Below are 115,343 nucleotides of genomic sequence, written 5' to 3'. Positions count from 1 at the left end.
GGGGCAGCCGTGGCCGCCAATGCCGGAGGCGTTTCAGGCGCTGTGCCATGATGCCGCCGTCGCGGCCGGCTATCCTGATTTTCGACCCGACGCCTGCCTCATCAACCGCTATGCCGTCGGGGCAAAACTCTCCCTGCATCAGGATAAGGACGAGCCGGATCTGCGCGCGCCGATTGTCTCGGTATCCCTTGGGCTGCCCGCTATCTTTCAGTTTGGCGGGCTGCGGCGCAACGACCCGCTAAAACGGCTGATGCTGGAGCATGGCGATGTGGTGGTCTGGGGCGGTGAGTCACGGCTTTTTTACCATGGTATTCAGCCGCTTAAAAATGGCGAACACCCGGTGGCGGGGGCGTTTCGCTACAACCTTACGTTCCGGCAGGCAGCGTACAGAGAATAAAAATAAGAATTATTCTTGATGTGTGTGAAAGGCAGTTTACACTGCTGGCTGATTTTTCTTGTCCGGATTGCTCTGCATGCAACTACTTCTTCTTGTCTGGCGGCAGTACCGCTGGCCTTTCATCGCGGTAATGGCGCTAAGCCTTGCCAGCGCGGCGCTGGGGATTGGCCTGATTGCCTTCATTAACGTGCGTTTGATCGAAATGGTCGACACGTCACTCTCCGTCCTGCCGGAATTTCTGGGATTACTGCTGCTGCTGATGGCGGTCACGCTCGGATCGCAGCTGGCGCTGACCGCACTCGGCCACCATTTCGTTTTCCGTCTGCGCAGTGAGTTCATCAAACGTATCCTCGACACCCAGGTTGAGCGCATCGAACAGCTGGGAAGCGCCTCTCTGCTGGCGGGGCTGACCAGCGACGTGCGCGCCATTACCATCGCGTTTGTACGTCTGCCGGAGCTGGTGCAGGGGATCATCCTGACCTTTGGCTCGGCGGCCTATCTCGCCTGGCTCTCCAGCAAAATGCTGGCCGTGACGGCGTTGTGGATTGCGATCACCATCTGGGGCGGGTTCCTGCTGGTCTCCCGTGTCTATAAGCACATGGCGGTGCTGCGCGAAACGGAAGACAAGCTCTATAACGACTACCAGACGGTGCTGGAAGGGCGTAAAGAGCTGACGCTGAACCGCGAGCGCGCCGAGCACATCTTCAATAACCTCTATATTCCTGACGCGCACGAATATCGTCATCATATTATTCGCGCCGATACGTTCCACCTGAGCGCCGTGAACTGGTCCAACATTATGATGCTGGGCGCCATTGGCCTGGTGTTCTGGATGGCGAATAGCCTGGGGTGGGCGGATACCAACGTGGCGGCCACGTACTCCCTGACGCTGCTGTTTTTACGCACGCCGCTGCTGTCGGCCGTTGGCGCACTGCCGACGCTGCTGAGCGCTCAGGTCGCCTTTAACAAGCTGAAGAAGTTCGACCTTGCGCCGTTTAAGGCCGAGTTCCCGCGTCCGCAGGCCTTCCCGAACTGGCAAACGCTTGAGCTGCGTAACGTTACCTTCCGCTATCAGGAGAGCGCGTTCTCCGTGGGGCCGATAAACCTGACCCTTCACCGTGGCGAGCTGCTGTTCCTCATCGGCGGCAATGGCAGCGGCAAATCCACCCTGGCGATGCTGTTGACGGGGCTCTATCAGCCGCAGTCGGGTGAAATTTTGCTGGATGGCAACGCGCTGAGCGCGGAGAAACCGGAGGACTACCGCAAGCTCTTCTCGGCGGTATTTACCGATGTCTGGCTGTTCGATCAGCTGCTCGGTCCGGAAGGGCAGCAGGCGGATCCGGCGCTGGTAGAGAAGTGGCTTGCGCACCTGCAAATGTCACACAAGCTGGAGCTCCAGGATGGCAAAATCCTCAATCTCAGGCTGTCGAAAGGGCAGAAGAAACGCGTGGCGCTGCTGCTGGCGCTGGCCGAGGAGCGCGACATCATCCTGCTGGACGAGTGGGCCGCCGATCAGGACCCGCACTTCCGCCGCGAGTTTTATCAGGTGCTGCTGCCGCTGATGCAGGCGATGGGGAAAACCATTTTTGCCATCAGCCATGACGATCACTACTTCATTCACGCCGACCGTCTGCTGGAGATGCGCGACGGCAAGCTGAGCGAGCTGACCGGCGACGAGCGCGATGCTGCGTCACGGGATGCGGTGGCGCGTACGGCCTGAGTGCGATTGTGCCGGGTGCGCCCGGCACGTTAATTTTTCATATATGCCGATTTTTTCTCCATCCCGACACGCCGTTTATTCTTATTTACATATCCCCGCGCTATGCTTAAAGCCAACCTATTTCATGGATTTATGATTAATGTCGTTATTAAAGAAAAACAGCGCAAGGCAGCGTGACCAGGAGCGTGCGCGCCTCATCTGGCTCCTGACGACCGATAAAGCGGTGACGTCAACGTTATTGGGTAAGCTGACCCTGGCTGAGCAATATGATGTCGGCACGCTGGCCGACGATATTGCTGAGGTAGGTGCGCTGGTAGCACATTTACCGCCCCCGGATCTGGCGGATACGCTGGAGGCGCTGCCTTCCGAGGAGCGCCACGCCCTGTGGCGGCTGGTGCAGGATCACGAGCGCGGTCAGGTGCTGCTTGAAGCGTCGGAAAACGTCTGGGATGACCTTATCGATGAGATGAGCGACCGGGACATTCTCGACGCCCTGCAAACGCTGGATATCGACGAGCAGATCTACCTTGTACAGCACCTTCCGCGAAACCTGACCGGTCGCCTGCTGGCTTCCCTGCCTGCTGAGGAGCGGGCGCGCGTGCGTCAGGTGATGCACTACGAGAAAAACAGCGTCGGCGCAATCATGGAGTTTGGCGTTATCACCGTGCGTCCGGACGTCACTCTGGGCACGGTGCAGCGCTACCTTCGTCGGCTCGGCAGCATGCCGGACAACACCGACAAACTGTTTGTCACCTCGCGGGACAAAACCCTGCTCGGCGAGCTGGAGCTTAAAACGATCCTGCTGAACAGCACCCAGCAGCGGGTGAGTGAGGTGATGGAAACCGAGCCGATGGTGTTTTCGCCGGAAGACGATGCCGAAAAAGCGGCGCGTACCTTCGAACGTGATGACCTGGTGAGCGCCGCGGTGGTGGATTCCGTGGGCAAACTGATGGGGCGTCTGACCATCGATGAGATCGTTGATGTGGTCTATGAAGAGACCGATAACGACCTGCGAGCCCTTGGCGGGATCAGCGCCGAAGATGACGTTCACGCCTCCGTCGGCAAGGCCGTCAAAACGCGCTGGGCGTGGCTCGCCATCAATTTATGCACCGCGTTTGTGGCCTCCCGCGTCATCGACGGCTTCGAACATACCATTTCCCAATTGGTAGCCCTGGCTTCTCTGATGCCTATTGTGGCGGGGATCGGGGGGAATACCGGTAACCAGACTATCACCATGATCGTTCGCGCCCTGGCGCTGGAAAATATTCAGCCGGGTAATTTTTCGTGGCTGATCTTCAGGGAGATGGGCGTTGCGCTGATTAACGGCCTGGTCTGGGGCGGCATCATGGGCGGCATCACCTGGTGGCTGTACGATGATATGGCGCTCGGCGGGGTCATGATGCTGGCGATGGTGCTGAACCTGCTGGTGGCGGCGATGATGGGCGTGATTATCCCGCTGACGATGACCCGTCTGGGGCGCGACCCCGCAGTGGGGTCGAGCGTGATGATCACCGCTATTACCGATACCGGCGGTTTCTTTATTTTTCTTGGACTGGCGACGATTTTTCTTCTGTAGCCAGCGCCTTTTGCTTCAGTCGGGCAGGGAGGATGAACATCATCACGATCCCGCCCAGCACGCCAATCGCCAGGTTACCGGTGGAAACCGTTGCCACAACCGTCACCAGCATCACGACGGTTTCCGCCACCGGCGCGTTTTTCAGCGTTCCGGGCTGAACGCTATGCCAGCTAAAGGTCTTGACGGCCACAATTGCCATAATACCCGCCAGTACCGCCATCGGGATTTTAGCCATTACCTCGCTGAGCGCCGTGACCAGTACCAGCAGCACAACGCCTGCCGCAAGGGTGGAGATACGGCTTCTGCCTTTGCCCATCTCCACGTTAACGATGGTTTGCCCAATCATCGCACAGCCCGCAATGCCGCCGTAGAACCCGGCCATGATATTTCCTACGCCCAGCCCGATACTCTCGCGGCGCTTGCTTGAAGGGGTCACGGTCAGTTCATCCACCAGCTTAGCCGTCAGTAGCGATTCCAGCAGGCCAACGAAGGCGATACTCAGCGCGCACGGCCAGATGATGCTCAGCGTCTCCAGGTTAAGCGGCACCAGCAATTGCGTAAAGCCAGGCAAACCGCCGCTCATGGAGCCTTCATCACCCACCGTTGGCAGAATTTGTCCGCTGATGACGGTAAACAGCGTCAGCACCACAATGGCAATCAGCGGGGAGGGAACGCTTTTGATATAGCGTGGCACCCACAGCACAATCAGCAGCGTCAGCACGAACAGGCCCACAATCAGCGGGCTTCGGCTCCAGAAATGGGGAACCTGGGCAAAGAAAATCAAAATGCCAAGGGCGTTAACAAACCCGGTCATCACCGACTGGGGAATAAAGCGCATCAGCCGCGCCATACCCAGCGCGCCGAACAGGATCTGAATCACGCCCGCCATCACTACCGCAGGCAAAATGTACTGTACGCCGTGTTGATGGACCATCGGGCCAATAACCAGCGCGACGGAGCCCGCCGCCGCCGTCACCATGGCCGGACGCCCGCCGAGCAGGGAAAGAGCAAAGCAGAGTACCACGGAGGCGATAAGGCTCACTTTCGGGTCCACGCCCGCGACCACGGAAAACGAAATCACTTCCGGGATCAGCGCCAGCGCGGTAATCACGCCGGCCAGGGTTTCGCGCATCAGACGTTGAGGCGAACGTAAAACGGTGGCGACGTGGCCTTCGTGGGGTACAGACGAGTGGGGTAATGACATAAGAATTCGCTAGTAGGGGCAGGCTTCCGTGCGCGCGATCACAAAGTGCAGCATAATAGCTAGGAAAATCGCCTGGTGCCAGCCTGCCTGTCAAAACCCCACAAACAATCCATCATTAAATTTCACAATTACAATAATTTCGTAACCTTTAAACAATATTTAAAAGTTGTTACCGTGCCCCCGCAGCGTGTTTCACCTGTAATTTCTACGCATCAAGCACTATTCAACTAAGGCATAAATGATGAAAAAAATGACTGCCGTGCTCTTTTCACTGGCCGTGGGGCTGAACGCCGTCTCGCTGGCGGCGAAAGCTGACGCACCAAAAGAGCAGGAAACGGATGTCCTTTTAATTGGTGGCGGCATCATGAGCGCTACGCTGGGCACGTATCTTCAGGAATTAGAGCCGAACTGGTCCATGACCATGGTCGAGCGCCTTGATGGCGTGGCGCAGGAAAGCTCTAACGGCTGGAATAACGCCGGGACGGGGCACTCGGCACTTATGGAACTGAACTATACGCCGCAGAAAAAGGACGGTTCCATTAGTATCGAGAAGGCGGTAGAGATCAACGAAGCGTTCCAGATCTCACGCCAGTTCTGGTCTCACCAGGTGAACAGCGGCGTGTTGCACAATCCGCACTCCTTCATCAACACCGTACCGCACATGAGCTTTGTGTGGGGCGATCAAAACGTCAATTTCCTGCGCGCGCGTTACGCTGCCCTGCAACAGAGCACGCTGTTCCGCGGGATGAAATACTCTGAAGATCACGCTCAAATCAAAGAGTGGGCACCGCTGGTCATGGAAGGACGCGATCCGAACCAGAAAGTGGCGGCGACCCGCACTGAAATTGGTACTGACGTTAACTACGGTGAAATCACCCGTCAGCTGGTGGCCTCTCTGAAGAAAAAAGAGAACTTCAACCTGCAACTCAGCTCCGAAGTGCGTGGTTTCAAGCGCAACGCGGATAACAGCTGGAGCGTGACCGTTGCCGATCTGAAAAACAACGAAGCCGAGCATGTCATTAAGGCGAAGTTCGTCTTTATCGGTGCGGGCGGTGCGGCGCTGAAACTGTTGCAGGAGTCCGGTATTCCGGAAGCGGACGACTACGCGGGCTTCCCGGTCGGCGGCCAGTTCCTGGTGTCGGAAAACCCGGAAGTGGTTAACCGTCATCTGGCTAAAGTGTACGGTCAGGCCTCCGTTGGCGCGCCACCGATGTCCGTTCCGCATATCGACACCCGTATGCTGGACGGTAAGCGCGTGGTGCTGTTCGGGCCGTTCGCAACTTTCTCTACCAGGTTCCTGAAAAACGGTTCCCTGTGGGATCTGCTGAGCGCGACCACGACGTCGAACGTCAAACCTATGATGGACGTTGGGCTGGATAACTTTGATCTGGTGAAATACCTGATTAGCCAGGTGATGCTTTCTGATGACGAACGCTTCGAGGCGCTGAGAGAGTACTATCCGCAGGCGAAGAAAGAAGACTGGCGTCTGTGGCAGGCGGGTCAGCGTGTACAGATCATCAAGCGCGATCCGAAAGAGGGCGGCGTGCTGCGTCTGGGTACCGAAGTGGTGAGCGATAAGGATGGCACCATTGCCGCGCTGCTGGGGGCATCCCCGGGTGCGTCTACCGCTGCGCCAATCATGCTGCACCTGATGGAAAAAGTGTTTAAGGATAAAGTGTCCAGCCCGGAATGGCAGGCGAAGCTGAAAACCATTATTCCATCTTACGGTACGAAGCTGAACGGTAACGTTGACGCCACGGAGCAAGAGCTGGAATACACCAGCCGCGTACTGCAACTGCAATACGTCAAACCGCAGGCTGCGGATGCGGCTCCTAAGGCAGAGCTGAAGCCTCAGGCGGAAAACAAGCCGGTTGCGGATATCGCGCTGTAGCGTAAAAAAGCCGGGTAAGCGTGAGCGCCACCCGGCTTTTTTTTAACGAACTACCGCCTGCCCGACAGTCTCATCTGCTTTCCACACGCGATATTTCACATCTACGTTTTCCGGCGTATAGACGACAATTGGCAGCTTGCTGTTATAGCGCAGCAGACTGTTATCACCCAGATACGCGGTAATAAATTTCTTCTCTTTCTTGCCGTCCGGACACGCCATCATGGTAGAAACCGGTGACGTTACTTTGTCGAAGACATAGTAGTCATAACCCCAGCCTTCCAGCGTTTTGCTTTCCAGCTTGCCGCCCAGACGATGCTGGTTGCAGTCCACTTCCAGCGTCTGGCCGATTAACAGCTCAACTTTGAAATTTGCTTCATCCTGCTGGGCCGGGAGCTGAATAACCTGGCGCTTCATCCCTTTGTCCGCTTGCGGATACGGGGCAACTTTTTCCAGCGGCTGCTCTTTCTGGGTTTCGCTGGCAAAAGCGCTGGTGCTGGCGCACGCAGCGGCGAGAAGGGCGATGGCAAATTTAGGTGCGTTTTTCACTGTCATTCCTTTTTTGTCAAAACGATCCGGGAAAGACTAACATAATGTACGTGAATGGTTGGCGCAATTTACTCATGTTTTCAATTTAAATGGAGTAATACACTGCTTTGGTGTTCTCTTTGTGGTGTTTAATGCTGTGTTGGAGTCGGGGCGGCGATCGTGTTATTTTACGCGTTAATTATTGTTATTTATCTGTAAAGGGAGGAGAGATGGTAGGGGAAAAACTGAAGACACCTGAAGGCCGCAAGTTCCTGCTGGCGTTACTGGTTGTATTTATGATTGCTGCCGCATGCGTGGGGCGCGCAACCATTGTCGGTGTGATCGAGCAGTACAACATTCCGCTCTCTGCGTGGACAACCAGCATGTTTGTCCTGCAATCGGCGATGATCTTTGTTTACAGTCTGGTGTTCACCGTCCTGCTTGCGATTCCGCTGGGGATTTTCTTTCTCGGTGGGCGTGAGAAGCACTGACCCTACTGCATGTGGGTACAGGCAATAAAAAACCAGCCATAAGCGGCTGGTTTTTTTTGTGTGTTTTTGGTCGGCACGAGAGGATTTGAACCTCCGACCCCCGACACCCCATGACGGTGCGCTACCAGGCTGCGCTACGTGCCGACGCATAAAAGGAATACTACTCGATTCCTTTTTGATTGCAAGGGGAAAGCAGCGCTAACTGATTCATAAATAATCAGTTAGCGATAAAGCGCTTCTCGTCTGTCAGCACCTGCAACAGCAAGCTGAGCTGCGGTTTCTGATCTTTGAGCTTCTCACCTTCGAGATTATACGTCTGGTAATTCCCGTTGCTGTTCAGCACCAGGGACAGCGTCGGCGTGGTCACCACCAGCGTATTTCCGCCGGCAGCCGTGACCCAGTTATGACGGCGCGTGGCGCTAAAGAGGTCCTGTCCCTGCGAGTACTCATTCGCCGGCGTGCTGACGTGCAGCAGTCGTTGCATTAGCGTGGTCATGACGTCTTTATGGTCGGTCAGCATGTTGATGCGCTGCGCGGGCGTGCCCGGCCAGTGGATCACCAGGGGAACATGCAGGTTGGGACGCGACCATTCCATGCCCTTCGCCTCGTCGCCGAGCGGCACGCCGTGTCCCGCCGTAATAATGACGACCGTATTGTCCAGCTTGCCCGCGTCGCGCAGGGCGGTCAGCACGCGGCCAATCTGCGCATCGACGTCACCCGCCGCACGGCTATAGCGGCGCGCGAAGCCTTTCTGATTGCTGTCATCAAGCGTTGTGCCGTTAAACGCAACCCAGGAGAACCAGCGGTTATCTTCCTGCGCATAGCGCTTCAGCCAGTCTATCCACTGGTCAGCGGTCCGATCGTCAGACTGGCTCTGCGCGGCAGGCAGTGAGAAATCAGACAGCAGCGCCTGGCGGTACAGCGAGCTGTTGAAGCCATCGGAGGCGAACAGCCCCAGCTGGTAGCCCTGCTGATTAAGCCCGGTAATCAGCGCGGCCGGAATACGGGCAGACAGCACGCCGTCCATATAGCTCGGTGAAATGCCGTAGAACAGGCCGAAAATACCCGCGTCGGTCGAATTACCGGAGCTCATATGCTGGGTGAATGCGATGTTGTTCTGCGCGAATTCAGCCAGGGCAGGCATCTGTTTCTCATAGCGAGAATAGTTCAGGCCATCAACGGTAATCAGCAGCACGTTCTGACCGCGGCCCATGTCGCGATATTTCAGATCGCTCAAAGGATACTGCACGCTAACCGCTTCCGGATTACCCTGTTCCACCAGACGACGCTGGTACTCCTGCGCATCCAGCAGGCCGTGTTTTTCCAGGAAACGACGCGCCGTCATCGGATAGGAGAGCGGCAGATTTGCGCGCTGCATGGTAATCGGGCGGTAGAAGTTCGCATCTGCCCAGATATACATCAGGTGCGAACCGATAAATGAGGCGAAAAAGAGAGCCGCGACGGGCTTCGCGTAATGGCGGCGTCGGGTCAGACTGCGGAGCTTTTGCCAGCTCCACGTGGCGAACAGCATTTCAATCAGCAGGATAATCGGCACGCTGATAAACATCAGCTGCCAGTCGCGCGCGGTCTCGTTCTGATCCGGGTTAATCACCAGCTCCCAGACGATAGGGTTCAGGTGCAGGTGGAACCGGGTGAAGACTTCGCTGTCGATAAGCAACAGGGTCATGCCCGCCGTCGCAAGGATAGCGGACAGGAAGCGCATCAGCCGCTGCGACATGACGATAAACGTCAGAGGGAACAGGATCAGCAGATAGGTGGCGAAAACCAGAAAGCTAAAGTGACCAACAAGGCTCATCCACGAGTAGACTCGCCCGGTTAACGTGGTTGGCCAGTCCGCCACAAACAGATAACGGCAGCCGAGCACCATCGCCAACAGAATGTTGAACAGGGCAAACCAGTGCCCCCAGCTGACCATCTGGGAGACTTTTTCACGGTAGCGCTGACGATTCGTCACCATAAACTGTTGTTCGTTTCCCTTAGTGTGCCTGGTCGTCGCTAACGGAGGACTGCAATGCCTGGGCGAAAGATTTGGCGATCGCCTGACGCTGAGCCGGAGCAACGCTGGTATTAATCAGATTGGTAACCATATTTCCCAAAACCATCAGGGAGAGATCGGTTGGCGTTTTATGTTTTTCCAGTACGTTGACCAGCTCACCGAGCAGTTGTTCAACGTGTTCGTCACTGTAGCGGGAATGTTGTGGCATAAATCAAAATCAGTTTGTTGAGAGAAGGGCGACATATTACCGTAGCAACAGCTTTTTTTCCCCTTTTTTATCTTCTGTTGCACACATGCGTTGGTGGTGGTTGAATACCGCCCGGTCTAAAAGGAGAGTTTATCATGAGTCTGGAAATCAACCAGATTGCCTTGCACCAGCTTATCAAGCGTGATGAGCAAACCCTTGAAGTGGTGCTGCGCGATTCGTTACTGGAACCAACGCCTACCGTTGTCGAGATGATGGCGGAGCTGCATCGCGTCTACAGCGCGAAAAATAAAGCCTATGGCTTGTTCAGCGAAGAGAGCGAGCTGGCGGATAGCCTGCGCCTGCAACGTCAGGGCGAAGAGGATTTCCTGGCGTTCAGCCGCGCTGCCACGGGCCGTCTGCGTGACGAACTGGCGAAATATCCCTTCGCCGATGGCGGTATCGTCCTGTTCTGCCACTACCGTTATCTGGCGGTAGAGTATCTGCTGGTAACCGTGCTGAATAACTTAAGCAGCATGCGCGTGAACGAGCAGCTGGACATCAGCTCAACGCACTATCTGGATATCAACCATGCGGATATTGTGGCGCGTATCGATTTAACCGAATGGGAAACCAACCCGGAATCGACGCGCTACCTGACCTTCCTCAAAGGCCGCGTGGGCCGCAAAGTGGCAGATTTCTTTATGGACTTCCTCGGCGCCAGCGAAGGGCTGAACGCCAAAGCGCAGAACAAAGGTCTGCTCCAGGCGGTGGATGACTTTACGGCTGAGGCGCAGCTTGATAAATCTGAGCGTCAAAATGTGCGTCAGCAGGTTTACAGTTACTGCAACGAGCAGTTACAGGCCGGGGAAGAGATTGAGCTGGAGTCGCTGTCCAAAGAGCTGGCGGGCGTCAGCGAAGTCAGCTTCCAGGAATTTACTGCGGACAAAGGCTATGAGCTGGAAGAGAGCTTCCCGGCGGATCGCAGCACCCTGCGTCAGCTGACGAAATTTGCCGGCAGCGGCGGTGGGTTAACCATTAACTTTGATGCCATGCTGCTCGGGGAACGTATCTTCTGGGATCCGGCCACCGACACGCTGACCATTAAAGGCACGCCGCCGAACCTGCGCGATCAGCTCCAGCGTCGCACCTCAGGCGGTAAATAACGGCCATAAAAAAACCCCGCAGAAGCGGGGTTTTTCTCGACAGGTTTGCGATTACGCGCGAACGAAGTCGATGTGAGACAGTTTTGGCTTGAACGGGTGACGCTGAACAGCCTGAACTTTCACTTTTTCTTCTTTACCGCCAACAACGATGGTCAGAACTTCGCTGTAGAATTCAGCTTTAGTCTGCATGTTCCATACTTTGTCGTGATCCAGTTCGATAGCAACTGGAGCAGCTTCGCCACCGTAAACGATAGCCGGGAACTTGTTAGCGGTACGCAGGCGGCGGCTCGCACCCTTACCCTGCACGTTACGTACTTCTGCTTCGATAGTGAACATTGATTTCTCTCTGTATTTAAAACCCTGCTACAGGCGACCCAGCAGCAGGTGAGTGTTCTGCCTCACGGATGTGAAGCGGGCGGCATTTTATACTCAAATGGCGCGCGCATCAACGAAAAGTCCCGCTAACCGCGTAATTCGTTTGCCCGCCGGAAGCGTCCTTCATAGTCAAAGACCTTCTCACGCACCTGCCAGAACTGGCCTTTTTTGCGGGCGACAACGAAATCGGGATGGCGCAGCAGCACCTGCTGGTGCACGATATCCGCCACGGTTATCCAGCGCAGCGGCACGCCGGGCGTGCGGGTATGCGGGCGGATAAAAAGCTGCTCGAACGCGGTTCGCTGGGCGGGCGTCTGAACCCTGAACCGCTCGCTGACGTCTGCGCCGTCCTCGTCGTAATAGGTAATCTTTAGCCACTCGCCTTTTTCATCCGCGCCGGGCTGTAGCGCCATGCCGGAACAGCGCAGCACCAGCGCATCCTTCAGCTTCAACGCCGCTTTCAGCATGTCGTCCGGGTCGACCAGCACCGTGTCGCACTCCCGACAGCGGCGGGCAGCGATGTCGTTCTCGGCGTTGCACTGCGGGCAGTTTTTGAAGCGGAAGCGGAAGTCGCACTGTTCGCGATGACCGTCGTCGTCTTCAAACCAGCCCTGACAGCGGCGGCCAAAGTGCTCAATCAGCGTGCCGTCGGCGGTGGTTTTGCCCCAGAAGGTGTTGGCAAACCCGCAGGCCGGGCAAAATACCTGTACCGGCACGTTGTCGCTTTTGCCTTTTGGTGTGCCCACTTCCGGGGAGTAGAGATCGTGCGGGTTACCGGCGTAATCAAGGATCAGGCAGTCGGTTTTGCCCGGCGCCAGGCGCAGCCCGCGCCCGACAATCTGCTGATACAGGCTGACGGATTCGGTCGGGCGCAGGATCGCAATCAGGTCGACGTGCGGGGCGTCAAAGCCGGTGGTTAATACGGAGACATTCACCAGGTAGCGGAACTGCTGGGCTTTGAAGGCCTCAATCAGGCTGTCGCGCTCCGGCCCGGGGGTTTCACCGGTAATTAACGCCGCGTCGTCGGCGGGCAGCAGTCCCGTGATTTCGCGCGCGTGTTCGACGGTGGCAGCAAAAATCATCACCCCTTTACGCGTTTGCGCGAACTCTTCAATCTGGCTGATGATATGCGGCGTGATCCGCTTCTGTTTTTTCAGTTCATGGTTAAGATCCGCCTCGCTGAACAGCCCGTTGCTCTGCGCCTGTAAGCGGCTGAAATCATACTGCACGACCGGCATATCCAGCCGTTCCGGCGGCGTCAGGTAGCCGTGCTTGATCATGTAGCGCAGCGGAAGCTCATAGATACAGTCGCGGAACAGGGCTTTTTCGTCGCCACGCACCATACCGTGATAATGGAACTGATAAATCCAGCCCTTGCCCAGACGAAACGGCGTGGCGGTCAGGCCAAGCAGACGTATCTGAGGATTCACCGCTTTCAGGTGAGTGAGGATTTGCTGATACTGGCTGTCGTCGTCATCGCTGATGCGGTGACATTCGTCGACAATCAGCAGGGAAAACTCGCTGCGAAACAGGTCCAGGTTGCGGGCGACCGACTGTACGCTGCCAAACACCACTTTCCCGTGGCTCTCTTTGCGCTTCAGCCCGGCAGCAAAAATGTCGGCCTCCAGGCCGAGCGCACAGTATTTGGCGTGGTTTTGCGCCACCAGCTCTTTGACGTGCGCCAGCACCAGCACGCGCCCGCGGGCCAGGCGCGCCAGTTCGGCAATCACCAGGCTTTTACCGGCTCCGGTCGGGAGCACGATGGCGGCGGGTTCCCGGTGCTTGCGAAACCAGGCGAGGGTGGCATCAACGGCTTCCTGCTGATAGGGGCGTAGTGTGAAAGTCATGGCTTCTCTATTCAGTTAACTCGCATATAGTATGCCACGAAACTTTTTCCCTTGAGTGGCGCAACCAGACCATTATACTGAACTGTTTCTGACTGCTTCTTTTTCGGACGCGTAGTCCGACTTCCAGCACCATTAAGGCTAAAAAGATTTCATGCGACTTGATAAGTTTATCGCTCAGCAACTCGGCGTAAGCCGCGCTATTGCCGGGCGTGAAATTCGCGCCAGCCGCGTAACCGTGGACGGCGACATTGTGAAAGACAGCGCTTTTAAACTCCAGCCCGACCACGAGGTGGAGTATGACGGCAACCCGCTGACCCAGCAGAATGGCCCGCGCTACTTCATGCTCAACAAACCGGAAGGGTACGTCTGTTCAACGGACGATCCGGATCACCCGACGGTGCTCTACTTCCTGGATGAGCCTGTGGCACACAAGCTGCATGCGGCAGGGCGTCTGGATATTGATACCACCGGCCTGGTGCTGATGACCGATGACGGGCAGTGGTCGCACCGCATCACCTCCCCGCGCCATCACTGTGAGAAAACCTATCGGGTGACGCTGGAGTCGCCGGTCTCGGATGACACGGCAGAGCAATTCGCGAAAGGCGTTCAGCTGCATAATGAAAAAGATCTGACCAAACCGGCGGTGCTGGAAGTCATCACCCCAACGGACGTCCGTCTGACCATCAGTGAAGGCCGCTACCACCAGGTGAAACGTATGTTTGCCGCCGTGGGCAACCACGTGGTGGGGCTGCATCGTGAACGTATCGGCGCGATTGAGCTCGATCCCGACCTTGAGCCAGGGGAATATCGCCCGCTGACGGAAGAAGAGATCGCCAGCGTCGGGCTGCCTTCACGCTAAATTCAGGAGAACCCTGTGACCACCAGGCCACACTCGTCGTTTAAAATTGTGTTTATCCTTGGCCTGCTGGCCATGCTGATGCCGCTGTCTATCGATATGTATCTGCCCGCGCTGCCGGTGATTTCCGCGCAGTTTGGCGTACCGGCGGGCAGCGCGCAGATGACGCTCAGCACCTACATCCTTGGGTTCGCGCTCGGCCAGCTCTTTTATGGCCCAATGGCTGACAGCCTGGGGCGTAAACCGGTTATTCTGGGCGGAACGTTGATATTTGCCGCGGCGGCGGTGGCCTGTGCGCTGGCGCAGAGTATCGATCAGCTGATCGTGATGCGTTTCTTCCATGGCCTGGCGGCGGCTGCGGCAAGCGTGGTCATCAACGCGCTGATGCGTGACGTTTACCCGAAGGAAGAGTTCTCGCGCATGATGTCGTTTGTCATGCTGGTCACGACCATTGCGCCGCTGGTCGCTCCCATGGTGGGCGGGGCGGTGCTGGTATGGTTCAGCTGGCATGCGATTTTCTGGATCCTGGCGATTGCCGCGCTGCTGGCCTCGGTCATGATCTTCGTCTTTATCGATGAAACGCTGCCGGTCGAGCGACGCCAGAAGTTTCACGTTCGCACCACGCTTGGCAACTTTGCCTCGCTGTTTCGCCACAAGCGCGTGCTGAGCTATATGCTGGCCAGCGGCTTTAGCTTTGCCGGGATGTTCTCGTTTCTGAGCGCGGGGCCGTTTGTGTACATCGAACTGAACCACGTGTCACCCCAGCACTTTGGCTACTACTTCGCGCTGAATATCGTGTTCCTGTTTGTCATGACCATTATCAACAGCCGCTTTGTCCGGCGGGTCGGGGCGCTGAATATGTTCCGCGCCGGGCTGTGGATCCAGTTCGTGATGGCTATCTGGCTGGTGGTGAGCGCGCTGTTAGGCGTCGGCTTCTGGGCGCTGGTGGTGGGCGTGGCGGCGTTTGTCGGATGCGTGTCGATGGTCTCGTCCAACGCAATGGCGGTGATCCTCGACGAATTCCCGCATATGGCGGGCACCGCCTCGTCGCTGGCAGGGACGTTCCGCTTCGGGATTGGCGCGATAGTCGGAGCGCTGCTCTCAATGGCGACGTTTAATACCGCCTGGCCGATGCTGTGGGCGATCGCCCTCTGCGCGACCAGCTCCATCCTCTTCTATCTGTATGCCAGCCGGCCGCGTAAGACGGCGCATAAATGAACGCTTAAGGCCCGATACGGGCCTTTTTGTTGACCCATATCAACCAACCCTTCGTTCGTTTACCCTGTGTTTGTTTCTTTTATGTAAAATCTATTTATGTAAAAAGTCACATCATTGTATTTAAAAAGGTTGAGTTAGATCGCAGAAACGGGTACATATAGCGCCGACGCGAGCCTGTGACGCCTATAAAATCCGCTAAACAGTGCAGGTTGGCGATGATGTGTTACTATAAATGTAAATAAATTGTGAAGTAAATTTGCTTCCGGGGAACTGAACGTGAATACATTACAACTCTCCATTGTCCATCGCTTGCCCCAGAGCTATCGCTGGTCGACGGGTTTTGCAGGTTCGAAAGTTGAACCGATTCCGCAAAGCGTTGCAGGGGAGGATAATTGCCTGGTGGCGCTCAAGCTGCTCAGCCCGAGCGATGAAAACGCGTGGCCGGTTATGGAACGTCTCAGCCAGGCGCTGACGGACATCGAAGTAGACAGCTCCGTGCTGGAATGCGAAGGTGAGCCGTGCCTGTTTGTTAACAGCCAGGATGAATTTGCCGCGACCTGCCGCCTGAAAAACTTCGGCGTGGCGATTGCCGAACCGTTCTCCGGTCAATATCCCTTCTGAGTGCTAGTCAGCGGACAATAGCTGGCGCGTGTAATCCTGCGTCGGCGCGGTAAATACGCGCTGGCACTCTCCTTGCTCAACAACCTCTCCCTGCCGCAATACCACCACCTGATGACAAAGCGCACGCACCACCTGTAAATCGTGGCTGATAAAGATATAGGCCAGCCGATGCTTTTCCTGTAGCCCCTTCAGCAGCGTCAGGATCTGCGCCTGCACGGTGCGGTCCAGCGAGGACGTCGGCTCGTCCAGCACGATCAGCTCCGGTTTCAGGATCAGCGCGCGGGCAATCGCGATACGCTGGCGCTGGCCGCCTGAAAACTCTGCCGGGTAGCGGTGGCGGGTTTCGGGATCTAACCCGACTTCCGCCAGCACCCGCTTCACCTCACTTTCGCGCTGCTGTGCCGTCAGCGCGGGCTGGTGGACGCGCAGGCCCTCCTCGACAATCTGCAACACGCTTAGCCGCGGGTTCAGCGAAGAGTTCGGATCCTGAAATACCACCTGCATGCGCGGGCGGACGGGCAGCATTTGGCGGCGGCTCAGGTTTTGCAGCGGCATGTCGTCAAAGAGAATGTCTCCCTGCGAGGCAATCAGGCGCAGCAGCGCCAGGCCGGTGGTGCTTTTGCCCGAGCCGGATTCGCCCACAAGCCCAAGCGACTCACCCGCACGCAGAAAGAAGCTCATGTTTTTCAGGACATGATTATGATCAACCACGCGGCGCAAAATGCCCTTGCGGATCGGGAATGACACCGACAGCCCCTCAACCTTCAGCAACGGCGCGCTGTCGGCGTTAAGCGGAACCGGGTCGCCAGAAGGTTCGCTGTCCAGCAGGCGCCGGGTATACGGGTGCTGAGGCGCGCTCAGCAGGGCGGATGCCCTGTTCTGTTCCACGCAGCGGCCGTTTTGCATCACGGCCACCGCGTCAGCGAGCTTTTTCACGATGCTCAGGTTGTGGGTAATAAACAGCAGGCTCATGTTCAGCTCGTCGCGAAGCTCGCGCAGCAGTTGCAGAATTTGCGCCTGCACCGTGACGTCCAGCGCGGTGGTGGGTTCATCCGCAATCAACAGCTCGGGGCGCGTCAGCAGGGCCATCGCGATCATCACGCGCTGGCGCTCGCCGCCGGAAAGCTGGTGCGGGAAATCGTTCAGTCGTTTCGCCGCATGACGAATGCCGGTGCGCTCCAGGCAGTCCAGAATTTCACCCCGCGCCGCCTCTTTACGCATCCCCCGATGAAGTGACAGCACTTCATAGAGCTGTTTTTCCAGCGTATGCAGAGGGTTAAGCGACACCATCGGCTCCTGGAAAATCATGGCAATTTTATTGCCGCGAATGCCGCGCAGGGTTTGTTCATCCGCATTCAGCAGCGATTGCCCATGGAACAGAATGTCTCCCTGCGGATAGCTGACCGGCGGGGAAGGGAGCAGGCGCAGCACCGAAAGTGCCGAGACGCTTTTACCGGAACCGGATTCCCCGACCAGCGCCAGCGTCTCTCCGCGCTGGATCTGCAACGATAAATCCGTCACTACCGTGCGTGATTCGCCCTGCTTTGAAAACGCAATCGACAGGTTTTCTATGCTCAGAAGAGGCCGGGTCATGTCATACCGCCTTGTTGGGATCGAAGGCATCGCGCACGGCTTCGCCAATAAAAATCAGCAGGGAAAGCAGCACCGCCACGGAAAGGAATGCGGCGATGCCCAGCCAGGGGGCCTGAAGGTTATTTTTGCCCTGTAACAGCAGTTCGCCAAGGGACGGTGAGCCCAGCGGCAAACCGAAGCCCAGAAAATCGAGTGACGTCAGGGTGGTGATGGAGCTACACAAAATAAACGGCAGGAAGGTGAGGGTCGCCACCACCGCATTGGGAAGCATATGGCGGAAGATGATTGCGCGATCGCTCACGCCTAACGCCTGTGCGGCGCGAATATAGTCGTAATTTCGCGTGCGCAGAAACTCCGCGCGCACCACGCCGACCAGCGCCATCCAGCCGAACAGGACGGTGATCCCGAGCAGCCACCAGAAGCCAGGCTGTACAACGCTGGAAAGCAGGATTATCAGAAACAGCGTCGGCATACCGGACCAGACTTCAATCACGCGCTGCCCCCACAAATCGATTTTTCCACCGTAATAGCCCTGCACGGCGCCCGCCACGACGCCCATGATGCTGGAAAAGAGCGTCAGCATCAGCCCAAACAGGAGCGAGATGCGGGTGCCGTAAAGAATGCGCGCCAGCACATCGCCGCCGTTCGCGTCCGTTCCCAGCCAGTTCTGCGAGGAAGGCGGGGAAGGGAAGGGGGTGGAGGTGGCATAGTTTATGCTGTTCGCGCCAAAGCGAATCGGTGCCCAGATCGCCCAGCCGTGCTGCGCGATCTGTTCACGCAGCCAGGGATCCTGATACTCGGCTGGCGTCGCAAACGGACCGCCAAAATCGCTTTCGCTATAGGTAGTAAGCACCGGCACGTACCAGCGGTCTTTGAAATGCACCAGCAGGGGTTTATCGTTGGCAATCAGTTCCGAACACAGACTTAAGGCGAACAGGACGGCGAAGATCCACAGCGACCAGTAGCCGCGACGGTTGTGGCGAAAGCGAGCCCAGCGGGCCTGATTGACGGGGCTTAAACGCGACATCAGCGGCCCTCAAAATCGATACGGGGATCGACCAGCGTATAGCTGATATCGCTGATGATATTCAGCAGCAGGCCGATCAGGGTGAAAATGTACAGTGTGCCAAACATCACCGGATAATCACGGGAGACGGTGGCCTCATAGCCCAGCAGCCCTAATCCGTTGAGAGAGAACATCACTTCTATCAGCAGCGAGCCGGTAAAAAACATACTGATGAACGTGGCGGGAAAACCGGCAATCACCAGCAGCATGGCGTTGCGAAAAACGTGCTTCCACATAATCTGCTTTTCACCGACGCCTTTGGCGCGGGCGGTGACCACGTACTGCTTGCGGATCTCATCGAGAAAGGCATTTTTGGTGAGCATCGTAAGCGCCGCAAAGCCGCCAATAACCGTCGCCAGCACCGGAAGGGTGATGTGCCAGAAGTAATCGGTGATTTTCTGATACCACGGCAGCGTGCTGAAATCCGCGGAAACCAGTCCGCGCAGCGGGAAGAGGTCGAAATAACTGCCGCCGGCAAAAAAGACAATCAGCAGCACGGCAAACAGAAACGCCGGGATCGCATAGCCAATAATAATGAACGTGCTGCTCCAGATATCGAAACGGCTACCGTTGTGGACCGCTTTGCGGATCCCCAGCGGAATGGAGACCAGATAGATGATCAGCGTTCCCCACAGCCCGAGCGTGATGGACACCGGCAGGCTTTGTTTGATCAGGGTTAACACCGAGGCGCTGCGAAACAGGCTGTCGCCAAAATCGAAACGGACGTAATCCCAGAGCATGTTGAAATAACGCTCGTGCAGCGGCTTATCGAAACCATAGCGGTGGGTGATCTCGGCGATCACCTCCGGATCCAGTCCACGGCCGCCCCGGTAGTGGCTTTCGCTGATATTGCCCACGCCCGTCCGGGCATGGCTGGCGCCCATCCCTTCGCCGCCGCCGCCCGGCATGCCGCCAGCGTGACCAAATTCTATTGCCGCAATCGCCTGGTCCACCGGGCCGCCGGGGGCAATCTGCACGATAAAAAAGTTAATGGTGATGATGGCCCACAGGGTCGGGATCACCAGCAGCAGTCGGCGGATAAGATAAGCGCCCATCGTCACTCCTTAACGCCGCGCTGCGGGCAGTTTTGCGGCTTTATTCACGTCATACCACCACGTATCAAAACCAAGCGTATAAACCGGGCGAATGGCGGGCAGGGAGAATTTGTCCCAGCGGGCCACGCGATCTTCACCCATGTACCACATCGGCAGCATGTAATAGTTCCAGGTTAACACCCGGTCAAGCGCGCGCCCGAGCGGCAGAAGTTTCTCTTTATCGCCCTGAGCGGCCACGATTTTCGCAATCAGCGCATCAATCACCGGGCTCTTGACGCCCGGTGCGTTGTAGGAGGAGTTGATATAGCCCGATGCCCAGGAGATTTGCAGATCTGAACTCGGCCACGGCTGCGCGGCCCACAGGCTCTGCATCATGTCGTAATCGCGGCTGCGCTTGCGGTTGGTAAGCTGCGCGATATCCACCTGGCGAATATTCATGATCACCCCAAGCCGGGCAAGGTTCTTCTTAAAGGGCAGCACCCACTGGTCGTTCGCGCCGGAGGCAATCAGCAGTTCGAAGCTCAGGGGTTTACCGGTTTTGGCATTCACCCGCTGCTGGTTTTTCAGCACCCACCCGGCGTCATCCAGCAGCTTGCTGGCTTTCAGCAGATTTTCACGGTCGAACCCGTTTCCGTCGGATTTGGGCGGTTCAAATACGCGGGTGAACACCTCCGGCGGTAGCTGCGCTTTCATCGGAGCCAGCAGAACTAGTTCATCCGCGTGGGGATAATCACGGGCGGCGTATTCGGTATTCTGGAAATAGCTGTTCGCCCGGCTGTAGGCTCCGTAGAACAGCGCTTTGTTCATCCATTCAAAATCAAACGCCAGGGTAATGGCTTCACGCACCCGGCGATCGGAAAACACCGGACGCTGGATGTTAAATGCCAGCCAGCGCGTATCTTGCGCAGATTCATTTTTGTGTTCGTCTTTAACGATATAGCCTTTCGCGAAGTTTTTTCCGATATACCGGGTAGCCCAGTTTTTGGCGCTGTTCTCGACACGTAAATCAAACGCGCCTGCCTTAAACGCCTCGAAGGCCACGTTGTCATCGAGGTAGTAGTCGTAGCGGAGGGTATCGAAATTCCAGCGGCCACGGTTTACCGGCAGCGCGGCAGCCCAGTAATCTTTTACACGGGAATAGATCACATACTGGCCCATGCGCCAGTCGGTAATGCGATACGGTCCTCCGGCCAGCGGCGGGGTAGAAAGGGGATCGCTCAGCTTATGGTTTTTCCAGAACGATTCAGGCATGACGGGCAGGGAGAACAGGCTCAGCATGTTCTCTTTGTTCGGCTCACTCAGTTCGATTCGCACGGTCAGCGGGGCGATGGCTTTCACCGTGGTGCCCTTGTACACCAGACGAAACTGCGGTACGCCCTCGGTCATAAATTTATGAAAGGTGAACGCCACGTCGCGGGCGCTAACCGGGGAGCCGTCATGAAAACGCGCCTGCGGATTGATCGCGATTTCTGCCCAGCTAAAATCATCAGCGTAACGCACGTTCTCGGCAACCAGGGGATAATAGCTGCCGGGCTCGTCGTCGGAGGTGACAAACAGCGTGTCATAGAGGGATTCGGTGCGGGCTGCCGCCACGCCGCGAAGGGCAAAGCGGTTAAAGTTATCAAACGTTCCCGTGGCGGAAAGCGTCACGTTCCCGCCTTTGGGTGCGGCGGGGTTCACGTAATCGTAGTGGGTAAAGTTGACCGCGTATTTCGGCTCGCCTATGACGGCAAAGGCCGTGCTTTCTTTGATGGACTGCGCCTGGCTCGACAGGCTCACCAGCGCCAACAGCATCACTACAACGCGCATAATCATCGTGCGGCAGATCCCTTTGTTCACAGGCAGGCTCGGTTGAGGAGAATAATAAGTGACTGCGCCGCGATTGTGAAATTATTCCCCGAGCGTGACGTCGGGCTGCCACGTCTTAAACTCCTCCAGCGGCATCGGGCGGCCGATCCAGTAGCCCTGAAGATAGTTCACGCCATGCTCGCGCAGCCACGCCGCCTGCTCAGGCGTTTCAACGCCCTCGGCGACGGTTAACATATTCAGGCGACCCGCCAGCGTCAGCACCGCATCAAGCACCGGCGAGGTGACGGTCTCCGTCCCGATGGCGTTCACGAAACCGCGATCTATTTTCAGGTAATCCATGGTGAAGCGTTCAAGATAGATCAGCGCGCTGTGGCCGGTGCCAAAATCATCGATGGCGATTTCAAAACCTTCATCGTGCAGCCATTCGAACAGCTGATTAGCCTCGCGGTGGTTAATCATGTCGCGCTCGGTTATTTCCAGCACTATCTGAAAGTGATCGGGTGGCAGGGCAGCGGCAAATGCGAGCATATCCTCTTTAAAGCTTTCCGCATGCAGATGACCGGGCGCGATGTTTATCCCGAACTTGGCGCCGGGCGGTAGCCGCGTTTGCAGAACCGGGGCATCGCGAACGATCAGGTCAAAAAGGTGCAGCGTCAGCGGAACGATGAGCTTCTGCGCTTCGGCGAAAGTGATAAAGGCGTCCGGTGGGATTTCACCCATCACCGGATGCTTCCAGCGCATCAGGACTTCCAGCCCGGTCATTTTGAGCGACTGCGCATCCACGACAGGTTGATAGACCACGTAAAACTGGTCGCGCTTGATGGCCGTGAGGATCTCTTTCCCGGGATTCAGACGGATAGTGAGGATATAAAAGTTCAGCAGACCCGCCGCGATGCCACAGACCAGGCCGAAAAAGACGGCGTACAGCACTTCATCTGTCGTCCAGGCCTGCGCATAGACGTTAACGGTCAGAGGAATATTTTTCAGCGTGGCGGTGCGCGCAGGGACGTCAGGCAAATCACTAGCCTGAACCAGCATTTCGGACCGGGTGGATAACGCAGAATCGCCTATGACGATGGCAATGCCGGCAAACTCATCCTGACGCGAGGTGTAGAGAAGGTATGGCGACAGGTTGAGGTTGACGGAGGTAAACACGCCGCCGTCTTTTACCAGCGGATTGCGATACCAGATGGCAATCGCAGGCTTATCCGGCAGCATGGGCGTGCCCGGCAGGAGCGCGATATCAACAGGTTTGCTGATATGTAATTGAGGAATAAGCGTTTCCATCGGGGTATTCATCGGACCTGTTGCCGAAGAGCAGAAGGCCTGTTTATCCCTGACCAGCAAAAAGGCGCGCACGTTAATGCTGAAGGCCGCGCGTGAGGTCAGCGCCGCGCTGACTTCGTCACAGCTGTTCAGCGTGAGCGGCTGGAGCGTATCAATAGACGTTTTGAGCTCGTCAAAATAGCCCTCCATATAGACGCGTAAATCCGTAATGAGGGTGTCGAACCTGACTTCTCGCTTGTGATAACTCCAGTAAAACTGTAACGCACCCAGAAGCAGGGCGGTGAATAACCCCGTAAGAAAACTGAGAAACAGTATCTTGCGGTTGCTGGAGAAGTAGCGGGTAAACATAGATGTCGTGATTCCTGAAATGCCGCTGGATGTCTATCAGTGTAACGGGCAAAAAAAAACACTGCCGGAGCAGTGCTTTTTTTTATCGTATCGCCAGCCAAGGGATAACCAACGATACGACAGCAAGATTAACTACGGCTCAGAACGCGGCGAGCTTCGTTGTAGCGTTTCTTCCAGTATGGTTCGTTCATGCTGGAAATCGTTACGCCGCTGCTGGTGGAAGCATGGACAAACTGATCGTTACCGATATAGATGCCAACGTGCCGACCGGTTGAACCCGCTCTGAACAGGACTAAATCTCCCGTGCGCAGTTTAGTACGCGAAATGGACTTGCCCATTTCCTGCTGTTCATAAGTAGAACGCGGAAGGTCTAACCCAAACTGCTCGCGGAACGTACGCTGTACGAACGCAGAACAATCGATGCCTTTCTTGGTGCTGCCGCCCAGACGGTAACGCACGCCTTTCCAGTCAGCATACTGATCCATAATGCGCGACTTAACGTCGAGATTACGTACCATATTTTCAAATTCATCCTGAGAGGCTTGCAGTGAAGAGGAATCTTCCATTCCCACAACACGCGTCTCAGGATGCATATTCTTCGCGGTATTCGTTGTGCTACATGCCGAAAGCAGAACCGCCACTGCAATCGCCGGGATCCCCCGCAAGATATATCTCAAGATTGGTTGAGATTTGACCATTTTGTTTGTTTTCCCTTGAAGTCCTTAACGAAAATATCGTTATAAAAATGCCAACCGTGACGAGACTAATTATCTGTTCACAATGAGACAATTCTTTATGGTGAAAACTGTGGCGCAACGCACAAAATTATTCACCACGATAATAATTGTCTCAGTGGGGCAAAACGAGTTCGAGGTTAACCGATTGCTCAGGGTATTGCGAGCAAAAAAGTCCCTTTTTTTATAAGAAATTGTGATACACAACGTTACAGCGTGGAAATGCTCAAAACGCCGCCATTTATGACGCTAATCCCTGCAATTGCTTCATTTTTATCACGAATAGTATGACGGGAAGATGACAGGGGTGAATGACGCCGGTAAGAAGGGAGTCAGGGATCGAAAACAATCCCTGATGAATGGTGTTAATTTGCGTTATTTATTTGTTTCCGACTTGTTTAAATTTGCCGGGAAGATAGCGATCAAAAATACCTATTAAGCGATCGCTCAACGGGGTCATCAGTACCCAGGGTAAGCCAATCAACACCGCCGTGAATGAGCCCACGGCGATATCGGTCAGCCAGTGCGCACCAATCATTACCCGCGGGAATGCGAATACCACAACAATAACCAGGGCGATGGCGAAGGCTTTTTTACCGAAATAGCGCAGCATAAAGCCAGCAAAAATCAGCAGCATCATACCGTGGTCGCCCGGGAAACTGTCCTTCGAGGCATCTTTGGTTGGAATATGCAGCAGCTCGCTGACGCGGTTAATGTTCGGGAAAGAGAGCGACGGACTGGCGCGTTTAACCGGCATCAGATGCTGCGCCAGCTGGTTGATAATCACGGCGGTCAGCAGCATCACCAGGCCGATAAGCAGAATACGGCGACGACCCGTTTTGTCTTCTTTCAGCCAGAAGGAGAGCATCAGGCAGCCCATTGCCAGCAGCGAACAGCCGTCAAAGGCGCGGTTGTTGGTGATCGCAACCAGCCACAGGAAGGCCTCGCTCTTCGCCAGCGCCTGGTTAAAGAAGTGGAAAAGACCGGAATCCAGCGGGAACCAGAAACCGTGATCCACCGGAAGATACCAGGAGAAAAAGATCGCCAGGCCGGCAGCATTAAGCAATAAAATAGCAGGAAGTCGAGTCGTCATAGTCTTCAGCACTGAATAAAACCAGCGGCAACGTTAGCCGCCCAAACTTAAACGAAGCTTCAACAGGCTTGACTGGAGGGCATTCCAGTCGGTATTAACCGCACTAATTAACTCTATCCGGCTGTCGGGCGGTGCGACGTTCTGAGTTTCTATGAAGAAATCCTCGCCCTGACGGTTAATGCGAACCAGACCATCCGGGGTGCGCATGATCCCTTTTACCCGCTCAACCGGAGCCAGTCTCGCCCACTCCAGTATACCAATGGTGTCGAAAACCGTATCGGCATCGAAGATCCACCCGCACGCCTGGTGCCCCTGGCCGCTGTTCAGATTTCGGCGCCAGCGCTGATGTTCCGGCAGGCTCAGTGCGGCCAGTCCTTGCTTCGCGCCGTGGCTGTGCGAATGCTCTGCGCTGGCGGGCAGTTGCGTCTGGTTAAGGCGGGGAAGGTCGAGCAGGGCGCCATCAATGTTGCCCTGGGTTGTCTGAACATACCGACGTCCACCGCCAGCCTGCTGCCACCAGGCTTCGAACGCGGCCTCGCTCTCGGCCGTCGCGCGATCGGATTTATTCGCCACGATAATGTCTGCCGAGGCGAGCTGATCGCGGAAATTGTCGTTACCGATCGCTTTTTCATCCAGAAGCTGGCGGGGATCAAGCAGGCAAAGCGTCGCGCGCAGCTCAAGCCATGGCTCGTATACCGGGGCGGTGAGTAAATCAAGGATTTGCTTCGGATGACCCAGGCCGGTGGGTTCAATCAGCAGACGGTCCGGCTTACCCTGGCGCAGCAGCGTATTCAGGCCGACCTGCATCGGCAGACCATTCACGCAGCACATGCACCCGCCCGGGATCTCTTTCACCATTGCGCCGCTGTCGGCGAGCAACGCGCCGTCGATCCCCACTTCGCCAAATTCGTTGACCAGCACGGCCCACTTTTCCGCCGGATCTTTATTGGCCAGCAAATGCAGAATGGACGTAGTTTTACCGCTGCCGAGAAAACCGGTGATCAGGTTGGTTTTGGTCACGTGCGCTCCGATAGATAATTGTGATGTCGTAACAATTATCTATCATCCTGACGAAAAAAACGGGCATTGAGAAGAGGGAGGGCGAACGGAGTGCAAAACCGTTCGCCTTAAACGCAATAATCGCTAAATTTTTAACGTTTCGATAACGGCCTGACGCGCGCCGAGCCGGACGAGGCGCTGGTACGCTCCGGTTATCGCCTCGACAAACACCGGGTTTTGCGGCAGGTCATCGCCAAAGATTTCTTTAAGCGCCAGCAGGGCATTAACGCGTTCCGCGTCGCTGCTGGCTTCAGCAAGCGCCTGAAACTTTTCGCTCAGAGGGTCACGCACGTCGATGGCATTGCCCTGTTCATCCGTACCGCTGACGTAGCGCATCCAGCCCGCCACCCCCAGCGCCAGAAGTGGCCAGGCGGTCTTACGTTCAAGATGGACGCGGATCCCATCCAGCATGCGTTGAGGCAGCTTCTGGCTGCCGTCCATGGCGATTTGCCATGTACGGTGCTGTAGCGCCGGGTTGGCGAAGCGGTCAAGCAGGCTGTCGGCATACGCCGTCAGATCGACGTTGGTGATGCGCAGCGTAGGGGCCTGCTCATTCAGCATCAGCCTGCGGGCTGCCTCGCGGAAACTGTCGTCCTGCATGCATTCATTAATGTGCGCGTAACCGGCAAGGTAGCCCAGATAAGCGAGGAAGGAGTGGCTGCCGTTCAGCATCCGCAGCTTCATCTGCTCCCAGGGCAGGACGTCGTCAACCATCTGTACGCCTGCAACCTCCCACTCCGGGCGCCCGGCGACAAAATTATCTTCCACCACCCACTGAATGAACGGTTCACAGCTGATGGCGCAGGGATCGTCAACCCCCAGCTCCCGGGTGATTTCCGCGAGCGAGGCGTCGGTGGCGGCGGGCACGATTCGGTCGACCATGGTGCCGGGGAAGCTCACGTGCGTCTCTATCCATCCGGCCAGCTCTGCGAAACGCTTTGCGGCCATGCCAAGTACGGCGTTTTTCACCACGTGACCGTTGTCGGGGATATTGTCGCAGGAGAGCACGGTAAACGCCGGCAGGCCCCGTTCGCGGCGGCGATGAAGCGCTTCGACCAGAATTCCCGGCGCGGAATGCGGCTCAGACGGGTGCTCCAGATCGTGAAGGATGCGGCTGTTTTGCATATCCAGCTTTCCCGTCGCCGGATCGATGCAGTAGCCTTTTTCGGTTATGGTGAGGGAGACAATTGCTACCTGCGGTTCGCAGAACTTCTCAATAATGGCCGCCAGCGAGTCGATTTTTGCGTTCAGGCACGCTTTTACCGCACCAATAATAATCGGCTGGTTGCCTTCGGCACCTTTCTCCAGCACGGTAAAAAGATGATCCTGCGCCCGGAGCTGGCTCATGAGGACATCGCCGCTAAAGAGGCTAATCTCACATATTCCCCAGTCGCCTCCTTTGGCGTTCAGCACCCGGTTTGTTAACAATGCCTGATGCGCCCGGTGGAACGCGCCAAAGCCGAAATGGACGATGCGGGAGCGTAACTGCTGGCGATCGTAGCGGGGCTGCTGGACATGAGCAGGAAGCGCGGTGGAGGCAATAGTCTTCATGTAGTACACACCTGATTAACCATTAATTAACAACGCCAGTGTAAAGTTATATGACAACAAATTAAATTGGTAAGCCGTAAATATCCCCGTTATGTGAGTTTGATCAATCAATGTCGCGCGCTGTATTGACCACTCCGATTAAACATGTATGGTAGTCGTCATTGAGCTAACGTGTATTGGTATAACAACTTGAGAGGGTGGGGCAATGGAACAAACCTGGCGTTGGTACGGGCCGAACGATCCGGTTTCTCTTGATGATGTGCGTCAGGCTGGCGCAACGGGTGTGGTCACGGCGCTGCATCATATTCCGAACGGTCAGGTGTGGCCGGTTGAGGAAATTCAAAAGCGTCAGGCACAGCTGGCTGAGAAGGGGTTAACCTGGTCTGTCGTGGAAAGTATTCCGGTTCACGAAGACATTAAAACCCATTCCGGCGAGTGTGAAACCTGGATTGCGAATTATCAGCAGAGCATTCGTAACCTGGCGGCCTGCGGTATTGATACCGTCTGCTATAACTTTATGCCGATTCTGGACTGGACGCGTACCGACCTGGAATATGAAATGGCCGATGGTTCGAAAGCGCTGCGCTTCGATCAAATCGCGTTTGCGGCTTTCGAGCTGCACATTCTGAAGCGTCCAGGCGCGGAAGCCGACTATACCGCCGAAGAGCAGCAGCAGGCGCTGGCGTGGTTTAAAGCCGCCAGTGAAGCGGACGTAGACAAGCTGGTCCGCAATATCATCGCGGGCCTGCCGGGGGCGGAAGAAGGATACACTCTCGACCAGTTCCGCGCGCGCCTGGCGGAATACGGCGATATCGATAAAAACCAGCTACGTGAAAACATGGCGCATTTCCTGCGCGCTATCGTGCCGGTGGCCGAAGAAGCGGGCGTGCGCCTGGCGGTCCATCCGGACGATCCTCCGCGTCCTATCCTTGGCCTGCCGCGTATCGTGTCGACAATCGACGATATGCAGTGGCTGAAGGAGACGGTGGATAGCATCTACAACGGCTTTACCATGTGTACGGGCTCTTATGGCGTGCGTGCGGATAACGATCTGGTGCGGATGATCGAAACCTTCGGCGATCGCATTCACTTTACCCACCTGCGCGCAACCTGCCGGGAAGAGAACCCGAAAACCTTCCACGAAGCCGCGCATCTTGGCGGTGACGTGAATATGGTTGCGGTGGTAGATGCCATTCTGGCTGAAGAAGTACGGCGTAAACAGGCGGGCGATGTGCGTCCTATACCGTTCCGTCCGGATCACGGGCACCAGATGCTGGACGATCTGCGCAAGAAAACGAATCCGGGCTATTCGGCGATTGGTCGTCTGAAGGGCATGGCGGAAGTGCGCGGTATTGAGCTGGCGCTGAAAATGACCAAATATCCTGAGCTTCTGTAGACGGAATTGCCCGGTGGCGCTCCGCTTACCGGGCCTACGAAAAACCGGCGCTGAAGCCGGTTTTTGTGTATTTGTAGGCCGGGTAAGGCGAAGCCGCCACCCGGCAAACGCCACTATCAGTCAGCGCGACCCATATAGCGTTTTTCTTCGATATGGATGCGGATCTTCTCGCCCGCTGACAGGTATTCAGGCACCTGTACGACCAGACCGGTCGTCAGGGTAGCCGGTTTATTACGCGCGCTTGCAGACGCGCCTTTGATGCCCGGCGCCGTTTCCACGATTTCCAGATCAACGGTCTGCGGCAGCTCCAGCGCCAGCAGCACGCCATCCCAGGTCAGCACCTGCATGTCCGGCATTCCACCTTCAGGAATAAACAGCAGCTCTTCTTCGATCTGGTCTTTGGTGAAGATATACGGGGTGTAATCTTCTTTATCCATGAACACGTATTCGTTACCGTCGACATATGAGAAATCAACGTAGCGGCGGGTCAGGGTCACGGTATCCACGATATCGTCACCTTTGAAACGTTCTTCCACTTTCAGGCCGGTACGGACGTCGGCAAAACGCATTTTGTACAGCGTTGCTGCGCCACGGGCGCTTGGTGCCTGAATGTCGATATCTTTCACAATCAGCAGTTTGCCGTTGTAATTCAGTACCATACCTTTCTTAATTTCGTTCGCTCTTGGCATTGCAGTAATCCTGTATACGGGAGGTAAAAAATATCGCGCCAAATTACTCGCGCGCGGCCTTTCAGGCAAGCGGAATTCGTGGCTTTTGCTATCAATACATAAAAGGTGTTACTGTGCGCGCAATGCCCAACCACGCGGGCATTTGCCACCCACAGAGAGCATGTATGGATTGTCGTTCCGATTGTGGCGCGTGCTGTACCGCACCGTCCATTTCAAGTCCCATTCCAGGCATGCCGGACGGCAAGCCTGCCAATACCCGCTGCGTTCAGCTCTCGGAATCCAACCTGTGCATGATCTTTGGCTCGCCGTTACGCCCGAAAGTATGCTCCGGGCTACAGCCCACCGCCGAAATGTGCGGCAGTACGCGCCAGCAGGCCATTACTTATCTGCTTGAGCTGGAAGCGCTCACCGCGCCTTAAACGTCTTTTATGCGCGTCAGGCAGCTCAGCGTCAGGACGCACATCACCAGCGCAATCCAGAACACCGTGTGATAGTTCCAGATTTCAGCCACCACGCCCGCCAGTGAGCCTGCAATAATCCAGCCCACGCGGGTGGTATTCGTATAAAGGGTGGTGGCAGAGCCCGCCTGACCCGGCATCAGATCCTGGAAATAGAGCATGCCTATACCGGCCAGAATGCCAATGTAAATGGCGTTCAGCAGCTGTAAAGCAAGAAGCAGCGCTGGCGTATGGACCGTCAGCATACCGACATAAAACAGCAGCCCGGCAGCGGCGGCGATGCGCATCAAAAAGCGCTTGCCGAAGCGCTTCGCGTAATAGCCCGCAATCAGCATGGTTGGGATTTCAAGCCCTGCGGCGGTTCCCATCATGATCCCGGCCAGCTTCTCCGGCAGATGTAGCTCATCAATAATAAACAGCGGCATATTAATGATATAGAGGCTGTTCGTTCCCCACATCAGGGTACAGATAATGAATAACAGCAGCGCGTCGCGCCGGTTACGTCGCGGTGCCTCCAGCGTGCCGGTCGCCACTTTCGGCTCTTTACGCATGGAGGGCAGGAAGAACCAGACCATCGCGCCGCACACCACGAAGGCCACGGCTGCGCTCAGGTACATCACCGTAAAGCCAAAACCCATCGCCAGCGCGTAGGCGAGCGGGGGACCAATTACCCAGGCCAGCGACACCTGAGCACGCAGTATTGAGCTGAACATCACCGCTTCCCGCCCGGTGCGGTCCGCGTGCTCGCGGGCAAGGGCGAACATCTGCGGGTTGGCGGTAGAGCCGAAGCTGCTCAGGAAGACGCCCACAAACAGCAGAATGAAGTAGTTACGGTTCCAGGCAAACAGCAGACAGGCAAACACCCCGAGCAGGCAGCAAAAAACGATCAGGCTTTTGCGATCGCCTTTTCGGTCTGAACGACCGGCAAGAAACTGGCTGACGAAAATGCCAATGATGGCGCTCCCGGTAAAGAAGAAGCCGACCATCGCCGGACGGGCGTGAACTTCGTTGGTCAGAAACAGGCTCAGCGTAGGCGTTTGTAACGCACCGGCAATACCGGTGAGGAAAGCAACAATCAAAAACGCCGTTGACGTCAAATCAAAGGGCTTTGGTGAGGCGGCAGCGGGGGTGTTATGCATGTTCAGTCTTTGCGAGTGACAGAGAGAGGCGGAGTTTACGCCGCCCGTCATTAAATAAACAGAGGGTAAAGTCAAGATTGCTACAAAAAATCAAAATGGCATTTCACTTTCGCGCCGCCTCGCTGAAGCGTGCTGAACCTGTTTGCTGAGCATCAGCAAATTCCCCTGAACTGAAGAAGAAATGTGCTGCACTTCTAAATTCTGCAACAAGAAATGTAACTTTTCTTGCAACCTGTTGTAGAAAAGACAAGACTTCTTGAAACGTTTCAGCGCTATCTTGCACGTCGAGATGAAGCAGTTTAGCGCTTATTTTCTCAGTTAAGCTGAAACGATTCAATTTCAGCAGGAGAGGAGAATCATGTTCCAGTTATCTGTTCAGGATATCCACCCGGGCGAACAGGCCGGGAATAAAGAAGAGGCTATTCGCCAGGTTGCCGCTGCGCTCGTGCAGGCAGGCAACGTGGCTGACGGCTACGTCAACGGCATGCTGGCACGCGAGCAGCAGACGTCCACGTTCCTCGGTAACGGTATTGCTATCCCACACGGCACCACCGACACCCGCGATCAGGTGCTGAAAACCGGCGTGCAGGTCTTCCAGTTCCCGCAGGGCGTACTGTGGGGCGAGGGTCAGGTGGCTTACGTGGCGATCGGCATCGCGGCCAGCGGTGATGAACACCTGGGCCTGCTGCGTCAGCTGACGCACGTGCTGAGCGATGATGCCGTGGCGGAACAGATTAAATCTGCGACCACGGCTGAAGAGCTACGTGCTTTGCTGATGGGCGAAAAACAGAGCGAAGCGCTGAAGCTGGACAATGAAACCCTGACGCTAGACGTCGTGGCATCCGATCTGGTGACGCTCCAGGCGCTGAACGCGGCTCGTCTGAAAGAGGTGGGGGCGGCGGATACCGCTTTTGTGACGCGCACCATCAATGATAAGCCTTTAAACCTGGGGCAGGGCATCTGGCTGAACGACAGTGCTGAAGGCAACCTGCGTAGCGCTATCGCCGTCAGCCGGGCGGCTGTTGCTTTTGAGACAGACGGCGAGCGCGCCGCGATGCTGGTGACCGTCGCCATGGCTGACGACCAGCCGGTTGCCGTGCTGAAGCGTCTGAGCGATCTGCTACTGAACAATAAAGCTGAAAAACTGCTGAACGCCGACGCGGCGACAGTGCTGGCCCTGCTGACCAGCGACGATGCGCTGACGGACGACCTGCTGAGCGCAGAGTACGTGGTGCGTAACGAACACGGCCTGCATGCCCGTCCGGGCACCATGCTGGTGAATACCATCAAACAATTTGAAAGTGAGATCACCGTGACCAATCTGGACGGTTCGGGTAAACCTGCCAACGGGCGCAGCCTGATGAAAGTTGTCGCGCTGGGCGTGAAGAAAGGCCATCGTCTGCGTTTCACCGCGCAGGGTGCAGATGCTGAACAGGCGCTGAAGGCGATTGGCGATGCCATCGCGGCCGGTCTGGGGGAGGGCGCATAATGAGCAGACGTGTTGCAACCATTACGCTGAACCCGGCTTACGATCTGGTGGGCTTCTGCCCCGAAATTGAGCGTGGTGAAGTCAACCTGGTTCGGACTACCGGCCTGCATGCCGCAGGGAAAGGCATTAACGTGGCGAAAGTGCTGAAAGATCTCGGCATCGACGTCACCGTTGGCGGCTTCCTCGGCAAAGATAACCAGGACGGCTTTCAGCAGCTGTTCAGCGAGCTGGGCATCGCCAACCGTTTTCAGGTTGTGCAGGGCCGTACCCGCATCAACGTTAAGCTGACCGAGAAAGACGGTGTAGTGACCGATCTGAACTTCTCCGGCTTCGAAGTGACGCCGGCTGACTGGGAGCGCTTCGTTGCCGATTCCCTGAGCTGGCTGGGCCAGTTTGACATGGTGTGCGTCAGCGGCAGCCTGCCGTCCGGCGTTAGCCCGGAAGCGTTCACCGACTGGATGACGCGCCTGCGCAGCCAGTGCCCGTGCATTATTTTCGACAGCAGCCGCGACGCGCTGGTCGCCGGTCTCAAAGCCTCTCCGTGGCTGGTTAAGCCTAACCGCCGTGAACTGGAGATCTGGGCGGGCCGTAAGCTGCCAGAATTAAAAGATGTGATTGAAGCTGCCCATGCGTTGCGCGAGCAGGGTATTGCTCACGTGGTGATTTCGCTTGGCGCAGAAGGTGCCCTGTGGGTGAACGCCTCCGGGGAGTGGATTGCCAAACCGCCGTCAATGGAAGTGGTCAGCACCGTGGGTGCCGGGGATTCAATGGTTGGCGGCCTGATCTATGGCCTGCTGATGCGCGAATCCAGCGAACACACCTTACGTCTTGCTACCGCCGTGGCGGCCCTGGCCGTGAGCCAGAGCAATGTCGGCATTACCGATCGTACCCAGTTAGCCGCGATGATGGCGCGCGTTGACTTAAAACCTTTTAACTAACAGCAGGAGAGGAATAATGAAAACGCTGCTGATCATTGACTCCGGTCTCGGACAGGCTCGTGCCTACATGGCGAAGACCCTGCTGGGCGCGGCGGCACAAAAAGCGCACCTGGATATTATTGATAACCCGGGTGATGCCGAAATGGCGATTGTTCTGGGTGACAAAATCCCCGCTGACAGCGCCCTGAACGGCAAAAAGGTGTGGCTGGGTGATATTAATCGCGCGGTGGCTCACCCTGAACTGTTTCTGAGCGAAGCAAAAGGCCATGCGACGGTCTACAGCGCCCCCGTTGAGGCGGCGCCAGTTGCAGCCACTGGCCCGAAACGCATTGTCGCGGTAACGGCGTGCCCGACAGGCGTGGCTCATACCTTTATGGCGGCTGAAGCCATTGAAACCGAAGCGAAAAAACGCGGCTGGTGGGTGAAGGTTGAAACCCGCGGCTCCGTGGGCGCAGGCAATGCCATCACGCCGGAAGAGGTGGCAGAAGCCGATCTGGTGATTGTGGCGGCCGATATCGAAGTGGATCTGGCGAAGTTTGCCGGTAAGCCGATGTACCGCACCTCTACCGGCCTGGCGCTGAAGAAAACCGCGCAGGAGTTTGATAAAGCGCTGGCGGAAGCCAAACCTTATCAGGCAACCGGTGCGGCGAAAACGCCAGCCGAAGGCAAGAAAGAGTCTGCCGGTGCCTATCGTCACCTGTTAACGGGTGTGTCCTACATGCTGCCGATGGTGGTGGCGGGCGGCCTGTGCATTGCGCTCTCCTTCGCCTTTGGTATCGAGGCGTTTAAAGAGCCGGGCACGCTGGCGGCGGCATTGATGCAGATTGGCGGCGGCTCCGCGTTCGCGCTGATGGTGCCGGTGCTGGCGGGCTTTATGGCCTTCTCCATTGCTGACCGTCCGGGCCTGACCCCGGGTCTTATCGGCGGTATGCTGGCCGTGAGCACCGGTTCTGGCTTTATCGGCGGTATCATTGCCGGTTTCCTTGCGGGTTACGTGGCGAAGCTGATCAGCTCGAAGCTGAAGCTGCCGCAGAGTATGGAAGCGCTGAAACCTATCCTGATCATCCCGCTGATCTCAAGCCTGGTAGTGGGCCTGGCGATGATCTACCTGATTGGTAAACCGGTCGCGGGCATTCTGGAAGGCTTGACCCACTGGCTGCAAACCATGGGGACGGCGAACGCGGTTCTGCTGGGCGCTATCCTCGGCGGTATGATGTGTACCGACATGGGTGGTCCGGTAAACAAAGCGGCATATGCCTTTGGCGTTGGCCTGCTGAGTACCCAGACCTACGCGCCGATGGCGGCGATCATGGCAGCAGGTATGGTGCCACCGCTGGCGCTCGGCCTGGCGACACTCATTGCCCGTCGTAAGTTCGATAAAGCGCAGCAGGAAGGCGGCAAAGCGGCGCTGGTGCTGGGCCTGTGCTTCATCACCGAAGGCGCAATCCCGTTTGCGGCGCGCGATCCAATGCGCGTTCTGCCCTGCTGTATCGTGGGCGGCGCGGTCACTGGCGCTATCTCCATGGCGGTTGGCGCGAAGCTGATGGCACCGCACGGCGGTCTGTTCGTTCTGCTGATCCCTGGCGCGATTACTCCGGTGCTGGGTTATCTGCTGGCGATTGTCGCCGGTACGCTGGTGGCGGGTCTGTCTTACGCGGTGCTGAAGCGTCCGGAAGCGGAAGCGGTAGCAAAAGCAGCCTGAATGAGTGTCGGGTGGCGGCTTCGCCTTACCCGACCTACAAAAAAGCCGGGTCGCGTTAAGCGCCCGGCTTTTTTTATGCCGCCTGTTCAGCGGTCTGCTGTGCCTTCAGCCAGGCAATCTCTTCCGCCCAGATGTCCGGATTGATGGTTTCCAGCACCATCGGAATGCCGTCGAAGCGGGCGTCCTGCATGATGAAGCGGAACGCATCGTGGCCAATATTGCCTTCGCCCAGACTGTGGTGACGGTCAACGCGGCTGCCGAACCCGCTTTTCGCATCGTTTAAGTGCATACCGCGAAGATATTTGAAGCCAACAACGCGCTCGAACTCCTCGAAGGTAGTTTTCGTGGCCTCGGTGGTGCGCAGGTCATACCCGGCGGCAAACGCGTGGCAGGTATCAATGCACACGCCCACGCGGGATTTATCCTCCACGCCGTCGATGATCGCCGCCAGATGCTCAAACTTAAAGCCGAGGTTGCTGCCCTGACCGGCGGTATTCTCGATCACCGCCGTCACGCCCTGGGTTTTATCCAGCGTCATGTTGATGGATTCGGCAATGCGCGCCAGACAGGCGTCTTCGTCAATCTGCATCAGATGGCTACCGGGATGAAAGTTCAGCAGCGTCAGCCCCAGCTGTTCGCAGCGCTGCACTTCATCAAGGAACGCCTCGCGGGATTTATCCAGCGCTTCCTGCACCGGATGCCCAAGGTTAATCAGATAGCTGTCGTGGGGAAGGATTTGGCCCGGCCCGTAATGGTATTTTTCACAGGCGGCTTTGAAATCGTCAATCACCTCGGTGGTGAGGGGCGCTGCGCGCCACTGGCGCTGATTTTTGGTGAACAGGGCGAAAGCGGTCGCCTCGATTTCGGCGGCGCGAATGGCGGCATTCGCAAGGCCACCGGCAGCGCTAACGTGCGCTCCAACATATTTCATGAAAAGACTCCTGTTAACCCGAAACGCCTATGATAACGGGTTAACAGGAGAAGGACGAGATGGTTTATGCCATCAGGCTGTGCACGGCAAGGTTAATCGCGCCGCCGCCCACAATCAGCCAGATGAAGAGCACCAGCGCCATCAGCAGCGGTTTCGCACCGGCTTTTTTCAGCGCGCTGACGTGAGTGGTCACCCCCAGCGCCGCCATCGCCATTGCCAGCAGCACCGTATCGAGCGTCACCAGCATCTCCACCACCGCGTTTGGCAGCAGGTGGAAGGAGTTGAAGATAGCGACCACGATGAACAGGATCGCAAACCAGGGGATGGTGATTTTGCTTTTCTCGCTGCCGCCTGCCGGAGCCAGCTGCTTAACCCGCGCCGCGAGGAAAATCAGGAACGGGGCCAGCATCATCACGCGCAGCATTTTGGCGATGACCGCCGCGTTTTCCGCTTCCGGATTGATGGCGTGACCTGCCGCCACCACCTGCGCCACTTCGTGCATGGTTGAGCCAATATAGATGCCGTAGGTTTCCGGGCTAAACCAGTGCGCCACCAGCGGGTACATGGCCGGATAGAGGAAGATCGCCAGCGTACCGAAGATGACCACCGTTGCAACGGCGACCGTCACTTTACTGGCTTCGGCCTTAACGACCGGCTCCGTCGCCAGCACCGCGGCGGCGCCGCAGATGCTGCTGCCCGCGCCGATCAGCCAGCTGGTCTGTTTGTCCAGCCCAAAGATCTTCTGGCCGATGAAGCACGCCAGTAAAAAGGTGCTGGTAAGGGTCAGGACGTCAATGGCAATCCCGCTGACGCCCACGTCCGCAATCTGCGAAAAGGTGAGGCGGAAGCCGTAAAGGATAATCCCGAGACGTAATAGATGCTGCTTGGCGAAAATCACGCCGCCGTCGCAGGATTTCCAGAGGTGCGGATAAACGGTATTCCCCACCACCATGCCGAGCAGAATGGCCAGCGTTAAGGCGCTGAACCCTGCGCCGGCAACCGCCGGTATACTGCCGCCCCATAAGGCAACCCCGGTAACCACGGCGCTGAGCGCGAGACCCGGCACGAAGTGCCACACTGTACGATGATGTTGTAAGGTGATTTCTGACATAACCTTCTCCTTTGTCTGGCTAAAGGTTACGGCGCTCTGGCTTAAAAATAAAATTGATTATATATTTATAATCAATCTTTATAAGTGGTAAGCAACCATGCACATTACATTGCGTCAGCTGGAAGTTTTTGCCGAAGTGCTGAAAAGCGGCTCGACGACCCAGGCGTCACAAATGCTGGCGCTCTCGCAGTCCGCCGTCAGTGCGGCCTTGACCGATCTGGAAGGGCAGCTGGGCGTCCAGCTTTTCGACAGGGTAGGGAAGCGGCTGGTGGTGAACGAACATGGCCGACTGCTGTACCCGCGCGCGCTGGCGCTGCTGGAGCAGGCGACGGAGATCGAGCAGCTGTTCCGCGAGGACAACGGCGCTATTCGCGTTTTTGCCAGCAGCACGATCGGTAACTACATTCTGCCGGAAGTGATCGCCCGCTACCGCCGTGATTTTCCGACCCTGCCGCTGGAGATGAGCGTCGGCAACAGCCAGGACGTCATTAACGCGGTCATTGATTTCCGCGTGGACATCGGGCTTATCGAAGGGCCCTGCCACAACGTGGATATCATTGCGGAACCCTGGCTGGAGGATGAGCTGGTGGTATTCGCTTCCCCGGCCTCCTCTCTGTTACAGGGCGAGGTCACGCTGGAACGGCTGGCGCAGGCCCAGTGGATCCTGCGCGAGCATGGCTCCGGTACGCGTGAAATCGTCGATTATCTGCTGTTGTCCCATCTGCCGCAGTTCCAGCTGGGAATGGAGCTAGGTAACTCGGAGGCCATCAAGCACGCCGTGCGTCATGGTCTGGGCATCAGCTGTCTCTCCCGTCGGGTGATTGCCGAACAGCTGGAAACCGGCTCGCTGGTTGAGATCCCCGTTCCGCTGCCGAAGCTGGTGCGTACATTGTGGTGCATCCATCATCGTCAGAAACACCTTTCCAGTTCGCTCCAGCGCTTTCTGCGCTACTGCGCCATTTAACATTTCCCGGTGGCGCTTCGCTTACCGGGGCTATGTGCGCGTACCACCCCACATTTTTATGCTTTACTTATAATCCTGACCGAGTCATGAAGCTCTCTTATAACTGAGCATTTCTGCCGGAAGGAACGCGGATCGTCTGCTACAATCGCGCCTCATTTATTGAATGGACAGCATTTTCACATGGTTTCAGAAACTAAAACCACAGAAGCGCCCGCGCTACGTCGCGAACTCAAGGCGCGTCACCTGACGATGATCGCCATTGGCGGATCCATCGGTACAGGTCTTTTCGTTGCCTCTGGCGCAACGATTTCGGCAGCCGGCCCGGGTGGGGCACTATTCTCTTATATCCTGATTGGCCTGATGGTTTACTTCCTGATGACCAGCCTGGGCGAACTGGCGGCCTATATGCCGGTATCGGGGTCGTTTTCGACCTACGGACAAAAATACGTTGAGGAAGGCTTCGGCTTCGCGCTGGGCTGGAACTACTGGTACAACTGGGCGGTGACTATCGCCGTGGACCTCGTTGCCGCACAGCTGGTGATGACCTGGTGGTTCCCGGACACGCCTGGCTGGATCTGGAGCGCGCTGTTCCTGGCCGTTATCTTCCTGCTGAACTACATCTCCGTGCGCGGCTTTGGCGAAGCGGAATACTGGTTCTCTTTGATTAAAGTGGCAACCGTCATCATCTTTATCGTCGTCGGTGTGGCGATGATCGTTGGTATTTTCAAAGGGGCCGAACCGGCGGGCTGGAGTAATTGGACCATTGGCGACGCGCCGTTTGCCGGGGGCTTCTCGGCGATGATTGGCGTGGCGATGATTGTCGGCTTCTCCTTCCAGGGCACGGAGCTGATTGGTATTGCGGCCGGTGAATCCGAAAACCCGGAGAAGACCATTCCGCGCGCGGTGCGTCAGGTGTTCTGGCGTATTCTGCTGTTCTACGTGTTCGCGATCCTGATTATCAGCCTGATCATTCCGTATACCGATCCAAGCCTGCTGCGTAACGACGTGAAAGACATTAGCGTCAGCCCGTTCACCCTGGTCTTCCAGCACGCGGGCCTGCTCTCTGCGGCGGCGGTGATGAACGCGGTGATCCTGACGGCGGTACTGTCTGCGGGTAACTCCGGCATGTACGCCTCCACCCGTATGCTCTATACCCTGGCCTGCGACGGCAAAGCGCCGCGTATCTTCTCGAAACTGTCTCGCGGTGGCGTGCCGCGCAACGCGTTGTATGCGACCACGGTGATTGCGGGTCTGTGCTTCCTGACCTCCATGTTCGGCAACCAGACGGTGTACCTGTGGCTGCTTAACACTTCCGGTATGACGGGCTTTATCGCCTGGCTGGGCATTGCCATCAGCCACTACCGTTTCCGTCGCGGCTACGTCATGCAGGGTCATGACCTGAACAACCTGCCGTACCGTTCAGGGTTCTTCCCGCTGGGGCCGATTTTCGCCTTCGTTCTGTGCCTGATCATTACTCTGGGTCAGAACTATGAGGCCTTCCTTGCGGACACCATTGACTGGGGCGCCGTTACGGCCACCTACATTGGTATCCCGCTGTTCCTGCTCATCTGGTTTGGCTACAAGCTGACGAAAGGAACACGCTTCGTTCGCTACAGTGAAATGGATTTCCCTGAACGATTTAAGCAATAACCGCACTTCCTCTCTTTAAGCCCGCTCAACCGAGCGGGCTTTTTTATGGGCAGATCAGAAGCTGTAGGTCATGCCAACCGTATAGCGACGCCCGTCCAGCACGGTGTCATACGTGTCGTAGTCAATCTGCTTATCAAGCACGTTATACACACCGGCGGTAACCAACAGGTTTTTGTTCGCGTTGTAGCGCAGACCAACATCAACCTGAGTGTAGGACGGCGTGCCCTGTGACATTGACGTGCGGCTCAGGTACTCAGACGTTTTACCGCGAAGGTTCAGACGGCTCCAGAAACCGACGTCGGGCGTCGCCTGCCAGTCCAGGGTGGTGTTAAACATGTGCTTAGGCATCTTGTTCAGCGGCTTGCCTGAGAACTGACCGCTCTTCTGCTCGGATTCGGTATAGGTATAGTTTGCGGTCCAGTTTACATCGCGCGAGATTTTCCACCCGAAGGAGGACTCCACGCCGCGCATGTTGGCTTTATCCACGTTGACGCGGTCGCTCACGAAATCATAGCTGTGATCGCCAATCGTACAGGCGGGATCGGCGCTGCTGTTACAGCGGCGAACTTCCGTAATCTTGTCCTTGAAGTCGGTATTGAACAGCGTCACACCGGCATTCAGGTTATCGTTGTTATCCCAGAGCAGGGCGAGCTCTTCGCTCAGGCTCTTCTCTGGTTTCAGATCCGGGTTGCCGACGATGATACCGTCAAGACGGCCACCACCCGTTACCTGGCCCCAGCTGGCAGACGACTGACGCAGATCCGGCGCACGATAGCCAGCCGAAACCCCGCCCTTCAACGTCCAGTGATCGGCCAGGTGCCATACGCCGTAACCGCGCGGCGTCCAGTTCGTCCCGTAGTTTTGGTCTTTGTCCATACGCAGGCCGCCGGTCAACGTAAAGCTTTCCGTCATTGACCATTCATCTTCGGCAAACAGGGCCCAGCTCCAGCGCGTCAGTTTGTTCAGACCGTCCGCCGCTTCCAGCTGATTGCCCTTGTCGCGCAGTTTCTCATACCGATACTGTCCGCCGAGGGTCAATGTATGATCGCCGAGGAAAATCTGGTTCTGGTTGTTGAAGGTGGTGTTATACGAGCGCATTTTGCGACCTGGATTATTGGTCTCTTCCTGCTGGATATAGCTGGTGGTATTGAAGTCGTCGTAATACCCGCTGTGGGTTAAGGAGTAGGTCGTGTGCTCATAGCGCGAGTCGCTTTTGGTATTTGGCTTACAGGTCGTTCCCCGGCAGGTTTCAGCCGCTTTCGACATCCCTGGCGTGCTGTTTCTGTCCTGAAGCTCGCGAGCAAAATCAAGATCGAAATCGTTCTTCTCATCCGGGGTGAAGTTCAGGGTTATGCCACCGTTACGCATTTTCTGCTCGTTATACCCGTTCACGATTTTATCTTCGGCGCGGCGTGACAACAGCCCCGTCACTTTTGCGCCAAGCAGCCCGTCAATCAGAGGACCAGAAGCGTAGGCGTTGGTCTGGAAGATATCGCCGGAATCATGGTTTTCCTGGAAGGTTGCATCGCCGTGCAACGAACCGGTCCAGGCTTTGGTGTTCGAGACTTTTTTGGTAATGACGTTAATTACGCCCCCCATCGCATCGGAGCCGTAAAGTGAGGACATCGGGCCGCGGATAACCTCAATGCGCTCAATGGACTCCAGCGGCGGCAGCCAGCCTTGTTCAATACCCGAGTTGTCGCTGTTGGGGCGGGTGCTTCGCGTACTGACGCGTTTGCCGTTCACGAGGAACAAGGTGTACTGAGATGCCATGCCGCGAATGCTGATATCACTGCTACTCCCGCCGCCGGTGACGACAACGCCCGGGACGTCTCTCAGGGCATCGGTAACATCACGGTAGGCTTTATCTTCAATCTGCTGTTTCGAAATAACAGAGATGGAGGCGGGGGCATTCTGGATCTTTTGTTCAAAACCCGTCGCGGTGACGACAACGGTGTCCTGATCGGCTGCGTGAACGAGAGGGGTGAATGTGGCAGCGCCAACGGCGACGGCCAGGAGCTTAATGCGGGGTATTGTCATTTGTACATTCCGTATAAAAATGAATAAAACTCCATCGGGATAACCCTGAGAACTGTATGTTTTTGTCTTTTAAGAACTCTTTAAGATGGAGAAGAGCCTGGAATTGTACAAAAGAATGTAGAATTGTAAACACAAATGATAATTGAAATCATTTGTGTTTGACGAAGGTGAAAGGAAACCAGCCTGGATTCAAGCGGATAGAATTATGTAAATGAGGGGGAGGGGAAAGGCCCGGTATGCAGGAGGCTACCGGGCAAAAAGGCTGAACTTACCTGAACAAATGTTCCGCATGGAAGCGGAGATGATCTTCAATAAAGGACGCCATAAAGTAATAGCTGTGATCGTATCCCGGCTGAATGCGCAGCGTCAGCGGCCAGTCCTTCTGGCGCGCCGCTTCAGCCAGCACCGCAGGCTGTAACTGTCCGGCGAGGAACTGATCCGCATCACCCTGATCGATGAGCATCGGAATCGCATCTTCCGTCCTGCTTGCCAGCATCAGCGCGCAGCTGTCCCATTCCTGCCATTTTTGACTGTCGTTACCCAGATAGTGCGTAAAGGCTTTTTGCCCCCACGGCACCTGCGTTGGGTTCACAATCGGTGCAAATGCCGACACGCTGACGTACTTACCCGGATTTTTCAGCGCCATGATCAGCGCGCCGTGGCCGCCCATCGAATGCCCGCTTATTGCGCAGCGTTCGCTGACCGCAAACTGAGACTGCATCAGCGCCGGCAGTTCGTCGCGAATGTAGTCATACATGCGGTAATGGCTCGCCCACGGCTGTTCGGTGGCGTTGAGATAGAATCCGGCACCTTTACCCAAATCGTATCCGGCATCGTCGGCCACGTCATCGCCACGCGGGCTGGTGTCTGGCATCACCAGGGCAATGCCCAGTTCAGCGGCAATACGTTGTGCTCCCGCTTTGGTGGTGAAGTTTTCGTCGTTACAGGTCAGGCCTGAAAGCCAGTACAGCACCGGTGGATTTTCCGCAGGGGGCAGGAAAATGCTGAACGTCATTGCACAATTCAGCGTGGTGGAGTCGTGCCGCCAGCGCTGCTGTCGACCTTCAAAACAACGATGCTCTTCGAGCAGTTCCATGCAGGGCTCCTTAAAGGTAAGACGATTCATAAAACGCATAATACAGCGTTTTCATTGACCTGTGAGCAACTTTCACTTTCGCAGGACGACGAGATGTTGCATCATAAATTTACTTTTCTTTAACAATTGGAGCGATCATGGCGCTGCGTATCGCGCTCAGCGGATTTGTGGTTCTGGTCGTGGCAATGGGGATAGGGCGCTTTGCCTTCACGCCTCAGGTGCCGCTGATGATTGCCGCCGGGCAACTCACGCTTACCAGCGCGGGCCTGGTGGCGGCGATGAACTATCTGGGCTATCTGGTCGGCGCATGGGATGCCATGCGCGCCCATCGCTTCGTTGAAACGCGTCTCTGGCTGGGGATTATCGGCGCGGTGGCGTTGACGCTGCTCTCCGCAGCGGCAGATAACGCCGTCGTTCACGGCCTGCTGCGCTTCGTGATTGGCTGCATGAGCGGCTGGTCGATGGTGCTGATTGCCGCCTGGACCAACGAGCGGCTGGGGCAGTTGGGCAAGCCGGGGCTCAGTGCGGCGGTTTTTGCCGGCCCTGGCGCCGGCATTGCGCTGAGCGGCCTGCTGGCGGTTTATATTCAGGCCAAATCCCTTTCCGCCGGGGCGGCATGGCAAATCTACGGCGTCCTGGCGCTGGTGCTGATTGCGCTGGTAGCACGGTATCTGCCGCGCGCGGGTCAGCTTCACCGCCCGGGGTCCGCTCCTGAGCCGCTGCTCCTGACCGCAAATTTAAAGCGTCTGGTCTGGAGCTACAGCCTGGCGGGATTCGGCTATATCCTCCCGGCGACCTTTTTATCGCAAATGGCGGCGGTGCGTTTTCCCGGCAGCCTGTTTGCGCAGTTTGTCTGGCCGATATTTGGCGCCGCTTCGGTGGTGGGAATTGCGCTCAGCATTGCCCTGCGGCATACGTCAAGCGCTAACCGCAGGCTGGCGATTGTCCTTTGGCTACAGGGGATTGGTGTGCTGGCGGCCTGGCTGCTGCCGGGCATTGGCGGTTTGCTGACGGGAGGGATGCTGGTGGGCGGCGGGTTCCTCTGCGCCGTGCAGCTCTCTCTGCTATACGGTCGCGAACTGGCGCCCGACCACGCACGTTATATGGCGGGACTGCTCACTACCGGGTATGCCATTGGTCAGCTGGTGGGGCCGGTCACGTCGGCGCTGTCGACCTGGCTCACGCACCGGCTTGAACCTGCGCTGGGGCTGGCGGGGATCGCGCTGTTCGTTGGCGGGGCGTTAGTCTGGAACCGTCAGGTTGAAAGGCAACAGCAATTGCAATAATTATCGTCGTGAATACTGGATTATGTGCGTCGCCTCACGCACAATGAGCGCACACTTTTGCCACAACGAGGGCAAAAGACGCCACACCTGCAGGAGAAAAGAATGCCATCACTCAGTAAAGAAGCAGCCCTTGTCCATGAAGCGCTGGTTGCGCGCGGTCTTGAAACGCCACTGCGCCCGCCCGTGCAGGAGCTGGACAATGTTACCCGCAAGAGTCTGATCGCCGGCCATATGACGGAGATCATGCAACTGCTGAATCTCGATCTGAGCGACGACAGCCTGATGGAGACGCCGCACCGCATCGCGAAAATGTACGTCGACGAAATTTTCTCCGGCCTGGATTACGCGAACTTCCCGAAAATTACCGTCATTGAAAACAAGATGAAGGTCGATGAGATGGTGACGGTACGCGATATCACGCTGACCAGCACCTGCGAGCATCACTTTGTGACGATCGACGGTAAAGCGACGGTGGCTTATATTCCAAAAGATACGGTTATTGGCCTGTCCAAAATCAACCGCATCGTGCAGTTCTTCGCCCAGCGTCCGCAGGTGCAGGAACGTCTGACGCAGCAGATCCTGACTGCGCTGCAAACCCTGCTGGGTACCAACAACGTGGCGGTGTCCATCGACGCGGTGCACTACTGCGTGAAAGCGCGCGGCGTGCGTGATGCCACCAGCGCGACCACGACCACCTCGCTGGGCGGCCTGTTCAAATCGAGCCAGAACACCCGCCAGGAGTTCCTGCGCGCCGTGCGTCACCACAACTAATCAGACAGGGCAGGGACCATGGAGCGAAACGTCACGCTCGATTTTGTTCGCGGCGTCGCCATTCTCGGTATCCTGCTGCTGAATATCAGCGCCTTCGGTCTGCCGAAGGCCGCCTATCTGAATCCTGCGTGGTATGGCGACATCACGCGCAGCGATGCCTGGACGTGGGCAATTCTCGACCTCTTCGCTCAGGTGAAATTCCTGACCCTCTTTGCGCTTCTTTTTGGCGCGGGACTTCAGCTTCTCCTCAAACGCGGTACGCGCTGGATCCAGTCGCGCTTAACGCTGCTGGTCATCCTTGGCTTTATTCACGGGCTGCTTTTCTGGGACGGCGATATTCTGCTCGCGTATGGCCTGGTAGGCCTTATTTGCTGGCGGCTGATCCGCGACGCGCCCGGCGTAAAAAGCCTGTTTAATACCGGCGTGATGCTCTATGTCATGGGGCTGGCCGTGCTGCTGCTGCTCGGCATGATTGCCGATGACGCTACCAGTCGGTCGTGGATCCCGGATGCGGCCAACCTGCAATATGAGCAGTTCTGGAAGCTGAAAGGCGGCATGGAGGCGATCGGCAACCGGGCCGATATGCTCGGCGATAACCTGCTGGCGCTGGGCGCGCAATACGGCTGGCAGCTGGCGGGGATGATGCTGATGGGCGCAGCCTTAATGCGCACCGGCTGGCTGAAAGGGGAGTTTAGCCTGCGACACTATCGTCGAACGGGGGCAGGGCTGGTGCTGCTCGGCGTTATCGTCAATCTCCCGTCGGTGATTATGCAGTGGCATCTTCACTGGGATTACCGCTGGTGTGCGTTCCTGCTTCAGGTACCGCGCGAGCTGAGCGCGCCGTTCCAGACTATCGGCTATGCGGCGTTGATTTACGGCTTCTGGCCGCGGCTCTCCCGCCTGTGGATCGTCAGCGCGGTGGCCTGCGTTGGACGGATGGCGTTAAGCAATTACATTCTGCAAACCCTGATCTGCACCACGCTTTTCTACCGATTCGGCCTGTTTATGAAATTCGACCGCCTGACGCTGCTGGCGTTTGTTATTCCGGTCTGGATTGTTAACGTAGTGTTTTCCGTTGTCTGGCTGCGCTATTTCCGCCAGGGCCCGCTGGAGTGGGCATGGCGCCAGCTAACCGCCCTTGCGTCGGGTACATCATTACGTAAAACATCCAGATAACGATCTGGATCACAATCATTAACAAAACGGATGTAAGCGTTTTCATCTGTGTGAGCTTCTTCACGTAGTCTCCTCTCTCTCGCTGCCAGAATAGCCACCTTGCTAAACACAGGGGGTGTCTGTGAGTTGCTGCAATCCTTTAAAGGATGGTGAATATGATCACCATTCGTGACGTCGCCCGCCAGGCGGGTGTTTCTGTTGCTACCGTCTCCCGCGTGCTGAACAACAGCGCGCTGGTCAGCCCTGAAACGCGTGAAACCGTAATGAAAGCCGTGACCCAGCTGGGGTACCGGCCAAACGCCAACGCGCAGGCGCTGGCGACGCAGGTCAGCGATACCATTGGCGTAGTCGTGATGGACGTGTCGGACGCATTCTTCGGTGCGCTGGTCAAAGCGGTGGACGTTGTTGCCCAGCAGCACCAGAAATACGTGCTGATTGGCAACAGCTATCACGAGGCTGAGAAAGAGCGCTATGCCATTGAGGTACTGATCCGCCAGCGCTGTAACGCCCTGATTGTGCACTCTAAAGCCCTGAGCGATGAAGAGCTGGCCGGGTTTATGGAGCAGATCCCCGGTATGGTGCTGATCAACCGCATCGTCCCCGGTTACGCGCACCGCTGCGTCGGTCTGGATAACGTCAGCGGCGCAATGATGGCGACGCGGATGCTCATCAGCAACGGCCATCAGCGCATTGGCTATCTGGCTTCCAGCCACGGTATTGAAGACGACATGATGCGCCGCGAAGGCTGGCAAAATGCCCTGAAAGAGCAGGGCATTGCGCCCCTTGAGAGCTGGGTCGGCACCGGTTCGCCGGACATGCAGGGCGGTGAAGCGGCAATGGTTGAACTGCTGGGGCGTAACCTTCAGCTATCAGCCGTGTTTGCCTATAACGACAGCATGGCGGCAGGTGCGCTTACCGCGCTGAAAGACAATGGCATTGCGGTGCCGCAGCATTTATCGCTGATCGGTTTTGATGATATCCCCATTGCCCGTTACACCGATCCGCAGCTGACAACGGTACGTTATCCCATTGCGTCGATGGCGAAACTCGCGACAGAGCTGGCGTTACAGGGGGCGGCCGGGCTGTTAGATCCTGACGCAACGCATTGTTTTATGCCGACTTTAGTCCGCCGCCATTCGGTCGCTATTCGGCAAACTGTGGCTCCGATCACTAACTGATAACATCACGTGATGTAACCGTTTTCAATCTGTGAGTAAATTCACAGTATCTTAACAAGCCGCTGTCTATGATGTCAGCGTTTTAGGGGCTGAAACACAATGTAACGGTGATTATTCATTTTTACCGTTGCCAGAACGCCTCAGACAACGAATAAAACGCATTTCTGGAGCGTTACCGAACACGGAAGCTGGACATTTTATAAGTGAACGTCGGCGATCAGTAACGTTTTATTAACATCTGCCCGCCTGCCGTTTTTCACCAGAACTACCCTGCATAAAAAAAACCGGAGATACCATGAATAAGAAGGTGTTGACTCTGTCTGCTGTCATGGCAAGCATGCTTTTTGGCGCAGCAGCTCACGCTGCGGATACCCGTATTGGCGTGACTATCTATAAATACGACGATAACTTCATGTCTGTTGTGCGCAAAGCAATTGAAAAAGATGCTAAATCAGCGCCAGACGTACAGCTGCTGATGAATGACTCCCAGAACGACCAGTCCAAACAGAACGATCAGATTGACGTTCTGCTGGCAAAAGGCGTGAAAGCGCTGGCTATTAACCTGGTTGACCCGGCCGCAGCAGGCACGGTTATCGAGAAAGCGCGCGGCCAGAACGTGCCAATCGTCTTCTTCAACAAAGAACCTTCCCGTAAGGCGCTGGACAGCTACGATAAAGCGTATTACGTGGGTACTGACTCCAAAGAGTCCGGTATTATCCAGGGCGATCTGATTGCGAAACACTGGGCAGCAAACCCGAACTGGGACCTGAACAAAGACGGTCAGGTGCAGTTCGTTCTGCTGAAAGGCGAGCCGGGCCACCCGGATGCTGAAGCCCGTACCACCTACGTCATCAAAGAGCTGAACGACAAAGGCCTGAAAACCCAGCAGCTGGCGTTAGATACCGCGATGTGGGATACCGCTCAGGCGAAAGATAAGATGGACGCGTGGCTCTCTGGCCCGAACGCGAACAAAATTGAAGTGGTCATCGCCAACAACGACGCGATGGCTATGGGCGCCGTTGAAGCGCTGAAGGCTCACAACAAATCCGCTATTCCTGTCTTCGGCGTGGATGCTCTGCCAGAAGCGCTGGCGCTGGTGAAATCTGGCGCAATGGCCGGTACCGTGCTGAACGATGCTAACAACCAGGCGAAAGCCACCTTCGATCTGGCGAAAAACCTGGCCGACGGTAAAGGTGCCGCTGACGGAACCAACTGGAAAATTGAAAATAAAATCGTTCGCGTTCCTTACGTGGGCGTAGACCAGTCCAACCTGGCTGAGTTTATCGGTAAATAAGATTTTCGTTTTGTCTTCACTGGGCGCAATTCGTTGCGCCCTTTTATAACGCGATATGCGAGGCCAACAAGGTATAATTATGGTCAGCACAACTACTCAGCCGTCCGGTGAATACTTACTGGAAATGACCGGTGTCAACAAGTCATTCCCCGGGGTTAAGGCACTCGATAATGTTAATTTAAAAGTTCGTCCTCACTCTATTCACGCGTTAATGGGTGAAAACGGTGCGGGTAAATCAACATTATTAAAATGCCTTTTTGGGATCTATCAAAAAGATTCCGGCAGTATTCTTTTTCAGGGAAAAGAGATCGATTTCCATTCAGCGAAAGAAGCGCTGGAAAACGGTATCTCAATGGTTCACCAGGAGTTAAACCTGGTTCTGCAACGTTCGGTTATGGATAATATGTGGTTGGGCCGCTATCCAACCAAAGGTGTCTTTGTCGATCAGGATAAAATGTATCGCGACACCAAAGCCATTTTTGATGAGCTGGATATTGATATCGACCCGCGCGCACGCGTCGGGACATTATCGGTTTCCCAGATGCAGATGATCGAAATTGCCAAAGCGTTCTCCTATGATGCCAAAATCGTGATCATGGACGAACCAACGTCGTCATTAACGGAAAAAGAGGTTAATCACCTTTTTACCATTATTCGTAAGCTGAAAGATCGCGGCTGCGGCATTGTCTATATCTCACATAAAATGGAAGAGATCTTCCAGCTGTGCGATGAAATTACCATTCTGCGAGATGGCCAGTGGATTGCCACCCAGCCGCTGGAAGGGCTGGACATGGACAAGATCATCGCCATGATGGTCGGTCGTTCTCTGAACCAGCGCTTCCCGGATAAAGAAAACAAGCCAGGCGAAGTGATTCTGGAGGTGCGTAACCTGACCTCGCTGCGTCAGCCGTCCATTCGTGATGTCTCTTTCGATCTGCACAAGGGCGAGATTCTGGGCATCGCAGGGCTGGTAGGCGCGAAGCGCACCGATATCGTAGAAACCCTGTTTGGCATCCGTGAAAAGTCGGGCGGCACCATTACGCTGCACGGCAAGAAAATTAATAACCACAACGCTAACGAAGCCATTAATCATGGTTTTGCGCTGGTGACGGAAGAGCGCCGCTCGACCGGCATTTATGCGTATCTCGATATTAACTTTAACTCGTTGATTTCGAATATCCGTAACTATAAAAGTAAAATCGGCCTGCTGGATAATTCCCGTATGAAGAGCGATACCCAGTGGGTGATTGACTCCATGCGCGTGAAAACGCCGGGGCACCGCACGCAAATCGGTTCACTCTCGGGAGGGAACCAGCAGAAGGTTATTATCGGCCGTTGGTTATTGACCCAGCCTGAGATCCTGATGCTGGATGAACCTACGCGCGGTATCGACGTTGGTGCAAAATTTGAGATTTACCAGCTGATCGCGGAGCTGGCCAAAAAAGATAAAGGGATCATTATTATTTCTTCCGAAATGCCGGAATTGTTAGGGATCACAGACCGTATTCTGGTTATGAGCAATGGTCTCGTTGCCGGTATTGTTGACACCAAAACGACAACGCAAAACGAAATTTTGCGTCTTGCGTCTTTGCACCTTTAAGATCAGGGGCTCCTCATGAGTGCGTTAAATAAAAAAAGTTTTCTCACTTATCTGAAAGAAGGCGGTATTTACGTTGTTCTTTTAGTCTTGCTCGCAATTATTATTTTCCAGGACCCTACGTTCTTAAGTCTGCTGAACTTGAGTAACATTCTGACCCAGTCTTCCGTGCGTATTATTATCGCGTTGGGCGTTGCGGGGCTTATCGTTACCCAGGGGACTGACCTTTCGGCAGGGCGCCAGGTCGGTCTGGCGGCGGTCATTGCGGCGACCCTGTTGCAGTCGATGGAAAACGCCAACAAGGTGTTCCCGGAGATGGCGACCATGCCAATTTTCGTGGTGATCCTGATTGTGTGCGCCATCGGCGCGGTGATCGGCCTGATTAACGGCATCATCATTGCTTACCTGAACGTAACGCCATTCATCACCACGTTGGGTACGATGATCATCGTTTACGGTATCAACTCCCTGTACTACGATTTCGTCGGCGCGTCCCCGATCTCTGGCTTCGACAGCGGCTTCTCGACCTTCACGCAGGGGTTTGTTGCTCTGGGCAGCTTCCGTCTCTCCTATATCACCTTCTATGCGCTGATTGCGGTGGCGTTCGTCTGGATCCTGTGGAACAAAACCCGCTTCGGTAAAAACATTTTCGCCATCGGCGGCAACCCGGAAGCGGCGAAAGTCTCCGGGGTCAACGTTGCGCTGAACCTGCTGATGATTTATGCCCTGTCCGGCGTGTTCTATGCCTTTGGCGGGATGCTGGAAGCGGGCCGTATCGGCTCTGCGACCAACAACCTCGGCTTTATGTACGAACTGGATGCGATTGCGGCCTGCGTGGTCGGCGGGGTCTCCTTCAGCGGCGGCGTGGGTACCGTGCTGGGCGTGGTGACCGGTGTGATCATCTTCACCGTAATCAACTATGGCCTGACCTACATCGGCGTGAATCCCTACTGGCAGTACATCATCAAGGGTGCGATCATCATCTTCGCGGTTGCCCTGGATTCACTGAAGTACGCGCGTAAGAAATAAGTTCTTCAGAATGAACAGGCCCGCTCACGTAGCGGGCCTTTTTTTGCCCGGTGGCGCGACGCTTACCGGGCCTACAAAATCGCGATCGTAGGTCGGGTAAGGCGAAGCCGCCACCCGACATCAGTTATTACTTCTTCTGCATTTCCAGCAGCTGCTCCGGCGTCACCGCCGGATAACCTTGCGCATTTTCAGGCACTTCATGCATCGCCGGGATTGGCACCAGCGGGCCTAAGAAGCGCGGTTCACGCTTGAACAGGTATAGGTCAGCCAGCGCGCCAAAACGGGCGCCAAACTCACGTACGCGTACGCTCAGCATATCTTTTGGCGACGGCACGGCGTAGCACTGGGCCTGGATCCCCATATGCAGGGCGATAAACAGCGCCCGCTCGCAGTGGAAACGCTGGGTGATGATGATGAAATCGTTGGTGTCGAACACCTTGCGGGTACGCACGATGGAATCAAGGGTGCGGAATCCGGCGTAGTCGAGCACGATATCGGCCGGGTCGACGCCTGCGGCAATCAAATCTTTGCGCATCGTCACCGGTTCGTTATAGCTTTGCAGGGCGTTATCGCCGCTTAACAGCAGATAGTTCACCTTGCCGCTGTTGTAGGCGTTCAGGGCGCCCTGAATACGATATCGGTAATACTGATTGATGACGCCGGTGCGGTAATACTTGGCAGTACCAAGCACGACGCCAACCTGACGGTAGGGAAGGTCCTGAAGATCGTCAAAAATGTAGGGGGCTGTTTTCCAGCTCATCCAGCGGTCGAGACCCAGCACGATCAACAGCAGTATGCCGACCAGGACAGACAGGCTGTAAAACACGCGCTTTAACATGCAGATGGCTCGTACCGATGATGAAATTTCCCTCAGGCTACTGTACCCGCCTGGTTAGCGCAAGAAACAGCGAATCAACTGAGGGGTTTTTCGTCAGACTGGCGGGCATTTCTGCCCGCCGGGACGATCAGGCAAGCAGCACGCGGTCGATGGTTGAACAGCCCAGCGCTTTCAGCGTGGCTGCGGTTGCGTCCCACTGGATCAGCGGCGCATCGGCAATTTCAGCCAGGATCGCGCGCTGAATATCCGGATAGTCATACCCGTTCAGGCTGAGCAGGTTCAGTGCGCCCTGTAGCGGAGGCAGCGTCGGGTTGAACGCGGCATTCTCAGCATAGCTCCCGGTGAAGATGCGACCGTCGCGGCACTGAAGGGCGACGCCGCTTGGGGATTTACTGTACGGCGTGTGACTTTTGTTGGCGGCTGAAATGGCCGCTTCGCTGAGCGCATCCCCAGAGAGCGCATAACCGTGATCCTGCTCGTCCATCAGCAGGGTTTTGATCTCAAGATCTTTCGGGCCGAAAGCGTCGGGCAGGTAATCGCCCAGCGTATGCGGCGCGCGGCCCGGCAGGTTGATACGCAGTTCAAGCCCGCTGTTCAGCTCATTCATAAACTGGCGGCAGTGGCCGCAAGGAGTGTAGTTGACGGTAATGGCGCGCAGGGCTTTTTCACCGCGCAGCCAGGCGTGACTGATAGCGCTCTGCTCCGCGTGAACGGTTTGCTGCATGGTCGCACCGAGAAACTCCATATTCCCGCCGAAGTACCAGGTCCCGCTTACGCCGCGCGCAATCGCGCCTACGTTAAAATGGGAAAGGTCAGCGCGGGCGCAGGCAGCCGCCAGCGGCAGCAGGGCGAAAGCCAGCGCGTCTTCGTCCAGCCCCGTTGCCTGCTTAAGCGTCGTGACCTGATCTGCCGTCAGCAGGGCGGGGAAATGCGCATCCGCCAGAACCGGAGCCAGGGCTGATTGCAAATTCTCTGCAAGCTGGGAGAAAGCAGCTTGAAAACGTGGATGCATGACGTTGCCTCATCAAGGTTAATGGATCGGTAGTGTACGGAGCCGAACGGCCTTTATATGTGATCCAAATCTCATTATGTGTGCAACTTATGAAATGAAAATGAAATTTGCGCGACGCATCGCAAATTTTAGCCCATCACGGCCAGAATAATCGGGAAGATAAACGGCGCGACCAGGGAGGTAATAATCCCGCAAATCACCAGCGCCAGCGAGCTGAATGCCCCTTCCTGATAATCCAGTTCCGCACAGCGCGCGGTGCCCAGTGCGTGCGAGGCGGTACCCATCGCCAGACCGCGCGCCGCTTTGGTGCGTATTTTCATGATATTCAGCAGCGTATGGCCAAACACCGCCCCCAGGATGCCGACAAAAATCACGCATACGGCGCTAATGGCCGGGATGCCTCCGATGCTGCCGCCCACGGCCATGGCGATCGGCGTGGTAACGGATTTCGGCAGAATAGAGGCGGCAATCTGCGGCGACGCGCCCATCAACAGGGCTACTGACGTGCCGGTGATCATCGCCACCAGGCTACCCACAAAGCAGATGGTGATGATGGACTTCCAGCGCGCGCGGATCTGATGCAGTTGCTCATATAAAGGAAACGCCAGCGCCACCACGGCAGGCTGCAATAAATCATTGAGGATTTTGCTCCCGGCGAAGTAACGTTCATAAGGAATGCCGGTGAGCAGCAGAAAAGGAATGATCACCACCATGGCGACCAGCAGCGGGTTCAGCAGCGGCATTTTAAAACGAACCGCAAGCTTACGGGCAGCGAAGAACACCGCCAGGGTTAACGGCAGGGACCACCAGATATTTTCCATCATTTTTTTGTTTTCTCCCCAACCACTTTACGTTCGCCATGCACAATATGTGAGCTCCAGCTGACCACCAGAAAAACCACCAGCGTACTGATGGCGCAGGAGACGACTATCGGGCCGAATTGCGCTTTAAGCACATCGTAATACTGCATAACCCCAACGCCGATAGGCACAAAAAGCAGGGCCATATAGCGAATGAGAACGAAGCACCCCGGGTTGACCCATTTCGCGGGCAGCACCTGTAATGCCAGCAGCACAAAGAGGATCAGCATGCCGATAATGCTGCCGGGTATGGTAATCGGCAGCAGCGACGCGATAAAAATGCCGGCGTACAGGCAGGCATAAATCAGGACGAAGGCCCGAAGGTATTGCCAGATAGTATTCAGTGATTTGCTCATGGTGAAAGTCCTTGCTGAGACGTATTCATCATACAATTAAACCTGAAAATGTGCCACGGATCACAACATGAATTTTGAGCATAACAGACATTCCTGAATGGAACGCCGGGCTTTCCACAGTCATAGAGAGCAGCTACTATAGCGCGTCTTTTTTCACAGGTACTCAGAATGCGTGTTTTACTGGCCCCGATGGAAGGCGTGCTCGACTCGCTCGTGCGCGAGCTGCTGACCGAGGTGAACGATTACGATCTCTGCGTGACGGAGTTCTTGCGCGTGGTCGATATGTTGCTGCCAGAAAAATCATTTTATCGCCTCTGCCCGGAGCTGCATCGTCAGAGCCGCACCCCCTCCGGTACGCTGGTGCGCATTCAGCTGCTCGGTCAGTATCCGGAGTGGCTGGCTGAAAACGCCGCCCGCGCGGTCGCGCTTGGCTCGTACGGCGTCGACCTTAACTGCGGCTGTCCGTCAAAGCTGGTTAACGGCAGCGGCGGCGGGGCAACGTTGCTAAAGGATCCGGAGCTGATTTATCGCGGCGCAAAGGCCATGCGTGAGGCGGTGCCATCGCATCTGCCGGTGACGGTCAAAGTGCGTCTGGGATGGGACAGCAGGGATAAGCAGTTTGAAATTGCCGATGCGGTGCAGCAGGCGGGCGCCACCGAGCTGGTGGTGCACGGGCGTACTAAAGAGGATGGCTACAAAGCCGAGCGCATTAACTGGCAGGCTATTGGCGAGATCCGCAAACGCCTTACCATTCCCGTTATCGCCAACGGCGAAATCTGGGATTACGAGAGCGCGCAGGCGTGTCTGAAAGCCACCGGCTGCGATGCGGTGATGATTGGACGCGGCGCGCTGAACGTGCCGAACCTCAGCCGGGTGGTGAAGTATAATGAGCCGCGTATGTCGTGGGCTGAGGTGGTGAAACTCCTGCAAAAATACACGCGGCTGGAAAAGCAGGGCGATACCGGGTTGTATCACGTTGCGCGTATCAAACAGTGGCTGAGCTATTTGCGTAAAGAGTACGGCGAAGCGCTGGGGTTATTTCAGGAGATCCGTACGCTACAGACGTCTGCGGATATTGCCCGCGTCATCCAGTCGAAGGGCTGAGCCAGGCGTAAATACCTTTGCCCGGCGCGGAGCCGGGCAGAAGAATCAGAAAATCATCTTGAATACGCCGGTTACCACCAGCAGCCCTATCAGAAATATAATCAAAATAACCCACAATAATATTTTCATTCGCCTCTCCTGCGTATGTCTGTCGTGAGTAAGTGTAGCAGCCAATTCATAACTAGCATGAATACATGAAATTAAATCATTGTCTTGGGGAATAAATTTCCGGATATGAAAATGTATAACATTATGCGGATTGCCACGCGTTACTAAAAAACGGAACGCCAGTAAGCGTAAGTTGCGCCTTTATTTTTTTTGAGTGCATGGCGTAATGAAACGTTCCCTTACTTTATCTCTGAGTGCTCCCCTGATTTTTATGCTGGCCGCTTGTGCGCCAGAACATGCCACGGTGTCACCAATTAAAACGCAAGCCACCGCCGCCGCTGTAAATACCCAGCTGAGCCATGCCGACTGGCCAAAAAGCGAATGGTGGAAAGATTATAATGACCCCCAGCTCAACTCGCTTATCGCCAAAGCGATAGCGGATGCGCCGGATATGGAAATTGCCCGACAGCGTGTCACCCTGGCGGAAGCGCAGGCGAAAGCCGCTGTCGCCGCTGATGGCCCACAGCTGGACTTTTCCGCCGATGTTGAACGGCAAAAGATGTCGGCAGAGGGGCTGATGGGACCGTTTGCCCTGACCGACCCGGCGGCGGGAACAACCGGCCCTTGGTATACCAACGGCACCTTTGGCCTGACGGCGGGTTGGGATCTGGATTTATGGGGAAAAAATCGCGCCCAGATTGAGGCCCGCATCGGTAAAGTGAATGCACAAAAAGCGGAGCTGGAGCAGACCCGCCAGCTGCTCGCCAGCAGCGTCGCGCGGCTGTACTGGGAATGGCAGACCGAGGCCGCCGTGGGTGATGTGCTCACGCAGATCAAACAGGAGCAGGAAAATATCATCGGCGCCGATCGTGAACTCTATCAGCACGGGATCACCTCCTCCGTAGAGGGCGTTGAAACGGATATCAATGCCAGCAAAACCGATGAACAGCTCGCTGACGTGAAGGGTAAAATGAAGGCCATTGAAGCGCGTCTGAACGCGTTGACCAATACCCCTTCGATCACGCTCGCCCGGCATGCACTGCCTGACGTAGAGGCGTCGCTGCCGTCAACGCTCGGCTATGCGCTGCTGGCTCGCCGCCCGGATTTGCAGGAGGCGCACTGGTATATTGAAGCGTCCATGAGCGAAGTGGAGGCCGCCAAAGCCGCGTTCTATCCCGACGTCAATTTGATGGCGTTCTTGCAGCAGGATGCGTTGCACCTGAGCGACCTGTTCCGCTCTTCCGCGCAGCAAATGGGCGTGACCGCGGGTCTGACGCTGCCAGTCTTTGACAGCGGTCGGTTAAATGCGAACCTGGATATCGCCCAGGCGCAGAATAACCTCTCCGTGGCGAACTACAACAAGGCCGTGGTGGAGGCCGTAAACCAAGTCGCCCGGACGGCCAGTGAAGTGGAAACCCTGACCGCCAAAAATCAGCACCAGCGGAAGGTCGAAAAAGACGCCGCGCGCGTCGTTGGACTGGCGCAGGCGCGCTTCAGCGCGGGGATCATTGCCGGCTCCCGGGTGAGTGAAGCAAAAATTCCGGCGTTGAAAGAGCAGATTGCAGGATTAATGCTGCAAGGCCAGTACGTGGACGCCACGCTACAGCTCACGTCCGCGCTGGGCGGTGGATATCATCACGTCTAAAATCGCGCATTATCTATACTTACCTCTTTGCAGATTTTCAGGAGGTGAGTATGACGCGAGTCGCAATTGTTACCGCATCGGATTCAGGGATTGGTAAAACGACGGCCCTGATGCTGGCCGAACGCGGGTTTGATATCGGGGTGACCTGGCATTCAGATGAAAAAGGGGCGCTGGAAACCTGCCGTGAGGTTGAAGCGCGCGGTCAGCGTGCCGAGGCCATCCATCTTGACCTGGGCACGCTGCCGGAAGGCGCAAAGGCCATCGAAACGCTGATTTCCCGCTTCGGGCGGCTGGACGTGCTGGTTAACAATGCCGGGGCGATGAACAAAGCGCCTTTTCTGGAACTGTCGTTTGATGACTGGCGGAACATTTTCACCGTTGACGTGGACGGCGCGTTTCTCTGCTCGCAAATCGCGGCGCGTCAGATGGTGAAGCAGGGGGAAGGGGGGCGAATCGTGAACATCACCTCGGTTCATGAACATACGCCGCTGCCGGATGCCAGCGCCTATACCGCCGCAAAGCACGCTCTGGGTGGGTTAACCAAATCAATGGCGCTGGAACTGGTGCAGCATAAGATCCTGGTGAACGCCGTCGCCCCCGGTGCGATTGCCACGCCCATGAACGATATGGACGGCAGTGAAGTGAAAGAGGGATCTATGCCGTCAATTCCGCTGGCGCGCCCCGGCCACACCAAAGAAATTGCCAGCCTGGTGGCCTGGCTATGCGACAACGACGCCAGCTATACCACCGGACAGTCGTTTATCGTTGATGGTGGTTTTATGCTGGCGAATCCGCAGTTTAAGCCAGCGGAATAAGTTTCCCCCTCACCCCGGGAGAGGGCCGGGGTGAGGGCATCAGGCCGCACTCATTCTTCATCCCGGCGCTTTTCACGATGCTTCAGCCACAGCCGCACCCCAATCACCGCCACAACCACCAGGATCAACCACGCCCAGTGCTTCAGGTGCTGGTCAAGATTATGCAGCCACGGGCCAATCACTTCGCCACCCGCGTAGCCAAGCGTGGTGAAAATCAACGCCCAGGCAATCGCCCCGATAATGTTCAGCGGCAGGAAAATTTTCGGCGGTAAGCGGCTCGCGCCAATCAGTATCGGCCCAATGATGCGAAAACCGTACATAAAGCGGGTGCCAATCACAAACAGATATGGATGTCGCTGGATCAGCCGCTGGGCGCGGCGAATTTTCTTCTGATGTTTAGCAAAACGGTGCAAAAGCGTCGGGCCGAAACGTAGCCCCAGAAAGTAGAGCAGCTGATCGCCAATCATACCGCCCAATGCGACGGCGGCGACCACCAGCGGAAATTTCAGCAATCCCTGATGTGCGGCCACCCCGCCCAGCAGCGTGATGGTTTCGCCCTCTGCCACGCTGCCGATCACCAGCGCGGCGTATCCATATTGTTCAATAAGACCGTTGATATCCATTAAGTAAACGTCGTCTCCCTTACTGTGCCTGCGTTAATCATATACCCCATCCATCAACCGCGCGGCAATCAACGGAAATTTCCCACTGTACATAAAATAATCTAAAGCCTGCATTATACTTAAGCTATCGCTGACGGGCCGACAACAAGGGGGCGTTATGAACCATGTCTGGGGACTTTTCTCCCATCCCGATCGTGAAATGCAGGTGATCCGTAACGAGAACGAAACGGTCGCGCATCACTACACCCACCATGTCCTGCTGATGGCAGCGGTGCCGGTGGTCTGCGCGTTTATAGGTACTACGCAAATCGGCTGGAACTTTGGTGACGGCACCGTGGTTCAGCTTTCCTGGTTTACCGGACTGTACATGGCCATTCTGTTCTATGGCCTGATGCTGGCCGGGGTGGCGGTGATGGGGCGGGTCATCCACTGGATGGCGCGTAACTATCCGCAGCGCCCGTCGCTGGCACACTGTATGGTCTTCGCCGGATACGTCGCGACCCCGCTGTTCTTAAGCGGTATTGTCGCGCTCTATCCACTGGTCTGGTTGTGCGCGCTGATCGGTACGGTAGCCCTCTTTTACACCGGTTATCTGCTGTATGTGGGGGTTCCCACCTTCCTGAATATCAATAAAGAAGAGGGCCTGAGCTTCTCCAGCTCAACGCTTGCCATCGGCGTGCTGGTCCTGGAGGCGCTACTGGCCCTGACGGTTATTCTCTGGGGTTATGGATACCGTCTCTTTTAAGTTCCCTGCATTGCTGGCGTAAATGCCAGCAATGCAGCATCTGGTCACGATTCTCCGCTGGCGACAACGCACGGTGGCCGCTATGATGCCAAAGCCAGCCTGCGTTTATCCGTCGACGCAGGCGGTGTACGTCATCACGTGCGTGAATCATTATCAGAAGTCTCATCATGCTGAAATTCCGAGTGTCACTCCTTAGTCTTGCGCTGCTGTTCGGCGTGTCCGCTACCGCGCCAGCCATCGCCAAAACGCCCGCAGTCGCAACAACCGCTGCGCAACCCCAGATTGCCTCCGGCAGTGCGATGATCGTTGACCTGAACACCAACAAGGTCATCTACGCCAGCCACCCGGATCTGGTGCGCCCGATAGCCTCCATAACCAAAGTCATGACCGCGATGGTAGTGCTAGATGCACGACTGCCGCTGGACGAAAAGCTGAAAGTGGATATCAGCCACACGCCAGAGATGAAAGGGATCTACTCTCGCGTGCGTCTGAACAGTGAAATCAGCCGTAAAAATATGCTGCTGCTGGCGCTGATGTCCTCAGAGAACCGCGCGGCGGCGAGCCTCGCCCACCATTATCCTGGCGGTTACGACGCGTTTATCCGCGCGATGAACGCGAAAGCCAAATCGCTGGGGATGAAAAATACCCATTTCGTGGAGCCAACCGGCCTGTCGATCCATAACGTCTCGACGGCGCGTGATTTAACAAAGCTGCTGATCGCCAGCAAGCAATATCCGCTGATTGGTCAGCTCAGCACCACGCGTGAGGAGATGGCAACCTTCTCAAGCCCGGCGTATACGCTGCCGTTCCGCAACACTAACCATCTGGTGTATCGCGATAACTGGAATATTCAGCTAACCAAGACCGGATTCACCAATGCGGCAGGCCACTGCCTGGTGATGCGCACCGTATTTAACGGTAAGCCGGTGGCGCTGGTGGTGATGGATGCCTTCGGCAAATACACCCACTTTGCGGATGCGAGCCGCCTGCGAACCTGGATTGAAACCGGGAAAGTGCAGCCGGTGCCGGCTTCAGCACTGGCGTATAAGAAGCAGAAAGCGGAACAGATGGCGACGGCGCAGAACGACTGAGCCATTAGCGTGTGCCGGGTGGCGGCTTCGCCTTACCCGGCCTACAGCGGCCTCGACACGTAGGCCCGGTAAGCGAAGCGCCACCGGGCGAAAGCGCCTTACTCAGGCAGCGTCCATTCACCGTCGTTGAGCGGGCGCTGCATCATCACCGTGTCCCGCCAGTCGCCTTTTTTATATCCCACACTTCTGAGCTGACCCACAATGTCGAAACCGTGCTTTTTATGCAGCCGCAACGACCCGGGGTTATTTTGCCCGTCGCCGACCACGGCAATCATCTGCCGCCACGGTCCTTGTTCACACCGGGCGATCAGCGCCTGGAGTAAGATCGAACCAAACCCGCGGCCGGTAGTGCTGGCATCCACATAAATGGATTCTTCAAGGGTATATCGATAAGCCTGGCGCGGACGATAAAACGTGGCGTAGCAGTAGCCGACGACGATGCCGCGATATAGCGCGACCAGCCACGGTAACCCGCTATCGGTCACGTTTTTTATCCGCTGGCGCATCTCATCGACGGTTGGAGGAACTTCCTCAAAGGAGGCACGTCCATGAAGCACGTGCCAGGCGTATATTGCCGAGATAGCATGCGCATCGTCAGGAAGGGCGTCGCGCACCTCGATTTCGGTTTCGGGTAAACTCTCTACAGCCGACATGTTCTGCCCGCTCCTCGTTTGGCAAGCCAGAGAAACGTTTCTCTGGCAATAAGCCGTTACTCTAGTACGTTTGAGGAGCGCTTAACAATCTCTTAATTTTGGCTAGAGGCGTTCATCAGAGGATGGCGTAATGTGCTGCGCTGGTTCGGGGCTCTCTTTCCAGTATTTCTTCCGCGTTGTCTTACCAATGCCGGGGTTCATACTGTTTGTCGGGTCATTTTTGCGATAAAACTGTGTAAGCGTCTCCGGCGCTTTATACAAATGCCCCACGTTGTGCTCGGCAGGATACTGTGCGCCACGCGCGTGCAGCAGCGCGAGCATCTGCTCTTTCAGCGCATGCGCATCAACGCCTTTTTTGACGATGTAATCCTGGTGGAAGACATAGCACATAAAGTGGCCATAATAGAGCTTGTGCACCAGCTTGCTGTCGATCTCCGGCGGCAGGTGTTCAAACCACTCGGTATCGTTGCGACGCAGCGCGATATCCAGCGCCAGAATATCTTCCACCTCTTCGGAATGGACGGCCTGATAACGGATAGCAGCACCCGCCGCGGCGAAGCGGTGCAGGAAGGCTTTACTGCCTTCTTCCGGCGTACAGGCGAAGAAATCCCCGTCGGCAGTTTTGAAGAACTCGGTAAGCCAGCTCTGCGCTTCGGCAATGCCGTCCCCGGCCATTTTCAGCAGCAGGTGGTGCTCATACTTGTCGCGCCAGGTCTTCATCCGCTCAGGTAAATGCGCCGGGAAGACGTTGCCCAGCTTCTGCATAAAGCGGTCGGTAAAGTGCGGCTTGAACAGCGACACTTTCTCCAGCATCGCGTCGGTGCGGCCCTTCATGGTGAAGAAGAACGGCATTTTGTCGGTGCCGAGCTTGTCGATCATCAGGAAAGTGTCTTTACCGTAGCGTTCGGCGATGTCGTAAATGTCCCGGTGCATATACTCGCCCGCCACCGGCAGGTGCGTGAAGTCGGCCAGAATATGACGGCGGATCTCCGTTAGCACCTCCGGCTGATTGGTGCCGATGTAAAACACCTGCTGCTTTTTCTCTGCCGGGAAGGTATCAAGGCGCACCGCAAACACGGCCAGCTTGCCCGCGCAGCCGGAGGATTCAAACAGGCGATCCGGATCGGCGTTATAGCGCGCCGGCGTATCGGCGTCGATATCGCGCACGCGGGTGATGTAATCGTGGTCATGCGCGTGGCGGCCATCGTGCTGAACGTCTTCATCCTTCACGCGGTCATCGTCGAGCTTGCTGAGGATCTGCTCTGGCGTTACGCCCAGATCGATGCCCAGATGGTTTACCAGCGTCAGCTTACCGTTTTCATCGATACGGGCAAACAGCGACATTTCCGTGTACGCCGGGCCGCGCTGCACCAGCGAGCCGCCGGAGTTGTTGCAGATCCCGCCGATCACCGAGGCGCCAATGCACGACGAGCCGATCACCGAGTGCGGTTCGCGTCCTAGCGGCTTAAGCGCTTTTTCCAGCGAGTAGAGCGTGGTGCCGGGGAAGGCGAGCACCTGTTCGCCTTTGTCCAGCAGGTGCAGTTTGTCGAGGCGCAGGGTGCTGATAATCACGATGTCACGATCGTAATCGTTGCCGTTCGGCGTGGAGCCTTCGGTCAGGCCGGTATTCGCAGCCTGCATTAAAATAATCTTGTCTGCCGCAACGCAGGCGCTCAGCACGCGCCACAGTTCGAGCAGCGTGCCGGGGAAAACCACCGCCAGCGCGTCGCCCTGTCCGGAGCGAAAGCCCTTACGGTAGCGGGCGGTTTTGGCCGGGTCGGTAAGCAGGTGAGAGTGACCCACCAGGCGCGACAGTTCGTTAATAAAAGTAGTGTTATCGTCAGTTCGAACAGAAGACATCTTCCACTCCTTGTGGTGGGGCAAATTTCTCGCTGTAAAGCATAGCGCGATTAGCCGTTAAGCGGTCGGGTATTCATGAGAAAAATCAGAGAATAACCCTGCACGGGTTTACGGGTTTGTGGCACACTGCGATTTTCGTACGGTCTGGCCGGGTGCTTCCCGCGGTTATTGATGAGAGAGAATAACAACATGAAATGGCTATGTTCTGTAGGTGTCGCCGTCAGCCTGGCGCTGCAACCTGCGATGGCAGAGGATTTGTCTGGTAAACACCCGCTCACGCCTGAAGCCCGCGACGCCTTTGTCACGGATTTACTCAAAAAGATGACGGTCGATGAGAAAATCGGCCAGCTGCGCCTGATCAGCGTCGGCCCGGATAACCCGAAAGAAGCGATCCGCGAGATGATCAAAGAGAGCCAGGTCGGAGCGATTTTTAACACCGTTACCCGTCAGGATATCCGCGCCATGCAGGATCAGGTCATGCAGCTCAGCCGCCTGAAAATTCCTCTCTTCTTCGCCTATGACGTGGTGCACGGTCAGCGTACCGTCTTCCCGATCAGCCTTGGCCTGGCCTCCTCGTTTAATCTTGATGCGGTGAAAACCGTGGGGCGCGTGTCGGCATATGAAGCCGCAGACGACGGCCTGAACATGACCTGGGCGCCGATGGTTGACGTTTCCCGCGATCCGCGCTGGGGCCGCGGCTCGGAAGGCTTTGGTGAAGATACCTGGTTAACCGCCACGATGGGCAAAACCATGGTGGAAGCGATGCAGGGCAAAAGTCCGGCAGATCGTTACTCGGTGATGACCAGCGTCAAGCATTTCGCCGCCTACGGCGCGGTGGAGGGCGGCAAAGAGTACAACACCGTCGACATGAGCCCCCAGCGTCTGTTCAACGACTACATGCCGCCGTACAAAGCGGGGCTGGACGCGGGCAGCGGCGCGGTGATGGTGGCGCTGAACTCGCTGAACGGCACGCCTGCCACCTCCGATTCGTGGCTGCTGAAAGACGTGCTGCGCGACCAGTGGGGCTTTAAGGGCATCACCGTTTCAGACCACGGCGCGATTAAAGAGCTGATCAAGCACGGCACGGCGTCTGACCCGGAAGATGCGGTACGCGTGGCGCTCAAGTCCGGCATCAACATGAGCATGAGCGACGAGTACTACAGCAAATACCTGCCGGGGCTGGTGAAGAGCGGCAAGGTGACGATGGCGGAGCTGGACGATGCCGCGCGCCACGTGCTGAACGTGAAATATGACATGGGGCTGTTTAACGATCCGTACAGCCACTTGGGGCCGAAGGAGTCTGATCCGGCGGACACCAATGCCGAAAGCCGCCTGCACCGCAAAGAAGCCCGCGAAGTGGCGCGCGAAAGCCTGGTGCTGCTGAAAAACCGTCTTGAGACGCTGCCGCTGAAAAAATCCGGCACCATTGCCGTGGTCGGCCCGCTGGCCGACAGCAAGCGTGACGTGATGGGCAGCTGGTCCGCCGCGGGCGTGGCCGATCAGTCCGTCACGGTGCTGACCGGTATTAAGAGCGCCGTGGGTGATAACGCAAAAGTGGTTTACGCCAAAGGTGCGAACGTCACCGATGATAAAGACATCGTCACCTTCCTTAATCAGTATGAGGAAGCGGTGAAGGTCGATCCGCGCACGCCGAAGGAGATGATTGACGAAGCGGTAAACGCCGCGAAGCAGTCTGACGTGGTGGTCGCCGTGGTGGGTGAAGCGCAGGGGATGGCGCACGAAGCCTCCAGCCGTACCGACATCACCATTCCGCAAAGCCAGCGCGACCTGATCGCGGCCCTGAAAGCCACCGGCAAGCCGCTGGTGCTGGTGCTGATGAACGGTCGTCCGCTGGCGCTGGTGAAAGAAGACCAGCAGGCTGATGCCATTCTGGAAACCTGGTTCGCCGGTACCGAAGGGGGTAACGCCATCGCCGACGTGCTGTTTGGCGATTACAACCCGTCAGGCAAGCTGCCGATGTCCTTCCCACGCTCCGTCGGGCAGATCCCGGTTTACTACAGCCACCTGAACACCGGCCGCCCGTACAACGCCGACAAGCCGAACAAGTACACGTCTCGTTATTTCGATGAGGCGAACGGCCCGCTGTATCCGTTTGGCTACGGCCTGAGCTACACCACGTTTACGGTCTCTGACGTGAAAATGTCGGCTCCGACTCTGAAGCGTAATGGCAGCGTGACCGCCAGCGTGGATGTGACCAACAGCGGCAAACGCGAAGGCGCGACGGTGATCCAGATGTACGTGCAGGACGTTACGGCCTCCATGAGCCGTCCGGTGAAACAGCTGCGCGGATTCGAGAAGGTCAACCTGAAGCCGGGCGAAACCAAAACGGTCAGCTTCCCGATTGACGTGAATGCGCTGAAGTTCTGGAATCAGCAGATGAAATACGATGCCGAGCCGGGCAAATTTAACGTCTTCATCGGCGTGGATTCCGCCCGCGTGAACAAAGCCGAATTCGAACTGCAATAATCCTACCTTCCTTCCCATCCCCCGCCTGGCGGGGGATGCCTCTCATCTTCTACTAAAAACGGTTAAATTCCCTGTTTTAAGCTACGCTTTTCTCTCAAGCCTATGAAAAAGGCCGCAAAATAATGAGGAAAGCAGAATGACGATGATTAAGGGGATAACAGGATCGGCGGTGCTTCTGGCGGCGCTGAGCCTGCCGCTACAGGCCGCAGAGCCGGTAAAAGTGGGTTCCAAAATTGATACCGAAGGCGCGTTGCTCGGCAATATCATTTTGCAGGTGCTCGACAGTCACGGCGTAAAAACGATCAATAAAGTTCAGCTTGGCACCACCCCGGTGGTGCGCGGTGCCATCACATCCGGCGAGCTGGATATCTATCCGGAATACACCGGCAATGGGGCATTCTTCTTCAAGGATGAAAACGATTCGGCCTGGAAAAATGCCAAAGCCGGGTACGAAAAAGTCAAAAAGCTGGATGCGGAAAAAAACAGGCTGGTCTGGCTCACGCCAGCACCCGCTAACAACACCTGGACCATCGCGGTGCGCAAAGATATCGCCGAGAAAGGCAAGCTCACCTCGCTTGACGATCTCAGCCGCTACCTGAAAGAGAAGGGCGAGTTTAAGCTCGCGGCCTCGGCCGAGTTTATCGAGCGCGCGGATGCCCTGCCGGCGTTTGAAAAAGCCTATGATTTCAAGCTCGATCAGGCGCAGCTGCTCTCCCTGGCGGGCGGCGACACGGCGGTAACCATTAAGGCCGCGGCGCAGCAAACCTCCGGCGTCAACGCGGCGATGGCCTACGGCACCGACGGCCCGGTCGCGGCGCTTGGCCTGCAAACCTTAACCGACCCGAAAGGCGTTCAGCCGATTTACGCCCCAACCCCGGTCGTGCGTGAGGCGGTCCTGCAAGCCTACCCGGATATCGACAAATGGCTGAAACCGGTGTTTGAAAAACTGGATGCGAAAACGCTGCAACAGCTGAATGCCAGCATTGCCGTTGAGGGGCTGGATGCCAAAAAAGTGGCCGCCGACTTCCTGAAACAACAAGGGCTTGTGAAGTAACGGGATAAGGCTGTGCCAATAAAATGTCATAACCGCGTTCTGCTGCTGTTGGCCTGTGTGGCCATCGCGGCGGTCGCGTTACCTTTTGTCAATGTCGCACCAAACCGCCTGGTGTCGGGCGAACCGCACGCGCTCTGGCAGATGTGGTCGTTTACGCCGCTGCTGCTGGGCGCGGCGCTGGCGAGCGCGCTGGCATTATCGTTCTCGCCAGGACGTGCCGCACTCTGGCTGACGCTGCTTCTCTGTGAAGCGTTGTTTATCGTGCTGTTCTGGAGCGCAGGGCAGGCGGCAACGCTGATGGCCTCGGTTGAAAGCCCGCTCGCGCGCACGTCGATTGGCAGCGGCCTGTGGCTGTGGCTGGCGCTCTGCCTGCTGGCCTGTAGCGATGCCATTCGCCGTCTGACGCCGCAGCCCGTCTGGCGCTGGCTGCTGAATGCGCAATTCTGGATTATTCCTCTGCTGATCCTCTTCAGCGGCGATCTGAATCAGCTCTCGCTGTTAAAAGAGTACGTCAACCGCCAGGAGGTGTTTGACAACGCGCTGGTGCAACATCTGACGATCCTGTTTGGGACGCTGATCCCGGCCCTGCTGCTGGGCGTGCCGTTGGGCATGTGGTGCTACCGGCATCCCAGCCGTCAGGGCGCCGTCTTTACCGTCCTCAATGTGATTCAGACCATCCCCTCCGTTGCCCTGTTTGGCCTGCTGATTGCCCCCCTTGCCGGTCTGGTGAAATCCTTCCCCGCGTTGGCTGCGGCGGGCATTGCCGGTACCGGGCTGACACCAGCGCTCATCGCCCTTGTGCTGTATGCGCTATTGCCGCTGGTGCGCGGGGTGGTGGCGGGGTTGAGCCAGGTCCCGCCCGACGTGCTGGAAAGCGCCCATGCAATGGGGATGAGTGCGCGCCAGTGTTTCTGGAAAATTCAGCTGCCGCTTGCGCTTCCGCTGCTGGTGCGCAGCCTGCGGGTGGTGACGGTGCAAACCGTGGGGATGGCGGTGATTGCCGCGCTGATCGGTGCGGGCGGCTTTGGGGCACTGGTCTTCCAGGGGCTGCTCAGCAGCGCGCTGGATCTGGTGTTGCTGGGCGTCGTACCCACGATTGCGCTGGCGGTCGTGCTGGATGCCTTATTTGCCCTGTGGCTCGCGCTACTCGGGAGAAGAGCCAATGATTGAATTTCATGATGTCAGTAAAACCTTTGCGGGCCGTCCGGCGGCAAGCCACCTTAATCTGCACTTTGCCGAAGGGGCGTTCTCGGTACTGATCGGGACGTCGGGGTCAGGAAAATCCACAACGCTGAAGATGATCAACCGGCTGGTGGAACACGACAGCGGGACGATTCGCTTTGCCGGAGAGGAGATCCGCAGCCTGCCGGTGCTGGAGCTGCGGCGTCGTATGGGCTACGCCATTCAGTCCATCGGCCTGTTTCCCCACTGGACGGTGGCGCAGAACATTGCCACCGTGCTACAGCTGGAAAAATGGTCCCGGGCGAAGATCAACGCGCGCGTCGACGAACTGATGGCGCTGCTGGGCCTGGACACGTCGCTTCGCGACCGTTATCCGCACCAGCTTTCCGGCGGGCAGCAGCAGCGGGTCGGGGTGGCGCGCGCGCTGGCCGCTAACCCGCAGGTGCTGCTGATGGATGAGCCCTTCGGCGCGCTGGACCCGGTCACCCGCGGCGCGCTTCAGGCCGAGATGAGCCGCATCCACCGCATTCTTGGGCGCACGATCGTGCTGGTGACGCATGATATCGACGAGGCACTGCGGCTGGCCGATCGCCTGGTGCTGATGGATCACGGCGAAGTCGTCCAGCAGGGTACGCCGCTTGAACTGTTAACGTCGCCGGCAAACGATTTTGTGCGTGAGTTTTTTGGCCGCAGCGAGCTGGGCGTCAGGCTGCTCTCTCTGCGCACCGTCAGAGACTATATGCGCCCGCAAGATGGGCCGGTCAACGGCGACCCCCTGCACGATGGGATGAGCCTGCGCGATGCCCTGTCAGCGTTTGTCGCCCGGCAGTGCGAAGTATTACCCGTTGCGGACGGGCAGGGAACGCCATGCGGGACGATCCATTTTCGCGATCTGCTGGCGGGGGAGGTGACGCGTGAAGTGGGTTCGTGATCCCTTACTCTGGCTGACAGGGCTGTTTATCGCCTTACTCTACCTGATGCCGCACAGCGCGGCGCTGTTTAATACGCTCTTCCCCGGACTACCGCGTCCGGTGTACCAGCAGGAGAGCTTTGTTAATCTCACCCTGGCACACTTCTGGCTGGTGGCGGTGTCAAGCGTGATTGCCATCGTGCTGGGCGTTGGCGCCGGTATTGCGGTGACGCGGCCAGCGGGCAGGGAGTTTCGCCCGCTGGTGGAGACCATCGCCGCAACGGGGCAGACCTTCCCGCCGGTGGCCGTGCTGGCGATTGCCGTGCCGGCGATCGGTTTTGGGCAGGAGCCTGCCATCATTGCGCTGATTTTGTACGGCGTGTTGCCCATTCTGCAAGGGACGCTGGCGGGCATTGCGGCGGTGCCGGCATCGGTGCTGAGCGTAGCGGAAGGGATGGGGATGAGCGCCTGGCAGCGACTGGTTAAGGTAGAACTGCCGCTGGCCGCACCGGTGATTATCGCCGGCGTACGCACGTCCGTGATTATCAACATTGGTACGGCAACCATCGCCTCGACGGTCGGCGCGAATACGCTGGGGACGCCGATCATCATCGGACTAAGCGGGTTTAATACGGCTTACATTATTCAGGGGGCGGTTCTGGTTGCGCTGGCGGCGATTGTGGTGGATCGCCTGTTTGAACGCCTGGCTGGATACCTCAGCCAACACCGCCGCGAACAATAAAGGAATACCCTGCCAGCATAACGCCACCGATACCGCTGATGGCCATCAGTGCAAAAAGGGTAATTACGGCCAGTTTCGTTGCCTTCATCATGTGCTCCTCTTGTTAACGGAACAATTATACGGTGAAGCGCAGCTGTTAATGAACCATTAAATGCCTTTACGACGCATTTGGCCCCAGCGGGTAAACGGGATAACCGTGTTCGCGCCACTCCGTCAGGAGCTGCTGCTGCGAAGCGGAGGGGACTTCGCCGCACCAGACCAGCAGCGTCTGTCCCTCAAACAGTTCCGGCCTGAGCTGGGCCAGCGAGTGGGCAAGGACGTCAACCCGCCAGCCCTGCTGGGTGGCAATCCAGGCTTCGAGCCACAGCCGGGTGGTATCGTGCACGTTCCAGCCGATCACCAGCGCGTCTTTACCGTTTTTATTCCGCGCCGAGGAAAGACAGACGGAAATATAGTTAATCAGCACGCCGTCAAGCATGCTGAGCAGCGCCTGTAGGGTGGTTTGCTGACACTGGAGCCGACGCCGTAAGGGGATAAAAAGATGGGCGATCAGGGTTTGCGCGGGGTAGTCGCGACCCTGTTCTTTGATCCAGCCGCGCAGACGCTGCACATTGCCCGTCTGCAACAGCCTCAGCAGAGTTTCCTGCCGCTCGCGCCAGATATGCTGGGTGTCAGGATCGTCCTGGCACAGAAGCGATTTTACCTTGCCGACCTGCACGCCGTTGTCGATCCAGCTTTTGATCTCGCGGATCCGGTCAATGTCCGCATCGTTAAACAGGCGGTGCCCGCCGTCCGTTCTTTGCGGTTTAAGCAATCCGTACCGTCGCTGCCACGCCCGTAGCGTAACGGGATTGACATCACACAGGAGTGCCACTTCACCTATCGTGTAAAGCGCCATTTTCGCCCCCAGGCTTGCGCGTGCCCAGCTTAACTGTAGACCCACTTTGCTGAATCGGGAAAATTTGATTCTTTTTCGTACAGATTATGCGAGGAACAGCTTATCTCCGGCAAAAGGTGTGATGGCGGGCACGAATTATCGCTTTTATGGCACGTTTCAAAGAAAGTTAAACGCCATCAGTGTATGTTACGCGTTTTTAGAATATGCGGTTTGTGAGTATGTACGAGTTTAATCTGGTGCTGCTGTTGCTTCAGCAGATGTGCGTGTTCCTGGTCATCGCCTGGCTGATGAGCAAAACGCGCCTGTTTATTCCGCTGATGCAGGTTACCGTACGTTTACCGCACAAGCTGCTCTGCTACGTCACCTTCTCCATTTTCTGCATTATGGGCACCTATTTTGGTCTCCATATCGAAGACTCTATCGCCAATACGCGTGCCATCGGCGCGGTCATGGGCGGGCTGCTCGGTGGCCCGGTCGTGGGCGGTCTGGTGGGGTTAACCGGCGGCCTGCATCGCTATTCCATGGGCGGTATGACGGCGCTGAGCTGCATGATTTCCACCATCGTCGAAGGGCTGCTGGGTGGCCTTGTCCACAGCTATATGATTAAGCGCGGTCGCCCGGATAAAGTGTTCAGCCCCCTTACTGCCGGGGCGATCACCTTCGTGGCGGAAATGGCGCAGATGGCGATCATCCTGCTGATTGCGCGCCCGTTTGACGATGCGTTACACCTCGTCAGCAACATTGCCGCACCGATGATGGTCACCAATACCGTAGGCGCGGCGCTGTTTATGCGCATTCTGCTCGACAAGCGCGCCATGTTCGAAAAATACACCTCGGCTTTTTCTGCCACCGCCTTAAAAGTTGCGGCGTCGACGGAAGGGATCCTGCGCCAGGGATTCAACGAAGAGAACAGTATGAAGGTGGCGCAGGTGCTGTATAAAGAGCTGGATATCGGGGCCGTGGCGATTACCGATCGCGAAAAGCTGCTGGCGTTTACCGGCACCGGCGACGACCACCATCTGCCGGGTAAACCTATTTCCTCGGCCTATACCCTGCGCGCCATTGAAACGGGTGAAGTGGTGTATGCCGACGGGAATGAAGTGCCGTACCGCTGTTCCCTGCATCCGCAGTGCAAACTTGGCTCGACGCTGGTCATTCCCCTGCGGGGCGAAAACCAGCGCGTGATGGGCACCATTAAGCTTTACGAAGCCAAAAATCGCCTGTTCAGCTCCATCAACCGCACGCTGGGGGAGGGCATCGCCCAGCTGCTTTCGGCGCAAATCCTCGCGGGGCAGTATGAACGGCAAAAAGCGCTGCTGACGCAGTCAGAAATTAAGCTCCTGCACGCCCAGGTGAATCCGCATTTCCTGTTTAACGCGCTCAACACGCTGAAGGCGGTGATCCGCCGCGACAGCGATCAGGCCGCGCAGCTGGTGCAGTTTTTGTCGACGTTTTTCCGCAAAAACCTGAAGCGGCCGTCGGAGATCGTTACCCTTGCGGACGAGATTGAACACGTAAACGCCTATCTGCAAATCGAGAAAGCGCGCTTTCAGTCACGTTTGCAGGTGTCGTTATCCGTCCCGGACGAGCTGGCGTATCAGCATCTTCCTGCCTTTACCCTGCAACCGATTGTAGAGAACGCCATTAAGCATGGAACATCGCAGCTGCTGGGCACGGGAGAGATTGTGATTTCCGCGTCCCGTTTTAACCACCATCTGGTGCTGGATATTGAAGATAACGCGGGGCTGTATGAAGCCTCTGCGTCAGGCGGTCTGGGCATGAGCCTGGTGGATAAACGCCTGCGCGCGCATTTCGGGGACGACTGCGGAATAACCGTCGCCTGTGAGCCAGACCGCTTTACCCGAATTACCTTACGATTGCCGCTGGAGGAGAACGCATGTTAAGAGTGCTGATTGTTGATGATGAGCCGTTAGCACGGGAAAACCTGCGTGTCCTGTTGCAGGAGCAGAGTGACATTGAGGTCGTGGGTGAATGTGCCAATGCGATTGAAGGCATCGGCGCGGTGCATAAGCTGCGTCCGGACGTCGTATTTCTCGATATTCAGATGCCGCGCATCAGCGGGCTGGAGATGGTCGGCATGCTTGACCCGGAGCACCGTCCCTATATCGTCTTTCTGACGGCCTTTGACGAGTACGCCGTAAAGGCGTTTGAAGAGCACGCGTTCGATTATCTGCTGAAACCGATTGAGGAGAAACGGCTCGAAAAGACCCTGGCCCGTTTGCGGCAGGAGCGTACCGTACAGGATGTGTCGCTCCTGCCGGACCATCAGCAGCCCCTGAAGTTCATCCCCTGCACCGGACACAGCCGGATTTACCTCCTGCAAATGGACGACGTTGCCTTTGTCAGCAGCCGTCTGAGCGGGGTGTACGTTACCAGTGCCGAAGGCAACGAAGGCTTTACCGAACTGACGCTGCGCACGCTGGAAAGCCGCACGCCGCTGATCCGCTGCCACCGTCAGTATCTGGTGAACATGGCGCACCTGAAGGAGATCCGTCTGGAAGATAACGGCCAGGCCGAGCTGGTGCTGCGCGCCGGACAGACCGTGCCCGTCAGCCGTCGCTACCTGAAAAGTTTGAAAGAGGCGATTGGCCTGTAAAACTGGTACACTGCGCGCCATTGCATCATCGACATTCGAAGGCTCTATGCTAAGTAACGATATTCTTCGTAGCCTGCGCTACACCCTGAAGGCGAACAACAATGACATGGTGCGCATTCTTGCGCTTTCCGATATGGAATCCACGTCCGCCAGTTTTGACACCTGGATGACCAAAGAAGATGAAGAGGGCTTTGTTCGCTGCCCGGACATTATTCTGTCGGGCTTTCTGAATGGCCTGATCTACGACAGGCGCGGCAAAGATGCGTCTGCGCCCGAGCTGGCGCTGGAGCGTCGGGTGAACAACAACACGGTGCTGAAAAAACTGCGTATTGCGTTCTCCCTGAAAACTGACGACATCCTGGCGATCGTGACCGAGCAGAAATTTCGCGTGTCGATGCCGGAAATCACCGCCATGATGCGCGCGCCGGATCATAAGAATTACCGCGAGTGTGGGGATCAGTTTCTGCGCTATTTCCTGCGTGGGTTGACGCAGCGGATGCACAGCACGAAGGCGTGATTTTTAGCCGGGTGGCGGCTTCGCCTTACCCGGCCTACATAACCCGTAGGCCTGAGCAAGCGTAGCGCCGCCGGGCAAAGAAAAGCCGGATAATCATCCGGCTTTTTTATTATTTCACCTGCTGACCCGGCTTCGCGCCTTCGTCAGGGCTTAACAGGAAGATGTCTTTTCCGCCCGGGCCTGCGGCCATCACCATCCCCTCAGAGATGCCGAAGCGCATTTTACGCGGCGCCAGGTTTGCCACCATCACGGTCTGACGACCAATCAGCACCTGCGGGTCAGGATACGCGGAGCGAATGCCGGAGAAGACGTTACGCTTCTCACCGCCCAGATCCAGCGTCAGACGCAGCAGTTTATCAGAACCTTCCACGAACTCCGCGTTTTCGATCAGCGCCACGCGCAGGTCGACCTTCGCGAAATCATCAAAGGTGATGGTCTCCTGAATCGGATCGTCAGCCAGCGGGCCGGTCACCGGTGCGGCCGCCGCTTTCACCTCTTCCTTAGAGGCTTCCACCAGGGCGTCAACCTGCTTCATCTCGATGCGGTTGTACAGCGCCTTGAAGGTGTTCACCTTGTGGCCGAGCAGCGGCTGCTGGATGGCATCCCAGGTCAGTTCGGTATTCAGAAACGCTTCCGCGCGGGCTGATAGCTGCGGCAGAACCGGCTTCAGCCAGGTCATCAGCACGCGGAACATGTTCAGACCCATGGTGCAGATCGCCTGCAATTCGGCGTCGCGGCCTTCCTGTTTCGCCACCACCCACGGTGCCTGCTCGTCCACATAGCGGTTGGCCACGTCTGCCAGCGCCATGATTTCGCGAATGGCTTTACCGAATTCACGGCTTTCCCAGGCTTCGCCAACCGCAGCGGCGGCATCGGTGAAGGTTTTGTAAAGTTCAGGATCGGCCAGTTCGGCAGAGAGCACGCCGTCAAAGCGTTTGGCAATAAAGCCCGCGTTACGTGACGCCAGGTTCACCACCTTGTTGACGATGTCCGCGTTCACGCGCTGGACGAAATCTTCCAGGTTCAGGTCGATATCGTCGATGCGGGAAGAGAGCTTCGCGGTGTAATAGTAGCGCAGGCTGTCCGCGTCAAAGTGGTTCAGCCAGGTGCTGGCCTTAATAAACGTCCCGCGAGATTTAGACATCTTCGCGCCGTTCACCGTGACGTAGCCATGTACGAACAGGTTAGTCGGCTTGCGGAAGTTGCTGCCTTCCAGCATCGCTGGCCAGAACAGGCTGTGGAAGTAAACGATGTCTTTGCCGATAAAGTGGTACAGTTCGGCATCGGAATCTTTCTTCCAGTATTCGTCGAAGCTTACGGTGTCGCCGCGCTTGTCACACAGGTTCTTGAACGAACCCATGTAGCCGATTGGCGCATCCAGCCAGACGTAGAAATATTTGCCCGGCGCGTTCGGGATTTCAAAGCCAAAGTAGGGCGCATCGCGGGAGATATCCCACTGTTGCAGACCGGACTCGAACCACTCCTGCATTTTGTTCGCAACCTGCTCCTGCAACGCACCGCTGCGGGTCCACGCCTTCAGCATTTCGCTGAAGGACGGCAGGTCGAAGAAGAAGTGCTCGGAGTCACGCATCACCGGCGTCGCGCCGGAAACCACGGATTTCGGTTCGATAAGCTCGGTCGGGCTGTAGGTCGCGCCGCACACTTCGCAGTTATCTCCGTACTGGTCCGGGGATTTACATTTCGGGCAGGTGCCTTTGACGAAACGGTCCGGCAGGAACATGCCTTTTTCCGGATCGTACAGCTGAGAAATGGTGCGGTTTTTAATGAAACCATTCTCTTTCAGACGGGTGTAGATCAGCTCCGACAGCTCGCGGTTTTCGTCGCTGTGCGTGGAGTGATAGTTGTCATAGCTGATGTCAAAGCCAGCAAAATCGGTCTGATGCTCCTGACTCATTTCGGCGATCATCTGTTCCGGGGAGATCCCCAGCTGCTGCGCTTTCAGCATGATCGGCGTGCCGTGGGCATCGTCCGCACAGATGAAGTTCACCTCGTGGCCGCGCATTCGCTGGTAACGGACCCAGACATCAGCCTGGATATGCTCCAGCATGTGGCCGAGGTGGATTGAGCCGTTGGCGTACGGCAGGGCGCACGTTACCAGAATTTTCTTCGCGACTTGAGTCATAGTAGGCATTACTTCTTTTAACTGTGAAAAGGGTTTTCGATATTACCAAAAGGGGCATTATTAAGTAAGCACAAACCGCGGCCTTTCAGGTAAACTTGTTGGCCTAAGGTCTTATTCACAAGAACAAAGGAGTCGGGATGAGTTCTCAATCCCAGGCCAAATCACCGGAAGCCTTACGAGCAATGGTCGCCGGGACGCTGGCTAATTTTCAGCATCCAACCCTGAAGCACAATCTCACGACGCTGAAAGCGCTTCACCACGTCGCATGGCTGGACGATACGCTGCACATCGAGCTACAGATGCCGTTCGTCTGGACCAGCGCTTTCGATGCCCTGAAAGAGCAAACCAGCTCTGAGCTGCTGCGCATTACCGGGGCAAAAGCGATTGACTGGAAGCTGAGCCACAGCATCGCCACGCTCAAGCGCGTGAAAAATCAGCCGGGCGTTAACGGGGTGAAGAACATCATCGCCGTCAGCTCTGGCAAGGGTGGGGTGGGTAAATCCTCAACCGCCGTTAACCTGGCGCTTGCGCTGGCGGCAGAGGGGGCGAAGGTCGGCATTCTGGATGCGGATATCTACGGTCCGTCCATTCCAAACATGCTGGGGGCGGAAAACCAGCGTCCAACCTCGCCGGACGGCACCCACATGGCGCCGATCATGGCGCACGGGCTGGCGACCAATTCCATTGGTTACCTGGTGACGGACGATAACGCAATGGTCTGGCGTGGCCCGATGGCCAGCAAAGCGCTGCTGCAAATGTTGCAGGAGACAATGTGGCCTGACCTTGATTATCTGGTGCTGGACATGCCGCCGGGCACCGGGGATATCCAGCTGACGCTGGCGCAGAACATTCCGGTCACCGGCGCCGTGGTGGTAACCACGCCGCAGGACATCGCCCTGATCGACGCCAAAAAAGGCATTGTCATGTTCGAGAAAGTGGAGGTGCCGGTCCTGGGCATCGTCGAGAACATGAGCATGCACATTTGCAGCAATTGCGGTCATCACGAGCCCATCTTTGGCACCGGCGGTGCGGAAAAGCTGGCGGCGCAGTACCATACGCAGCTGCTTGGGCAACTGCCGCTGCACATCACGCTGCGTGAAGATCTCGATAGCGGGAAACCGACGGTGGTCAGCCGTCCGGACAGCGAATTTACGGAAATCTATCGCCAGCTGGCAGGGCGCGTTGCGGCGCAGCTGTACTGGCAGGGGGAAGTGATCCCAAGCGAGATCGCCTTCCGCGCGGTGTAAATCCTTCGCGTCGAATTGCCGGGTGGCGCTTCGCTTACCCGGCCTACAAATGGCACCATCACGCAGGTCGGGTCCGGTGAAGCCGCCACCCGACGTTAACCCAACCGATAGTGCATCAAATAATACTCTCCATCCGGAGAATCACCCGTCGCCTCAATGTGCCAGCCGTGGCGTTGGTAAAACGCAACCGCCCGCGCATTCTTCACCAGACACTTCAGCGCGCCTGTACTGGTAAACGTCTTCTGAACCTGTTCAAGGAGCCGGCTCCCGACCCCGAGATGTTGATACTGCGGGTCGACAAACAGGTTGTGCAAAAAATTATCGTTTACCCAGACGGAGGCGAAACCCACTCTGTGACCGTCGTGGATCGCAACCCAGATCTGCTCGTCACGCGTTGCGGCGTCAAAATCCTCAAACTGCCATTCAGAACCGTCCAGCCATGGCCAGGCAGCGCGTCGTGCATGCAGGTACAGCGTGCGCAGAAACGGCCGATCGTCTTCCTGCCAGGGCCGGATCATGGTATCAGCGGTGATAGAAGATATCTCCGTTATAGGCTTTATGGATTTTGCCATCCGCATCGCCAATCAGAACGTAGTTCTCGCCCATGTAGGTCCAGTGCGTACCGGCATCCGGCGCGGGAAGGTTACGCAACTGGTACTGTTTGATGGTGTACTCAGGCGTCTGATACTGCGCGGGCGCCGTATCGCCAATCTTAAATTTGGTGAAGTCGGCGATGAACTCCTGCTCTTCATAAGCCTTAATGCCGGAAGGCGCGGCGGCCGTTTGCGGGGCTGCGAATGCGGAGCCCGCCAGAGACAGTAATACACCCAGAAGCACCAATTTACGCTTAGCCATTTTTTCTCCAGTGATATCGTTACGGATACGCTTGTCTGCGGGGGACAGTGCGGCAGACAGCCCATTTTAAGTATCAAAACAGGGTGTGTTTGAAAAAAAATGTAACAAAAGTGAACGGTTTTGTGTAGTGCCAGCGGTTGTGAGTATTATTGATATGAATGCATGCTGGTGGGAATAATTCATTGTAATTATCGTTTTGCTGAATTAATTCTGAAAATACATTGTTGCCGTAATTTTATAAACTGTAGATCGTGCATTTTTTTACAGCAGGCTTTAAGATTTTCAGGAAGATTATATTTTAATTAATTGCCCGTCACGGATCGGACAATTCGTTACTTCACTTTTAGATTACGTTTAAGTATTCCCTTGAAAAGACAGTTATTTCAAGCGTGGGTTAGCGCAGGGCTGCGCCCCGTCGGGCGTTCGCCACGAGCAGGGATGATAAGTATATATAAATGAAAAACACAACAGCATTATCTGTAATATTCTTAGCAATAAGTCAGTTGGCGGGATGCGTAATTTCTCCTGGCCAAACGTTAAGTTCCGCAGGCAAAAAAATAATCGCGCCGGCCGATCTTAATAATAGCTTAGATAAACAAATCGAAATTTATCCACTTACGCCCGGATTAATTGAGAAACTACGTCCAGCAGCGGCAAAATCTCAGGCAAATCCTAATCTTGATGAGCAGGTCAAAAACTGGGAATACCGTATTGGAATCGGTGACATCCTGACGGTCACCGTCTGGGATCACCCGGAGCTGACTACGCCCGCGGGACAGTATCGCAGCGCAAGCGATACGGGAAACTGGGTCAATGCCGACGGCACGCTCTTTTATCCTTACGTGGGTAAACTGCACGTGGCGGGAAAAACGGTTTCCGAAGTGCGCGAGGAGATCACCGCGCGGTTGGATAACGTCATTGAAAGCCCCCAGGTGGACGTCAGCGTTGCCGCTTTCCGTTCGCAAAAAGCCTACGTTACGGGAGAGGTGGCGAAATCTGGCCAGCAGGCCATCACCAACATTCCGCTGACGGTAATGGACGCCGTTAATGCCGCCGGTGGGCTTACTGCCGATGCGGACTGGCGGAACGTGGTGCTGACTCACAACGGTCAGGATTCCCGAATTTCCCTGTACGCCCTGATGCAGCATGGCGATTTAACTCAGAATAAGCTGCTCAACCCTGGCGACATCCTGTTTATTCCCCGCAACGATGCGCTGAAAGTATTCGTGATGGGCGAGGTGGTTAAACAGAGCACGCTGAAGATGGATCGCAGCGGCATGACGCTGGCCGAAGCGCTCGGCAATGCCGGTGGCCTGGACCAGAATATGGCCGATGCAACGGGTATTTTTGTTATCCGCTCGGTACGCGAGTCCGGGAAAATTGCGAATATCTATCAGCTGAATGCAAAAGACGCTTCGGCCATGGTGCTGGGCACAGAGTTTCAGCTTGAGCCTTATGACATTGTGTATGTCACCACCGCACCGCTGTCCCGCTGGAATCGCGTGATAACGCAGCTTGTACCAACGATTAGCGGAGTGCATGACCTCACCGAAACGGTTCGTTACATCAGATCGTGGCCGCAATAATGTTCAAATCGATATTGGTGGTTTGCACCGGAAATATCTGCCGTTCCCCAATTGGAGAACGGCTTTTACGCCAGTACTTGCCTGACAGAGACATCACCTCGGCGGGAATATTTGGCCTTGAGGGTTGCCCGGCGGATGACTGTGCCCAGGACGTAGCCTGGCGACACGGAATTTCCCTGGACGGCCATGTGGCACGCAGGTTGACGCCCGGTCTGATGCAGGAGTCCGATCTCATTCTGGTTATGGAGCCGAAACACCTTCACTTTATTTCCGCCATGGCACCGGAGATCAGGGGCAAGTCGCTGCTATTCGGGCAATGGCTGGAGCCGCAGGATATCCCCGATCCCTACCGTAAAAGCCGTGAAGCGTTTGAATATGTGTTCGGACTCTTGGGTAAAGCCAGCCAGGAATGGGCACGTCGATTGGGTCAGAAAGGAATGAAGCATTAATGTCGTCTTACACAACAGACAATTATGGTGCAGCGGCACCGCAACAAAGTGAAATCGATCTTGTCCGATTGCTCGGCGAAATGATCGACCACCGCGCGATGATTATGTGCGTGACTTTCATTTCTATCTTATGCGCGGGCCTCTATGCCTGGGTTACGCCGCCTGTTTATCAGGCGGATGCCATGGTGCAAATAGAAAGCAAACAGGATAACAGCCTGCTCAAAGGGTTAAGCCAGCTGGGCTCCGCTGTTTCAACGGATGTTGCCCCTGAAATTTTACTGCTGAAATCACGCATGATCCTCGGCGAGACCGTCGACGACTTAGGTTTGACGTTTCAGGCGAAGCAGCGCGTTTTGCCTGTGGTGGGGCGTCTCTGGCAACGCCTGCAAGGGCGGGGGCAGGGCAAAATAACCTTAGGCGAACTCCAGATCCCGCAGGTGGAGAGCAATGCGCAGGAACTTATACTGACCGTACAGGAAGCGGGAAGGTATCACCTGACGGGCGAAAACATTGAGGCTGACGGTTCGGTCGGGAAAATGCTTGCTACGCAAGGGATCGTTTTGCTGGTGACCTCAATTGACGCTGAGCCAGGCACGCAGTTTTCGCTTAAGACGCTGACGCGCCTGGAGACAATCAACGCCCTGAAGAAGAGCCTCACGGTTGTGGAGTCGGAGAAACAGAGCGGTATCGTGACCTTAACCCTGACGGGCGAAGATCCTGACAAAATTGCCAGGGTGCTGAATACGATTGCTGAGAATTATCTCCAACAGAATATCGCGCGTCAGGAGGCTCAGGATTCTCGTAGTCTGGCTTTTTTACAGGAGCAGTTGCCCAAGATCAGAACGGAACTGGATCAGGCTGAAGCGCGGCTGAATGCCTACCGGGCGCAGCGCGACTCGGTGGACCTCTCTTTAGAGGCAAAATCCATACTGGATCAGGTTGTTAACGTCGAGAATCAGCTAAATGAGCTGACGTTCCGTGAGGCAGAGATCTCGCAGCTCTTCAAAAAGAATCACCCCACCTACCGTGCATTGCGTGAAAAGAGACAAACCCTTGAGCGGGAACGCGAGCGTCTGAATCAGCGGGTATCAGCAATGCCCTCCACGCAGCAGGAGATTTTACGCCTGAGCCGGGACGTTGAGTCAGGCCGCACGATCTATTTACAGCTACTGACGCGCCAGCAGGAGCTGAATATTTCCCGCTCCAGCGCTATCGGGAACGTGAGGATCATTGATAAGGCGGTTACGCTCCCGGATCCAATAAAGCCGCGAAAAGCGTTAATCATCGTCCTTGGCGCGCTGTTCGGGCTCATGCTCTCAATGGGCGGCGTGCTGGTACACATGGCGTTTAAACGTGGGATTATGCTCTCCGAACAGCTGGAAATGCATGGAATTCCGGTTCTGGCTACGTTGCCTCGTTCCCAGTGGCTGTGGAAAAAAACGCATCTGCGCAGAAAAATTCCCTTTACCCGTCACTGGAAGCACAAAACGCTGGACGTGCCGTTCCTGCCTGTCGATCGGCCTGCTGATATGTTTGTCGAAGCGGTTCGGGGGCTGCGCACCAGCCTGCATTTCTCCATGATGGAGGCTGAGAATCGTATCGTGATGATTTCTGGCCCTACTCAGGACTGCGGTAAAACGCTGGTGGGGACGAACCTGGCGGCCATTGCCGGACAGAGCGGCCAGCGGGTGCTGTTTATCGATGCGGATATGCGTCAGGGCTATGTTCATAACATTTTTGGCCTGGATAACCGCCATGGGCTGTCCAGCGTGCTTGAAGGTAAATGCGACTGTACAGAGGTAATTCAGCGTTTTGAGAAGGGGGGAATCGACGTCATTACCTGCGGCCCGGAACCGCTGCGACCGCTGGAGATGCTGTTAAGCGAACGGTTCCTGGCCGTTATGTCATGGGTTAACGAACATTATGACATCGTCATCATCGATACCCCGCCAGTGCTGGCCGTCACCGATGCGGCGCTGGTTGCCAGAGCAGCCGGAACGACGCTGATGGTGGCCCGTTTCGATAAAACCAGCGTGAAAGAGATGGAGAATACCATTAAACGTCTGCACCGCGTTGGCGTAAAGGTCAGCGGAACCATTCTTAACGATATTGTTAAGTCCGCAGCGCTGTTATACGGCTCTGAGTGTAGCCAGTATGAATATGGTTATGGTTCGAAGAAAAAGCGGGGCGAGCACTAAGGCGGGGAAAATAATCCCTCTCCCGGGCGGGAGAGGGATAGGCATTACTTCGCCAGGACTTCCTCTGCGGTACGCTCAACCAGAGACAGCAGGACTTTGATGTCCTCCAGCGTCACGGTTGGGTTCAGCAGGGTCAGTTTCAGGCAGGTGACGCCGTTATGCTCGGTCACACCGACGTTTGCACGGCCAGACTCCAGCAGCGCGTCACCAATTTTCTGGTTCAGCAGGGCGATACCCGCGTCGTCCATCTGCACCTGTCCACGGAAGCGGAACAGCACGCTTGCCAGCTGAGGCTGCATCACCAGTTCCAGAGCAGACTGATCTTTCACATAAGCCGCAACCTGCTGTGCCAGCGTCACGCCGTGGTCGATGATGGCTGCGTATTGCTCCTGACCCAGCGCTTCCAGGCTCATCCACAGTTTCAGCGCGTCAAAACGGCGCGTGGTTTGCAGAGACTTGGAGACCAGGTTAGGCACGCCCGCTTCTTCATCGAACTCAGAGTTCAGATAAGCCGCCTGATAGCGCATCAGCTCATAATGACGCGCTTCTTTCAGCAGGAACGCGCCGCAGCTGATGGTCTGGAAGAACTGCTTGTGGAAGTCCAGGGTTACGGAATCCACCAGCTCAATGCCGTCCAGGTAGTGGCGATACTGCTCAGACATCAGCAGCGCGCCGCCCCAGGCCGCATCAACGTGCACCCAGATATTCTGCTTCGCAGCCAGCTCAGCAATGGCGCGCAGCGGATCGATAGCACCCGCATCGGTCGTGCCGGCGGTGGCTACAATCGCCAGGATCTGCTCGCCGTTCGCGTTGCACTGCTCAATTTTCGCCGCCAGATCGGAGAGATCCATGCGGGAGAATTCGTCCGTTTTCACCTGCACCACGGACTGGTAGCCCAGCCCCATCAGCGCCATGTTTTTCTGCACGGAGAAGTGTGCGTTTTCCGAGCACAGGACGCGGATTTTACGTAGATCGCCTACCAGACCGTCCTGCTGAACCGAGTGGCCCTGACGGGCGAAGAACGCGTCGCGCGCCAGCATCAGGCCCATCAGGTTGCTCTGGGTGCCGCCGCTGGTAAAGACGCCCGCGTCGCCAGCCTGATAACCCACGCGGGTACGCAGCCATTCGATCAGTTTGATCTCAATAATGGTTGCGGACGGGCTTTGATCCCAGGAGTCCATACTCTGGTTGGTGGCGTTAATCAGCACTTCCGCCGCCTGGCTAACCACCAGGCTTGGGCAGTGCAGGTGCGCCACGCACTGCGGGTGATGAACGGACAAACTGTCTTTCAGGAAGAACTCCACGGCGCGTTCAATCGCCGCTTCGTTGCCCAGCCCTTTCGGGTTGAAATCCAGCTTAATACGGTCGCGCAGTTCCGCGACCGTTTTGCCCTGATACATCTCAGGCTGTTTCAGCCACTGCATCACAGCCTGAGTGCTTTGTTCAATCGCCTGCTGGTAAGCTTCAATGCTCTGCGCAGAGGAGAACAAAATTGGGTTTGAATCAGACATCGTATTCAACAACTCCGGTTACGCCGGGCGAACGCCCGCAGCAAGCAGCGCCTGCTCGAATTTATCCAGGAAGATTTTCAGCTCTTCGTCGCTGATCAGCAGAGAAGGCAGCAGACGCAGAACGATACCGTTACGGCCACCACGCTCCAGAATCAGACCGGCTTCGAAGCACTTCTTCTGGATCAGCGCAGACAGCTCGCCGTCGCCAGGGAAGCAGCCCATGTGGTCAGCGGCTTCATGCGGCTTAACGATCTCGATACCGATCATCATGCCCAGACCGCGAACGTGGCCGATGACCGGATAACGTTTCGCCATCTCTTTCAGCTGGCCCTTCAGCCATTCGCCCTGTGCGGCCACTTTGCCCGCGATGTTCTGGTCTTTCAGGATCTTCAGCGTCGTCAGGCCGGTTGCCATTGCCAGCTGGTTACCGCGGAAGGTGCCGGTGTGGTGACCAGGCGCCCATGCATCGAACTGCTTCTTGATGCCGAGTACAGCCAGTGGCAGACCGCCGCCAACCGCTTTAGACATCACGATGATGTCTGGCTCGATGCCTGCGTGTTCGAAGGCGAAGAATTTACCGGTACGGGCAAAGCCAGCCTGAACTTCGTCGAGGATCAGCAGAATGCCGTGTTCCTGAGTCACTTTACGAATGCGCTGCAACCACTCAGCCGGAGCCGGGTTCACGCCGCCTTCACCCTGAACGGCTTCCAGGATCACCGCAGCAGGTTTACGCACGCCGCTTTCGACGTCGTTAATCAGGTTATCGAAGTAGTAGGTCAGCGCCTTCACGCCCGCTTCACCACCGATACCCAGCGGGCAGCGGTACTCGTGCGGGTAAGGCATGAACTGCACTTCAGGCATCATGCCGTCAACCGCTTCCTTCGGAGACAGGTTACCGGTGACGGACAGTGCGCCGTGGGTCATACCGTGGTAACCACCAGAGAAACTGATGATACCGCTACGACCGGTCACTTTTTTCGCCAGCTTCAGCGCAGCTTCAACGGCGTCAGCGCCGGATGGGCCAGTGAATTGCAGGCAGTACTCTTTGCCCTGACCAGGCAACAGAGAGAGAAGATATTCTGAAAACGCGTCTTTCAACGGCGTGGTCAGATCCAGGGTATGTAACGGCAAGCCGCTGGTAATGACATTTTGGATGCTTTTCAGCACATCAGGATGATTGTGGCCAAGCGCGAGGGTGCCTGCACCTGCTAAACAGTCAAGGTATTCTTTATTATCTGCATCGGTGATCCACACGCCTTCTGCTTTCGTGATCGCTAAAGGCAGTTTGCGCGGATAACTCCTGACGTTAGATTCAAACTCGGCCTGACGGGCCAGATAGGTTTCGTTGCTTTTGTGGGCATCTACGGTGTCAATACGGACTTTATCCGTCATCATATCACTCCTACAACCGCCGCTTCGTTATGAGCAACGATTGAATAAAAAGTTAAAAAACAGATGGGGCCTGAAAAAAACGCCGCCAATATAGAGCCTTTTGTCACCGGGCTCAATGGTTAATTTGTTTACTGTTTTGTGACACAGGGCACAGGGGAGGGGGTAACCTCATTTTCTGGCAAAAACTTGCAGTTTATAGCGAGTAAAAACAGTGACTTAGATGTGAATTGTCAGCATTGTAAAATCAGACAAAAGAGTGTGGCAAATTGTGCGACTGGCAGGCTAAAAGGAGGCGGGAAGCCTCCTTACGCTGTTTATTTCTGGGTAATGCTTAAAACGCCGTGTTCGCGTCCCTTCGTTTTATTCCACGACGCGTCCGTAATGCCGTTCTCATCCAGGCTTAGCGATATCACAAAACCATTACCGTGAATCTCATAAAAATTGGCGTTCAGGCGTTTAACGCTGGCTTTTGTGCCGCATTTTCCGCTTTGGTTTGCTGATATCACACGAGCCATTGCCAGCGCTCATTTGCGTGCACCCCGAGCGCTCTAACTGAGCGCGATAGTGTGCGTTAATGGCGTGTGCAGGCGAAACTGCCTTTAAAGACTTATGCATAGTTAGGAAGTTGTTATATGAAGTATAGAGTTTAGAAGAGGGGCCTTGATAGCCCCTAAGACTTAGAATTGTCGTGAGAGAATGATGTAACCGTTAAATCTAATGCTACATTCATCCTTGTTCATTAAACTGGATGCAATGAATACATCCTTTTTAGCATCTTTATTGATATATGTGTATTTTGCTGTAATTGTTTTCACGTCGTTTTCAAAATAACTGGATAAGTAAATTTTTTTATATATAGCTAATGTTTTATCCTTGCTATGATCTTTAGCATAATCAATTTTTGCTAAAGATTCTGCATAAATTTTTGAGACTGGGGAAACGTCTATCAGTTCTACCTTTGCTTTGGTTTCATCTATAGTACTCGTATCAATTTTTAACTCATTTGATAGAGCATCAAACAAGGTTGATTCCATAAACAAGCCAATTGCAGCACAACCAGGAGATTTGGCATGGACTAAAATAGGTAGTAACAATAATGAAAATATTAACTGTTTTTTGAACATAGTTGATCTTCCACTACTAATATTTTATCTTTGCTTACTGCAATAATTTTTCTGTACGGAAGATTTAAAACGATACAACCATCTGAGGCTTCTCCCGGATGCGCTGAGCTATCGCCGTGTATCATGAACCCATCACGCCCACACATCTGATTTTCTACATAGGGTATAAGTCTCATTGTCCAGCCTTTGGTTTTGCGGTGATAGAAAGCCGATCCGAATGCATAAGTTCTATGATTTCAATCGAACCCTCCCGACCTTTTACATCAACAGAGCCTTTAATCTTATTTCCAGCATCGTCTGTTAACCACAGATAAACAGGTACAGCCATTTAAAATCCCTCTTGTTATTTATTGATATTGAACGCCAATCGTACAGCGCGTGACAGAAGGGAGGAAGTAATTTATTCAGGAAAGCATTTATAGTCAAAAGAATGGCTAAATATATCAAGCTTCGATTTAGATCATAAATTGAATAGGCCGAGAAGTAAGGTTAAGTGAATAAGTGAACGATAAAGTACATGCATTAAATACTTTCAACAATATTTTAGTACATTGTTATATGTTTTATTTATCTATCGCATCCTAACTGCCTTGCGTAAATCATTTCAAAAAATCTTGCACCCTACCTGCGGCCCCGGTTACACTAAACACCTAAAATTATTTATGATTAAATAATTGTTTTATAAGTAATTTGACTCGGGGTGCCCTTCTTTGTGAAGGCTGAGAAATACCCGTATTACCTGATCTGGATAATGCCAGCGTAGGGAAGTCAGATGCCTACCCGGTCATCGCTTCTTCACGTACGGCAGGAGCGAAACCATGCAGCCTGACCTGCTCGATTCACACGTTTTATATCAATTCCGAACCCGTTCCCCGCTCACGCACTGTATGACTAACGATGTCGTGCAGGCCTTCACCGCCAACGTTCTGCTTGCGCTCGGTGCGTCCCCGGCAATGGTGATCGAAGCCGAGGAAGCGGAACAGTTCGCCGCGCTTGCCGATGCTCTGCTCATCAACGTTGGCACGCTTACCGCGCCGCGCGCCGAGTCGATGCGTCGGGCCATTGAGAGTGCGGTTGCCGCAGGCACCCCCTGGGTTCTGGACCCGGTCGCGGCTGGCGCGCTGGCGTACCGCACCCGTTTTTGCCAGCAAATCGTATCGCTTAAACCTGCTGCCATTCGCGGCAATGCCTCCGAAATCCTGGCCCTTGCCGGAATGAGTGCGGGCGGTCGCGGGGTAGACACCACCGATACGGCTGCAAGCGCCTTGCCCGCCGCGCAGGCGCTCGCCCGCCAGACCCACGCCGTTGTGGTGGTCACAGGGGAAGTGGATTACATCACCGACGGGCAGCGAACCCGTACGGTCGCGGGCGGCGACCCGTTGATGACCCGCGTGGTGGGAACAGGCTGCGCGCTCTCCGCTGTCGTCGCCGCCTGCTGCTCACTGCCTGGCGACAGGCTTGATAACGCGACGGCAGCCTGTGGCTTTATGAAGCGTGCAGGATCGGCTGCTCTGTCTCAAAGCCGGGGGCCCGGCAGCTTTGCCTCTGCGTTTCTGGATGCGCTTTACGCGCTGGAGGCACAGGCATGAAACGCATCAATGCCCTGACTATTGCGGGAACCGATCCAAGCGGCGGAGCGGGGATCCAGGCAGACCTGAAAACTTTCTCTGCGCTCGGCGCTTACGGCTGCTCGGTTATCACCGCGCTGGTGGCGCAAAACACGCGCGGCGTACAGTCGGTGTATCGCATTGAGCCGGATTTTGTCGGCGCGCAGCTGGATTCGGTATTCAGCGACGTACGTATCGACACCACCAAAATCGGCATGCTGGCAGAAGCAGACATTGTTGAAGCGGTTGCTGAACGTCTTAAACATTACCGGATAAAAAACGTAGTGCTCGATACCGTAATGTTAGCCAAAAGCGGCGATCCGCTGCTCTCCGCTTCTGCTGTCGACACGCTGCGTAAAAAGCTGCTGCCGCAGGTGGCGCTGATCACGCCAAACCTGCCTGAAGCCGCCGCGCTTCTGGAAGCGCCGCACGCGCAAAACGAACGTGAAATGAAAGAGCAGGGGAATGCGCTGCTGGCGATGGGGTGTAGCGCGGTGCTGATGAAAGGCGGTCATCTTGATGATGCAGAAAGCCCGGACTGGCTCTTCACCCGCGATGGCGCGCAACGTTTCACCGCGCCGCGCGTACAGACTAAAAACACCCACGGCACGGGCTGTACGCTCTCTGCCGCGTTGGCGGCGCTGCGTCCCCGTCACGCGAACTGGGCAGATACGGTGCAGGAAGCGAAGGTCTGGCTCTCGGGCGCGCTGGCAAAAGCCGATTCTCTGGAAGTGGGTCACGGTATTGGGCCGGTTCACCATTTTCATGCATGGTGGTAAGCCGTATACTGGCATGAAACCTCATGCCAGAGAAAAACAGAGATGGAACAAGCGCATACCCGGTTAATTGCCCAGCTCAAGGAACGAATAGCCGCACCGGACAACACGCCGCTGTATCTGAAATTTGCCGAAACGGTCAAAAACGCGGTGCGCAGCGGCGTGCTCGCTCACGGGAATATTTTGCCCGGCGAACGTGACCTGAGCCAGCTTGCCGGCGTATCGCGCATTACGGTGCGTAAAGCGATGCAGGCGCTGGAGGAGGCCGGGGTCGTCACCCGGGCGCGCGGCTACGGCACGCAAATCAACAATATCTTTGAATATTCGCTGAAAGAGGCTCGGGGGTTTTCCCAGCAGGTGGTGCTGCGGGGCAAAACGCCCAACACGCTGTGGGTGAATAAACGCGTGGTGAAGTGCCCGGAAGAGATCGCCCGCCATCTTTCCCTTGCGCCGGAAAGCGACGTGTTTCTGCTTAAGCGCATCCGTTATGTGGACGACGATGCGGTATCTATTGAGGAGTCCTGGGTACCGGTAGGGTTAATTCCCAACGCGGACGATATTGGCGTCTCGCTTTATGATTACTTCCGCAGCCAGAATATCTTTCCGCAGCGCACCCGTTCCCGCGTCAGCGCCCGGATGCCGGACAGCGAGTTTCAGACGCATATAAAGATGGACGATAAGATACCGGTGCTGGTGATCAAGCAGGTCGCGCTCGATCAACAGCACCGTCCCATTGAGTACAGCATCAGCTACTGCCGCAGCGACCTATACGTCTTTGTGTGCGAGGAGTAGTGCGTCGCGCGTGGGGGCGCAGTCTCCACCGCGATGGCTGACGACCCAGGCGGCTACGGCATTGCCAAGCTGCACCGACTCCGGCAGTGACCATCCCGCTGCCAGCCCGGCAAGGGTGCCTCCCGCATGGCTGTCACCCGCGCCGATGGTATCGACCACGTCAGCAGGAAACGCCGGAACGTGTCCGGAGGCGTCACCGTCATACCAGATCGCCCCGTCTTTATCCTGGCGCACGATCAGCGCAGCGCTAAAACGCTGCTGCCACTGTTTGCCGAGCTGCTCCACGTACACGCCAAGCCATTCAGCGGCAAGCTCTGCCTCCTGACGATTAAGCGAGACAATCGGTTTGCAGGCCATCATTCGCGCCATCAGCGGGTCGGGGATATCCGCAATACGCGGACCGAAATCAATAAAGAGCGTTACATCCTGAAGACTTTCCACCCAGGCCGTCAGCAGCTCGCCGCTGGGCGACGCCAGCTGGTAGCCGGACAAATAGATCAGGCTTTTCTCCGGCACGCTTAACCCGTCCAGCCAGCGCTGCTGCCACTGATTCTCCACGCCGCTGAACGACATAAAGGTGCGTTCACCGTCAGGCTCCACCAGCGCCAGACACCAGCCGTTATCGCCCGTTTCCGCTTCCACGGTGCTGTGCAAATCCTGCTTCGCCATGGCGTTACGGATAATATCGGCCCACACGCCGTGGCCCACGGGAAGCGCGTTTTGCGCAGCAATGCCGAGCCGCTTGAGGGCGATGGCGATATTCAGCGCGCAGCCGCCAATATTCACGCCCTGTTGCTTCAGCTCGATATCACACCCGCGCCAGGGCAGGGCGTAGGCGTCGGCAATCACGTCGATCACCGCCGCGCCCAGCACCGTTACCGGACGCGTGGCGTGAAGCGTTTCGAGACGGCGGGCAAAAGCACTCATACACCCTCCCTTTGCTCCCGGAAGTGCAGCAGCTTGTCGCAGTAGTGGCCAAAATCAAGCCGGTTGACGGCATCCAGTTCGCGCCTGAGCGCCGGATCAATGGCCTGTATACCGTGCAGGGCGCCGCAGATGGCGGTTGCCATCGCGCCGATAGTGTCGGTGTCACCCCCCAGGTTGGCGCATAAAAACGCGCAGCGGTTCGGGTCGGTTCCCGCCAGTTCGACCATCGCAATGGCCGCCGGAACGGACTCCAGGGTACTCGTGCCCGCGCCAATAAGCTGATAGATCTGCTCGCTGGCGGATTCCGTACCGTTAGCTTCGCGCACGGTTTTCAGGGCCAGCTCAATGCGTGCCGAAAGCGATGCGCTGAAGGTGGTCGTGTTGGCCTCCTGGGCCGCGCGGGCAATACCCGGCAGGGCATCAGCGATGTTCTGCCAGCACTCGCCGTCGATAGCGCGCGAAACCGCCCACGCGATGACCACCGCACCGGCGATGGCGAGATCCGATTTATGGGTCGGGCTGGAGGCTAACGCAACCTGTTCCACAAAGTGCGTCAGACGCGTGGCGGGCAGCAGGCAGCCCAGCGGGGAGGCGCGCATTGCGGCCCCGTTGGTGACGCCGTTATTTTCCAGCTCGCTCACCGGCCTGCCGTCGCGGATGGCGTTCAGGGCAATTTTGGAGGTCGGGCCAAGCACATTCTTATTGAACGCGTCGAAATCCAGCGCCCAGTTCAGAATATGCTTACCGATAACGTCAGGATTAATGTCCCCGTCGCATTCGATAATCGCATCGGCCAGGCACAGCGCCATGGATGTATCATCGGTAAACTCCGCCTGCCTGAAGTAGCAGGCGGCATTATTCTCGGCCGGGCCGGGTAAGAAACGGTCGATCCAGCCGAAGTGTGCTTTTACCCGCTTGCGCGGCCACAGCTCCGACGGCATTCCCATCGCATCCCCTAACGCCTGCCCGTAAAGGGCACCGAGAATACGGTCTTGTTTCATTTAACTTCCCCTCGTGTCAGCGCGGTATCGCCATCAACCACCTCAATTGCGGTGATCTCTTTATCCGATTCGCGGAAAAACAGCATAAACAGCACGGCAATCACCACAATCATGATTGCACCAAACGTCCACATTCCGGCCCAGTTGAAGGTCAGCCCATTCACCGGCTCTTTATATGCGAACATTTTTTCCATCATCACGCCGCCGAGACGGTAACCCAGCAGGCTACCAAAGCCCTGACAGCACAGCGTGATCAAGCCCTGCGCCGCGTTGCGCATATGCACGGGCGCTTTTTTATCCACGTAGATGTACGCGGTGACGTAATAGAAGTCATAGCTCACGCCGTGCAGCAGAATGCCGAGGAACAGCAGGGCGTAGGTGAAGTACTGCTCGGCGCCACCGTAAACAAAGAAGCCGTAGCGAATGGCGGCGGTGATCAGGCCCAGCAGCAAGACCTTCTTAATACCAAAGCGTTTGGTAAAGAACGGCAGGGCGAGCATGAAGAAAATTTCAGAGAACTGGCCGAGGGTCATCCAGCCGGTAGCGTTTTTCATCCCCACTTCGGTGAGATAGCCGTTGGCAAAGATGTAGTAGAAGGCCAGCGGCATGGCAAACAGGAACGAGCAGAAGAAGAACACCAGGAAGTTTTTGTCGCGCAGCAGGATCAGCGCGTCCAGCCCCAGCATGACTTTGAAATCCAGCTTGCCGGTGCTCTTCGGCGGGGTATTCGGCAGGAACAGCGCGAAGACGCCGAGCAGAAGGGAGCTGGCTGCGGTCATCAGCAGGGGAATATTGGTGTCGGAGATGTCGCTATAGCCCATCATCTGCGGCAGGAAGCCGCACGCCAGGCCCGAGGCAATCCAGCCGATGGTGCCCATCACGCGGATGCGCGGGAAATCGGCCTCCACGTCATCGACGTTCGCAAAGGCGATACTGTTGGTCAGCGCGATGGTCGGCATATAGGTCAGGGAGTAGGCCAGCAGCAGCGGGAAGAAGGTGCTGAACTGGGTTTGCTGTGCGGCGAAGTACATCAGGATCGCGCCGGCGAACATCAGCACCGCCAGCACCTTCTGGGCGGCGAAGAAGCGGTCCGTCAGCGAGCCGACCAGGATGGGGGAGAGGATCGCGGCGATGGCGGTACAGGCATACGACCAGCCGATTTCGCCGGCAGTAAACCCGCTCTTGCTAAGCCACAGCCACAATGGCACAAACCACGCGCCCCAGATAAACCATTCAACGAACATCATGAATGACAGTTGGACTTTCGTTTTCATTTTTTAATCCTGCATGTCAGAGGTACGCGGTTAACATACCATGTGATAATACCTTTTAAATACCTTTAAGGCGATTGTTTGATCAGTGTAACAAAAATGTTGTACACGAAACGAGCCAGCAGATTGTGCTTAAAAAAGTTGCAAATGGTGGAAAATAGAGTAAGTCGGTACCAGGCTTAGTCTGCCTGCAAAAACGTGGGTTTGGATCACACGCTCCGACATCACGTCGGACTTACGGGAGCATCACTATGACTGATATTGCGCAGTTGCTTGGCAAAGACGCCGACAGCCTTTTACAGCATCGTTGTATGACCATTCCAGCCGACCAGCTTTACCTGCCTGGCCATGACTACGTTGACCGCGTCATGGTCGACAACAACCGTCCGCCTGCCGTACTGCGAAACATGCAGACGCTTTATAATACCGGACGGCTAGGCGGAACCGGGTACCTCTCTATTCTGCCCGTTGACCAGGGCGTTGAACACTCTGCGGGGGCGTCGTTTGCCGCGAACCCGCTCTACTTCGATCCGAAAAACATCGTCGAGCTGGCGATTGAGGCGGGCTGTAACTGCGTGGCCTCCACCTACGGCGTACTGGCCTCCGTGTCGCGTCGCTATGCCCACCGCATTCCGTTCCTCGTCAAGCTGAACCATAACGAAACCCTGAGCTACCCAACCGAATACGACCAGACGCTGTACGCCAGCGTCGAGCAGGCGTTCAATATGGGCGCGGTGGCGGTCGGGGCGACGATCTATTTCGGCTCTGAACAGTCGCGTCGTCAGATAGAGGAGATCTCCGCAGCGTTCGAGCGCGCCCACGAGCTGGGCATGGTGACCGTGCTGTGGGCCTATCTGCGCAACGGGTCGTTCAAGAAAGACGGCGTGGATTACCACGTGTCTGCGGATCTGACCGGTCAGGCAAACCACCTGGCGGCGACCATCGGCGCGGACATCGTGAAGCAGAAAATGGCCGAGAATAACGGCGGCTATAAGGCGGTGAATTTTGGCTACACCGACGACCGGGTCTACAGCAAGCTGACCAGCGACAACCCGATCGATCTGGTGCGTTACCAGCTGGCGAACTGCTACATGGGCCGCGCCGGGCTGATAAACTCCGGCGGTGCGGCAGGCGGTGAAACCGACCTGACCGACGCGGTGCGCACGGCGGTGATAAACAAACGCGCGGGCGGCATGGGGCTGATCCTCGGCCGTAAGGCGTTCAAAAAATCCATGGCCGACGGCGTGAAGCTGATTAACGCGGTTCAGGACGTCTATCTGGACAGTAAAGTCACGATCGCTTAAGTCTTTTTCCCCTCACCCTAACCCTCTCCCCAACGGGGAGAGGGGACGGTTCCGCGCATACGGGAAGAGGGCCGCCACCCGGCAACACATCAGCGCAAAAGCTGACAGTCCGGCGGCAACCGGCACTGCAACGCGCCGGGCAAAACTTCGATGCGGAATCGCTCACCGCTGAGCGGCTCTCCGTCAAGGTTAAAGGTCATGCCGTGGGGGGCGATCACCTCAAACCACGCGGATGTGCCGTCGATGATGTTAGGGCTCTCCTCCGGCTGCGTCAGCGTCGTAAACAGTGCGGGCAGCAGCCCGTCGCCGGTAAAAATACGCAGCTGTAGCTGACCGTCATTAATCAATGCTTCCGGGCAAAGCTGCTGTCCGCCGCCCGCCTGCCGCCCGTTGCCGATGCCAATCACCAGCGCGTTGCCCTGCCAGTGGAAGTTCTCACCGTGGATTTCACAGCTGTCCGGCTTGAGCGTGTCCATGCGCATCAGGCCGTGAATGAGATACGAGACGCCGCCCAGCGCGGCCTTCAGCTTTTCCGGCGTTTCGCTGGTGATCCGCGTGCCGAAACCGCCCGTCGCCATATTGATGAAGCAGGTTTTTTCATTCACCTGAGCGATATCGACGGGGGTCGCTTTACCGAGGATGGCCAGTTGCAGCGCTTTTCCTAAATCCTCAGGTATGCCGGCGCTGGTGGCAAAATCATTGGCGGTACCGAGCGGTAAAATGCCCATCACCGGGCGATCTGCTGTGTTGAGGTCAATCAGCGCGCCGGCGATTTCGTTGATCGTTCCGTCGCCGCCGCCGGAAATAATGGTTTCAGCGCCTAACCTGATGCCCTCGTCGATATAGCGTGCAGCATCGCCTTTTTCAAAGGTCACCCGCACGTGAATGCGCGCGCCATCTTCACGCAATTCGGTAATCGCCTGGCGCAACAGATCGTTGCCTGCACTTTTGCCGTTGAGAATTAATAAACTGTCTGGATAGGTTGCCATCCGGTTTGCTCCCTTTTTTAACTATAGAAAGAGTGTATCCCAGAGAAGAACAAAGCGGGTAAGAACAGGATGAAAGGCAAAAATAAGCCCGCGTAAGGGAGATTACGCAGGCTAAGGAGGTGGTTCCTGGTACAGCTAGCATTTATGGGTTATGTTTTTCAGCGGGGGGATAATACCCGTATTGAACGAAGCGGTATGTGATCCGATTCTAAGAATTATCCCAGCGTGAAAAAATCCCGTTGATTGACTATTTGCCGTGTGGATTTCGGGTATTTTCACCTTCAAAATTACGCATCAGCAGCGCAAACTCCAGCTCTACCTCTTCAGGAACCGGCAGCCAGACCACATGGCCATCGCCCGGTGCGACCTCAATCGCCTCACCTTTTTTGTTTTCCAGGTGCTCCAGGCGGAAGTTCATGTTGCCCTGCGGCGTCATCAGCTCCAGGCTGTCGCCTTTGGTGAATTTGTTTTTTACGGCGACGGCAGCCAGCGGGCCTTTACGCTCGCCGGTGAAGTCACCGACAAACTGCTGGCGTTCAGAAATCGAGTAGCCATGCTCGTAGTTCTGGTAGTCGTCGTGGGTGTGACGACGCAGGAAACCTTCGGTATAGCCGCGATGCGCCAGACCTTCCAGCGTTTCCAGCAGGCTGGTGTCGAACGGTTTACCAGCGGCGGCATCGTCGATGGCTTTGCGATACACCTGCGCGGTGCGGGCGCAGTAGTAGTAGGACTTGGTGCGGCCTTCGATTTTCAGGGAGTGCACGCCCATCTGGGTTAAACGCTCCACGTGCGCGATGGCGCGGAGATCCTTCGAGTTCATGATGTAGGTGCCGTGCTCGTCTTCAAAGGCGGTCATGTACTCGCCCGGACGTTTGGCTTCTTCAATCATAAACACGCTGTCGGTCGGCGCGCCGATACCCAGCGTTGGCTCAACATTGGTGACCGGGATCGGCTCGTGTTTATGCACGATGTTCCCAATCTCATCCTCTTTGCCTTCCTGAACGTTATATTCCCAGCGGCAGGCGTTGGTGCAGGTGCCCTGGTTCGGGTCACGCTTGTTGATATAGCCAGAGAGCAGGCAGCGGCCGGAGTAGGCCATGCACAGCGCGCCGTGAACGAAGATTTCGATCTCCATATCCGGCACCTGGGTGCGGATCTCTTCGATCTCTTCGAGAGACAGCTCGCGAGACAGAATGACGCGGGTCAGCCCCATCTGCTTCCAGAATTTCACCGTTGCCCAGTTGACGGCGTTAGCCTGCACCGAAAGGTGAATGTCCATCTCCGGGAAGTTCTCCCGAACCAGCATGATTAAACCCGGGTCCGACATGATCAGCGCGTCCGGCCCCATCTCCACGACCGGCTTCAGGTCGCGAATGAACGTTTTCAGCTTGGCGTTGTGCGGCGCGATGTTCACCACCACGTAGAATTTTTTGCCCAGGGCATGCGCTTCGTTAATGCCGAGCTGAAGATTCTCGTGGTTGAATTCGTTGTTACGCACGCGCAGCGAGTAACGCGGCTGGCCCGCGTAGACGGCGTCGGCACCATAGGCGAAAGCGTAACGCATATTTTGCAGCGTTCCCGCCGGGGAAAGGAGTTCCGGTTTAAACATGTTTGTTCTCGTTCTGATGACAGGTCAGATCCGCATACACCTGGTGCAGCGGTAAGGGGAGATCCCCCACTTTAAGGGCGGGCATTGTAGCGCTGCGGGGCGGGGAGGTAAAGTTCTTGTGCCGGGTGACGGCTTCGCCTTACCCGGCCTGGATTGTCCCGCAGCTGACTAGGCAATCCTGCACGCGTCCGCTTCCCATCGATACCCCACGCCGTACACCGCACGAATAAACGACTGGTCGGCATCCAGCGACTCCAGCTTGCGGCGCAGGTTTTTGATGTGGCTGTCGATGGTGCGGTCCGTCACCACGCGGTAATCGTCATACAGATGGTTAAGCAACTGTTCGCGGGAAAACACTTTCCCCGGCTCGTGGGAGAGCGTTTTCAGCAGGCGGAACTCCGCAGGGGTGAGGTCCAGCAGCTTGTTGCGCCAGCTCGCCTGGAAGCGGCTTTCGTCGACAATCAGCGGGCTTTGCGCATCCAGCACCTGCAATTCACGCTGCGGCTTGCAGCGGCGGAGGATGGTTTTCACGCGAGCAACCACTTCGCGCGGGCTGTAAGGCTTGCAGATATAATCGTCGGCGCCGATTTCAAGCCCCAGCAGGCGGTCGATCTCTTCGATTTTGGCCGTCACCATCACGATGGGTACGTCGGAGAAACGACGAATTTCACGGCACAGGGTCAGGCCGTCAGTACCCGGGAGCATCAGATCCAGCAGGATCAGATCCGGCGGCGTCTGGCGCACGTAGGGCAGCACCTGGTCGCCGTGGCTGATAAGCGTGGGCGCGTAGCTCGCGGTACGCAAATAGTCGATCAGCAGTTGCCCCAGTTTAGGCTCGTCTTCCACGATCAAAATGCGCGGTGTGTTGTCGTCAATCGGTAACTCGGTCATGCTTCCCTCGATAAATCCCGTTCCAGAGGTAACTCTACTGTAATGCTAACCCCGCCAAAAGGCGAATGGGCGGCGCGGATGGTGCCGCCGTGGGCTTCCACAATATTAACGCAAATCGCCAGCCCAAGGCCGGAACCGCCGCTGGCGCGGTTGCGGGAACCTTCGGTGCGATAGAAGCGCTCGAACAGTTTTTCCAGCTGCGCATCCTTCACGCCAGGGGCGGAGTCCGCGAAGGTCAGGGCAAAGCGCCCGTTTTCCTGCTTGCCGGAGATATGCAGCGCGCCGCCGCCGTCGGTATAGCGAAGGCTGTTCTCCAGCAGATTATTGAATAATTGCATCAGGCGATCTTTGTCGCCAAACACCACCGCGCTGTCCGGCAGCGAGAGGTTGATTTTCAGGTCACGGCTGGCGAAGCGTTCGCGGAATGCGCCGGTCACGACTTCAAGAATATTGATCACGTCGATTGGAGCTTTCTGGTAGGCCAGGGCGCCTTCGTCGGACATGGAAAGCTGATGCAGATCGTCCACCAGCTTGGTCAGCGTACCGACTTCCGCCTGTAACGAGGCCACGGACTCGGGAGTGAACTGCCGCACGCCGTCCTGAATCGCCTCAAGCTCGCCGCGCAGCACCGCCAGCGGGGTGCGCAGCTCGTGCGAAATGTCGGCCATAAAGTCGCGGCGCATCTGCTGGTTTTTCTCCAGCGTGCTGGCGAGCTGGTTAAAGTCCTGCGCCAGCTTGCCCAGCTCGTCCTGGCTGCGGGTGTCCACGCGGGTCGAGAAATCACCCGCCGCCAGCTTGTGTGTGCCCTCAACAAGGCGCTTAACCGGCGCCAGCAGACCGCGCGCCAGCGGGAAGGTGGCGAGCGCGGCAAGCAGGGTAGAGAGCGCGACAATCAGCCAGCTGGTCTGACGCTGCTGGCGGTCAAAGTTGATGTCGGTGTTGCGCGTCAGCCGCTCGACCGGCGAGGCGATGACCCAGCCCACCGTGGCACCGTTCGAGGTGATGGCGCGCTTTGTGCCGTCCGGCGGTACCGGCGAGCGCGGGCCAACGAGCACGCGCATCTCCTGATCAATCACCCAGAACTGGGTGCGCCAGCCGTGAGGTGGCATGCCCGGCCCCGGACGGTCGTCGTCATTATCGTGCTCCAGCGAGCGCAGAATTTGAAATATAAAGCGGTCATTATTGCGCAGAAAACGCCAGTTACCGTGCAGGCTGTACTGCTCGCCCAGCGCGTCGCTTAAGCCCTGTAAGCGCTGTTCGTTACCGTGCTTGATGTAGTCAATAAACCCGCGCTCAAAACTGACCCGCACCGCCCAGTGCATGGTAATCAGCAGGACAATACAGGTGGCGAAAATCGCCACAAAAAGCTTACCGGTGATCCCCGGACGCCAGAATTTCATGGTGTACTCCTTTTGCCGCGTCGGAGCACGACATTTTTGGTCGTGTCATTCGGTACTCTGGCAAAGATAAAAGCGGGCAGGGCGACGATCGCCGCCATGCTGAGGTAGGTGTATAAAAAGACCTGATGCGCGACGGGGGTGTCGACGCTGAGGTGGTGCTGGCCGTACATGCCGAGCAGCAAGCCGGCCACCGTGACCCCCACACTCATGGAGAGCTGCATGATCATCGACAGCAGGCTGTTACCGCTGCTCGCCAGCTCGTCCGGCAGATCTTTCAGCGTCAGGGTGTTCATGGACGAGAAGCGCATGGAGTTGACGATCCCCTGGCAGAACAGCACCAGCGGCAGGACGTAGTACCAGCCCATCAGCGCCACGGCCATAAACAGCAGGGTGACCAGCGCCAGCCCGAGCGTGGCGGCCACCAGCACGCGGCGGTAGCCAAAGCGGTTTACCACCTGCACCACAATACGCTTCATCCCCATGCTGCCGAGCACCATCGGGATCATCATCAACCCCGCGTGGAACGGCGAAAAGCCCATCCCAATCTGTAAAAATACCGGCGTCATAAACGGCAGCATGCCGCTGCCGATACGACCGGCGAAGCTGCCCAAAAGCCCCAGACGGTAGGTTGGTGTGTTAAACAAGTTCAGGCTGAACAGCGCCCTGTCGTTGCCTCTGGCATGCCACAGATACCAGAGAATAGCGGTGACACCCAGCGCCACCAGCAGGGCGAGCGACAGGGACGAAATCCCCAGCCCTTTTTGCCCGTCCAGCGCCAGGGTGAGCGTCGCCATGCCGGCGGCCAGCAGGATGAAGCCAAAGAAATCAAAGCGCCGGGTCTGCATTTTATAGTTCGGCATCAGCGTCAGGGTGGCAATCGCGCCGATGATACCGACCGGCAGGTTAATCAGGAAGATCCAGTGCCAGGAGGCGTACTCCACCAGAATACCGCCCAGCGCCGGGCCAAGCAGCGGGCCGACCTGACCGGGCAGGGTGACAAAGGTCATCGCCGCCATATACTGCGCGCGCGGAACAATTTTCATCACTGTTAGCCGCCCGACGGGCACCATCATTGCGCCGCCGACGCCCTGTAGCACGCGCGCCATCACCAGCTGGTCAAGGGTATTGGCCTGAGCGCAAAACAGCGACCCGGTGGTAAACAGCACGATGGCGGTGAAGAAGATGTTCCGCACGCCGACCTTATCCGCCAGCCAGCCGCTGGCGGGCAGCATCACGGCGACCGTCAGCACGTAGGCGACAATCACCATATGCATGTGCAGCGGGCTCTCCCCCAGGCTTTTTGCCATCGAGGGGAGGGCAGTGTTCACGATAGTCGTGTCCAGCGACTGCATAAAGAAGCCGAACGCGACTATCCACAACTGCCAGCGAACGTTACCGGGAAGGTCGGTCATTTACTCGGTCACCGTGGTTCTCTTTTTACGCGAAAAACGCAGCCGCAGCCGGTCGAAGAACAGATAGACCACCGGCGTGGTGTAGAGCGTCAGGAGCTGACTCATTACCAGGCCACCGACGATCGTGATCCCCAGCGGCTGGCGCAGTTCAGAGCCGTCACCGCCGGAAATGACCAGCGGCAGCGCGCCGAAGAGTGCCGCCAGCGTGGTCATCATGATCGGGCGAAAACGCAGCAGACAGGCCTGGAATATCGCCTCGTCCGGCGTCAGGTTGCCGTTGCGCTGGGCGTCCAGCGCAAAGTCGACCATCATTATCGCGTTTTTCTTCACGATGCCAATCAATAGCATGATCCCGATGAGCGCGATAAGACTGAATGGGGCACCGAACAGCTCCAGCGCCAGCAGTGCCCCCACGCCCGCAGAGGGCAGCGTGGAGAGAATGGTCAACGGATGCACGTAGCTTTCATACAGCACGCCCAGCACGATATACACCGTGGCAATGGCCGCCAGAATCAAAATGACCTGCGAATTCATGGTGTCCTGGAACACCTGCGCTGTACCGGCAAAACTGCCGCGCACGGAGGAGGGTACCCCGAGCTGGGTCATGGCGCGGTTAATGGCATCGCTGGCCTCAGACAGCGACGAGCCGGTTGGCAGGTTAAACGAGACGGTCGAGGCGGCGGAAAGCCCCTGGTGGTTCACCGACAGCGGCGCGTTCGAGGGCTGCCAGCTGGCGAAGTACGACAGCGGAATCGCCTTACCGTCATCATTGATCACAAACATCTTATCCAGCGCGCTGATGTCCTGGGTGTAGCGCGGATCCACCTCCATCACCACCTTGTACTGGTTCATCGGCTGGTAGATGGTGGAGACTTCACGCTGCCCGAAGGCGTTGTTCAGCAGGCTGTTGGCCGCCTCCACGTTAATGCCCAGGCGGGCCATGGTTTCACGATCGTAGGTGAGCGCCATCTCCGCGCCGTTGTTCTGGCTGTCGGAGTTCACGTCAGCCAGCTGCGGCAGAGCGGCCAGCGCTTTTCGGATCTTCGGCTCCCACTCGCGCAGGGCAGCTAAATCGTCCGAGAGCAGGGTGTACTGATAGCTGGCGTTGGCCTGTCGTCCGCCGACGCGGATATCCTGAACGGCCATCAAAAACAGGTTTGCCCCCGGCTCTTTGGCGAGCTTCACCCGCAGGCGGTCAATGATCTGCTGCGCCGTTTCGTGACGTTCACCGCGCGGCTTAAGGGTAATAAACATCATCCCGCTGTTAACGCGCGAGCCGCCGGTAAAGCCGGTGACGTTGTCTACGGCCGGATCCTCACGGATGATTTTCATAAAGTCCTGAAGCTTGCCGCGCATCGCCTGGAACGAAATGCTCTGGTCCGCCTGAATACCGCCCATCAGCACGCCGGTATCCTGCTCCGGGAAAAAGGTTTTCGGGATGGTAATGTACATCCAGACGTTGAGCACGATGGTGCCCATCAGCACCAGCCCGACAATACGCGTGTGGTTCAGCACCCATTTCAGCGATTTGCCATAGCCTGACTGCATTGCCATCAGGACGCGGCCAAAGCCTTTCCGGCGCGGCTGCGAGTGCGGTTGGCTGCGCTTGAGCATCCAGCCGCACATCATTGGCGTCAGCGTTAGCGAAATCACCAGTGAGATACCGATGGCGACGGAAAGCGTGACGGCAAATTCGCGCAGCAGTCGTCCCGGCAGGCCGCCCATCAGCAGCAGCGGCAGGAACACCGCCACCAGCGACAGGCTCATGGACAGTACCGTAAAGCCCACTTCACGCGTACCCTGAAGCGCCGCCTGGAGCGGCTTCATGCCCGCTTCCAGATGACGCGAGATATTTTCCAGCACCACGATGGCGTCATCCACCACAAACCCGGTGGCAATTGTCAGCGCCATCAGCGACAGGTTGTTAAGGCTGAAGCCGCACAGGTACATGGCGGCAAAGGTGCCAATCAGCGACACCGGAACCGCCACCGCCGGGATCAGCGTGGCGCGACCCGATCGCAGGAACAGGAACACCACCAGGATCACCAGCGCGACGGAAATAATCAGGGTCTGCTCCACCTCTTCGAGCGAGGCGCGGATGGTAGGGGAGCGGTCCTGCGCAATCTGGAGATCGATCGCCGCCGGAATGGTTTCCTGAAGCTCCGGCAGCCGCTCGCGGATGCTGTTCACCGTCTGGATGATGTTGGCTTCCGGCAGCTTGCGGATCATCAGCAAAATGGCCGGTTTGGCGTTGGTCATCCCGGCGTTGCGCACGTCCTGCACCGAATCGGTAACGCTGGCGACGTCGCTCAGGCGCACCGCCGCGCCGTTGTTGTAATGAATAATCAGCGGCTGATACTCGGCGGCGGTTTTCAGCTCGTCGTTGGTCTGGATCTGCCAGCGGTGGCTGCTGTCCTCAATCGCCCCCTGCGGTTTACGCACGTTGGCGTTGCTGATGGCGGAACGCACGTCGTCCAGCGACACGCCCTGGTTAAAGAGCGCCTGCGGATTCAGGCCCACGCGCACGGCGGGCAGGGAGCTGCCGCCGACGTCCACGTCGCCCACGCCGTCAATCTGGGCGATAGTCTGCGCCAGCTGCGTGGAGGCAAAATCGTACAGCTCGCCCTGAGAGTAGGTCTCCGACGTGAGCGTCAGGATCATGATCGGCGCATCGGACGGGTTGGCCTTGCGGTAGGTCGGACGGCTCGGCATGCCGCTCGGCAGCAGGCTTTGGGCGGCGTTAATCGCGGCCTGCACGTCACGCGCCGCGCCGTTGATGTCCCGGTCGAAGTTAAATTCCAGAATGATGCGCGTGCTGCCCAGCGAACTGCTGGAGGTCATCTCGTTAACACCGGCAATTCGCCCAAGCGATCGCTCAAGCGGCGTCGCCACCGATGAGGCCATGGTTTCCGGCGATGCGCCCGGCAGCGAGGCGCTGACCATGATCACCGGGAAATCCACCTGCGGCAGCGGCGCCACCGGCAGCAGGCGGAAGCCCAGCACGCCGCACAGGGTGATGGCGACGGAGAGTAAAATCGTCGCCACCGGACGGTAAATGAAGAGGGCGAAAAACTTCACTTACGCCTCCTCTTCACGTTTCGGGAAGCGGCTTTTCGTCCACAGCGCCAGACGGTCGAACAGCAGGTAGATGACCGGCGTGGTAAACAGCGTCAGCACCTGGCTGACCAGCAGGCCGCCCACCATGCCGATACCCAGCGGACGGCGCAGCTCTGCCCCCACGCCGGTGCTCAGCATCAGCGGCAGGGCGCCCAGCAGGGCCGCCAGGGTGGTCATCAGGATCGGACGAAAACGCAGCAGGCAGGCCTGGAAAATGGCCTCGCGCGGCGCCATACCCTGCTCGCGCTCGGCGGCCAGCGCAAAGTCGATCATCATGATGGCGTTTTTCTTCACAATCCCGATAAGCAGGATGATGCCAATGATCGCAATCACGTCCAGCTCGCTCCCCGCCAGCATCAGCGCCAGCAGCGCTCCCACGCCCGCCGTCGGCAGGGTGGAGAGGATGGTGATCGGGTGGATAAAGCTTTCATACAGCACGCCAAGCACGATATACATCGCCACCACCGCCGCGACGATCAGCCAGACGGTGCTGCCCAGCGCGGCCTGGAACGCCAGCGTACTGCCCTGGAACTGGGTCTGAATATCGGACGGGAAGCTCAGTTCCTTCTCCGCGCCCAGAATGGCCTCCACCGCTTCGCCCAGGGAATAGCCGTCCGGCACGTTGAACGAAATGGTGGTAGACGGAAACTGATCGAGATGGTTAATCGACAGCGGGGCGTGACGCTCTTCCACCGTGGCAATCGCGTTGAGCGGCACAATACCGCCGTCTTGGCTGGTCAGGCGCACCGAGTCCAGGGCGGCCAGCCCCGGCGTGTTCTCGGTGTTGTGTTCCAGCACCACGCGATACTGGTTCGCCTGGGTGTAAATGGTGGAGATCAGACGCTGGCCAAAAGCGTTATACAGCGCGTTATCCACGTCGGACATGGTAATGCCCAGACGGCTGGCGGTGTCGCGGTTGACGTTCACGTACGCCGCCAGCCCTTTGTCCTGCCAGTCGCTGCTGACGTCAGAAACCTGCGGCAGCGCTTTCAGCTTGTCCACCAGCTGCGGCACCCAGGTGCTGAGCGCATCAAGCGAGGTGGCCTGGAGCGTGAACTGGTACTGCGTGCGGCTCACCTGCGTATCAATGGTTAAATCCTGAATCGGTTGCAGGTACAGCTCAATGCCCGGCACGCGCGCCACGGCGCGTTGCAGGCGCTCGATCACCGCGTTGACGCGATCGTGGCGGTCATCAAGCGGTTTGAGGTTAATTTGCAGGCGGGCGCTGTTGAGCGATGGGTTGGTGCCGTCCACGCCCACGTAGGCGGTCAGGCTTTCCACCGCCGGATCTTTTATGATGATCTCCGACACCTGCTGCTGGCGCTGCGCCATATTCGCGAAGGAGACCGACTGCGGGGCCTGGAGCGTGCCCTGAATAATGCCGTTGTCCTGAATCGGGAAGAAGCCTTTCGGAATGAAAATCCACAGCATGACGCTGAGCGCCAGCGTGCCGAGGGCCACGCCGAGCGTCGCCCACGGATGGTTCAGCACTTTTGCCAGCACGCGACCGTAGGCGGCAATGATGCGCTCGAACATCCGCTCGGAGGCGCGAGAGAAGCGGTTTTGCTTGCGCAAAGAGTCGTGGCTCAGCATGCGGGCGCACATCATCGGCGTCAGCGTCAGCGACACCACGGCAGAGATCAGAATGGCGACGGCCAGCGTCACGGCAAACTCGCGGAACAGGCGCCCGACGATATCCCCCATAAACAGCAGCGGGATCAGCACTGCAATCAGCGAGAAGGTCAGCGAGATGATGGTAAAGCCAATTTCTCCCGCGCCCTTCAGCGCGGCGGCTAACGGCTTTTCACCTTTTTCGATATAGCGCGAGATGTTCTCGATAACGACGATGGCATCGTCCACCACGAACCCGGTGGCGATGGTGAGCGCCATCAGCGTCAGGTTGTTAATCGAAAAGTCGAGAAATACCATTACCGCGAACGTTCCCACCAGCGAGAGCGGCACGGCAACGGCGGGAATGATGGTTGCCGGAACGTTGCGCAGGAACAGGTAGATGATCATGACCACCAGCGCAATCGCCAGCATCAGCTCGAACTGCGTGTCCGATACCGAGGCGCGAATGTTGGTGGTGCGATCCGAAAGCACCTTCACGCTAACTGATTTCGGCAGGCTTTCCACCAGCTGCGGCAGCATGGTGCGAATGCTGTCGGCGGTATCAATAATGTTCGCGCCCGGCTGGCGCTGAACGTTCATGACGATCGCCTGCTGCTTATTGGCCCACGCCCCGAGCCAGCTGTTTTCAGCCCCTTGCTCAACGGTGGCAACGTCCCCGAGGCGGATTGGCGCGCCGTTTTGATAGGCCACAATCAGCTGGCGGTATTCATCTGCGGACTGCATCTGGTCGTTGGCGGAGAGCGTGACCGCGCGGGTTGGGCCGTCCAGCGAGCCCTTCGCTGAGTTAACGTTGGCGCTGCTGATGGCGGTGCGAATGGTTTCGCTGGTTAACCCCAGCGCGGCAATGGCCTGGGCATTAAGCTTAACGCGCACGGCGGGGCGTTGTCCCCCTGCGAGCGTCACCAGCCCGACGCCGGTCACCTGCGAAATCTTTTGCGCCACGCGGGTTTCGACCATGTCTTCCACCTGCGTCATCGGCATGGCGGAGGAGGTGACGGCAAGGGTCATGATCGGCGGGTCTGCCGGGTTCACCTTGCTGTAAACCGGCGGGTTCGGCAGGTCAGACGGCAGCAGGTTGGTGGCGGCGTTAATGGCGGCCTGCACCTCCTGTTCGGCGACGTCCAGCGACAGCGCGAGCTGGAACTGAAGCGTGACGACCGAGGCGCCGCCGGAGCTCTGGGAGGACATCTGCTTCAGGCCAGACATCTGGCCGAACTGACGCTCCAGCGGGGCGGTGATTGCGGACGTCACCACATCCGGACTGGCGCCCGGATAGAGGGTGACAACCTGAATCGTCGGGTAGTCTACTTCCGGCAGCGCCGACACGGGCAGAAAACGGTAGCCAATGATCCCGGCCAGCAGGATCGCCACCATCAACAGGGTCGTCGCAACCGGACGTAAAATGAACAGGCGTGATGGCCCACCTGTAGAGCTCGGCGGCATCACCTGCATCAGGCTTTTGCTCCTGTAGTCTGAGCTTCCACCACCTCGACCTGCGCCCCTTCGGTCAGACGGTCAATACCGTCGGTCACGACACGGTCGCCTGCGGACAGCCCGGCGTCGATTACCACCGTCTGGCTGTCCTGGATGCCGGTTTTCACCAGGTGTTTGCTGACCTTGTTTTCACTGTTCAGCACCCAGACAAAGTTGCCTTCACTGCCCATTTGCAGAGCCGCCGTCGGGATCACTACCGCATTTTCTTCGGTCGCGACCAGCATACGCGCGTTGACGAACTGATTCGGGAACAGGGCATCGTCCTGATTGTTGAAGCGCGCCTTCAGCTTGATGGTGCCGGTGGTGGTGTCGATCTGGTTATCCAGGCTCAGCAGCGAACCTTCGCTCAGCTTCTGCTTGTTGGTGCGATCCCAGGCCTCCACGACCAGCCCTTTACCGGCTTTCTGCGCCTGGACCACCGTTGCAATGTCGCTTTCCGGCAGGGTAAAGACGAGATCGATAGGGTGCGTCTGGGTGATCACCACAATGCCCGTGGTGTCGCCGCTCGAGATTTGGTTGCCGATGTCCACCTGCCTGAGGCCGACGCGCCCGTCGATGGGGGCAACGATCCGGCTCCAGTCCAGCTGGAGCTGGGCGCTGGCGACCGCGGCTTCGTCGGCCTTGATGGTGCCCTGCGATTCGCTGACCAGCGACTGCTGGGTATCCAGCTCCTGGCGCGACACGAGGTTGGTTTTTACCAACTGCTGATAGCGGGCTAAATCGCGGCGGGCGTTGGCGAGGGTGGCTTTGTCTTTTGCGAGCTGCCCCTGCGCCTGCGCCAGGGCCACCTTAAACTGGCTTGGGTCGATTTCCGCCAGCAGATCGCCGGCTTTGACCTGCTGCCCTTCCTGGAAATGAATGGCCATCAGCTGACCGTCCACGCGGCTGCGCACCGTCACGGTGTTAGCGGCGGTGATGGTTCCCAGCCCGGAGAGATAACGAGGCACCGCTTTAGTCACCGCCGTTGCCGCCTGCACCGGCGCCAGCGCGCCGCCGCGCATGCCGTGGCGACCACTGCCCGTAGGGCGCTGTGAGGGGCTACTGGCGCCAGCCGGTGCCGGGGAATTCGCGGACTGGCTATGCCAGTACCAGGCGGCGGCAAGGACCACCACAATCAGACCAGCGGCGATCGCCCAGCGGGATTTGTTACTGCCTTTCATCGTTATACGTTCTCATCCTGAAACTCTTTCGGGGAATGATACTAGTTTAGTCAGCTAACACAGCGGAAAAATGAAGGAAATATGGAAGACTGTCAGGAATGGTCTGAGTGTGGTGCGCTGTTTTGCCGGGTGGCGGCTTCGCCTTACCCGGCCTACAAGATCCTCGAACCGTAGGCCGGGTAAGCGCAGCGCCACCCGGCACAACCGCATTAGCTAAACACCACCTGCGCCCAGCGCGCCAGCCCTGCCGTAACGGAGCCAAAGTCATCGCCGCCGGCAATGGGGATCCCCGGCAGCTGTTCCGCCAGCGCCTTCTTGATCAGTGGTGAGCGGGCGCTACCGCCGGTCAGGTAAATCACGTCCGGTTTCTCTTTGCCGTTCTCCAGCGCCAGCTGTACCTGCTCCAGAATACGCTGTAGCGGCTGGGCCAGCGCCAGTTCCAGCCCTTCCCGGGTAATGGTCGTTGCCAGATTGTCGCTAATAAACGGCAATGAAACGGCCTGCTCCGGACGATCGGAAAGGGCAATTTTGCTCTCTTCGGCGGTGCGCACCACCCTGTAGCTCAGGCGCTGGCGCCACACTTTATAGAGCAGGGCGACTTTCCCGGCATCCTGTGCGTCGCGCACCAGATCGTTGAGGTAACGGCCATTCGCGGTGCTGTAAAAATCACTCTGCGCAGGGACGTCGTTGATGGCAATCGCGTTCCACCACGGCAGGATCGGCAGGGCGATGCCTTTCTCGGTTTGTCCGCCCATGCCGAGCAGCGGCATCAGGCTCTTGAACGCCAGGGCGATATCCAGATCGTTACCGCCGACGCGGCAGCCGCTGTGCCCCAGCAGGCTGTTTTCACGATCGCGACGGTGATGCCATTGCGGCCCCATCAGCAGCAACGAACAGTCCGTCGTACCGCCGCCGATGTCCACTACCAGCACCCGCTTCTCTTCCGTCAGCGTGGCCTCAAAATCCAGCCCCGCCGCAACCGGCTCATACTGGAACACCACGTCGCTAAAGCCCGCCCGATGCGCCGCACGCTCGAGGATCCCCTGCGCCTGCTGGTTGGCTTCATCACCGCCCAGCCCCTGGAAGTTGATCGGGCGACCAATCACCGCCTGGGTGATGGTCTCCGGCACCTGCGACTGCGCCTGATTGCGGATATGCAGCATCATCGCGCAGACCAGATCTTCAAACATCGCCACCTGCTGCGGCTTCAGGCCGCTGGCGCCGAGGAAGGATTTAGGCGATTTAACGAAATAAACCTCTTCCGGATCGTCAATGTACTGCCCGAGCGAAGAGAGGCCGAACTGCACGCTGGAAGGGGTAACGTCGATATCTTCCTCGCGGTTAAAACTGACCGCACGGCGCAGCAGCGCCTGCGATTCTGCCGCCGTGGCCGGAACCTGATGATGGCGGAACAGCCACTCGCTCACCGCTTCACGCGTGGGCGCACAGAGCATTGACGGCAACAGCGTACTGCCGTTTTCCATTTTCAGGAGCTGCGGTTGTCCATTTTGCATTATCGCAACCGAGCAGTTTGCGGTGCCGTAGTCGAATCCAATAAACACAATAAATCCCCATGCCGGTGAGAAGGGGCGAGACTTTAGCGAAATGTCTGCCAGGCGACAACAGGAATATGAAAGCAAGGCGCAACGCTATCTTTCGGTTTATGCTGAGATAAATAAAAAAGGAGAGACGATGTACACCCTGAACTGGCAACCGCCCTACGACTGGCAGTGGATGTTTGGCTTTCTTGCCGCGCGTGCGGTCACCGGGGTGGAGACCGTCACGGAGGCTTACTACGAGCGCAGTTTTGGCTATGCGGGGCAGCAGGGCGTTTTTCGGGTTACGCCGGACAGCGCAACCCATACGCTGGCGGTGTCGCTCAGCCCTGGCCTGATCCCGGTGGCGGACATCTGTCTCGACCGCATTGCCCGCCTGTTCGATCTTGATTGCGATCCGCAGCAAATTGCGCAGACGCTGGGCGATCTCGGCGCGGCGCGTCCGGGGTTACGTTTGCCGGGGGCGATGGATGCATACGAACAGGGCGTGCGCGCCATTCTCGGGCAGCTGGTGAGCGTGGCGATGGCGGCAAAACTGGCGTCGCGGGTGGTGGCGCTGTGCGGTGAACCCATCGAGGACGCGCCGGGTTACCTCTGCTTTCCTCCGCCAGAAGCGCTGGCCGCGGCGGATCCGCTGGCGTTAAAAGCCCTCGGAATGCCGCTCAGGCGTGCGGAGTCGTTGATTCATCTGGCGCAGTCGGTGGTGGACGGTGAATTCCCGCTGTTCCCGCCTGCGGACGTGGAGGCCGGGATGAAGGCGCTACAGCAGCGGCCCGGCATCGGACGCTGGACCGCTAACTATCTGGCCCTGCGCGGCTGGCAGGCAAAGGACGTTTTCCTGCCGGATGATTATCTGATTAAGCAGCGTTTTGCCGGCTTGACGCCCGCGCAGATTCGTCGCTATGCCGAGCGCTGGCAGCCGTGGCGCTCGTACGCGCTGTTACATATCTGGTACACCGACGGCTGGTCGCCGTCAGTTGATGGCGAAATAGCTGGTATTCAGCAGTAAATCGAGCGGCTGCGCTTCCCCGATGGTATCGCCGTAAATAAAGTCAATGCCGATGCCCGACAGCGTATCCATCATGATCGACTGGTGGCACGGCCCGGCAATGGTTTTTAGTCCCAGACGCCGGGCGTGGCCCTGAATGATGGTCACCATCATCTCGTCCATCAGGTTGCCGTGGACGTTGGTCACCACGTCTGCATCCAGCAGCAGATAATCAGCGGTGGTGGCGCTGAGCTGACTGAAGACGTTCATGTCGCGTCCGACGCGGGTCAGCACCACGCGGCAGCCGGCATGACGAAGCTTTTGCAGACCCTGCTGCACGTTTTCATCCGGGTTGTTCAGCACATCGACGGCGATTGCCAGATGCAGCAGCCGCGCCGGCATCGGGCCTTTGGTAATCAGGTCGAGCAGTTCATTTACCAGCGTGACGCTGGCTAACCCCGCCTCTGAGAGCGGCAGCGCGACGCCCATACCTTTGGCCGCCACCTGCGCGGCATAGGTACGGAAAAACTCGCTGAATATCCGTCGGTCAAGGGCGTGCAGCAGCTCCGCCTCTCCGAGCCCGGCGCGGAAGGCATGCTCTTCCAGCACTTCTCCCTGGCTGGTCCACAGCCGCAGGGAAATCAGCCAGAAGCTGCTGCTCTCGGGAATGCGCGGCGAGGCGACGCTGCGGGCGATCATCAGCAGATGATTATCTTTAATCATGTGCCACTGCTCATCCAGCGACATCATGCTGCGCGTGCTGTGGATCCGCTCCTGCTGGGGTTCATAGACGGTGACCACGCCGCGCCCGCTGTTTTTCGAGGCGTAACAGGCAATGTCGGCCTGAGACATCACTTCCGCAGCCTGATAATTGCTGTCGTCAATCAGCGTGATCCCCGCGCTGGCGCCAATGCGGTGCAGGCGTCCTTCCCAGGAAAAATGGTAACTGTTGATGGCGTCAATCAGCCGGCCCGCAATGTAGCGTGCGCTTTCGACGTTGCAGTCCGGCAGCAGCAGGCCAAACTCGTCGCCGCCCAGACGCGCCAGCACGTCGCTGGAGCGCAGCATGGTCAGCATTAGCGAAGAAAGCTCGCGCAGGAGGGCGTCGCCCGCCGCGTGGCCTGCCGTATCGTTCACCGCCTTAAAGCGGTCAAGGTCGATAAAGACCAGCGCGTGACGCTGGTGGGTCTCCTGGACCGTCTGCAACAGGCGCTTCAGGTGATTTTCGAAGCTGACGCGGTTCGCCAGGTGGGTAAGGGCATCATGGGAGGCGCTGTAGCTCAGCTGGCGCAGCATTTTGCGCGATTCGGTTACGTCCTGAATCACCAGCACCGAGCCGATAGTATGACCGTCCAGGGTGCTGAGCGGGGTAATGCTGTAATGAATGTCGAAACTGCCGCCGTTCCGGCAGTTAAGCACCACATCCTGTTCGATATCGGTACGGGACATGTCGCCGCTGTGGATGTTTTCCATTAACGGTCCCTTCTCGCCGAAGGTAATGTGCAGCACCTCCAGAACGGGCTGACCCAGCGCTTCGCTTTGCGACCAGCCGCTCATCTTTTCGGCGACCGGGTTCATAAAGGTGATGTTCATGTCGACGTCGGTACACAGCACCGCTTCGCCGATGGAGTCGAGGGTGATATGCAGGCGCTCTTTTTCCTGGAACAGCGCCTCGTTCAGCTGCTTCACCTCGGTCATATCCATGTTGATGCCTAACAGCCGCTCCACTTCGCCCTGTTTGTTCAGCACCCGGTTTGCCAGGGAACGAATGTGGCGAATGCCATCCTTGACGCGAATGCGAAATTCCAGCTTGAAGGGGACCCTGGCCTGGAGTGATTCACGCAGCACCCGTTCGGCGTTCGCGCGATCTTCAGGCACGATGGCGTCATGCCAGAGCTGCCAGGAGGGCTTTATGTGCGCAGGGATCTCGTACAGCTCAAACATTCGTTTATCCCAGCTAATCACGTCTGGCTCAAGATCCCACTCCCAGATGCCAATCCCCCCGGCTTCGTTAGCGAGGGTGATGCGTTCCATCAGGCGCTTATTCACCCACTCGGTCTGCTTCAGGTCGTTGATGTCTTCAATCTGAGCAATAAAGTAGAGCGGCGTACCGTCGGCATGTCGCACGACGGAGACGGCCAGCAGCGCCCAGACCACCTCGCCGTTGCGGGTGTAGTAACGTTTTTCGAGGCTGTAGGTGTTGATCTCGCCGTGGATCAGCTGTTCGAGCTGTTCCAGGTCGGTATTTAAATCTTCCGGCCAGGTTAACTGCTGGAACGTGAGCGACTGGAGCTCCGACTGGCTGTAACCGAGGAAATTGCACAGCGCCTTGTTGGCCTGAAGCCACTGGCCCTCAATGCTCACCAGCGCCATGCCTATCGCGGAATATTCCATCGCATTACGAAAACGCTCTTCGCTTTCCGTGATGTGTTTACGCTCGGCCCGGAAGGCATACATCACCATCGTCATAATGTTGGCGGGGAGCAGCATCATCAGGAAGGGGAGCCACGGCGCGTTGAAGGTGACGATCATGCTGGAGGGCGTCATGGAGAGCGGGTTTCGCGCCATCATCAGGGATACCATCATGATGGTGGATAAAAAGATCAGGAACGCTTCCATACGCGGCAGGCGCACCGCGCTCCACATCAAAAGAACGATGATGCAGGTGAACGGCCACGGCAGCCAGGTAATTGCCGTCCAGCTCAGAACCAGCGTAACGACCAGGGTCACCAGCGTTTCCAGCAGCAGTTTGGGGTTGCGATGGCGCAGCAGATAATGCGGCTTAAACAGCAGACCTAACGGCACCAGCGCCAGTGCGCCAATGGATTCTGAGAGAACCCAGAAAAGAAAATTACGCAGCGGCTCTGCGCTCGGCACCAGAAAATGCACCAGAATGCCGCCCACCAGCGGCGGCACAACGGCACTGCCGAGGGCGAGTCGGACCCAGTCGTTGAGGTTTTGCAGTGGGTTATACCACGGGAGAAGCTTACGCAGTAACAGCGCGCCGATGGTGGCTTCAATGATATTGATCGCCGTGTAGGTGATGCTGATCGATTCCCATGAGAACAGCATCCACGAGGCAAAAATATTGCCAAAGGAGCAGGCGAGCGCAATGCCGGGCCACATTTTTCCCGCGTGGCGGTAAAACGCCACCATCATGATTGAGGTCGGAAACCACAATGGCGCCAGCAGCGTACCGAAGCGAGTCAGCTCAAGGGAAAATAAGGTGAAGATGAACGTGACCAGACCCAGACAGACAAGCCGCAGTAAAGGATGTGGGGTAGTGACCAAAACCCGCTGGTATTGTTTATTCATTACCGCTCTATCCAGGGACGCCGTGTTGTCAGGAGCCAGGTCCGGACGCGTAAAAGTAATAATTTGGTTTATGCTAGTACAAACATTTTACAATTCATATGCTGAGTGCTCAGATTTTGACTTCATAGACTTATAAAATAGTGACTCTGCGAAGAAGGGTGTGGAAATGGCGATTAAACGCGCGTAAAAATTTCGCTAAAGGCGAGAAGGGGCGCTTTTCAGCCCGCCTCGCATAACCTGCGCATTCGACTGGTATCACGCCCCCGAAATCCCTATAATTGCCGCGTTTGACGCTCCGGCGTCGTCCTTCCTTACATCCAGGTTAATCAGGTCGCTAAATTTATGACTGATAAGTCTCATCAGTGCGTCATCATAGGCATCGCCGGCGCATCGGCTTCAGGTAAAAGTCTTATTGCCAGTACGCTTTATCGCGAACTGCGTGAACAAGTGGGTGATGAGCATATCGGTGTTATTCCCGAAGACAGCTATTACAAAGATCAATCCCATCTTTCGATGGAAGAGCGCGTAAAAACCAACTACGACCATCCCAGTGCGATGGATCACAGCCTGCTGTTCCAGCATCTGGAAGCGCTGAAGCGCGGCGAGGCGATTGAACTGCCCGTCTACAGCTACGTGGAACATACCCGCACTCAGGAAACAATCCGCATCGAGCCCAAGAAAGTCATTATCCTTGAAGGGATTTTGCTGCTCACCGACGCCCGTCTGCGCGAATCAATGAACTTCTCGATTTTCGTCGACACCCCGCTGGATATCTGCCTGATGCGGCGTATCAAACGCGACGTTAACGAACGCGGCCGCTCCATGGACTCGGTGATGGCGCAGTATCAGAAAACCGTTCGCCCGATGTTCCTGCAATTTATTGAGCCTTCAAAACAATACGCCGATATTATTGTTCCTCGCGGCGGTAAAAACCGTATTGCTATTGACATCTTAAAAGCGAAAATCAGTCAGTTTTTTGAATAAGCCGCGTGAATTGTGTACCGTTCAGAGATAACCTGGTTTTGCCCTGATGCCGTAAAGCTTCAGGGCGCGATGCACGAAAGGAGAAAGTGCCATGCGTCTTTGTGACCGCGATATAGAAGCCTGGCTGGATGAAGGCCGCCTGTCTATCACCCCGCGTCCGCCGGTTGAGCGTATTAACGGCGTGACCGTCGATGTGCGTCTGGGGAATAAATTCCGCACCTTCAGCGGCCACACGGCACCGTTTATCGACCTCAGCGGGCCGAAAGACGAAGTCAGTGCGGCGCTGGATCGCGTCATGAGTGACGAAATCGTCATTGAAGAAGGCGAAGCGTTTTATCTCCATCCTGGCGAACTGGCGCTGGCGGTGACCTTTGAGTCCGTCACGCTGCCGGCGGATCTGGTGGGCTGGCTTGACGGACGCTCTTCCCTGGCGCGTCTGGGCCTGATGGTGCACGTTACCGCGCACCGTATCGATCCGGGCTGGTCTGGCCGTATCGTGCTGGAGTTCTTTAACGCCGGCAAACTGCCGCTGGCGCTTCGCCCGGGAATGATGATTGGTGCGTTGAGCTTCGAGCCGCTGACCGGCCCGGCAGACCGTCCTTATAACCGCCGTCAGGACGCAAAATATCGCGACCAGCAGGGTGCGGTTGCCAGTCGTATCGATAAAGACTGATCTGTGAGTTCACTGAGGAAGCCATGAGAAGAGTTCTGACAACGCTGATGATTTTGCTGGTGGTGCTGGTGGCTGGCCTTTCAGCGTTGGTGCTGCTGGTTAACCCGAACGACTTCCGGGCCTATATGGTGCGACAGGTTGAAGCGCGCAGCGGGTATGAACTCAAGCTGGACGGGCCGCTGCGCTGGCACGTCTGGCCTCAGCTC

At 56.9% G+C, this 115,343-nt stretch carries 97 protein-coding genes, 1 tRNA gene, 2 pseudogenes and 1 riboswitch (2 of these 101 cut by a window edge); of the genes and pseudogenes, 48 read left to right on the top strand and 52 right to left on the bottom strand.

The window, feature by feature from the left end; translation table 11 throughout:
• From alkB to mgtE, 3 genes are all read left to right on the top strand, one after another.
• Window positions 1-397, top strand: the 3' portion of a protein-coding gene (alkB, locus tag N5C09_RS09495; protein ID WP_279748937.1) for a DNA oxidative demethylase AlkB. It extends 254 nt beyond the left edge of the window; 397 of the gene's 651 nt are visible here — the last part of the coding sequence; the start codon falls outside the window, past its left edge; it ends in the stop codon at window positions 395-397.
• Between the two features lie 76 nt (window positions 398-473).
• The gene (locus N5C09_RS09490) at window positions 474-2,117 is read left to right on the top strand and encodes a multidrug ABC transporter permease/ATP-binding protein (protein WP_063450352.1); all 1,644 of its coding nucleotides are present in this window, start codon (window positions 474-476) and stop codon (window positions 2,115-2,117) included.
• Between the two features lie 139 nt (window positions 2,118-2,256).
• Window positions 2,257-3,693 (top strand): magnesium transporter, encoded by a 1,437-nt coding sequence (mgtE, locus tag N5C09_RS09485; RefSeq protein WP_063450351.1) that lies wholly within the window; start codon window positions 2,257-2,259, stop codon window positions 3,691-3,693.
• Here the strand turns inward: mgtE and N5C09_RS09480 are convergent.
• Entirely contained in the window at window positions 3,656-4,897 is a 1,242-nt protein-coding gene (locus N5C09_RS09480) for a SulP family inorganic anion transporter (RefSeq protein ID WP_279748936.1), read from the bottom strand. The two genes, mgtE and N5C09_RS09480, sit on opposite strands and share 38 nt — an antisense overlap.
• A 241-nt stretch (window positions 4,898-5,138) precedes the next feature.
• On the opposite strand from N5C09_RS09480, the gene mqo reads away from it, so the two are divergent.
• Window positions 5,139-6,788, top strand: coding sequence for a malate dehydrogenase (quinone) (gene mqo, locus N5C09_RS09475; RefSeq protein WP_279749024.1), 1,650 nt, complete (start codon window positions 5,139-5,141; stop codon window positions 6,786-6,788).
• A gap of 42 nt (window positions 6,789-6,830) precedes the next feature.
• Here the strand turns inward: mqo and eco are convergent, their stop codons facing one another.
• The gene (gene eco / locus N5C09_RS09470; protein WP_063450349.1) at window positions 6,831-7,340 is read right to left on the bottom strand and encodes a serine protease inhibitor ecotin; all 510 of its coding nucleotides are present in this window, start codon (window positions 7,338-7,340) and stop codon (window positions 6,831-6,833) included.
• Window positions 7,341-7,543: 203 nt separating this feature from the next.
• Here eco and N5C09_RS09465 point away from each other — a divergent pair, with 203 nt between their 5' ends.
• Entirely contained in the window at window positions 7,544-7,804 is a 261-nt protein-coding gene (locus tag N5C09_RS09465; protein ID WP_045343803.1) for a DUF2534 family protein, read from the top strand.
• Between the two features lie 67 nt (window positions 7,805-7,871).
• Here the strand turns inward: N5C09_RS09465 and N5C09_RS09460 are convergent.
• The 3 genes from N5C09_RS09460 to N5C09_RS09450 form a co-directional block, all read right to left on the bottom strand.
• A tRNA-Pro gene (locus tag N5C09_RS09460) sits at window positions 7,872-7,948 on the bottom strand.
• A 73-nt stretch (window positions 7,949-8,021) separates the two neighbouring features.
• A complete protein-coding gene (gene yejM / locus N5C09_RS09455) occupies window positions 8,022-9,782 on the bottom strand; it encodes an LPS biosynthesis-modulating metalloenzyme YejM (protein WP_063450347.1) in 1,761 nt (586 codons plus the stop codon).
• A gap of 19 nt (window positions 9,783-9,801) precedes the next feature.
• On the bottom strand, window positions 9,802-10,029 hold the full coding sequence (locus tag N5C09_RS09450) for a YejL family protein (protein ID WP_063450346.1): 228 nt from the start codon (window positions 10,027-10,029) through the stop codon (window positions 9,802-9,804).
• Between the two features lie 134 nt (window positions 10,030-10,163).
• On the opposite strand from N5C09_RS09450, the gene yejK reads away from it, so the two are divergent.
• Entirely contained in the window at window positions 10,164-11,171 is a 1,008-nt protein-coding gene (yejK, locus tag N5C09_RS09445) for a nucleoid-associated protein YejK (protein ID WP_028016284.1), read from the top strand.
• A gap of 51 nt (window positions 11,172-11,222) precedes the next feature.
• Here the strand turns inward: yejK and rplY are convergent, their stop codons facing one another.
• Together rplY and N5C09_RS09435 are read right to left on the bottom strand one after the other, a co-directional pair.
• On the bottom strand, window positions 11,223-11,507 hold the full coding sequence (gene rplY, locus N5C09_RS09440; RefSeq protein WP_063450345.1) for a 50S ribosomal protein L25: 285 nt from the start codon (window positions 11,505-11,507) through the stop codon (window positions 11,223-11,225).
• 125 nt (window positions 11,508-11,632) lie between these two features.
• A complete protein-coding gene (locus N5C09_RS09435) occupies window positions 11,633-13,393 on the bottom strand; it encodes a DEAD/DEAH box helicase (protein WP_063868271.1) in 1,761 nt (586 codons plus the stop codon).
• A gap of 151 nt (window positions 13,394-13,544) precedes the next feature.
• Between N5C09_RS09435 and rsuA the strand changes: the two genes are divergently transcribed.
• The 3 genes from rsuA to N5C09_RS09420 all read left to right on the top strand — a co-directional run bounded on the left by rsuA (window position 13,545) and on the right by N5C09_RS09420 (window position 16,088).
• Complete coding sequence (gene rsuA / locus N5C09_RS09430) at window positions 13,545-14,252, top strand: 16S rRNA pseudouridine(516) synthase RsuA (RefSeq protein ID WP_102750723.1); 708 nt, start codon at window positions 13,545-13,547, stop codon at window positions 14,250-14,252.
• Window positions 14,253-14,267: 15 nt separating this feature from the next.
• Window positions 14,268-15,467: a Bcr/CflA family multidrug efflux MFS transporter gene (locus N5C09_RS09425; RefSeq protein WP_063868273.1), complete on the top strand. Its 1,200-nt coding sequence runs from the start codon at window positions 14,268-14,270 to the stop codon at window positions 15,465-15,467.
• A 276-nt stretch (window positions 15,468-15,743) separates the two neighbouring features.
• Complete coding sequence (locus tag N5C09_RS09420; RefSeq protein WP_003859372.1) at window positions 15,744-16,088, top strand: YejG family protein; 345 nt, start codon at window positions 15,744-15,746, stop codon at window positions 16,086-16,088.
• A gap of 3 nt (window positions 16,089-16,091) precedes the next feature.
• Here the strand turns inward: N5C09_RS09420 and yejF are convergent, their stop codons facing one another.
• The 9 genes from yejF to N5C09_RS09375 all read right to left on the bottom strand — a co-directional run bounded on the left by yejF (window position 16,092) and on the right by N5C09_RS09375 (window position 27,683).
• Window positions 16,092-17,681, bottom strand: a complete 1,590-nt coding sequence (gene yejF, locus N5C09_RS09415) for a microcin C ABC transporter ATP-binding protein YejF (RefSeq protein WP_279748935.1) — start codon at window positions 17,679-17,681, stop codon at window positions 16,092-16,094.
• Between the two features lies 1 nt (window position 17,682).
• Window positions 17,683-18,708, bottom strand: coding sequence for a microcin C ABC transporter permease (locus tag N5C09_RS09410; protein WP_107533400.1), 1,026 nt, complete (start codon window positions 18,706-18,708; stop codon window positions 17,683-17,685).
• Window positions 18,708-19,802: a microcin C ABC transporter permease YejB gene (locus N5C09_RS09405; RefSeq protein WP_102750720.1), complete on the bottom strand. Its 1,095-nt coding sequence runs from the start codon at window positions 19,800-19,802 to the stop codon at window positions 18,708-18,710. Before N5C09_RS09405 ends, N5C09_RS09410 begins: the two co-directional genes overlap by 1 nt.
• Before the next feature lie 9 nt (window positions 19,803-19,811).
• Window positions 19,812-21,617, bottom strand: coding sequence for an extracellular solute-binding protein (locus tag N5C09_RS09400; RefSeq protein ID WP_279748934.1), 1,806 nt, complete (start codon window positions 21,615-21,617; stop codon window positions 19,812-19,814).
• Between the two features lie 75 nt (window positions 21,618-21,692).
• Window positions 21,693-23,246, bottom strand: a complete 1,554-nt coding sequence (locus tag N5C09_RS09395; protein ID WP_279748933.1) for a cyclic di-GMP phosphodiesterase — start codon at window positions 23,244-23,246, stop codon at window positions 21,693-21,695.
• A 128-nt stretch (window positions 23,247-23,374) separates the two neighbouring features.
• The gene (gene mepS / locus N5C09_RS09390; RefSeq protein WP_003859364.1) at window positions 23,375-23,944 is read right to left on the bottom strand and encodes a bifunctional murein DD-endopeptidase/murein LD-carboxypeptidase; all 570 of its coding nucleotides are present in this window, start codon (window positions 23,942-23,944) and stop codon (window positions 23,375-23,377) included.
• Window positions 23,945-24,359: 415 nt separating this feature from the next.
• Window positions 24,360-25,073: a phosphatase PAP2 family protein gene (locus N5C09_RS09385; RefSeq protein WP_279748931.1), complete on the bottom strand. Its 714-nt coding sequence runs from the start codon at window positions 25,071-25,073 to the stop codon at window positions 24,360-24,362.
• A 33-nt stretch (window positions 25,074-25,106) separates the two neighbouring features.
• The gene (locus tag N5C09_RS09380; protein WP_131636570.1) at window positions 25,107-26,093 is read right to left on the bottom strand and encodes a GTP-binding protein; all 987 of its coding nucleotides are present in this window, start codon (window positions 26,091-26,093) and stop codon (window positions 25,107-25,109) included.
• Between the two features lie 123 nt (window positions 26,094-26,216).
• A complete protein-coding gene (locus N5C09_RS09375) occupies window positions 26,217-27,683 on the bottom strand; it encodes a fructuronate reductase (RefSeq protein ID WP_279748930.1) in 1,467 nt (488 codons plus the stop codon).
• A 205-nt stretch (window positions 27,684-27,888) separates the two neighbouring features.
• Here N5C09_RS09375 and uxuA point away from each other — a divergent pair, with 205 nt between their 5' ends.
• Window positions 27,889-29,079 carry a mannonate dehydratase gene (gene uxuA, locus N5C09_RS09370; RefSeq protein WP_063868292.1) on the top strand — a complete coding sequence of 397 codons (1,191 nt, stop codon included), beginning with the start codon at window positions 27,889-27,891 and terminating at the stop codon, window positions 29,077-29,079.
• A 116-nt stretch (window positions 29,080-29,195) separates the two neighbouring features.
• Here the strand turns inward: uxuA and yeiP are convergent, their stop codons facing one another.
• Entirely contained in the window at window positions 29,196-29,768 is a 573-nt protein-coding gene (gene yeiP / locus N5C09_RS09365) for an elongation factor P-like protein YeiP (RefSeq protein ID WP_014884579.1), read from the bottom strand.
• A gap of 164 nt (window positions 29,769-29,932) precedes the next feature.
• On the opposite strand from yeiP, the gene N5C09_RS09360 reads away from it, so the two are divergent.
• Window positions 29,933-30,187: a YkgJ family cysteine cluster protein gene (locus N5C09_RS09360; protein WP_063450332.1), complete on the top strand. Its 255-nt coding sequence runs from the start codon at window positions 29,933-29,935 to the stop codon at window positions 30,185-30,187.
• On the opposite strand, the gene setB is transcribed toward N5C09_RS09360, so the two are convergent.
• Window positions 30,184-31,365 (bottom strand): sugar efflux transporter SetB, encoded by a 1,182-nt coding sequence (setB, locus tag N5C09_RS09355; protein ID WP_063450331.1) that lies wholly within the window; start codon window positions 31,363-31,365, stop codon window positions 30,184-30,186. The genes N5C09_RS09360 and setB overlap by 4 nt on opposite strands.
• Before the next feature lie 358 nt (window positions 31,366-31,723).
• Between setB and fruB the strand changes: the two genes are divergently transcribed.
• Genes fruB through fruA form a run of 3 tightly spaced genes read left to right on the top strand, consistent with a single transcriptional unit; the run spans window position 31,724 to window position 35,494 of the window.
• Window positions 31,724-32,854: a fused PTS fructose transporter subunit IIA/HPr protein gene (fruB, locus tag N5C09_RS09350; protein ID WP_279748929.1), complete on the top strand. Its 1,131-nt coding sequence runs from the start codon at window positions 31,724-31,726 to the stop codon at window positions 32,852-32,854.
• Window positions 32,854-33,792, top strand: coding sequence for a 1-phosphofructokinase (gene fruK / locus N5C09_RS09345; RefSeq protein ID WP_279748928.1), 939 nt, complete (start codon window positions 32,854-32,856; stop codon window positions 33,790-33,792). The genes fruB and fruK overlap by 1 nt, the downstream gene beginning before the upstream one ends.
• A gap of 16 nt (window positions 33,793-33,808) precedes the next feature.
• Window positions 33,809-35,494 carry a PTS fructose transporter subunit IIBC gene (fruA, locus tag N5C09_RS09340; RefSeq protein ID WP_279748927.1) on the top strand — a complete coding sequence of 562 codons (1,686 nt, stop codon included), beginning with the start codon at window positions 33,809-33,811 and terminating at the stop codon, window positions 35,492-35,494.
• Window positions 35,495-35,567: 73 nt separating this feature from the next.
• Here the strand turns inward: fruA and nfo are convergent, their stop codons facing one another.
• Together nfo and N5C09_RS09330 are read right to left on the bottom strand one after the other, a co-directional pair.
• The gene (gene nfo, locus N5C09_RS09335) at window positions 35,568-36,425 is read right to left on the bottom strand and encodes a deoxyribonuclease IV (protein ID WP_063868297.1); all 858 of its coding nucleotides are present in this window, start codon (window positions 36,423-36,425) and stop codon (window positions 35,568-35,570) included.
• A 64-nt stretch (window positions 36,426-36,489) separates the two neighbouring features.
• Window positions 36,490-37,536, bottom strand: a complete 1,047-nt coding sequence (locus N5C09_RS09330) for a YeiH family protein (RefSeq protein ID WP_063450326.1) — start codon at window positions 37,534-37,536, stop codon at window positions 36,490-36,492.
• Between the two features lie 97 nt (window positions 37,537-37,633).
• Here N5C09_RS09330 and yieE point away from each other — a divergent pair, with 97 nt between their 5' ends.
• Window positions 37,634-38,500 carry a DNA-binding transcriptional regulator YeiE gene (gene yieE / locus N5C09_RS09325; RefSeq protein WP_279748926.1) on the top strand — a complete coding sequence of 289 codons (867 nt, stop codon included), beginning with the start codon at window positions 37,634-37,636 and terminating at the stop codon, window positions 38,498-38,500.
• Between the two features lie 180 nt (window positions 38,501-38,680).
• A complete protein-coding gene (locus N5C09_RS09320) occupies window positions 38,681-40,150 on the top strand; it encodes an amino acid permease (protein WP_063450324.1) in 1,470 nt (489 codons plus the stop codon).
• 54 nt (window positions 40,151-40,204) lie between these two features.
• Here N5C09_RS09320 and N5C09_RS09315 read toward each other — a convergent pair whose 3' ends face one another.
• Complete coding sequence (locus N5C09_RS09315) at window positions 40,205-42,190, bottom strand: ligand-gated channel protein (RefSeq protein ID WP_047367964.1); 1,986 nt, start codon at window positions 42,188-42,190, stop codon at window positions 40,205-40,207.
• 268 nt (window positions 42,191-42,458) lie between these two features.
• Window positions 42,459-43,286, bottom strand: coding sequence for an S-formylglutathione hydrolase (fghA, locus tag N5C09_RS09310; RefSeq protein ID WP_279748925.1), 828 nt, complete (start codon window positions 43,284-43,286; stop codon window positions 42,459-42,461).
• 137 nt (window positions 43,287-43,423) lie between these two features.
• Here fghA and N5C09_RS09305 point away from each other — a divergent pair, with 137 nt between their 5' ends.
• The 7 genes from N5C09_RS09305 to mglC all read left to right on the top strand — a co-directional run bounded on the left by N5C09_RS09305 (window position 43,424) and on the right by mglC (window position 51,617).
• Window positions 43,424-44,572, top strand: a complete 1,149-nt coding sequence (locus tag N5C09_RS09305) for a YbfB/YjiJ family MFS transporter (RefSeq protein WP_279748924.1) — start codon at window positions 43,424-43,426, stop codon at window positions 44,570-44,572.
• A gap of 102 nt (window positions 44,573-44,674) precedes the next feature.
• Complete coding sequence (folE, locus tag N5C09_RS09300) at window positions 44,675-45,343, top strand: GTP cyclohydrolase I FolE (protein WP_064910334.1); 669 nt, start codon at window positions 44,675-44,677, stop codon at window positions 45,341-45,343.
• A gap of 18 nt (window positions 45,344-45,361) precedes the next feature.
• Window positions 45,362-46,519 (top strand): DUF418 domain-containing protein YeiB, encoded by a 1,158-nt coding sequence (yeiB, locus tag N5C09_RS09295; protein ID WP_279748923.1) that lies wholly within the window; start codon window positions 45,362-45,364, stop codon window positions 46,517-46,519.
• A gap of 155 nt (window positions 46,520-46,674) precedes the next feature.
• On the top strand, window positions 46,675-47,697 hold the full coding sequence (gene galS, locus N5C09_RS09290; protein ID WP_063450318.1) for an HTH-type transcriptional regulator GalS: 1,023 nt from the start codon (window positions 46,675-46,677) through the stop codon (window positions 47,695-47,697).
• Between the two features lie 295 nt (window positions 47,698-47,992).
• A complete protein-coding gene (mglB, locus tag N5C09_RS09285) occupies window positions 47,993-48,991 on the top strand; it encodes a galactose/glucose ABC transporter substrate-binding protein MglB (protein ID WP_063450317.1) in 999 nt (332 codons plus the stop codon).
• A 79-nt stretch (window positions 48,992-49,070) separates the two neighbouring features.
• On the top strand, window positions 49,071-50,591 hold the full coding sequence (gene mglA / locus N5C09_RS09280) for a galactose/methyl galactoside ABC transporter ATP-binding protein MglA (RefSeq protein ID WP_063450316.1): 1,521 nt from the start codon (window positions 49,071-49,073) through the stop codon (window positions 50,589-50,591).
• Window positions 50,592-50,606: 15 nt separating this feature from the next.
• Window positions 50,607-51,617, top strand: coding sequence for a galactose/methyl galactoside ABC transporter permease MglC (gene mglC, locus N5C09_RS09275; RefSeq protein WP_003859318.1), 1,011 nt, complete (start codon window positions 50,607-50,609; stop codon window positions 51,615-51,617).
• A gap of 127 nt (window positions 51,618-51,744) precedes the next feature.
• Here mglC and sanA read toward each other — a convergent pair whose 3' ends face one another.
• From sanA to N5C09_RS09255, 4 genes are all read right to left on the bottom strand, one after another.
• Entirely contained in the window at window positions 51,745-52,455 is a 711-nt protein-coding gene (gene sanA / locus N5C09_RS09270) for an outer membrane permeability protein SanA (protein ID WP_063450315.1), read from the bottom strand.
• Window positions 52,456-52,582: 127 nt separating this feature from the next.
• The gene (gene cdd / locus N5C09_RS09265; RefSeq protein ID WP_279748922.1) at window positions 52,583-53,467 is read right to left on the bottom strand and encodes a cytidine deaminase; all 885 of its coding nucleotides are present in this window, start codon (window positions 53,465-53,467) and stop codon (window positions 52,583-52,585) included.
• Window positions 53,468-53,595: 128 nt separating this feature from the next.
• Window positions 53,596-54,291 (bottom strand): CidB/LrgB family autolysis modulator, encoded by a 696-nt coding sequence (locus N5C09_RS09260; RefSeq protein ID WP_279748921.1) that lies wholly within the window; start codon window positions 54,289-54,291, stop codon window positions 53,596-53,598.
• Window positions 54,288-54,683 carry a CidA/LrgA family protein gene (locus tag N5C09_RS09255; RefSeq protein WP_003859308.1) on the bottom strand — a complete coding sequence of 132 codons (396 nt, stop codon included), beginning with the start codon at window positions 54,681-54,683 and terminating at the stop codon, window positions 54,288-54,290. Before N5C09_RS09255 ends, N5C09_RS09260 begins: the two co-directional genes overlap by 4 nt.
• A 168-nt stretch (window positions 54,684-54,851) precedes the next feature.
• On the opposite strand from N5C09_RS09255, the gene dusC reads away from it, so the two are divergent.
• From dusC to N5C09_RS09240, 3 genes are all read left to right on the top strand, one after another.
• Window positions 54,852-55,787, top strand: a complete 936-nt coding sequence (gene dusC / locus N5C09_RS09250) for a tRNA dihydrouridine(16) synthase DusC (RefSeq protein ID WP_279748920.1) — start codon at window positions 54,852-54,854, stop codon at window positions 55,785-55,787.
• Window positions 55,788-56,121: 334 nt separating this feature from the next.
• Window positions 56,122-57,540, top strand: coding sequence for a multidrug resistance outer membrane protein MdtQ (gene mdtQ / locus N5C09_RS09245; RefSeq protein WP_279748918.1), 1,419 nt, complete (start codon window positions 56,122-56,124; stop codon window positions 57,538-57,540).
• Window positions 57,541-57,590: 50 nt separating this feature from the next.
• Window positions 57,591-58,355, top strand: a complete 765-nt coding sequence (locus N5C09_RS09240; RefSeq protein ID WP_279748916.1) for an SDR family oxidoreductase — start codon at window positions 57,591-57,593, stop codon at window positions 58,353-58,355.
• Window positions 58,356-58,405: 50 nt separating this feature from the next.
• On the opposite strand, the gene N5C09_RS09235 is transcribed toward N5C09_RS09240, so the two are convergent.
• Window positions 58,406-58,978, bottom strand: coding sequence for a DedA family protein (locus tag N5C09_RS09235; protein ID WP_063868313.1), 573 nt, complete (start codon window positions 58,976-58,978; stop codon window positions 58,406-58,408).
• 157 nt (window positions 58,979-59,135) lie between these two features.
• Here N5C09_RS09235 and N5C09_RS09230 point away from each other — a divergent pair, with 157 nt between their 5' ends.
• Both N5C09_RS09230 and pbpG read left to right on the top strand, forming a co-directional pair.
• Entirely contained in the window at window positions 59,136-59,723 is a 588-nt protein-coding gene (locus N5C09_RS09230; RefSeq protein WP_063868314.1) for a Yip1 family protein, read from the top strand.
• 167 nt (window positions 59,724-59,890) lie between these two features.
• The gene (gene pbpG, locus N5C09_RS09225; protein WP_063868315.1) at window positions 59,891-60,814 is read left to right on the top strand and encodes a D-alanyl-D-alanine endopeptidase; all 924 of its coding nucleotides are present in this window, start codon (window positions 59,891-59,893) and stop codon (window positions 60,812-60,814) included.
• Between the two features lie 98 nt (window positions 60,815-60,912).
• Here pbpG and N5C09_RS09220 read toward each other — a convergent pair whose 3' ends face one another.
• Window positions 60,913-61,467, bottom strand: a complete 555-nt coding sequence (locus N5C09_RS09220) for a GNAT family N-acetyltransferase (RefSeq protein WP_279748915.1) — start codon at window positions 61,465-61,467, stop codon at window positions 60,913-60,915.
• A 102-nt stretch (window positions 61,468-61,569) separates the two neighbouring features.
• Window positions 61,570-63,327 (bottom strand): D-lactate dehydrogenase, encoded by a 1,758-nt coding sequence (dld, locus tag N5C09_RS09215; protein WP_063868317.1) that lies wholly within the window; start codon window positions 63,325-63,327, stop codon window positions 61,570-61,572.
• Window positions 63,328-63,516: 189 nt separating this feature from the next.
• Between dld and bglX the strand changes: the two genes are divergently transcribed.
• The 5 genes from bglX (at window position 63,517) to N5C09_RS09190 (ending at window position 69,702) form a co-directional block, all read left to right on the top strand.
• Window positions 63,517-65,814 (top strand): beta-glucosidase BglX, encoded by a 2,298-nt coding sequence (gene bglX, locus N5C09_RS09210; protein ID WP_279748914.1) that lies wholly within the window; start codon window positions 63,517-63,519, stop codon window positions 65,812-65,814.
• 136 nt (window positions 65,815-65,950) lie between these two features.
• Window positions 65,951-66,868: an ABC transporter substrate-binding protein gene (locus N5C09_RS09205; RefSeq protein ID WP_279748912.1), complete on the top strand. Its 918-nt coding sequence runs from the start codon at window positions 65,951-65,953 to the stop codon at window positions 66,866-66,868.
• A gap of 12 nt (window positions 66,869-66,880) precedes the next feature.
• Complete coding sequence (locus N5C09_RS09200; protein WP_279748911.1) at window positions 66,881-68,038, top strand: ABC transporter permease; 1,158 nt, start codon at window positions 66,881-66,883, stop codon at window positions 68,036-68,038.
• The gene (locus N5C09_RS09195) at window positions 68,031-68,981 is read left to right on the top strand and encodes an ABC transporter ATP-binding protein (RefSeq protein WP_107533380.1); all 951 of its coding nucleotides are present in this window, start codon (window positions 68,031-68,033) and stop codon (window positions 68,979-68,981) included. The genes N5C09_RS09200 and N5C09_RS09195 overlap by 8 nt, the downstream gene beginning before the upstream one ends.
• Window positions 68,965-69,702: an ABC transporter permease gene (locus tag N5C09_RS09190; RefSeq protein WP_063450299.1), complete on the top strand. Its 738-nt coding sequence runs from the start codon at window positions 68,965-68,967 to the stop codon at window positions 69,700-69,702. The genes N5C09_RS09195 and N5C09_RS09190 overlap by 17 nt, the downstream gene beginning before the upstream one ends.
• Here the strand turns inward: N5C09_RS09190 and N5C09_RS09185 are convergent.
• Together N5C09_RS09185 and mlrA are read right to left on the bottom strand one after the other, a co-directional pair.
• Window positions 69,677-69,790 carry a protein YohO gene (locus N5C09_RS09185; RefSeq protein ID WP_017383372.1) on the bottom strand — a complete coding sequence of 38 codons (114 nt, stop codon included), beginning with the start codon at window positions 69,788-69,790 and terminating at the stop codon, window positions 69,677-69,679. The genes N5C09_RS09190 and N5C09_RS09185 overlap by 26 nt on opposite strands.
• Window positions 69,791-69,859: 69 nt before the next feature.
• Complete coding sequence (gene mlrA, locus N5C09_RS09180; RefSeq protein ID WP_063868323.1) at window positions 69,860-70,600, bottom strand: HTH-type transcriptional regulator MlrA; 741 nt, start codon at window positions 70,598-70,600, stop codon at window positions 69,860-69,862.
• Between the two features lie 218 nt (window positions 70,601-70,818).
• Between mlrA and N5C09_RS09175 the strand changes: the two genes are divergently transcribed.
• Genes N5C09_RS09175 through N5C09_RS09165 form a run of 3 tightly spaced genes read left to right on the top strand, consistent with a single transcriptional unit; the run spans window position 70,819 to window position 73,734 of the window.
• Window positions 70,819-72,504 (top strand): sensor histidine kinase, encoded by a 1,686-nt coding sequence (locus tag N5C09_RS09175; protein ID WP_204643114.1) that lies wholly within the window; start codon window positions 70,819-70,821, stop codon window positions 72,502-72,504.
• The gene (btsR, locus tag N5C09_RS09170; protein WP_107533377.1) at window positions 72,498-73,217 is read left to right on the top strand and encodes a two-component system response regulator BtsR; all 720 of its coding nucleotides are present in this window, start codon (window positions 72,498-72,500) and stop codon (window positions 73,215-73,217) included. The genes N5C09_RS09175 and btsR overlap by 7 nt, the downstream gene beginning before the upstream one ends.
• A 46-nt stretch (window positions 73,218-73,263) precedes the next feature.
• Window positions 73,264-73,734 carry a DUF1456 family protein gene (locus N5C09_RS09165; RefSeq protein WP_063450295.1) on the top strand — a complete coding sequence of 157 codons (471 nt, stop codon included), beginning with the start codon at window positions 73,264-73,266 and terminating at the stop codon, window positions 73,732-73,734.
• Between the two features lie 109 nt (window positions 73,735-73,843).
• Here the strand turns inward: N5C09_RS09165 and metG are convergent, their stop codons facing one another.
• Window positions 73,844-75,877: a methionine--tRNA ligase gene (gene metG, locus N5C09_RS09160; protein ID WP_279748910.1), complete on the bottom strand. Its 2,034-nt coding sequence runs from the start codon at window positions 75,875-75,877 to the stop codon at window positions 73,844-73,846.
• Between the two features lie 137 nt (window positions 75,878-76,014).
• Between metG and apbC the strand changes: the two genes are divergently transcribed.
• Window positions 76,015-77,124, top strand: coding sequence for an iron-sulfur cluster carrier protein ApbC (gene apbC / locus N5C09_RS09155; RefSeq protein WP_193035480.1), 1,110 nt, complete (start codon window positions 76,015-76,017; stop codon window positions 77,122-77,124).
• 95 nt (window positions 77,125-77,219) lie between these two features.
• On the opposite strand, the gene N5C09_RS09150 is transcribed toward apbC, so the two are convergent.
• Together N5C09_RS09150 and N5C09_RS09145 are read right to left on the bottom strand one after the other, a co-directional pair.
• Window positions 77,220-77,696, bottom strand: a complete 477-nt coding sequence (locus tag N5C09_RS09150) for a GNAT family N-acetyltransferase (protein WP_279748909.1) — start codon at window positions 77,694-77,696, stop codon at window positions 77,220-77,222.
• Window positions 77,647-77,979, bottom strand: coding sequence for an RcnB family protein (locus N5C09_RS09145; protein WP_063868328.1), 333 nt, complete (start codon window positions 77,977-77,979; stop codon window positions 77,647-77,649). The genes N5C09_RS09150 and N5C09_RS09145 overlap by 50 nt, the downstream gene beginning before the upstream one ends.
• 455 nt (window positions 77,980-78,434) lie before the next feature.
• Here N5C09_RS09145 and N5C09_RS09140 point away from each other — a divergent pair, with 455 nt between their 5' ends.
• From N5C09_RS09140 to N5C09_RS09130, 3 genes are read left to right on the top strand one after another with little or no spacing between them, the layout of a single operon-like run.
• Window positions 78,435-79,565, top strand: coding sequence for a polysaccharide export protein (locus tag N5C09_RS09140; protein ID WP_063868329.1), 1,131 nt, complete (start codon window positions 78,435-78,437; stop codon window positions 79,563-79,565).
• On the top strand, window positions 79,565-80,014 hold the full coding sequence (locus N5C09_RS09135) for a protein tyrosine phosphatase (protein ID WP_107533374.1): 450 nt from the start codon (window positions 79,565-79,567) through the stop codon (window positions 80,012-80,014). The genes N5C09_RS09140 and N5C09_RS09135 overlap by 1 nt, the downstream gene beginning before the upstream one ends.
• The gene (locus N5C09_RS09130) at window positions 80,014-82,212 is read left to right on the top strand and encodes a polysaccharide biosynthesis tyrosine autokinase (RefSeq protein ID WP_279748908.1); all 2,199 of its coding nucleotides are present in this window, start codon (window positions 80,014-80,016) and stop codon (window positions 82,210-82,212) included. The genes N5C09_RS09135 and N5C09_RS09130 overlap by 1 nt, the downstream gene beginning before the upstream one ends.
• 44 nt (window positions 82,213-82,256) lie before the next feature.
• Here the strand turns inward: N5C09_RS09130 and N5C09_RS09125 are convergent, their stop codons facing one another.
• From N5C09_RS09125 to N5C09_RS09105, 5 genes and pseudogenes are all read right to left on the bottom strand, one after another.
• Complete coding sequence (locus tag N5C09_RS09125) at window positions 82,257-83,723, bottom strand: aspartate aminotransferase family protein (RefSeq protein WP_279748907.1); 1,467 nt, start codon at window positions 83,721-83,723, stop codon at window positions 82,257-82,259.
• Between the two features lie 18 nt (window positions 83,724-83,741).
• Complete coding sequence (locus tag N5C09_RS09120; protein ID WP_014884533.1) at window positions 83,742-85,118, bottom strand: diaminobutyrate--2-oxoglutarate transaminase; 1,377 nt, start codon at window positions 85,116-85,118, stop codon at window positions 83,742-83,744.
• 311 nt (window positions 85,119-85,429) lie between these two features.
• Window positions 85,430-85,730, bottom strand: a pseudogene (locus tag N5C09_RS09115) (hypothetical protein).
• Window positions 85,731-85,792: 62 nt separating this feature from the next.
• A complete protein-coding gene (locus tag N5C09_RS09110) occupies window positions 85,793-86,239 on the bottom strand; it encodes a Shiga toxin A subunit (protein WP_279748906.1) in 447 nt (148 codons plus the stop codon).
• Between the two features lie 217 nt (window positions 86,240-86,456).
• Window positions 86,457-86,567, bottom strand: a pseudogene (locus tag N5C09_RS09105) (type VI secretion system tube protein Hcp); the annotation flags it as partial.
• 358 nt (window positions 86,568-86,925) lie between these two features.
• Window positions 86,926-87,022: riboswitch (TPP riboswitch) on the top strand.
• 35 nt (window positions 87,023-87,057) lie between these two features.
• Between N5C09_RS09105 and thiM the strand changes: the two are divergent.
• Genes thiM through N5C09_RS09090 form a run of 3 tightly spaced genes read left to right on the top strand, consistent with a single transcriptional unit; the run spans window position 87,058 to window position 89,414 of the window.
• A complete protein-coding gene (gene thiM / locus N5C09_RS09100) occupies window positions 87,058-87,828 on the top strand; it encodes a hydroxyethylthiazole kinase (RefSeq protein ID WP_279748905.1) in 771 nt (256 codons plus the stop codon).
• A complete protein-coding gene (gene thiD, locus N5C09_RS09095; RefSeq protein ID WP_193033343.1) occupies window positions 87,825-88,625 on the top strand; it encodes a bifunctional hydroxymethylpyrimidine kinase/phosphomethylpyrimidine kinase in 801 nt (266 codons plus the stop codon). The genes thiM and thiD overlap by 4 nt, the downstream gene beginning before the upstream one ends.
• Before the next feature lie 42 nt (window positions 88,626-88,667).
• Complete coding sequence (locus N5C09_RS09090; protein WP_279748904.1) at window positions 88,668-89,414, top strand: GntR family transcriptional regulator; 747 nt, start codon at window positions 88,668-88,670, stop codon at window positions 89,412-89,414.
• On the opposite strand, the gene N5C09_RS09085 is transcribed toward N5C09_RS09090, so the two are convergent.
• Genes N5C09_RS09085 through N5C09_RS09075 form a run of 3 tightly spaced genes read right to left on the bottom strand, consistent with a single transcriptional unit; the run spans window position 89,388 to window position 92,616 of the window.
• On the bottom strand, window positions 89,388-90,341 hold the full coding sequence (locus tag N5C09_RS09085; protein WP_279748903.1) for a PfkB family carbohydrate kinase: 954 nt from the start codon (window positions 90,339-90,341) through the stop codon (window positions 89,388-89,390). The two genes, N5C09_RS09090 and N5C09_RS09085, sit on opposite strands and share 27 nt — an antisense overlap.
• Window positions 90,338-91,342 carry an ADP-ribosylglycohydrolase family protein gene (locus tag N5C09_RS09080; RefSeq protein ID WP_193038244.1) on the bottom strand — a complete coding sequence of 335 codons (1,005 nt, stop codon included), beginning with the start codon at window positions 91,340-91,342 and terminating at the stop codon, window positions 90,338-90,340. The genes N5C09_RS09085 and N5C09_RS09080 overlap by 4 nt, the downstream gene beginning before the upstream one ends.
• Window positions 91,339-92,616 carry a nucleoside permease gene (locus N5C09_RS09075; protein WP_003859236.1) on the bottom strand — a complete coding sequence of 426 codons (1,278 nt, stop codon included), beginning with the start codon at window positions 92,614-92,616 and terminating at the stop codon, window positions 91,339-91,341. The genes N5C09_RS09080 and N5C09_RS09075 overlap by 4 nt, the downstream gene beginning before the upstream one ends.
• A 248-nt stretch (window positions 92,617-92,864) precedes the next feature.
• Between N5C09_RS09075 and fbaB the strand changes: the two genes are divergently transcribed.
• Window positions 92,865-93,917: a class I fructose-bisphosphate aldolase gene (gene fbaB / locus N5C09_RS09070; protein ID WP_022648654.1), complete on the top strand. Its 1,053-nt coding sequence runs from the start codon at window positions 92,865-92,867 to the stop codon at window positions 93,915-93,917.
• Between the two features lie 89 nt (window positions 93,918-94,006).
• Here the strand turns inward: fbaB and yegS are convergent, their stop codons facing one another.
• From yegS to yegD, 9 genes are all read right to left on the bottom strand, one after another.
• Window positions 94,007-94,906: a lipid kinase YegS gene (yegS, locus tag N5C09_RS09065; protein WP_063868339.1), complete on the bottom strand. Its 900-nt coding sequence runs from the start codon at window positions 94,904-94,906 to the stop codon at window positions 94,007-94,009.
• Between the two features lie 247 nt (window positions 94,907-95,153).
• A complete protein-coding gene (gene yegQ / locus N5C09_RS09060; RefSeq protein ID WP_063868340.1) occupies window positions 95,154-96,515 on the bottom strand; it encodes a tRNA 5-hydroxyuridine modification protein YegQ in 1,362 nt (453 codons plus the stop codon).
• A gap of 168 nt (window positions 96,516-96,683) precedes the next feature.
• Complete coding sequence (gene baeR / locus N5C09_RS09055; RefSeq protein WP_063450271.1) at window positions 96,684-97,406, bottom strand: two-component system response regulator BaeR; 723 nt, start codon at window positions 97,404-97,406, stop codon at window positions 96,684-96,686.
• Complete coding sequence (gene baeS / locus N5C09_RS09050; RefSeq protein WP_063450270.1) at window positions 97,403-98,806, bottom strand: two-component system sensor histidine kinase BaeS; 1,404 nt, start codon at window positions 98,804-98,806, stop codon at window positions 97,403-97,405. The genes baeR and baeS overlap by 4 nt, the downstream gene beginning before the upstream one ends.
• Window positions 98,803-100,218, bottom strand: a complete 1,416-nt coding sequence (locus N5C09_RS09045; protein ID WP_193528372.1) for an MFS transporter — start codon at window positions 100,216-100,218, stop codon at window positions 98,803-98,805. Before N5C09_RS09045 ends, baeS begins: the two co-directional genes overlap by 4 nt.
• A complete protein-coding gene (gene mdtC / locus N5C09_RS09040; protein ID WP_063868343.1) occupies window positions 100,219-103,296 on the bottom strand; it encodes a multidrug efflux RND transporter permease subunit MdtC in 3,078 nt (1,025 codons plus the stop codon). It abuts the gene before it with no gap.
• Window positions 103,297-106,419, bottom strand: coding sequence for an MdtB/MuxB family multidrug efflux RND transporter permease subunit (locus tag N5C09_RS09035; RefSeq protein WP_279748901.1), 3,123 nt, complete (start codon window positions 106,417-106,419; stop codon window positions 103,297-103,299).
• On the bottom strand, window positions 106,419-107,621 hold the full coding sequence (locus N5C09_RS09030) for an MdtA/MuxA family multidrug efflux RND transporter periplasmic adaptor subunit (protein WP_279748900.1): 1,203 nt from the start codon (window positions 107,619-107,621) through the stop codon (window positions 106,419-106,421). The genes N5C09_RS09035 and N5C09_RS09030 overlap by 1 nt, the downstream gene beginning before the upstream one ends.
• A gap of 209 nt (window positions 107,622-107,830) precedes the next feature.
• Window positions 107,831-109,183 (bottom strand): molecular chaperone, encoded by a 1,353-nt coding sequence (gene yegD, locus N5C09_RS09025; RefSeq protein ID WP_214596418.1) that lies wholly within the window; start codon window positions 109,181-109,183, stop codon window positions 107,831-107,833.
• Between the two features lie 130 nt (window positions 109,184-109,313).
• Here yegD and alkA point away from each other — a divergent pair, with 130 nt between their 5' ends.
• Window positions 109,314-110,186 carry a DNA-3-methyladenine glycosylase 2 gene (gene alkA, locus N5C09_RS09020; RefSeq protein ID WP_279748899.1) on the top strand — a complete coding sequence of 291 codons (873 nt, stop codon included), beginning with the start codon at window positions 109,314-109,316 and terminating at the stop codon, window positions 110,184-110,186.
• Here the strand turns inward: alkA and N5C09_RS09015 are convergent.
• Window positions 110,151-113,480, bottom strand: coding sequence for a diguanylate cyclase (locus N5C09_RS09015; RefSeq protein ID WP_279748897.1), 3,330 nt, complete (start codon window positions 113,478-113,480; stop codon window positions 110,151-110,153). The genes alkA and N5C09_RS09015 overlap by 36 nt on opposite strands.
• A 342-nt stretch (window positions 113,481-113,822) precedes the next feature.
• On the opposite strand from N5C09_RS09015, the gene udk reads away from it, so the two are divergent.
• The 3 genes from udk to asmA form a co-directional block, all read left to right on the top strand.
• A complete protein-coding gene (gene udk, locus N5C09_RS09010; protein WP_000130320.1) occupies window positions 113,823-114,464 on the top strand; it encodes a uridine kinase in 642 nt (213 codons plus the stop codon).
• A 91-nt stretch (window positions 114,465-114,555) separates the two neighbouring features.
• A complete protein-coding gene (gene dcd, locus N5C09_RS09005) occupies window positions 114,556-115,137 on the top strand; it encodes a dCTP deaminase (protein ID WP_006811250.1) in 582 nt (193 codons plus the stop codon).
• Window positions 115,138-115,160: 23 nt separating this feature from the next.
• Window positions 115,161-115,343, top strand: the beginning of a protein-coding gene (gene asmA / locus N5C09_RS09000) for an outer membrane assembly protein AsmA (protein ID WP_279748895.1). 1,668 nt of this gene lie beyond the right edge of the window; only the first 183 of its 1,851 coding nucleotides appear in the window; its start codon is at window positions 115,161-115,163; its stop codon lies beyond the right edge, outside the window.

The sequence above is a fragment of the Enterobacter sp. GD03975 genome, assembly GCF_029838645.1.
In the GTDB taxonomy this organism is placed as follows: domain Bacteria; phylum Pseudomonadota; class Gammaproteobacteria; order Enterobacterales; family Enterobacteriaceae; genus Enterobacter; species Enterobacter quasihormaechei.
Note: the sequence above shows the minus strand (reverse complement) of the source record. Positions and strands in the feature narration are given on the sequence as shown.

Bases quoted from the DNA above. Each gene is read 5' to 3' on its own strand.
- mglC (WP_003859318.1), top strand. From the start codon at position 50,607: ATGAGTGCGTTAAATAAAAAAAGTTTTCTCACTTATCTGAAAGAAGGC.
- mglA (WP_063450316.1), top strand. From the start codon at position 49,071: ATGGTCAGCACAACTACTCAGCCGTCCGGTGAATACTTACTGGAAATG.
- N5C09_RS09150 (WP_279748909.1), bottom strand. From the start codon at position 77,696: ATGGCAAAATCCATAAAGCCTATAACGGAGATATCTTCTATCACCGCT.
- thiD (WP_193033343.1), top strand. From the start codon at position 87,825: ATGAAACGCATCAATGCCCTGACTATTGCGGGAACCGATCCAAGCGGC.
- yeiB (WP_279748923.1), top strand. From the start codon at position 45,362: ATGGAGCGAAACGTCACGCTCGATTTTGTTCGCGGCGTCGCCATTCTC.
- eco (WP_063450349.1), bottom strand. From the start codon at position 7,340: ATGACAGTGAAAAACGCACCTAAATTTGCCATCGCCCTTCTCGCCGCT.
- galS (WP_063450318.1), top strand. From the start codon at position 46,675: ATGATCACCATTCGTGACGTCGCCCGCCAGGCGGGTGTTTCTGTTGCT.
- N5C09_RS09075 (WP_003859236.1), bottom strand. From the start codon at position 92,616: ATGAAAACGAAAGTCCAACTGTCATTCATGATGTTCGTTGAATGGTTT.
- N5C09_RS09330 (WP_063450326.1), bottom strand. From the start codon at position 37,536: ATGTCAGAAATCACCTTACAACATCATCGTACAGTGTGGCACTTCGTG.
- rsuA (WP_102750723.1), top strand. From the start codon at position 13,545: ATGCGACTTGATAAGTTTATCGCTCAGCAACTCGGCGTAAGCCGCGCT.
- dusC (WP_279748920.1), top strand. From the start codon at position 54,852: ATGCGTGTTTTACTGGCCCCGATGGAAGGCGTGCTCGACTCGCTCGTG.
- N5C09_RS09120 (WP_014884533.1), bottom strand. From the start codon at position 85,118: ATGATGACGGATAAAGTCCGTATTGACACCGTAGATGCCCACAAAAGC.
- N5C09_RS09230 (WP_063868314.1), top strand. From the start codon at position 59,136: ATGAACCATGTCTGGGGACTTTTCTCCCATCCCGATCGTGAAATGCAG.
- N5C09_RS09405 (WP_102750720.1), bottom strand. From the start codon at position 19,802: ATGGGCGCTTATCTTATCCGCCGACTGCTGCTGGTGATCCCGACCCTG.
- N5C09_RS09185 (WP_017383372.1), bottom strand. From the start codon at position 69,790: ATGAAGGCAACGAAACTGGCCGTAATTACCCTTTTTGCACTGATGGCC.
- N5C09_RS09465 (WP_045343803.1), top strand. From the start codon at position 7,544: ATGGTAGGGGAAAAACTGAAGACACCTGAAGGCCGCAAGTTCCTGCTG.
- yegS (WP_063868339.1), bottom strand. From the start codon at position 94,906: ATGGCAACCTATCCAGACAGTTTATTAATTCTCAACGGCAAAAGTGCA.
- baeS (WP_063450270.1), bottom strand. From the start codon at position 98,806: ATGAAATTCTGGCGTCCGGGGATCACCGGTAAGCTTTTTGTGGCGATT.
- mepS (WP_003859364.1), bottom strand. From the start codon at position 23,944: ATGGTCAAATCTCAACCAATCTTGAGATATATCTTGCGGGGGATCCCG.
- N5C09_RS09125 (WP_279748907.1), bottom strand. From the start codon at position 83,723: ATGTCTGATTCAAACCCAATTTTGTTCTCCTCTGCGCAGAGCATTGAA.
- N5C09_RS09235 (WP_063868313.1), bottom strand. From the start codon at position 58,978: ATGGATATCAACGGTCTTATTGAACAATATGGATACGCCGCGCTGGTG.
- yejK (WP_028016284.1), top strand. From the start codon at position 10,164: ATGAGTCTGGAAATCAACCAGATTGCCTTGCACCAGCTTATCAAGCGT.
- N5C09_RS09260 (WP_279748921.1), bottom strand. From the start codon at position 54,291: ATGATGGAAAATATCTGGTGGTCCCTGCCGTTAACCCTGGCGGTGTTC.
- N5C09_RS09375 (WP_279748930.1), bottom strand. From the start codon at position 27,683: ATGAAGACTATTGCCTCCACCGCGCTTCCTGCTCATGTCCAGCAGCCC.
- mqo (WP_279749024.1), top strand. From the start codon at position 5,139: ATGAAAAAAATGACTGCCGTGCTCTTTTCACTGGCCGTGGGGCTGAAC.
- N5C09_RS09175 (WP_204643114.1), top strand. From the start codon at position 70,819: ATGTACGAGTTTAATCTGGTGCTGCTGTTGCTTCAGCAGATGTGCGTG.
- btsR (WP_107533377.1), top strand. From the start codon at position 72,498: ATGTTAAGAGTGCTGATTGTTGATGATGAGCCGTTAGCACGGGAAAAC.
- bglX (WP_279748914.1), top strand. From the start codon at position 63,517: ATGAAATGGCTATGTTCTGTAGGTGTCGCCGTCAGCCTGGCGCTGCAA.
- N5C09_RS09410 (WP_107533400.1), bottom strand. From the start codon at position 18,708: ATGTCGCGTTTAAGCCCCGTCAATCAGGCCCGCTGGGCTCGCTTTCGC.
- folE (WP_064910334.1), top strand. From the start codon at position 44,675: ATGCCATCACTCAGTAAAGAAGCAGCCCTTGTCCATGAAGCGCTGGTT.
- N5C09_RS09360 (WP_063450332.1), top strand. From the start codon at position 29,933: ATGGATTGTCGTTCCGATTGTGGCGCGTGCTGTACCGCACCGTCCATT.
- N5C09_RS09165 (WP_063450295.1), top strand. From the start codon at position 73,264: ATGCTAAGTAACGATATTCTTCGTAGCCTGCGCTACACCCTGAAGGCG.
- mdtQ (WP_279748918.1), top strand. From the start codon at position 56,122: ATGAAACGTTCCCTTACTTTATCTCTGAGTGCTCCCCTGATTTTTATG.
- N5C09_RS09255 (WP_003859308.1), bottom strand. From the start codon at position 54,683: ATGAGCAAATCACTGAATACTATCTGGCAATACCTTCGGGCCTTCGTC.
- yegQ (WP_063868340.1), bottom strand. From the start codon at position 96,515: ATGTTTAAACCGGAACTCCTTTCCCCGGCGGGAACGCTGCAAAATATG.
- N5C09_RS09320 (WP_063450324.1), top strand. From the start codon at position 38,681: ATGGTTTCAGAAACTAAAACCACAGAAGCGCCCGCGCTACGTCGCGAA.
- N5C09_RS09035 (WP_279748901.1), bottom strand. From the start codon at position 106,419: ATGCAGGTGATGCCGCCGAGCTCTACAGGTGGGCCATCACGCCTGTTC.
- mgtE (WP_063450351.1), top strand. From the start codon at position 2,257: ATGTCGTTATTAAAGAAAAACAGCGCAAGGCAGCGTGACCAGGAGCGT.
- sanA (WP_063450315.1), bottom strand. From the start codon at position 52,455: ATGTTAAAGCGCGTGTTTTACAGCCTGTCTGTCCTGGTCGGCATACTG.
- yejF (WP_279748935.1), bottom strand. From the start codon at position 17,681: ATGACCCGGCCTCTTCTGAGCATAGAAAACCTGTCGATTGCGTTTTCA.
- N5C09_RS09135 (WP_107533374.1), top strand. From the start codon at position 79,565: ATGTTCAAATCGATATTGGTGGTTTGCACCGGAAATATCTGCCGTTCC.
- yejM (WP_063450347.1), bottom strand. From the start codon at position 9,782: ATGGTGACGAATCGTCAGCGCTACCGTGAAAAAGTCTCCCAGATGGTC.
- N5C09_RS09400 (WP_279748934.1), bottom strand. From the start codon at position 21,617: ATGATTATGCGCGTTGTAGTGATGCTGTTGGCGCTGGTGAGCCTGTCG.
- yeiP (WP_014884579.1), bottom strand. From the start codon at position 29,768: ATGCCAAGAGCGAACGAAATTAAGAAAGGTATGGTACTGAATTACAAC.
- cdd (WP_279748922.1), bottom strand. From the start codon at position 53,467: ATGCATCCACGTTTTCAAGCTGCTTTCTCCCAGCTTGCAGAGAATTTG.
- N5C09_RS09395 (WP_279748933.1), bottom strand. From the start codon at position 23,246: ATGTTTACCCGCTACTTCTCCAGCAACCGCAAGATACTGTTTCTCAGT.
- setB (WP_063450331.1), bottom strand. From the start codon at position 31,365: ATGCATAACACCCCCGCTGCCGCCTCACCAAAGCCCTTTGATTTGACG.
- N5C09_RS09030 (WP_279748900.1), bottom strand. From the start codon at position 107,621: ATGAAAGGCAGTAACAAATCCCGCTGGGCGATCGCCGCTGGTCTGATT.
- baeR (WP_063450271.1), bottom strand. From the start codon at position 97,406: ATGACCGAGTTACCGATTGACGACAACACACCGCGCATTTTGATCGTG.
- N5C09_RS09015 (WP_279748897.1), bottom strand. From the start codon at position 113,480: ATGAATAAACAATACCAGCGGGTTTTGGTCACTACCCCACATCCTTTA.
- fruK (WP_279748928.1), top strand. From the start codon at position 32,854: ATGAGCAGACGTGTTGCAACCATTACGCTGAACCCGGCTTACGATCTG.
- N5C09_RS09090 (WP_279748904.1), top strand. From the start codon at position 88,668: ATGGAACAAGCGCATACCCGGTTAATTGCCCAGCTCAAGGAACGAATA.
- dcd (WP_006811250.1), top strand. From the start codon at position 114,556: ATGCGTCTTTGTGACCGCGATATAGAAGCCTGGCTGGATGAAGGCCGC.
- N5C09_RS09045 (WP_193528372.1), bottom strand. From the start codon at position 100,218: ATGACCGACCTTCCCGGTAACGTTCGCTGGCAGTTGTGGATAGTCGCG.
- N5C09_RS09480 (WP_279748936.1), bottom strand. From the start codon at position 4,897: ATGTCATTACCCCACTCGTCTGTACCCCACGAAGGCCACGTCGCCACC.
- alkA (WP_279748899.1), top strand. From the start codon at position 109,314: ATGTACACCCTGAACTGGCAACCGCCCTACGACTGGCAGTGGATGTTT.
- N5C09_RS09315 (WP_047367964.1), bottom strand. From the start codon at position 42,190: ATGACAATACCCCGCATTAAGCTCCTGGCCGTCGCCGTTGGCGCTGCC.
- mlrA (WP_063868323.1), bottom strand. From the start codon at position 70,600: ATGGCGCTTTACACGATAGGTGAAGTGGCACTCCTGTGTGATGTCAAT.
- N5C09_RS09080 (WP_193038244.1), bottom strand. From the start codon at position 91,342: ATGAAACAAGACCGTATTCTCGGTGCCCTTTACGGGCAGGCGTTAGGG.
- fruB (WP_279748929.1), top strand. From the start codon at position 31,724: ATGTTCCAGTTATCTGTTCAGGATATCCACCCGGGCGAACAGGCCGGG.
- nfo (WP_063868297.1), bottom strand. From the start codon at position 36,425: ATGAAATATGTTGGAGCGCACGTTAGCGCTGCCGGTGGCCTTGCGAAT.
- N5C09_RS09110 (WP_279748906.1), bottom strand. From the start codon at position 86,239: ATGTTCAAAAAACAGTTAATATTTTCATTATTGTTACTACCTATTTTA.
- udk (WP_000130320.1), top strand. From the start codon at position 113,823: ATGACTGATAAGTCTCATCAGTGCGTCATCATAGGCATCGCCGGCGCA.
- pbpG (WP_063868315.1), top strand. From the start codon at position 59,891: ATGCTGAAATTCCGAGTGTCACTCCTTAGTCTTGCGCTGCTGTTCGGC.
- dld (WP_063868317.1), bottom strand. From the start codon at position 63,327: ATGTCTTCTGTTCGAACTGACGATAACACTACTTTTATTAACGAACTG.
- yieE (WP_279748926.1), top strand. From the start codon at position 37,634: ATGCACATTACATTGCGTCAGCTGGAAGTTTTTGCCGAAGTGCTGAAA.
- N5C09_RS09195 (WP_107533380.1), top strand. From the start codon at position 68,031: ATGATTGAATTTCATGATGTCAGTAAAACCTTTGCGGGCCGTCCGGCG.
- fghA (WP_279748925.1), bottom strand. From the start codon at position 43,286: ATGGAACTGCTCGAAGAGCATCGTTGTTTTGAAGGTCGACAGCAGCGC.
- apbC (WP_193035480.1), top strand. From the start codon at position 76,015: ATGAGTTCTCAATCCCAGGCCAAATCACCGGAAGCCTTACGAGCAATG.
- N5C09_RS09450 (WP_063450346.1), bottom strand. From the start codon at position 10,029: ATGCCACAACATTCCCGCTACAGTGACGAACACGTTGAACAACTGCTC.
- fruA (WP_279748927.1), top strand. From the start codon at position 33,809: ATGAAAACGCTGCTGATCATTGACTCCGGTCTCGGACAGGCTCGTGCC.
- rplY (WP_063450345.1), bottom strand. From the start codon at position 11,507: ATGTTCACTATCGAAGCAGAAGTACGTAACGTGCAGGGTAAGGGTGCG.
- N5C09_RS09435 (WP_063868271.1), bottom strand. From the start codon at position 13,393: ATGACTTTCACACTACGCCCCTATCAGCAGGAAGCCGTTGATGCCACC.
- N5C09_RS09490 (WP_063450352.1), top strand. From the start codon at position 474: ATGCAACTACTTCTTCTTGTCTGGCGGCAGTACCGCTGGCCTTTCATC.
- mglB (WP_063450317.1), top strand. From the start codon at position 47,993: ATGAATAAGAAGGTGTTGACTCTGTCTGCTGTCATGGCAAGCATGCTT.
- metG (WP_279748910.1), bottom strand. From the start codon at position 75,877: ATGACTCAAGTCGCGAAGAAAATTCTGGTAACGTGCGCCCTGCCGTAC.
- uxuA (WP_063868292.1), top strand. From the start codon at position 27,889: ATGGAACAAACCTGGCGTTGGTACGGGCCGAACGATCCGGTTTCTCTT.
- N5C09_RS09305 (WP_279748924.1), top strand. From the start codon at position 43,424: ATGGCGCTGCGTATCGCGCTCAGCGGATTTGTGGTTCTGGTCGTGGCA.
- fbaB (WP_022648654.1), top strand. From the start codon at position 92,865: ATGACTGATATTGCGCAGTTGCTTGGCAAAGACGCCGACAGCCTTTTA.
- N5C09_RS09130 (WP_279748908.1), top strand. From the start codon at position 80,014: ATGTCGTCTTACACAACAGACAATTATGGTGCAGCGGCACCGCAACAA.
- N5C09_RS09085 (WP_279748903.1), bottom strand. From the start codon at position 90,341: ATGAGTGCTTTTGCCCGCCGTCTCGAAACGCTTCACGCCACGCGTCCG.
- N5C09_RS09205 (WP_279748912.1), top strand. From the start codon at position 65,951: ATGACGATGATTAAGGGGATAACAGGATCGGCGGTGCTTCTGGCGGCG.
- N5C09_RS09240 (WP_279748916.1), top strand. From the start codon at position 57,591: ATGACGCGAGTCGCAATTGTTACCGCATCGGATTCAGGGATTGGTAAA.
- N5C09_RS09220 (WP_279748915.1), bottom strand. From the start codon at position 61,467: ATGTCGGCTGTAGAGAGTTTACCCGAAACCGAAATCGAGGTGCGCGAC.
- thiM (WP_279748905.1), top strand. From the start codon at position 87,058: ATGCAGCCTGACCTGCTCGATTCACACGTTTTATATCAATTCCGAACC.
- N5C09_RS09140 (WP_063868329.1), top strand. From the start codon at position 78,435: ATGAAAAACACAACAGCATTATCTGTAATATTCTTAGCAATAAGTCAG.
- N5C09_RS09145 (WP_063868328.1), bottom strand. From the start codon at position 77,979: ATGGCTAAGCGTAAATTGGTGCTTCTGGGTGTATTACTGTCTCTGGCG.
- N5C09_RS09385 (WP_279748931.1), bottom strand. From the start codon at position 25,073: ATGACGACTCGACTTCCTGCTATTTTATTGCTTAATGCTGCCGGCCTG.